This window comes from Paraglaciecola sp. 2405UD69-4, from assembly GCF_047525415.1.
Classification (GTDB): Bacteria; Pseudomonadota; Gammaproteobacteria; order Enterobacterales; family Alteromonadaceae; genus Paraglaciecola.
In genome coordinates this window covers 1-115343 of sequence record NZ_JBLIXM010000003.1, presented here as the reverse complement: position 1 = coordinate 115343, position 115343 = coordinate 1, and the positions used below count along the sequence as shown (strand labels likewise).

At 39.9% G+C, this 115343-nt stretch carries 106 protein-coding genes, 4 tRNA genes and 1 rRNA gene (1 of these 111 running past the window's edge); 46 read left to right on the top strand and 65 right to left on the bottom strand.

Annotated features, from left to right (window positions below):
* From fabG to ACMUMK_RS12625, 13 genes are all read right to left on the bottom strand, one after another.
* A protein-coding gene (gene fabG / locus ACMUMK_RS12685; protein WP_414701513.1) for a 3-oxoacyl-ACP reductase FabG crosses the window boundary here: on the bottom strand, positions 1 to 186 show its start. The gene continues 540 nt to the left of window position 1, outside the view; the window shows 186 of its 726 coding nt (coding positions 1-186); the start codon lies at positions 184 to 186; its stop codon lies beyond the left edge, outside the window.
* A gap of 2 nt (positions 187 to 188) precedes the next feature.
* Entirely contained in the window at positions 189 to 644 is a 456-nt protein-coding gene (locus ACMUMK_RS12680) for a 3-hydroxylacyl-ACP dehydratase (protein ID WP_414701512.1), read from the bottom strand.
* Positions 637 to 1824 carry a beta-ketoacyl-[acyl-carrier-protein] synthase family protein gene (locus ACMUMK_RS12675; RefSeq protein WP_414701511.1) on the bottom strand — a complete coding sequence of 396 codons (1188 nt, stop codon included), beginning with the start codon at positions 1822 to 1824 and terminating at the stop codon, positions 637 to 639. Before ACMUMK_RS12675 ends, ACMUMK_RS12680 begins: the two co-directional genes overlap by 8 nt.
* Positions 1825 to 3069: an NAD(P)/FAD-dependent oxidoreductase gene (locus ACMUMK_RS12670; protein WP_414701510.1), complete on the bottom strand. Its 1245-nt coding sequence runs from the start codon at positions 3067 to 3069 to the stop codon at positions 1825 to 1827.
* A 37-nt stretch (positions 3070 to 3106) separates the two neighbouring features.
* Positions 3107 to 3535, bottom strand: coding sequence for an acyl-CoA thioesterase (locus tag ACMUMK_RS12665; protein WP_414701509.1), 429 nt, complete (start codon positions 3533 to 3535; stop codon positions 3107 to 3109).
* The gene (locus tag ACMUMK_RS12660; protein WP_414701508.1) at positions 3525 to 5075 is read right to left on the bottom strand and encodes an HAL/PAL/TAL family ammonia-lyase; all 1551 of its coding nucleotides are present in this window, start codon (positions 5073 to 5075) and stop codon (positions 3525 to 3527) included. Before ACMUMK_RS12660 ends, ACMUMK_RS12665 begins: the two co-directional genes overlap by 11 nt.
* Before the next feature lie 20 nt (positions 5076 to 5095).
* Positions 5096 to 6067: a family 2 glycosyl transferase gene (locus tag ACMUMK_RS12655; RefSeq protein WP_414701507.1), complete on the bottom strand. Its 972-nt coding sequence runs from the start codon at positions 6065 to 6067 to the stop codon at positions 5096 to 5098.
* Between the two features lie 2 nt (positions 6068 to 6069).
* Positions 6070 to 6810, bottom strand: coding sequence for a glycosyltransferase family 2 protein (locus tag ACMUMK_RS12650; protein WP_414701506.1), 741 nt, complete (start codon positions 6808 to 6810; stop codon positions 6070 to 6072).
* Complete coding sequence (locus tag ACMUMK_RS12645; RefSeq protein ID WP_414701505.1) at positions 6807 to 7157, bottom strand: acyl-CoA synthetase; 351 nt, start codon at positions 7155 to 7157, stop codon at positions 6807 to 6809. Before ACMUMK_RS12645 ends, ACMUMK_RS12650 begins: the two co-directional genes overlap by 4 nt.
* Entirely contained in the window at positions 7150 to 8484 is a 1335-nt protein-coding gene (locus ACMUMK_RS12640) for an AMP-binding protein (protein WP_414701504.1), read from the bottom strand. The genes ACMUMK_RS12645 and ACMUMK_RS12640 overlap by 8 nt, the downstream gene beginning before the upstream one ends.
* Positions 8485 to 8642: 158 nt before the next feature.
* Positions 8643 to 9485, bottom strand: coding sequence for an alpha/beta hydrolase (locus ACMUMK_RS12635; protein ID WP_414701503.1), 843 nt, complete (start codon positions 9483 to 9485; stop codon positions 8643 to 8645).
* A 23-nt stretch (positions 9486 to 9508) separates the two neighbouring features.
* Positions 9509 to 9805, bottom strand: a complete 297-nt coding sequence (locus ACMUMK_RS12630; protein WP_414701502.1) for an antibiotic biosynthesis monooxygenase family protein — start codon at positions 9803 to 9805, stop codon at positions 9509 to 9511.
* Positions 9802 to 10329: a DUF2937 family protein gene (locus ACMUMK_RS12625; protein ID WP_414701501.1), complete on the bottom strand. Its 528-nt coding sequence runs from the start codon at positions 10327 to 10329 to the stop codon at positions 9802 to 9804. Before ACMUMK_RS12625 ends, ACMUMK_RS12630 begins: the two co-directional genes overlap by 4 nt.
* Positions 10330 to 10478: 149 nt before the next feature.
* Between ACMUMK_RS12625 and ACMUMK_RS12620 the strand changes: the two genes are divergently transcribed.
* Together ACMUMK_RS12620 and ACMUMK_RS12615 are read left to right on the top strand one after the other, a co-directional pair.
* Positions 10479 to 10823: a hypothetical protein gene (locus ACMUMK_RS12620; RefSeq protein ID WP_414701500.1), complete on the top strand. Its 345-nt coding sequence runs from the start codon at positions 10479 to 10481 to the stop codon at positions 10821 to 10823.
* Between the two features lie 131 nt (positions 10824 to 10954).
* Entirely contained in the window at positions 10955 to 11575 is a 621-nt protein-coding gene (locus ACMUMK_RS12615; protein WP_414701499.1) for a DUF2726 domain-containing protein, read from the top strand.
* A 60-nt stretch (positions 11576 to 11635) separates the two neighbouring features.
* Here the strand turns inward: ACMUMK_RS12615 and mdh are convergent, their stop codons facing one another.
* Positions 11636 to 12571 carry a malate dehydrogenase gene (gene mdh, locus ACMUMK_RS12610; RefSeq protein ID WP_414701498.1) on the bottom strand — a complete coding sequence of 312 codons (936 nt, stop codon included), beginning with the start codon at positions 12569 to 12571 and terminating at the stop codon, positions 11636 to 11638.
* Between the two features lie 283 nt (positions 12572 to 12854).
* On the opposite strand from mdh, the gene argR reads away from it, so the two are divergent.
* Complete coding sequence (gene argR / locus ACMUMK_RS12605; protein ID WP_414701497.1) at positions 12855 to 13319, top strand: transcriptional regulator ArgR; 465 nt, start codon at positions 12855 to 12857, stop codon at positions 13317 to 13319.
* Between the two features lie 8 nt (positions 13320 to 13327).
* On the opposite strand, the gene ACMUMK_RS12600 is transcribed toward argR, so the two are convergent.
* Both ACMUMK_RS12600 and ACMUMK_RS12595 read right to left on the bottom strand, forming a co-directional pair.
* Positions 13328 to 14512 (bottom strand): endonuclease/exonuclease/phosphatase family protein, encoded by a 1185-nt coding sequence (locus ACMUMK_RS12600; protein WP_414701496.1) that lies wholly within the window; start codon positions 14510 to 14512, stop codon positions 13328 to 13330.
* A 79-nt stretch (positions 14513 to 14591) separates the two neighbouring features.
* On the bottom strand, positions 14592 to 17618 hold the full coding sequence (locus ACMUMK_RS12595; RefSeq protein ID WP_414701495.1) for a TonB-dependent receptor: 3027 nt from the start codon (positions 17616 to 17618) through the stop codon (positions 14592 to 14594).
* Positions 17619 to 17952: 334 nt separating this feature from the next.
* Between ACMUMK_RS12595 and ACMUMK_RS12590 the strand changes: the two genes are divergently transcribed.
* From ACMUMK_RS12590 to ACMUMK_RS12570, 5 genes are all read left to right on the top strand, one after another.
* Positions 17953 to 18858 (top strand): PhnD/SsuA/transferrin family substrate-binding protein, encoded by a 906-nt coding sequence (locus ACMUMK_RS12590; RefSeq protein WP_414701494.1) that lies wholly within the window; start codon positions 17953 to 17955, stop codon positions 18856 to 18858.
* The gene (locus ACMUMK_RS12585; protein WP_414701493.1) at positions 18855 to 19799 is read left to right on the top strand and encodes a hypothetical protein; all 945 of its coding nucleotides are present in this window, start codon (positions 18855 to 18857) and stop codon (positions 19797 to 19799) included. Before ACMUMK_RS12590 ends, ACMUMK_RS12585 begins: the two co-directional genes overlap by 4 nt.
* A 150-nt stretch (positions 19800 to 19949) precedes the next feature.
* Positions 19950 to 20573 (top strand): uridine kinase, encoded by a 624-nt coding sequence (udk, locus tag ACMUMK_RS12580; RefSeq protein WP_414701492.1) that lies wholly within the window; start codon positions 19950 to 19952, stop codon positions 20571 to 20573.
* A gap of 49 nt (positions 20574 to 20622) precedes the next feature.
* Positions 20623 to 21831: a NupC/NupG family nucleoside CNT transporter gene (locus ACMUMK_RS12575; protein ID WP_414701491.1), complete on the top strand. Its 1209-nt coding sequence runs from the start codon at positions 20623 to 20625 to the stop codon at positions 21829 to 21831.
* A gap of 32 nt (positions 21832 to 21863) precedes the next feature.
* Positions 21864 to 22703, top strand: a complete 840-nt coding sequence (locus ACMUMK_RS12570) for a 2OG-Fe(II) oxygenase family protein (protein WP_414701490.1) — start codon at positions 21864 to 21866, stop codon at positions 22701 to 22703.
* A gap of 39 nt (positions 22704 to 22742) precedes the next feature.
* On the opposite strand, the gene ACMUMK_RS12565 is transcribed toward ACMUMK_RS12570, so the two are convergent.
* Positions 22743 to 23921, bottom strand: a complete 1179-nt coding sequence (locus tag ACMUMK_RS12565; RefSeq protein ID WP_414701489.1) for a tetratricopeptide repeat protein — start codon at positions 23919 to 23921, stop codon at positions 22743 to 22745.
* A gap of 227 nt (positions 23922 to 24148) precedes the next feature.
* On the opposite strand from ACMUMK_RS12565, the gene mtnN reads away from it, so the two are divergent.
* The 4 genes from mtnN to ACMUMK_RS12545 all read left to right on the top strand — a co-directional run bounded on the left by mtnN (position 24149) and on the right by ACMUMK_RS12545 (position 26771).
* A complete protein-coding gene (gene mtnN / locus ACMUMK_RS12560) occupies positions 24149 to 24844 on the top strand; it encodes a 5'-methylthioadenosine/S-adenosylhomocysteine nucleosidase (RefSeq protein WP_414701488.1) in 696 nt (231 codons plus the stop codon).
* Between the two features lie 17 nt (positions 24845 to 24861).
* A complete protein-coding gene (locus ACMUMK_RS12555) occupies positions 24862 to 25827 on the top strand; it encodes a cobalamin biosynthesis protein (RefSeq protein ID WP_414701487.1) in 966 nt (321 codons plus the stop codon).
* 86 nt (positions 25828 to 25913) lie between these two features.
* Entirely contained in the window at positions 25914 to 26288 is a 375-nt protein-coding gene (locus ACMUMK_RS12550; RefSeq protein WP_414701486.1) for a rhodanese-like domain-containing protein, read from the top strand.
* 57 nt (positions 26289 to 26345) lie between these two features.
* Positions 26346 to 26771: a DUF2721 domain-containing protein gene (locus ACMUMK_RS12545; protein ID WP_414701485.1), complete on the top strand. Its 426-nt coding sequence runs from the start codon at positions 26346 to 26348 to the stop codon at positions 26769 to 26771.
* Here the strand turns inward: ACMUMK_RS12545 and ACMUMK_RS12540 are convergent.
* Positions 26766 to 27146: a hypothetical protein gene (locus ACMUMK_RS12540; protein WP_414701484.1), complete on the bottom strand. Its 381-nt coding sequence runs from the start codon at positions 27144 to 27146 to the stop codon at positions 26766 to 26768. The two genes, ACMUMK_RS12545 and ACMUMK_RS12540, sit on opposite strands and share 6 nt — an antisense overlap.
* Before the next feature lie 316 nt (positions 27147 to 27462).
* Here ACMUMK_RS12540 and glnK point away from each other — a divergent pair, with 316 nt between their 5' ends.
* From glnK to ggt, 3 genes are all read left to right on the top strand, one after another.
* Positions 27463 to 27801 carry a P-II family nitrogen regulator gene (glnK, locus tag ACMUMK_RS12535; protein ID WP_006992692.1) on the top strand — a complete coding sequence of 113 codons (339 nt, stop codon included), beginning with the start codon at positions 27463 to 27465 and terminating at the stop codon, positions 27799 to 27801.
* A 17-nt stretch (positions 27802 to 27818) separates the two neighbouring features.
* On the top strand, positions 27819 to 29063 hold the full coding sequence (locus ACMUMK_RS12530) for an ammonium transporter (RefSeq protein ID WP_414701483.1): 1245 nt from the start codon (positions 27819 to 27821) through the stop codon (positions 29061 to 29063).
* Positions 29064 to 29262: 199 nt separating this feature from the next.
* Positions 29263 to 30954, top strand: a complete 1692-nt coding sequence (gene ggt, locus ACMUMK_RS12525; protein ID WP_414701482.1) for a gamma-glutamyltransferase — start codon at positions 29263 to 29265, stop codon at positions 30952 to 30954.
* Between the two features lie 19 nt (positions 30955 to 30973).
* Here the strand turns inward: ggt and ACMUMK_RS12520 are convergent, their stop codons facing one another.
* Entirely contained in the window at positions 30974 to 32077 is a 1104-nt protein-coding gene (locus ACMUMK_RS12520) for a mechanosensitive ion channel family protein (RefSeq protein ID WP_414701481.1), read from the bottom strand.
* A gap of 260 nt (positions 32078 to 32337) precedes the next feature.
* On the opposite strand from ACMUMK_RS12520, the gene ACMUMK_RS12515 reads away from it, so the two are divergent.
* Positions 32338 to 33261 carry a Dyp-type peroxidase gene (locus ACMUMK_RS12515; protein ID WP_414701480.1) on the top strand — a complete coding sequence of 308 codons (924 nt, stop codon included), beginning with the start codon at positions 32338 to 32340 and terminating at the stop codon, positions 33259 to 33261.
* Positions 33262 to 33290: 29 nt separating this feature from the next.
* On the opposite strand, the gene ACMUMK_RS12510 is transcribed toward ACMUMK_RS12515, so the two are convergent.
* From ACMUMK_RS12510 to ACMUMK_RS12480, 7 genes are all read right to left on the bottom strand, one after another.
* Positions 33291 to 34364: an adenylate/guanylate cyclase domain-containing protein gene (locus ACMUMK_RS12510; protein WP_414701479.1), complete on the bottom strand. Its 1074-nt coding sequence runs from the start codon at positions 34362 to 34364 to the stop codon at positions 33291 to 33293.
* Positions 34365 to 34425: 61 nt separating this feature from the next.
* Complete coding sequence (gene hemL / locus ACMUMK_RS12505) at positions 34426 to 35721, bottom strand: glutamate-1-semialdehyde 2,1-aminomutase (RefSeq protein ID WP_414701478.1); 1296 nt, start codon at positions 35719 to 35721, stop codon at positions 34426 to 34428.
* A 49-nt stretch (positions 35722 to 35770) separates the two neighbouring features.
* Entirely contained in the window at positions 35771 to 36775 is a 1005-nt protein-coding gene (locus ACMUMK_RS12500) for an aspartate carbamoyltransferase (protein WP_414701477.1), read from the bottom strand.
* 53 nt (positions 36776 to 36828) lie between these two features.
* Positions 36829 to 37311, bottom strand: coding sequence for a GNAT family N-acetyltransferase (locus ACMUMK_RS12495; RefSeq protein ID WP_414701476.1), 483 nt, complete (start codon positions 37309 to 37311; stop codon positions 36829 to 36831).
* A 63-nt stretch (positions 37312 to 37374) separates the two neighbouring features.
* The gene (locus ACMUMK_RS12490) at positions 37375 to 38754 is read right to left on the bottom strand and encodes a DUF3300 domain-containing protein (RefSeq protein WP_414701475.1); all 1380 of its coding nucleotides are present in this window, start codon (positions 38752 to 38754) and stop codon (positions 37375 to 37377) included.
* A gap of 159 nt (positions 38755 to 38913) precedes the next feature.
* Complete coding sequence (gene ribA / locus ACMUMK_RS12485) at positions 38914 to 39537, bottom strand: GTP cyclohydrolase II (RefSeq protein ID WP_414701474.1); 624 nt, start codon at positions 39535 to 39537, stop codon at positions 38914 to 38916.
* A 244-nt stretch (positions 39538 to 39781) separates the two neighbouring features.
* Complete coding sequence (locus ACMUMK_RS12480) at positions 39782 to 42631, bottom strand: EAL domain-containing protein (protein WP_414701473.1); 2850 nt, start codon at positions 42629 to 42631, stop codon at positions 39782 to 39784.
* A gap of 359 nt (positions 42632 to 42990) precedes the next feature.
* Between ACMUMK_RS12480 and ACMUMK_RS12475 the strand changes: the two genes are divergently transcribed.
* The 3 genes from ACMUMK_RS12475 to ACMUMK_RS12465 all read left to right on the top strand — a co-directional run bounded on the left by ACMUMK_RS12475 (position 42991) and on the right by ACMUMK_RS12465 (position 44748).
* Positions 42991 to 43317, top strand: a complete 327-nt coding sequence (locus tag ACMUMK_RS12475; RefSeq protein ID WP_414701472.1) for a c-type cytochrome — start codon at positions 42991 to 42993, stop codon at positions 43315 to 43317.
* A gap of 32 nt (positions 43318 to 43349) precedes the next feature.
* The gene (locus ACMUMK_RS12470; protein ID WP_414701471.1) at positions 43350 to 43934 is read left to right on the top strand and encodes an HD domain-containing protein; all 585 of its coding nucleotides are present in this window, start codon (positions 43350 to 43352) and stop codon (positions 43932 to 43934) included.
* Between the two features lie 139 nt (positions 43935 to 44073).
* Positions 44074 to 44748: a glutathione S-transferase gene (locus ACMUMK_RS12465; protein WP_414701470.1), complete on the top strand. Its 675-nt coding sequence runs from the start codon at positions 44074 to 44076 to the stop codon at positions 44746 to 44748.
* A 65-nt stretch (positions 44749 to 44813) separates the two neighbouring features.
* On the opposite strand, the gene metJ is transcribed toward ACMUMK_RS12465, so the two are convergent.
* Positions 44814 to 45146 (bottom strand): met regulon transcriptional regulator MetJ, encoded by a 333-nt coding sequence (metJ, locus tag ACMUMK_RS12460; RefSeq protein WP_414701469.1) that lies wholly within the window; start codon positions 45144 to 45146, stop codon positions 44814 to 44816.
* A 153-nt stretch (positions 45147 to 45299) separates the two neighbouring features.
* Between metJ and metF the strand changes: the two genes are divergently transcribed.
* Positions 45300 to 46184 carry a methylenetetrahydrofolate reductase gene (metF, locus tag ACMUMK_RS12455; RefSeq protein WP_414701468.1) on the top strand — a complete coding sequence of 295 codons (885 nt, stop codon included), beginning with the start codon at positions 45300 to 45302 and terminating at the stop codon, positions 46182 to 46184.
* A gap of 45 nt (positions 46185 to 46229) precedes the next feature.
* On the top strand, positions 46230 to 47117 hold the full coding sequence (locus tag ACMUMK_RS12450) for a virulence factor BrkB family protein (protein WP_414701467.1): 888 nt from the start codon (positions 46230 to 46232) through the stop codon (positions 47115 to 47117).
* A 7-nt stretch (positions 47118 to 47124) separates the two neighbouring features.
* On the opposite strand, the gene ACMUMK_RS12445 is transcribed toward ACMUMK_RS12450, so the two are convergent.
* Both ACMUMK_RS12445 and ACMUMK_RS12440 read right to left on the bottom strand, forming a co-directional pair.
* Positions 47125 to 47772, bottom strand: coding sequence for a DUF2959 domain-containing protein (locus ACMUMK_RS12445; RefSeq protein ID WP_414701466.1), 648 nt, complete (start codon positions 47770 to 47772; stop codon positions 47125 to 47127).
* A 2-nt stretch (positions 47773 to 47774) separates the two neighbouring features.
* Entirely contained in the window at positions 47775 to 48002 is a 228-nt protein-coding gene (locus ACMUMK_RS12440) for a hypothetical protein (protein WP_414701465.1), read from the bottom strand.
* 90 nt (positions 48003 to 48092) lie between these two features.
* Between ACMUMK_RS12440 and pip the strand changes: the two genes are divergently transcribed.
* From pip to ACMUMK_RS12425, 3 genes are all read left to right on the top strand, one after another.
* Positions 48093 to 49058: a prolyl aminopeptidase gene (pip, locus tag ACMUMK_RS12435; RefSeq protein ID WP_414701464.1), complete on the top strand. Its 966-nt coding sequence runs from the start codon at positions 48093 to 48095 to the stop codon at positions 49056 to 49058.
* On the top strand, positions 49055 to 49492 hold the full coding sequence (gene dtd / locus ACMUMK_RS12430) for a D-aminoacyl-tRNA deacylase (protein WP_414701463.1): 438 nt from the start codon (positions 49055 to 49057) through the stop codon (positions 49490 to 49492). The genes pip and dtd overlap by 4 nt, the downstream gene beginning before the upstream one ends.
* 112 nt (positions 49493 to 49604) lie before the next feature.
* Positions 49605 to 50516, top strand: coding sequence for a YiiD C-terminal domain-containing protein (locus ACMUMK_RS12425; RefSeq protein ID WP_414701462.1), 912 nt, complete (start codon positions 49605 to 49607; stop codon positions 50514 to 50516).
* Positions 50517 to 50573: 57 nt separating this feature from the next.
* On the opposite strand, the gene rpoH is transcribed toward ACMUMK_RS12425, so the two are convergent.
* Positions 50574 to 51428, bottom strand: a complete 855-nt coding sequence (gene rpoH / locus ACMUMK_RS12420) for an RNA polymerase sigma factor RpoH (protein WP_414701461.1) — start codon at positions 51426 to 51428, stop codon at positions 50574 to 50576.
* A gap of 404 nt (positions 51429 to 51832) precedes the next feature.
* Between rpoH and ACMUMK_RS12415 the strand changes: the two genes are divergently transcribed.
* Together ACMUMK_RS12415 and ACMUMK_RS12410 are read left to right on the top strand one after the other, a co-directional pair.
* Positions 51833 to 53074, top strand: coding sequence for an EAL and HDOD domain-containing protein (locus ACMUMK_RS12415; RefSeq protein ID WP_414701460.1), 1242 nt, complete (start codon positions 51833 to 51835; stop codon positions 53072 to 53074).
* A gap of 49 nt (positions 53075 to 53123) precedes the next feature.
* Positions 53124 to 54239 (top strand): succinylglutamate desuccinylase/aspartoacylase family protein, encoded by a 1116-nt coding sequence (locus ACMUMK_RS12410; protein ID WP_414701459.1) that lies wholly within the window; start codon positions 53124 to 53126, stop codon positions 54237 to 54239.
* A gap of 7 nt (positions 54240 to 54246) precedes the next feature.
* Here the strand turns inward: ACMUMK_RS12410 and ACMUMK_RS12405 are convergent, their stop codons facing one another.
* Positions 54247 to 55545: a peptidoglycan DD-metalloendopeptidase family protein gene (locus ACMUMK_RS12405; RefSeq protein ID WP_414701458.1), complete on the bottom strand. Its 1299-nt coding sequence runs from the start codon at positions 55543 to 55545 to the stop codon at positions 54247 to 54249.
* A 209-nt stretch (positions 55546 to 55754) separates the two neighbouring features.
* Here ACMUMK_RS12405 and tyrS point away from each other — a divergent pair, with 209 nt between their 5' ends.
* The gene (tyrS, locus tag ACMUMK_RS12400; protein WP_414701457.1) at positions 55755 to 56954 is read left to right on the top strand and encodes a tyrosine--tRNA ligase; all 1200 of its coding nucleotides are present in this window, start codon (positions 55755 to 55757) and stop codon (positions 56952 to 56954) included.
* A gap of 159 nt (positions 56955 to 57113) precedes the next feature.
* Positions 57114 to 57935, top strand: coding sequence for a hypothetical protein (locus ACMUMK_RS12395; RefSeq protein ID WP_414701456.1), 822 nt, complete (start codon positions 57114 to 57116; stop codon positions 57933 to 57935).
* A 50-nt stretch (positions 57936 to 57985) separates the two neighbouring features.
* Here ACMUMK_RS12395 and mrcB read toward each other — a convergent pair whose 3' ends face one another.
* Both mrcB and hrpB read right to left on the bottom strand, forming a co-directional pair.
* Positions 57986 to 60343: a penicillin-binding protein 1B gene (mrcB, locus tag ACMUMK_RS12390; protein ID WP_414701455.1), complete on the bottom strand. Its 2358-nt coding sequence runs from the start codon at positions 60341 to 60343 to the stop codon at positions 57986 to 57988.
* Between the two features lie 172 nt (positions 60344 to 60515).
* Complete coding sequence (gene hrpB / locus ACMUMK_RS12385; RefSeq protein WP_414701454.1) at positions 60516 to 62981, bottom strand: ATP-dependent helicase HrpB; 2466 nt, start codon at positions 62979 to 62981, stop codon at positions 60516 to 60518.
* Between the two features lie 198 nt (positions 62982 to 63179).
* On the opposite strand from hrpB, the gene purU reads away from it, so the two are divergent.
* Both purU and ACMUMK_RS12375 read left to right on the top strand, forming a co-directional pair.
* The gene (purU, locus tag ACMUMK_RS12380; protein WP_414701453.1) at positions 63180 to 64034 is read left to right on the top strand and encodes a formyltetrahydrofolate deformylase; all 855 of its coding nucleotides are present in this window, start codon (positions 63180 to 63182) and stop codon (positions 64032 to 64034) included.
* A 3-nt stretch (positions 64035 to 64037) separates the two neighbouring features.
* Positions 64038 to 64640, top strand: a complete 603-nt coding sequence (locus ACMUMK_RS12375; RefSeq protein ID WP_414701452.1) for a histidine phosphatase family protein — start codon at positions 64038 to 64040, stop codon at positions 64638 to 64640.
* 7 nt (positions 64641 to 64647) lie between these two features.
* Here ACMUMK_RS12375 and ACMUMK_RS12370 read toward each other — a convergent pair whose 3' ends face one another.
* Complete coding sequence (locus ACMUMK_RS12370) at positions 64648 to 65217, bottom strand: hypothetical protein (RefSeq protein ID WP_414701451.1); 570 nt, start codon at positions 65215 to 65217, stop codon at positions 64648 to 64650.
* A 243-nt stretch (positions 65218 to 65460) separates the two neighbouring features.
* On the opposite strand from ACMUMK_RS12370, the gene ACMUMK_RS12365 reads away from it, so the two are divergent.
* Positions 65461 to 67614: a M3 family metallopeptidase gene (locus tag ACMUMK_RS12365; protein ID WP_414701450.1), complete on the top strand. Its 2154-nt coding sequence runs from the start codon at positions 65461 to 65463 to the stop codon at positions 67612 to 67614.
* 109 nt (positions 67615 to 67723) lie between these two features.
* Here the strand turns inward: ACMUMK_RS12365 and ACMUMK_RS12360 are convergent, their stop codons facing one another.
* Together ACMUMK_RS12360 and ACMUMK_RS12355 are read right to left on the bottom strand one after the other, a co-directional pair.
* On the bottom strand, positions 67724 to 68422 hold the full coding sequence (locus ACMUMK_RS12360) for an anti-sigma factor domain-containing protein (RefSeq protein ID WP_414701449.1): 699 nt from the start codon (positions 68420 to 68422) through the stop codon (positions 67724 to 67726).
* Positions 68419 to 68949 carry a sigma-70 family RNA polymerase sigma factor gene (locus ACMUMK_RS12355; RefSeq protein WP_414701448.1) on the bottom strand — a complete coding sequence of 177 codons (531 nt, stop codon included), beginning with the start codon at positions 68947 to 68949 and terminating at the stop codon, positions 68419 to 68421. The genes ACMUMK_RS12360 and ACMUMK_RS12355 overlap by 4 nt, the downstream gene beginning before the upstream one ends.
* Positions 68950 to 69116: 167 nt before the next feature.
* On the opposite strand from ACMUMK_RS12355, the gene ACMUMK_RS12350 reads away from it, so the two are divergent.
* The 3 genes from ACMUMK_RS12350 to ACMUMK_RS12340 are packed head-to-tail and all read left to right on the top strand — an operon-like array spanning position 69117 to position 71746.
* Positions 69117 to 69689 carry a paraquat-inducible protein A gene (locus ACMUMK_RS12350; RefSeq protein ID WP_414701447.1) on the top strand — a complete coding sequence of 191 codons (573 nt, stop codon included), beginning with the start codon at positions 69117 to 69119 and terminating at the stop codon, positions 69687 to 69689.
* A gap of 50 nt (positions 69690 to 69739) precedes the next feature.
* Positions 69740 to 71353, top strand: coding sequence for a S41 family peptidase (locus ACMUMK_RS12345; protein WP_414701446.1), 1614 nt, complete (start codon positions 69740 to 69742; stop codon positions 71351 to 71353).
* A gap of 21 nt (positions 71354 to 71374) precedes the next feature.
* The gene (locus tag ACMUMK_RS12340) at positions 71375 to 71746 is read left to right on the top strand and encodes a hypothetical protein (protein ID WP_414701445.1); all 372 of its coding nucleotides are present in this window, start codon (positions 71375 to 71377) and stop codon (positions 71744 to 71746) included.
* A gap of 61 nt (positions 71747 to 71807) precedes the next feature.
* On the opposite strand, the gene rpsQ is transcribed toward ACMUMK_RS12340, so the two are convergent.
* Genes rpsQ through rpsJ form a run of 11 tightly spaced genes read right to left on the bottom strand, consistent with a single transcriptional unit; the run spans position 71808 to position 76737 of the window.
* Positions 71808 to 72059, bottom strand: coding sequence for a 30S ribosomal protein S17 (gene rpsQ, locus ACMUMK_RS12335; protein ID WP_414701444.1), 252 nt, complete (start codon positions 72057 to 72059; stop codon positions 71808 to 71810).
* Positions 72059 to 72250 (bottom strand): 50S ribosomal protein L29, encoded by a 192-nt coding sequence (rpmC, locus tag ACMUMK_RS12330; RefSeq protein WP_133471896.1) that lies wholly within the window; start codon positions 72248 to 72250, stop codon positions 72059 to 72061. Before rpmC ends, rpsQ begins: the two co-directional genes overlap by 1 nt.
* Positions 72250 to 72660: a 50S ribosomal protein L16 gene (rplP, locus tag ACMUMK_RS12325; protein ID WP_414701443.1), complete on the bottom strand. Its 411-nt coding sequence runs from the start codon at positions 72658 to 72660 to the stop codon at positions 72250 to 72252. Before rplP ends, rpmC begins: the two co-directional genes overlap by 1 nt.
* Before the next feature lie 2 nt (positions 72661 to 72662).
* The gene (rpsC, locus tag ACMUMK_RS12320) at positions 72663 to 73364 is read right to left on the bottom strand and encodes a 30S ribosomal protein S3 (protein ID WP_133471898.1); all 702 of its coding nucleotides are present in this window, start codon (positions 73362 to 73364) and stop codon (positions 72663 to 72665) included.
* A 9-nt stretch (positions 73365 to 73373) separates the two neighbouring features.
* Positions 73374 to 73706 carry a 50S ribosomal protein L22 gene (rplV, locus tag ACMUMK_RS12315; protein ID WP_133471899.1) on the bottom strand — a complete coding sequence of 111 codons (333 nt, stop codon included), beginning with the start codon at positions 73704 to 73706 and terminating at the stop codon, positions 73374 to 73376.
* Between the two features lie 10 nt (positions 73707 to 73716).
* Positions 73717 to 73992, bottom strand: coding sequence for a 30S ribosomal protein S19 (rpsS, locus tag ACMUMK_RS12310; RefSeq protein WP_014107406.1), 276 nt, complete (start codon positions 73990 to 73992; stop codon positions 73717 to 73719).
* A gap of 15 nt (positions 73993 to 74007) precedes the next feature.
* Complete coding sequence (gene rplB / locus ACMUMK_RS12305) at positions 74008 to 74832, bottom strand: 50S ribosomal protein L2 (RefSeq protein ID WP_133471900.1); 825 nt, start codon at positions 74830 to 74832, stop codon at positions 74008 to 74010.
* Between the two features lie 14 nt (positions 74833 to 74846).
* Positions 74847 to 75149 carry a 50S ribosomal protein L23 gene (gene rplW / locus ACMUMK_RS12300; RefSeq protein WP_133471901.1) on the bottom strand — a complete coding sequence of 101 codons (303 nt, stop codon included), beginning with the start codon at positions 75147 to 75149 and terminating at the stop codon, positions 74847 to 74849.
* The gene (rplD, locus tag ACMUMK_RS12295) at positions 75146 to 75751 is read right to left on the bottom strand and encodes a 50S ribosomal protein L4 (protein ID WP_133471902.1); all 606 of its coding nucleotides are present in this window, start codon (positions 75749 to 75751) and stop codon (positions 75146 to 75148) included. Before rplD ends, rplW begins: the two co-directional genes overlap by 4 nt.
* Before the next feature lie 18 nt (positions 75752 to 75769).
* Positions 75770 to 76408 carry a 50S ribosomal protein L3 gene (rplC, locus tag ACMUMK_RS12290; RefSeq protein WP_133471903.1) on the bottom strand — a complete coding sequence of 213 codons (639 nt, stop codon included), beginning with the start codon at positions 76406 to 76408 and terminating at the stop codon, positions 75770 to 75772.
* A 17-nt stretch (positions 76409 to 76425) separates the two neighbouring features.
* Positions 76426 to 76737, bottom strand: coding sequence for a 30S ribosomal protein S10 (rpsJ, locus tag ACMUMK_RS12285; RefSeq protein ID WP_006012796.1), 312 nt, complete (start codon positions 76735 to 76737; stop codon positions 76426 to 76428).
* A gap of 640 nt (positions 76738 to 77377) precedes the next feature.
* Here rpsJ and ACMUMK_RS12280 point away from each other — a divergent pair.
* The 4 genes from ACMUMK_RS12280 to ACMUMK_RS12265 all read left to right on the top strand — a co-directional run bounded on the left by ACMUMK_RS12280 (position 77378) and on the right by ACMUMK_RS12265 (position 86213).
* A complete protein-coding gene (locus ACMUMK_RS12280; RefSeq protein WP_414701765.1) occupies positions 77378 to 79534 on the top strand; it encodes an ATPase, T2SS/T4P/T4SS family in 2157 nt (718 codons plus the stop codon).
* Between the two features lie 147 nt (positions 79535 to 79681).
* Positions 79682 to 83005 (top strand): amidohydrolase family protein, encoded by a 3324-nt coding sequence (locus ACMUMK_RS12275; protein ID WP_414701442.1) that lies wholly within the window; start codon positions 79682 to 79684, stop codon positions 83003 to 83005.
* A gap of 204 nt (positions 83006 to 83209) precedes the next feature.
* Entirely contained in the window at positions 83210 to 85264 is a 2055-nt protein-coding gene (locus ACMUMK_RS12270) for a hypothetical protein (protein WP_414701441.1), read from the top strand.
* A 265-nt stretch (positions 85265 to 85529) separates the two neighbouring features.
* Positions 85530 to 86213 carry a cytochrome b/b6 domain-containing protein gene (locus ACMUMK_RS12265; RefSeq protein ID WP_414701440.1) on the top strand — a complete coding sequence of 228 codons (684 nt, stop codon included), beginning with the start codon at positions 85530 to 85532 and terminating at the stop codon, positions 86211 to 86213.
* 58 nt (positions 86214 to 86271) lie between these two features.
* On the opposite strand, the gene ACMUMK_RS12260 is transcribed toward ACMUMK_RS12265, so the two are convergent.
* On the bottom strand, positions 86272 to 86739 hold the full coding sequence (locus tag ACMUMK_RS12260) for a c-type cytochrome (RefSeq protein ID WP_414701439.1): 468 nt from the start codon (positions 86737 to 86739) through the stop codon (positions 86272 to 86274).
* 139 nt (positions 86740 to 86878) lie between these two features.
* Positions 86879 to 88306, bottom strand: coding sequence for an alpha/beta fold hydrolase (locus ACMUMK_RS12255; RefSeq protein WP_414701438.1), 1428 nt, complete (start codon positions 88304 to 88306; stop codon positions 86879 to 86881).
* A 145-nt stretch (positions 88307 to 88451) separates the two neighbouring features.
* On the opposite strand from ACMUMK_RS12255, the gene ACMUMK_RS12250 reads away from it, so the two are divergent.
* The 4 genes from ACMUMK_RS12250 to ACMUMK_RS12235 all read left to right on the top strand — a co-directional run bounded on the left by ACMUMK_RS12250 (position 88452) and on the right by ACMUMK_RS12235 (position 97102).
* Positions 88452 to 89468, top strand: coding sequence for a GGDEF domain-containing protein (locus tag ACMUMK_RS12250; RefSeq protein WP_414701437.1), 1017 nt, complete (start codon positions 88452 to 88454; stop codon positions 89466 to 89468).
* Positions 89469 to 89586: 118 nt separating this feature from the next.
* Complete coding sequence (locus ACMUMK_RS12245; protein ID WP_414701436.1) at positions 89587 to 93858, top strand: DEAD/DEAH box helicase; 4272 nt, start codon at positions 89587 to 89589, stop codon at positions 93856 to 93858.
* A 245-nt stretch (positions 93859 to 94103) separates the two neighbouring features.
* The gene (gene fusA / locus ACMUMK_RS12240) at positions 94104 to 96191 is read left to right on the top strand and encodes an elongation factor G (protein WP_414701435.1); all 2088 of its coding nucleotides are present in this window, start codon (positions 94104 to 94106) and stop codon (positions 96189 to 96191) included.
* A gap of 179 nt (positions 96192 to 96370) precedes the next feature.
* Positions 96371 to 97102: an FKBP-type peptidyl-prolyl cis-trans isomerase gene (locus ACMUMK_RS12235; RefSeq protein ID WP_414701434.1), complete on the top strand. Its 732-nt coding sequence runs from the start codon at positions 96371 to 96373 to the stop codon at positions 97100 to 97102.
* 67 nt (positions 97103 to 97169) lie between these two features.
* On the opposite strand, the gene ACMUMK_RS12230 is transcribed toward ACMUMK_RS12235, so the two are convergent.
* The 7 genes from ACMUMK_RS12230 to ACMUMK_RS12200 form a co-directional block, all read right to left on the bottom strand.
* Entirely contained in the window at positions 97170 to 98105 is a 936-nt protein-coding gene (locus tag ACMUMK_RS12230; RefSeq protein ID WP_414701433.1) for a DM13 domain-containing protein, read from the bottom strand.
* 93 nt (positions 98106 to 98198) lie between these two features.
* The gene (locus ACMUMK_RS12225; protein ID WP_414701432.1) at positions 98199 to 99002 is read right to left on the bottom strand and encodes a peptidylprolyl isomerase; all 804 of its coding nucleotides are present in this window, start codon (positions 99000 to 99002) and stop codon (positions 98199 to 98201) included.
* Between the two features lie 38 nt (positions 99003 to 99040).
* A complete protein-coding gene (locus ACMUMK_RS12220; RefSeq protein WP_414701431.1) occupies positions 99041 to 100093 on the bottom strand; it encodes an aldo/keto reductase in 1053 nt (350 codons plus the stop codon).
* A 124-nt stretch (positions 100094 to 100217) separates the two neighbouring features.
* Positions 100218 to 100799, bottom strand: a complete 582-nt coding sequence (locus tag ACMUMK_RS12215; RefSeq protein WP_414701430.1) for a hypothetical protein — start codon at positions 100797 to 100799, stop codon at positions 100218 to 100220.
* Positions 100800 to 100845: 46 nt separating this feature from the next.
* Positions 100846 to 101910, bottom strand: a complete 1065-nt coding sequence (locus tag ACMUMK_RS12210) for a YHYH protein (RefSeq protein WP_414701429.1) — start codon at positions 101908 to 101910, stop codon at positions 100846 to 100848.
* Positions 101911 to 102137: 227 nt separating this feature from the next.
* Positions 102138 to 102644 (bottom strand): DUF1097 domain-containing protein, encoded by a 507-nt coding sequence (locus ACMUMK_RS12205; RefSeq protein ID WP_414701428.1) that lies wholly within the window; start codon positions 102642 to 102644, stop codon positions 102138 to 102140.
* A gap of 147 nt (positions 102645 to 102791) precedes the next feature.
* On the bottom strand, positions 102792 to 103526 hold the full coding sequence (locus ACMUMK_RS12200; protein WP_414701427.1) for an SDR family oxidoreductase: 735 nt from the start codon (positions 103524 to 103526) through the stop codon (positions 102792 to 102794).
* Positions 103527 to 103643: 117 nt separating this feature from the next.
* On the opposite strand from ACMUMK_RS12200, the gene ACMUMK_RS12195 reads away from it, so the two are divergent.
* On the top strand, positions 103644 to 104537 hold the full coding sequence (locus tag ACMUMK_RS12195) for a LysR substrate-binding domain-containing protein (RefSeq protein WP_414701426.1): 894 nt from the start codon (positions 103644 to 103646) through the stop codon (positions 104535 to 104537).
* 345 nt (positions 104538 to 104882) lie between these two features.
* Here the strand turns inward: ACMUMK_RS12195 and tuf are convergent, their stop codons facing one another.
* From tuf to murB, 8 genes are all read right to left on the bottom strand, one after another.
* A complete protein-coding gene (tuf, locus tag ACMUMK_RS12190) occupies positions 104883 to 106067 on the bottom strand; it encodes an elongation factor Tu (protein ID WP_414699571.1) in 1185 nt (394 codons plus the stop codon).
* Between the two features lie 60 nt (positions 106068 to 106127).
* Positions 106128 to 106203, bottom strand: a tRNA-Thr gene (locus ACMUMK_RS12185).
* 12 nt (positions 106204 to 106215) lie between these two features.
* Positions 106216 to 106289 (bottom strand) — tRNA-Gly (locus tag ACMUMK_RS12180).
* A gap of 33 nt (positions 106290 to 106322) precedes the next feature.
* Positions 106323 to 106407, bottom strand: a tRNA-Tyr gene (locus tag ACMUMK_RS12175).
* Positions 106408 to 106414: 7 nt separating this feature from the next.
* A tRNA-Thr gene (locus ACMUMK_RS12170) sits at positions 106415 to 106490 on the bottom strand.
* 142 nt (positions 106491 to 106632) lie between these two features.
* Positions 106633 to 107349: a type III pantothenate kinase gene (locus ACMUMK_RS12165; RefSeq protein WP_414701425.1), complete on the bottom strand. Its 717-nt coding sequence runs from the start codon at positions 107347 to 107349 to the stop codon at positions 106633 to 106635.
* Positions 107330 to 108307 carry a bifunctional biotin--[acetyl-CoA-carboxylase] ligase/biotin operon repressor BirA gene (gene birA, locus ACMUMK_RS12160; protein ID WP_414701424.1) on the bottom strand — a complete coding sequence of 326 codons (978 nt, stop codon included), beginning with the start codon at positions 108305 to 108307 and terminating at the stop codon, positions 107330 to 107332. Before birA ends, ACMUMK_RS12165 begins: the two co-directional genes overlap by 20 nt.
* On the bottom strand, positions 108304 to 109302 hold the full coding sequence (murB, locus tag ACMUMK_RS12155; protein ID WP_414701423.1) for a UDP-N-acetylmuramate dehydrogenase: 999 nt from the start codon (positions 109300 to 109302) through the stop codon (positions 108304 to 108306). Before murB ends, birA begins: the two co-directional genes overlap by 4 nt.
* Positions 109303 to 109514: 212 nt before the next feature.
* Here murB and imuA point away from each other — a divergent pair, with 212 nt between their 5' ends.
* Genes imuA through ACMUMK_RS12140 form a run of 3 tightly spaced genes read left to right on the top strand, consistent with a single transcriptional unit; the run spans position 109515 to position 114744 of the window.
* Complete coding sequence (gene imuA, locus ACMUMK_RS12150; protein WP_414701422.1) at positions 109515 to 110207, top strand: translesion DNA synthesis-associated protein ImuA; 693 nt, start codon at positions 109515 to 109517, stop codon at positions 110205 to 110207.
* A 2-nt stretch (positions 110208 to 110209) separates the two neighbouring features.
* Positions 110210 to 111649, top strand: coding sequence for a Y-family DNA polymerase (locus tag ACMUMK_RS12145; RefSeq protein WP_414701421.1), 1440 nt, complete (start codon positions 110210 to 110212; stop codon positions 111647 to 111649).
* Positions 111649 to 114744 (top strand): error-prone DNA polymerase, encoded by a 3096-nt coding sequence (locus ACMUMK_RS12140; protein ID WP_414701420.1) that lies wholly within the window; start codon positions 111649 to 111651, stop codon positions 114742 to 114744. The genes ACMUMK_RS12145 and ACMUMK_RS12140 overlap by 1 nt, the downstream gene beginning before the upstream one ends.
* Positions 114745 to 115227: 483 nt before the next feature.
* On the opposite strand, the gene rrf is transcribed toward ACMUMK_RS12140, so the two are convergent.
* A 5S ribosomal RNA gene (gene rrf, locus ACMUMK_RS12135) occupies positions 115228 to 115343 on the bottom strand.

The window sequence follows — 115343 nt, the reverse complement described above, 5'->3', positions numbered from 1 at the left end:
TGCCACATCAAATTGCAAACAATAGCTCTCACGTCCCATTTCTTTTATAGCGCTTACTACACTATTTGCTGCTTCTATGTCCCCTCTGCAATGCACAGTTACATCAAAGCCGTCTTTCGCTAATCGTAAGGCACAGGCTTTTCCAATGCCTTTACTAGAACCTGTTACAAGTACCCTTTTAGTCATTTTTATGTGTTCTCCTTCAGATACAACTCTGGATTTTCTGGCTCATACACATTAATTTTTGCTTCAATTAGTTGTTCTTCATCACAAAAAATTAAACAATCAAATACACTCAAACCATTCTCTTCTTTAAATAGCTTAGTCACTTTCGTTTCTAACTGCATACCCAGTGTAAATTCACTAACCGCAGCTTTAAAATTACGAGCACTGACTAAGAATCCTAGGGCAACTTCGCCACCCTCTTGCACTTTGTTAGCATTAGCATAGGCTGCAATGCTTTGTGCTAAATACTCTAACCCTACATAAGAGGGCACAGATTTTTTTTCAGGATTGTAAAAATTACTTTGTTCTCTAATCTCTAACAAGCAGGTGGCAGAGTCTTCTGAAAACTCCTTTAATTGCTCAATCAAAATCATAGGGTGGGCATGTGGAACCACATCTTCTATGGCGTATTTATTCATGTTCTAAACCTATAATTAAACTCACATTATTACCGCCAAAGGCAAAGGAGTTACTTAAACAATATTGCAAAGGGTTACTCAATTGGCTGCTAGCTGTTACCCAGTTTAGTTTTGGTATAGCCGGGTCAGCTACTTCATCCCAAAGTTGGGGTGGCAATGCTTGGTGTTGTAAAGCTAAATAACAAAACGCAATTTCTGTTGCCCCTGCAGCGCCTAAGGTATGGCCAACACTGCCTTTGGTTGAACTCACAAAAGGACTAGATGGAAAAACAGTGGCAACTGCAATACCTTCCATTTCATCATTTTTGGGCGTGGCGGTACCATGTAGGTTGATATAATCAATGTCCTTGGGAGTAAGCCCAGCATTATCTAGCGCTTGTACCATGGCTGCTTTTGCTCCTTCTCCCTCAGGATGAGGCGCTGACATATGATGGGCGTCACTAGACTCACCACCAGCACAAAGACGAATGCTAGATTTTTGTCTACTTAGTACAGCTAAGGCCGCCGCCTCGCCAATATTAATCCCATCTCGATTCTTACTTGAAGGGTTACAAATACCCGCAGAGGTTGACTCTAATGCGCTAAAACCATTTACTGTCATACCACACAATGAATCAACCCCACCCACTATTGCTACATCAATTAATCCAGCATGAATCATTTCAGCGGCACTAATAAAGGTTTTAGCACTTGACGAACAAGCAGTTGAAATAACAGTTACATAGCCATCAAGTTTCGCATATTCACTTAAGAACTCTGCAGGATTTGATAACTCTTGCACTCTGTAATCATAATTATCAGGGAAAGTAGCAGCATCAAGTTTATGCTCCATGGCGATCTCACCTTGGGCTATCCCCGAAGTGCTAGTGCCTAAAATGATCCCAAATCGAGAGCTAGGAAACCTCTGCTTTAATTCATTAACAGTGTTTTCAATTTGCAGATATGCCTGAAGTAACAACTGATTGTTACGACTTTGAAAGTGTTTAGGGTAGCCAGTCAAATCAGGTAAGGCTTTAGTCACTTGACCCACATAAACCTTATCATCATGGAGTAAGTCTTCTCGTAACTGCATTCCCTTTTGGGAGCCTGAAAATAAATTGTCAGCCACTTCTTCGGCATTGCCCCCAAGAGGGTTACACAAGCCAATGCTATTTATGTATAAAGGTGTTGCGCTATACACCTAATCAGCCTCACATAACTTTGTTAACATGCGAATACCACGAGTAGAGTTTTTGACAAAAGGATTACTCTCATCCCAAGCGTACCCAGCTAAAATTGAAGTGATCATAGGTTTTACCTCTGACTCTTCATCTTGGAAAAAAATTACATTTTGGAAACTAGTGTCATACCAAGACATAACAAAGGTTTTAAATACCTCAATGCCTTTTCGTAAAGGCTCATCATAATCAGTTTGCCAATCAATAGTTTCACCGGATAACTGCCGGTTAAGAAGGCTAGCTGCTGATGCCGCCGAGCGCATTGCTATGGTTACTCCAGATGAAAAGACAGGATCTAAAAACTCTCCCGCATTACCAAGTAACGCAAAACTAGGGCCGTGCAAAGACTTAACACTTGCAGAATAGCCTCCAATAGTTCGGGCAGGCTGTAGCACTTCTGCAGTGGCTAATAACTCACTTAAGTTATCATCATCATGGATAAATTTGAGCAACTGCTGCTCGCAGCTTTGGGACTCGTCAAAACATTCTGGCCGACCAACCACACCAATACTCGAAGTGCCATCAGAAAAAGGAATTAACCAATACCAAACATCGGCTATCTCAGGGTGTACAGTGATCAAAATTTTGTTTCGATCAAAGGTAGCGTTTGCTGGAATATTATCTTTGAAGTGCGTAAAGACTGCTTTTCTGGTGCTAAGGTTACTAGGTAGCTCTAAGTCCAACATACGGGGTAATACTCGCCCAAAGCCACTGGCATCAAGCATAAACTTGGCCTTAAGTTGGTAACTTCCTTGCTCGGTGCTTACCTCTAAGCTAGCTCCGTTTTCATCATTAGTAACAGCTTGAACCGTTTGTTTGTACCTAAAATCTGCGCCAGTCTTTGCAGCTTCATCTGCCAGTAACTTATCAAAGGCAGCACGCTTGACTTGAAAAGTGGTACCAGGACCTTCAGAAAATTTATGTTCAAAATTAAAGTCTGAACGCTCCCCTTTACGATAAAAGGCGGCGCCATTTTTATATTGAAAGTTAAGCTGAGCTGCATGTTCAAGCAAACCTTCTAAAAGGCCTGCTTGCTCAACAAATTCCATACAGTGAGGAAGGAGACTCTCTCCTATGGAAAAACGAGGAAACTCTTCTCGTTCAACAACTATGGTGTTCCACCCGTTATTAGCTAAGATAGCAGCAGCAATTGCTCCAGCAGGCCCTGCGCCTATGATAACTACGTCACAGGTTTCTGTATTACTCATATTCCCTTCTCCGTCTGTAAACCATTAACTAACTTCTTTATGCACTAATGTAAGGCGATAACTTATCTAATACACATTGGGGCGTTTCAAATAACATCTCACCATTTTCAATATCAACAGCAACCTGAATGGTGTAAGCCTTATTCAATACTTTTGCAGTACTTTTATCTCTGATTACATATTCAATTTTTAATCTAGACTGATACTCAACCAAATTGGCTTCAACGATTATCACGTCACTTAATTTGGCAGAGGCCACATATTTTAAGCGCATATCTACAATGGGCCATATATAGCCTGTAGCTTCCATCTCTAGATAATTGTAATCAAACGCTTTTAATAGTTCGCACCTAGCCATTTCTAAATATTTTACATAATTGCCATGCCAAACCACCCGCATAGAATCAACATCATAGAACTGAACTTCCATCTCGGTACTGACGCTAACAATGGGTTTAGCTTTCATATAAAGACCATCTTTGTTGTTGCACAAAAGTAACTGTTTGGCGTAATAACTTATCTGTAGGTCTGTCTTCATCAAGGAGTTCAAAGAATTCGCAGATGTCATCTAACATATTTGTCATGTCTGTGGTCAGCGAAGACTTTTGAAGCTCGCCACTTAAAATACGTAACCGAACCCCCTGCACCGATGCTAACAAGGTAGCTGCAATAACTTGTTCAGTTAGCTGTAACACTCGTAAACAGTCCCTTGCAGCGATAGTCCCCATGCTCACTTTGTCCTGATTGTGACATTCAGTTGAGCGAGAAAATACGCTCGCAGGCATAGTTAGCTTTAAAGCTTCAGCTGTCCAAGCGGAACATCCAATTTGTATTGCTTTAAAACCATGGTTTATAAATTGTCTCTCGCCCTTAGCCCCCGACAAATTAGACGGTAAGCCGTGGTTCATTTTGACATCCACCATAGTGGCAATTTGTCTATCAGCTAAATCCGCAAGATTTGCCACACAGTTTTTCAGTGAGTCCATGGCCATAGCGATGTGCCCACCATAGAAATGCCCTCCATGTAATACATGCTCACCAATTCCATCAATTATGGGATTATCGTTTGCACTATTCAGTTCGTTGGTAATCATACTTTGGAACCAAGGCAAACTATCTTGTAGCACCCCTACTATGTGGGGCGCACACCGAATTGAGTATCTATCTTGCAATCTCTGAGAGTTACGTGGGTGGGTATGGTGATTGAGGTCCTGCTGGATCCAACTTGCAATCTGATTTTGGCCAGGGTGAGGCTTCACACTAAATAGAATATCGTCAAAGTGATTACTGTTTCCCTTTAATGCCAAGCTAGATAAGGCTGTGATCCTCGCCATTAACTTAGCTAAATAAGTCGCTCTGTCATAGGCAAGACAAGCTAAAGCCGTCATCACAGCGGTTCCATTCATAATAGCTAGGCCTTCTTTAGGCCTTAACTTTATTGGGGTGAGACCAGCGAGTTTAAACGCCTCAGAACTTAGCATTATGGTGTCTTGATAATACACGTCCCGCTCACCGATCAAAGCACCTGCAACATAAGATAAAGGCGTGAGATCACCACTTGCACCAACAGAACCTTCTTGGGGAATAACAGGAATGATATTTTGGTTCAACATCTCAACGAGCAAGTTAAGTAAATCCCAACTTACCCCCGAGTAGCCTTGAGATAAAGAGGTCAAACGAGCAGCGAGAATTGCCCTACCTTCTTCTATGCTAAAAAACTCCCCTAAGCCACAGCCATGGAAGCGCGTAAGGTGAATTGGCAACTCATCAACAAGAGACAATGGCACTTCAACTGTACATGAATCACCATATCCAGTTGTTACACCATAAATGTGCCCATCTTCTTCAAGTAACTTATCAAGAAACTTCACTCCTTGGTCTATTCTATCCCTAAAGAGCTGATCATCAGACAAAACAACTTGTCTGCCTGATTTTGCAATACTGACGATATCTTCAATAGAAATCTTGTTTGAGCCCAAACACACTTTATTCAAGCCTGACTCCATTTAGCTTACTCCCGCTTTATCTATTTATTGTTTTGTTGATTAGGATTTTCTGCTTCGTTTGCTCGCCAGAAATCAAAAAAGTTATTCCATTGATAAGGCTCTTTCAAACAATAATAACTCAATCTCGAGGTGTATTTTTCCATCAACTTTTGAAAATACTCGGCGCGCTCTTTACGCTTCACTTTAACTGGCTCTGCAAACTCTTCTATATAAGTTTGATACCTACCTTGCTCTGAATTTTTTATGCATGTCATAAAAAATACCGGGCACTCCATAATGGTAGCTAGAGCAAAAGGCCCAATTGCAATAGGTGCAGGTTTAGACAAAAAAGGTACAAACTGCACGCTATTTGGATTATTAACCGATGTCCGATCCGCAAAAATAACTACTGCCTCTCCGTCATCTATTTTCTGCTTCAACATAATAGTGTCATCGGGACCAAAGTTATTCACATGGACAAAATTAATTGCGGCATCAGGGTTTATTTTCTTCAGAAAGTTGTTAAATGAGGGGGCATGCTCGTTATAAGTGATTATGTTTAATTTTTTCTTGTTTTTTCCAGAGCTAAAAATTGCACGGCATATTTCCATATTGCCTAAATGAGCACTTAAGATCACCGCACCTTGGCTAGAGGTTAGCTTCTCATAAACGTCAGAATTCATGATCTCAATATCATCAATATGAATTTTTCCTAGCCAAGCATCAAACTTATCTACAATCGCCAAGCCAAACGTTATAAACACTTTAAAAGCATGACGGTGCAATGAAAAGCCTGAAGGCGCAACACCACCTCGGCTGGCTTCTAACTGGATCCAATAATCTTTGATTGCATGCCTAGCAATACGCCCGGTTAAATAAAAATAAAGCATGACGGGAAACAAACAGACTTGAAAAAGGCCTTTGCCAAATACTTTATAGATAAATACTAGGCACTGAATACCAAACATGCTTCCACGTTCTTTCAGCGTTGACCAATGTTGGTTCTGTTCCATAGTTATTTATTCCCTCGCCTAAAAAGCAACTTAGGTATTCGAATCAACATGCCAAAAAACAGTTTGCTATGCATCTTTGAAATCAACCAATTATCTTGTAGTGCATTAAAATGAGACACGCCGCCTTCAGGGTAATGAACCCGAGTGGCAATAAACCTAACGTTAAGGCCTTGCCAAAATAGCCGCACCATAACTTCAATGTCGAAGTCCATGCGCTTACCTAACTCAACCTGTTCAATTAATTGTGCGTAAGCCGCTAACGGATAAACCCTAAAACCACACATTGAATCTTTAATTTGAAATGAAAGGGTTTCAACCCATACCCAAAAGTGCGTGATAAAACGACCGTAATAGCGGCCTTTGGAAATACTTTGGTCGTAAATTGGTCGCCCACTAATTAAGGCTTTAGGGTTAGCTTTTGATTCAGCTAACATAACCTCTACGTCAGCTAAATTATGTTGTCCGTCAGCATCAACTTGTAAAGCGTGAGTCATGCCCATTTCATAGGCTTTTACAAGACCTGTGTTTACCGCAGCACCTTTGCCACCATTAAATTCTCTACGCAGTAAAATAACATCGAGATAATCTTCATCAATCTTAGAAAGTACCTTTTGGGTTACAGGCTCACTTCCATCGTCTACTAAAATAATCGGTAATTGAAATTTTAGAAGGCTGGCAATGGTATCCTCAATGACATCCCCATGGTTATAATTGGGTATGACAATACAGTACTGTGAAGTCACTTAAAAAGTACCTTACCCGAGGCATGTTGCCCATGAATAGAACTATAACTAAAAGAGTATTTGCTTGAATTTAGCTTTTTCAGATGCAAGGAAATCTCATAATTTGGACAAATTATGATTTGAAATTTTAACGCACTCAAACCTACAAACTGATTTGGATCCACTTCAAAATATTCCGCTAGGTACTCCATTACCCAATGGGTTAATGCAACCCCCGGTAACACAGGAGAAGAAGGAAAATGCCCTTTAAAATAATATAGGTTTTCTGGGATACTGATCACCAGAGTTACCTCGTCCTCACCCTGCTCTTTACTTAATATATCTCCATGATATACATCTTCACTCAAAATAAGACTCCGCTTCTCGCCTGCTCAATTTTCCTCTGGCATTATAGGGTAATTCAATTGGATATCTATATTTTTTTGGCACGAGTACAGCCTCATACCAGTTAGATAAAAAGCCTTTAAATAGCTTATCTAATTCCATTTTTTTCCAGCCTTGACTTGCCTGGTTTCCCTCTTCATTTAGTACAATTAAGGCCGCTAACTTACGACGCTCTGTACCAATGACTACAACAAAGGCATCATCTATAAATGGATGCTGTTTAAGCCTATTTTGAACCTCATCTAGAGACACTCTTTTCTCTTCGATTTTAACAACACTATCTGCTCGCCCAAGCACTCGAAACCGATAATCATCTAGTATTTGCACCCTATCATCTGCATTGTAAAGTGGCTCAGAGATATATGATGAGGAAATGGCAAGTAAGTCACTACCTTGTTGATATGAGATTTTCACTTCGTTAAAAACGTGCCAATCTTCATCTGATAATGATTGTCTAGCACGCCATCCAATTCCACCAGTTTCAGTGCTCCCAAAAACTTCTATCAATTGACATTGTAGCGCCTGTTGTAGAGCTACGTTTTTATTCGCATCTAATGGACCGCCAGATGAGAATATGTTGCGTACCTTAGCCTTAACTGCAGCTAAAGGATTATCTGCGACCATGCGTTGCAGCTGAGCTGGACTAGAAATAATAGTGGCAGCCATGCAGCTATCCGCTGCAATTTGAGTTGCCATTTGCTCTGGATATTCATATGCCTGTGGCACAAAGGCATGCCCTTTATTTATAGGCCACAAAATTTTGTACAATAACCCGTATATATGCTGATGGGGTACAGTAGACACAAACACTGTTTCCTTAACGTATGCATGAAACTTACTCTCCAATGCATCTACTTCCCTGTGCAAAAGCTTATAAGGCTTAATAATTATTTTAGGGGTCCCTGTGGACCCAGAAGTGTAAAAATAAACCTCAGCTTCAGCAGAAATAGTTAAGGTAAGTTCAGCGACCGGTAAACAATCAATATCGGACGTAAATGTTGGCGATATAAACTCTGGCCCCACACTCGCATCTACTGACAACTTTACATGCTTGATATGTTCAGGCTGTGAATTTTGGGGCAGAACCACTGATTTACCAGATGACAACAAGGCATAAAACAAAGCAGAAAAAACAAAACTGTCAGATTCGCTAAGAAGCCATTTTTTAGCCGGATGAGCCGAAAAGAGCCTTTGATATTTGTCGACAATGCCAGCCCATTTAGAAGCACTTTGTTCTGAACCAACAAAACAAACTTGTGATGACTTAAGGGTGAAAAAAGTTGGAGTCATTTGAGTAATTCGCATTCCTACTGAAGAACATTGCGGCTGTTAGGTCAACAGCGATAAGGTGATTTTACAATGATACAAAAGTCAATTCTAACGCCACAGCAACAGGAATGCGAGTACCAGTGACCCGCCATAAGACAACAAGCTAATGATTTTAACGCTTAACTATCGGGAAACAACCACATCAAGCCATTTCTTATTACATCAGGGGTAGCTGAAAGATGGTTTTGATTTTGTATAGTCGTAAACTTGTAATCCCACTTTGAGTCTTGTGAAAGCCAATAGTTAACCCATTGCTGGGATGGTACTTTATATTTTTCATCATCAAACTCAGCAATAGATACAAATACTTTAGGTCTATCCTGTCTTTCATTTAACGGGCGCTTAAACAAATCTAAGTTACGATATAACGCAGGGTTACTTGCAATCACGCCAAAGAATGGGGCCTTACCATACATACTAGAAAACAACCCAAACTGCCCACCTAAAGATTGTCCAAATAAGATCTGTTTTTGCTTATCAAGCCTATATTTTTTCTGCATAGTAGGCATTAACGTATCTATAAAAAATTGTTCAAAAACTGCTGCGCCTCCCCAATGCTCACGCTCACTGGAGGGCGCTGTAAAATCATGGCTTCGATCATTACCTTTGCGCCAGTCATGGGTACCGTAACTTATTCCAACAAGGATCATAGGTGGAATATCTTTCATCCATCTTAGATGAGTGTAATGGGCAGAAAATAGCGGAAAGGTAGTCCCACCATCTAATAGATACAGTACCGGAAATGTTGCAGATTTTTGTTCTAAATACTCTTCTGGCAAACGAACAAAAACATGATAGTTATTCTTACTAGTTGTCTTTTTTGGGTTTAATAGCTCAAAGTACTCAACAGTGCCTAGCCCTTGTAGTTTCTCCCATTTAACCTCAGAAGCCGCTGCCCCAAAGGCCATTATAAAAAATAAAGCACCGAAAGTTAGTTGCTTTACAAACAAAGTTATTTTCATACTACCCTCAAAAAATCATGGCTTTAAGTAAGTTGAATATTGTGAAAGTGCTCAACACTTGGAAAGGGATCGTAAAAATGATGTAACAAAGCTTTCCATTGTTGATATTCAGGTGACTGCCTAAAGCCCACAGTATGGTCTTCTATAGTTTGCCATTGCACCAGCAACAGATAACGATTATCTTTTTCTATAGACCTTTGCAACTGGTGCCACATATACCCTTGCATTGAAGAGATGATAGTTTGAGCTTGTTTAAAGGCCGCTTCAAACTCCTGTTGTTTTTCAGGAATGACATCAAGTATGGCCTGCTCTAAAATCAAATTTTATCCTCATGTTTATGGGGTTTAAGACACATCACGCAGTACCCGAAAAGATGCAATATAGCTTCTATCAAGGTGGCACTTAAAAAGCCAAACAACACACCCCAGACCAATGCTTGCAAGTCAATTAGGATCACATAACTATATTGTTCCATAGTCTGCCCAAAGGTGTCACCCTCAGGTGTAACAAGCACATGAAAGGTTCGCTGCAAAGCACTTTTAGATAAAACCTCTTGTTCAGCTTTTAAAGAAATTACCCGGTCAACGATATAGCGAATATTTTTAGCATCATCAATAAACACTGCATCTTCACTTAATTCGTAATGCCTTAGGAGTGCCTGTATGTCACCGGCAAAAAATCGCTCTGCTGTTTGTTGAAATCCAGCCAAAATCCCCTGCGCTTCAGTAAGCTGGGCATTAACTCGCTTTTCATATTGGTCAACCACGGCAGGCACTTGAATACCAATTAATAACCCGCTACAAAACAACATCAACCTTAAATAGTCTAAACATAGTTTTATCATTATTATACTCACTGACTACACAGCATACCTTTATGGCGCTAAATTACCTTGCTGCTAACTTACTGAACTTCTATAGTAAACAAAAGGACATCTTAGGAGATACGTGTTTGTTAAAATATATCTTAAAATCAGCCAGCGTACTGCTCATAATGAATTCAACTAGCTTGAAAGCAGATGAACTCGTGCTTACTGAAACCCTTGCACCAAGTGTCAGTCAACTCTGCCCTACAGATTTTTACACTTTGCCCTTATATCCAAACCCCAAGTTCTGCCAACAATTTGCGACGACTCTACCTGCAAGCTTGTCTTATTTTGCCGCAAGTGCTCCTAAAGCTACCCGAGACTTTTATCTTACAGAGCTAGGTGAAGCTGAAGACGAGAAGATCTTAAAGGGCAGAATTGTTTTACAATATGCTGACGGTCAAAAAGTTGTTGTTATATCTAAAGACGGAGCAGGAAGCCAAATAGATATACTTGTAAAATCAACAAGTTAAATAATACTCCAAACGTTTCTAACCCTATCCAATTTCCGCCAATCAGCTTTCTAGTTCATTGGCACTTTCTTTGCTTATCCATGTAATAAAACATATTTGTCAAAATACTGACGTTAGCGCGTGGAGAGATCATGGAACTTGGAATTATACTGATGATGTTACTGATAATAGTGGCAGTAGCAGCGATGAAACTTAACGAACCTGGGATAGCTTTTCCATTCAAAAAGAAAGGTAACTTGTTTACCCCAGTTGAGCGTACTTTCTTAGCTTTAATAGACGATGCGGTAGGTAAAGACTATCGAATATTATGTAGAGTGAGAATGAATGATATTTTAAGCATTCGTCAAAGCACCAATAAAAAGACTAGCATTAGCGCCACCACTCGAGCGAGTAGTAAACACTTAGATTTTGTTTTATGTTCAAAGCAAGACATGTCACCCGTTATGGCAATAGATCTTGTCCATATGAAAGGTAAAGACGGCTATAAAAGTCAACGAGACTATTTCGTCAGTGGAGCATTAGATGCTGCCAACATTCCCCATGTAAGAATCAAGGTACGCTCAGGTTATACGGCGGCACAAATTCGTGAGTGTATTCATGCTAAATTACCTAAACCACAGCTGAAACAGTTAAGTCCACCAGCCTCTCAAGGAAAGAGTGCCTTAACCAACGAATTAACCGGCCAGCCTAAACCAACACGTCCAATCAGAACAAATAAAACTGTACCTAGGAATCCAGTGGTTCCAGCCTAAAGTAAATTGCAGATACAAAAAAGCCAGCGATTAGCTGGCTTTTTACTGTGTAAAGCTTGATTAACCTTTAACGAAATCAACACCAAGGGCGATATCGCCACGAAGGCCTTCAATCATTGAAGCTTTAGCGTTTTCTTCGAATTCACTTAACTCACCGTAAGATAAAATCTCTTCTACGCCATTTTTACCTAAACGTACAGGGTGTGAGAAAAATACTGCATCATCACTGTTTGTTTCAACGTAAGTATACTCAACCACATTTTCACCACGCATTGCATCAACAAGTGATAAACAAAAACGAGCAGCAGCTTGTCCCATAGATAGTGTCGCTGAACCGCCACCGGCTTTAGCTTCCACCACTTCAGTACCAGCGTTTTGAATACGAGTAGTTAAACTAGCTACTTCTTCATCAGTAAACTCAACACCTTCAACTTGTGACAATAATGGTAAAATAGTAGTACCAGAGTGACCGCCGATAACAGGTACATGAAGGTTAGCTGGGTTTAACCCTTTTAATTCACCAACAAAAGTTTCTGCGCGGATAACATCAAGTGTTGTTACACCGAATAATTTGTTTTTGTTGTAAACACCTTTAGCTTTAAGTGCTTCAGCTGCAATAGCAACAGTTGTATTTACTGGGTTGGTAATAATACAAGTACAAGCTTCTGGACAGTTATCTGCGATACCGTCAACTAGGTTTCTCACAATACCTGCGTTAATATTAAATAAGTCAGAACGATCCATACCAGGTTTACGAGGAACACCTGCTGGAATTAATACTATGTCACATCCAGTTAATGCATCTGCTAAATCATCTTTACCATAGCCTTTAACTTTAACATCAGTTGGTATGTGGCTTAAATCAACAGCAACACCTGGAACTACTGGAGCAACATCATACAAAGATAACTCTGAACCTGCTGGTAATTGAGTTTTTAACAATAAAGATAACGCTTGGCCGATACCGCCGGCTGCACCTAATACAGCTATTTTCATGATTCTCTCCTGTGAAATACTTTCTGCGTTGCAATAGTTAAACTACTGCTAACGAGGTTGTGAAATACAAGTTTATGCTTGTTTAACGGTTTGTAACTGAATAATTATACAAGGATCTCTTTGTTTTTAATATATACATAAGCTGATGATTATTATTCAACTAAAGAATAAATAGAGCCAAACAGTTCCAAAAAAGTGATCAGAATTACATAAAGGTTATAAGGGCAAATTGCGAAAACCCAAGCAATGCGGCAAAATACTCTAACTAAATATCGAGGGACTTATGGCAAGTAGTAAACAAGACGCGTTAATTAAGGCATTTAAAGACATCTTGAACACCGAAAGTTTCGGATCCCAAGGTGATATTGTCGACGCTTTAAAAACACAAGATTTTGACAATATTAGTCAATCTAAAGTATCTCGAATGTTAAGTAAGTTTGGGGCGGTCAGAACGCGAAATGCTAGAGGCGACATGGTTTACTGTTTACCGCCAGAGCTCGGCATGCCAACGGCCAAAAGCCCATTAAAACAACTTGTACTTGATGTAGTACATAACAACTCTATGGTAATTATCAGAACAAGCCCTGGGGCTGCCCAATTAATTGCAAGGTTGCTAGACTCTTTAGGTAAAAAAGATGGTGTATTAGGAACCATAGCAGGTGACGATACGATATTTATCGCCCCTGCAGATATAAACCATATTGAGGACACTCAAAGCCGTGTTGAAGCACTCTTTGAGAATGTATAAAGCAAGGTTTAGGGCTTAACTTTTATATCAACCCACACTAACCTATGGTCTGATGAACTTTTTCTATCTTTAATGAGTTTGTAAGTCAGATCATCTTTAGTGGGCCAAAATACTCCACTATTTAAAACACCTAACGAATTTGATGGTAAAACATAATCTGCCCTCATTCTCCAAAAAGCAGTGTGTTGCCCAGCATATGAGTTGTTTATAGTGTGTAACTTAGCGCCTTCACTTTCAGGGATAAATGAATCATTTACCCTTGGGTGACTTAGTAAACCTTGAATACCTGCCTTTTCACCGTCGCCCTCTACAGGCGATGCATTTAAATCTCCTACAATTACAAAATGCTTTCCAGAAAAGCCACCTTTAGCACCTAGATCATCATATATATAAGCCGCTTGCTGTTCATCTGAAATATAATCGGTCCAAAAACGGATCTCATCATGGTTCCTTTTACCATTACGATTTTCTGGTCCATCAAATACTGGAGGTGTTGGATGGCTTGCTAAGAGATTAAGGGTTACTCCATTGATATCAATTGGAATATCCCAATGGGATTTTGAAGATAGTCTTAAAATATTTTGCGCAGCTTGGTTAAAATAAGCTTCGCCAGACTCATCTTTTATACTAGTTAAAAGATTATTTGGCATATCTTTCCATAAGAATGTTTGGAAAGTACGAACGTCACCTTTTAGGATTGGGAATTTACTTAAAACTAACATCCCATATTGACCAGGATATGCTCCAAAACCAAATGCATCTCCATGGGAGCCTGAAGCAACACCGTCTTTATCTAAGTCTAGCCCTGAGTCTAAACCTGTATTTACAGGTGCAGAATAAAAATAAGGGTATACCGCAGCTTGAGAGCCGTTCTGTGGCACGGATAAATAATTATCTATAAACGCTCTAATATCAGTTACTGAGCTAGACAAGTAGTCAAACTCATTGAGTAAAATGATATCCGGTTTATTACGCTGAATGATTTCAGCAATATTCTGTATTTGTGAATGGCCACCGCTAGCCAGGTGAATACTTAGTTCATTGCCACTAACGTTTTCACCCTGCTGCACATAATTACCCGCTTCCATACTCACGTTAAAGGTTGCCACACGAATATTCTGCAGCGTACTAGTTGAGTGACACCCAGCTAAGCAAACCATTATATACAAGCCTATAGTTATTCGATTGAACATCGTATTACCTTTTAATTTACGACTAAATAAAAAAGCCGGCTCAAATGAGCCGGCTTTTAATTCAGTATTTAACTAAAGATTAAAATCTGTAGCTAATTCCTACACGAGCTTCCCAAAGTGATGCATCACCTTGACGGCTCTCTGGAGAAGAAGTGCCAACAGTAGCAGTATTGAAAGATACTTCTTCTAAGATTCCCCAATCATCATTAAGGAAGTTAGTGAAGTTATCAATCGTAAAGCTAAGAGTTGCCGAATGATCGTCTTTAAACGCTGGAATTTCCTGTCTAATAGCGATATCAGCTTTTGCCCACCAGCCACTTTCTTCGCCGTTACGCTCATTACCAATAGGCAATACATTATTGCTATCTAAATAAGGCGTGAATCCAAATACAGCATTACTATCACTAAATGATAAAGTTCTGCTATATGGACGGCCAGATTGTGCCAATGCATACATGTTGAAACGTGTATCTAAACCATCAAACAACTCAACTACATAACTAAAATCAGCAGTGAAGCGATGTGCGATATTCCAATCAGATAACGAAGAGACATCTTCATTAGGGTTAGTAAATGCACGGTACTGATAGTTAGAGAATGCAACAGAGCTAGTCATAGGCTGTACATCTTCAGAGTGGTTGTAAGTATAACCAGCTACTACGCGTACGCCGTTATCCCAAGACTTTTCTAATGTACCAGTTAGTGAATAAGAAGTTGACGTTTCACCAGAGTTAGTTAACTCAAAAGCTGCCAATCTGTTACTTTCGTAAATAGCATAACCTTCATCAGTTGTACCAACTTCATCTAAATGAGCAGCCAAGATCATTGCTTGGTTTTGGGTGAATGATACTAAAAGGTCAGCATTTAAAATAAAGTCTGACTCAGTAACATGGGTAACACCTGCAGATAATTTCCACTCGCTTGGCATTTCAAAGTCAGGGTCTAGATAGTTCAACTCAAAGTTTGAACCTTCACCGGCAGAAACTGCAGCATCTAGCTCAGAAGGAATGGCATAACCAGGACCTGCAGTCACACCTTCTTCACCGTTAACCCAAACAATATCATCATCAAATAAGCTGCGCGAACCGTCTGTATAACCGAAGTCACGACCACGAGCTCCTACTTGTGTAGTATTAGAACCTGAGTAGTTATTAGACATCCAAACGTTCGGGTTACCACCAGAGAATAGACCTAAACCACCGCGGATTTCTGTACTGTCACTTACTGTATAGTTTAAGCCGATACGAGGTTGTAATAAGGATACACCATCTAAGTTAGCTGAATTTGAGAACCCATAATCAGCGACAAACTCAGCATTCTCTTCAGGATTATCTGAAGAAGTGATCCAGTCGTAACGTAAACCAGCAATAACTTTTAAATCATCTGTTAAATAAAATTCATCTTGTGCATAAACAGAGTGAGAAGTGTAACCCCAGTTTGCAGCTGCATCATCTAAATCCCCAGATATCGCGTAGTTATAGTAAATAGCATCAGCAAAACCATTTTCAAAGTTTTCTATACCGTCGAAACGAATTTCAGTTTCACTATGCTGCACGAACAAGTTGAATATATCTAAGCTATCACTCTCATAACCAAATGTAGCAGTATGGCCATTATCAAAATAGTAGTTACCACGCAATAAGATACTAGTTGCATCCCAATCTAGATCGTTAGCTTGACGGCTATCATCTGAACCGATATAAACGTCAACATCATCAGTTTCAATACGGATCTCACCAAAGTCGTTACCACCAATTGTCCCGTCTCCACCAATAGAGTTTTGACGGTTATCTAACTCAGTACGAGATAAACGGATTTCTGTAGAAAATTTGTCTGTCCAATCAGAATAGAGCACACCCACATAAGATGTTAACTCAGCACCACGCTCATATAGGTGGTTAGAGAATTCAAATTCATCTGAATCACCATCAGATTGAGCAATATTGTTACCATCGTTATAGTTGTAAGTAAATGAAGCACGGTGTTGTTCGTTAATATTCCAATCAATTTTAACTAGAAGCTTTTCATCTTCATTAGGTAAACTTGAAGGTATAGAACCAGGATCATAATCATATAAGTCATTGGCTATACGTACAATTTCATCTAACTCATCTTGAGTGATGTTAACTTCATCTACAGCACCAGATCCAATCGCACCACGGTCAAATAAATTAGCACCTTCAAGTTTTTCGTATGCAGCAAAGATGAAAAGCTTATCTTTAATAAGAGGCGCGCCAACTGAGAAGCCGTAACGTTTTTCAGTATAATCACCAATATTTACAGCATCACCTTCTAGTGAATCACCACGTAAGCTGTTACTTCCATAATCGAAGAAAGCTGTACCATGTACTTCGTTAGTACCAGTTTTACTTACAGCACTGATGTTACAAGCTGAGAAACCACCGTAAATTACGTCGAAAGGAGCAATTTCAACCGCTACACCTTCGATTGCATCAAAAGAGAAAGGCATTCTTTCAGTAGGGTAACCGTTTGAATTAAGGCCAAACAAGTCATTCATACGGACACCGTCAACAGTTAAGCTGTTGAAGCGCGGGCTTTTACCCACACATTGAATGCCGCCACTGCCGCCTTCATCTACATATATACGCGGGTCGATACGAACAATATCAGTAATATCACGGTTTATTGCAGGGGCGTTTTGTAAAGTAGAAAGGTCAAAGTTTGCACCAGGTCCAATTTTACCAAATGCTAAACTACTTACTTGAGACGCGGTAACAGAAATACGCTCTACATCTTCTTCAGATTGTAAAGCACGGTTAAGCGGTGCAGTTTCACCTAGACTTAGATAGATATCGCTTATCGTTTGATCAGCAAACTTATCAGAATCAATTTCTACTGTATAAGGACCACCAACACGCAGACCATTTAGGTTAAACGCACCAGAAGAGTTAACAATAGCAGTCTTAACAGCACCTGTTGGAACGTGCGTTACTTTAACTACTGTACCTGCAGCTGGATTACCTTGAGGTCCAACTATTGTACCAGTCATCCCAGAAGAGGTAACTTGTGCCATTGCAGCTGTAGACATACCTACAGAAAGTGCTACTGCAATCGCTACACGATTGAGTTTAGATTTATTGAACATTGTGTGTTTCCTAAGTTTTGGTTTTTCTAAATTTTCGCATATCAAGCATGCTTGGCGTGCACCTTACAGGCTAAATATTTCATTTTTATTTAAACTATTTCTTTATTTTTATATCTAACTAATGCCTTTGGAAAACAAAGGCAAAAATACATCCTATGTCCTATCATCCAATTTACCAGCTCTACTCATACTGAACTTATTCAAAAAAGTAAAAAGCATTTAACACCATTCAACTCATTTTTTTATAATTACTTAAATATCAATAAGTTAACAACAACAAATAAACTTACCTATTGCAATAAATAAGACTAACTGGTGAAATTGGCATTCTTTAATGCAACAAGTAAGTTTAGCTCGATACATTTTGATTACTTTTCTCCACTACAATAGAACAATATTAATCTCATCGATAGTGATCGCTGTTGTAATTATGTGGTCTATTGGAACAAATTTTAATCAGAAAAAAGTATCCGCGATTCCAAATTTAATCGTTGAATATGAAACTTGTTTAACCAGCTCTACCACTAACCATAACACTTTTATTGCATTTGTAATAAACAAGCACATTGCCACCTTGTTACTTGATAAGCTTTGTAAAGATAAAGTAATCAACAATCAATTCGGAAAAATCGAAGTAAGATGGAGCAATAGAGACCAAGATATTATTCAGTATGTAGGCAAAGGGATTGCTCAGCTTGCCTTAGTAAAAGAAAACTTAATGCAAGCTTTTGCAATAGAACAGACTTATGGATATAAAGTCATAGGAACTTATCAAAACTATTCTGCTTATTTTATATCCTTGAAAGAAAAGCCCGAAATAAGTAAACAATACCTCTGGGGCAAAACGCTAGGTTTGTTAGATTACCCAAGCAGTCGCTCGGGTCATATTATTCCTAAAAAAATTCTCAAAGATTTAGGCTTAACCGAACAAAGTATCAATATCACCTATGCCACCAGCCATGAAGAGTTACGCAGTTTATTGGCGTCTGGAGACGTGGATATTATCTCTTCCTATTGGCAACAAGAAGACAGCGAACGCTTTTCTCATAATTATATTACCCAAATAGAAGAAGACGTAAGTGGTAGTAAATGGTATCTGAAAATGGATACAGACAATACAGATCTAGTGTGCGGAGCCCAGAGGATTTTACTGCAGCTAACTCAAGACATGGATTCAGAGTATTACAACCAAATCATTGTCCCTGAACAATGTAATGCCAACAAAGTAGATAGCCAATGACGCAAACGCAGAAGTTATACTTAAAACGTTTAGGTTACTTTTTATTACTTTGGGCTCTGCTACAAGGTGTTTATTCTTCTGCCCACTACTTTCAATACCAACAAGAACAAAGGTTTTATCAACTTAATATCGAAAAACGAATCGCACTCGATATAGGCAAACTACAGCTTGCAAACCCTGCATTAAGTGTAGTGTCTGACAAACCATCGGTTACAATTTATATTAAGCAGCTAAATCAATACTTAGAAAACCAAAGCGCTCCCGCTCGTTTGTCTAGAATTCAGGATGTTGACGTTTTTGTTGATTCGGATTTTACGCTTTTAAACTCTGAGCTAAATCCAGCTAATCAAAAAATCACCTTAGGTTTAGCTTTATTACCTTGGCACTTTTTAACGACTCTCAACCCAGTTGCATTATTATTTGCAATTTTATTATCCGTCTTAGCCTATAAGCTGCAACCTAAAAAGACTGAAGAAGAAAAAGAGTCACTGAAAGCCTCTTCAGCAGCAGTGAGACCTATACTATCGATTAATCTCCACAACAAAACACTATGTCATAGAGAAGTAAACAGAAATGTTAAACTGTCAAATAAACCATTTTGTTTCTATGTTGCACTTTTAGAATACTGCGTTAAAGAACCAGAGCCCTATCTTAGCCAGAGTAAAGATGTTCCTGAAGATATCATTGCTTTAGCTAATAAGTACTTTTATCGATTAATCGAGTTAGGACATACAAAGCGCAAAAGGCCAGACTTCAATACAAATCTAGATAAAACTTTAAGTGAAATTAGAGCTTCTTTAGATATGGTGTTCTTACATCAAACTACAGATAAAAAAATGTTTTACCCACCAAAAGCGCAGGGAGAGGGCTCTAGATCTAAATTACACAATTACGCCCTTGAGCATATAGCCGCAGAAAATTTAGAAATCATTGGAAAATAAAACTACCAAAAGATACTGCTGATTGCTGAAAAATTAAACTAACCATTAATTTTAATGGTATTAGTTTATTGAAAGCAGAGTTCAGGTGCTGACTTTTCCTTGCTTCACTGTTATCTTTCCGACAGTCTTAAATCAATTGTCTGGAGTGGTATGTCTACCCCATTAGTTATTGCTATTTCGGGAGCGTCTGGCTCCGGTAAATCCTTATTTACAGAAAATCTGCTTAAAGAGTTTTCCGAAAAAGGCAAGTCTGTACAAATTTTACGGGAAGATCATTACTATCGCTCTCAAGATCACCTTCCTATGAAGGAGCGAGAGCAAAACAATTACGATCACCCCAAAGCCTTCGAGCATGAGTTATTGGTGCAACACCTAGAAGCTTTAAAGAATTGGGACTCTGTTGATTACCCTAGCTATTGTTATAAAACCCACACTAGGCTTGAGAAAACGGAACGTTTGAAATCAGCTCCGGTTATTATTATCGAAGGTATTATGTTGTTAGCCAATGCAGCGCTACAACCAATGTTTGATATAAAGATTTTTGTCGATACACCTCTAGATATTTGCCTACTACGCAGAATGAAAAGAGATATTGCAGAAAGAGGCCGTACGCTAGAGTCGGTAGCCAACCAGTATGAATCAACAGTGAAACCTATGTATCACCAATTCATTGCGCCGAGCCGCTTTACCGCAGACGTGATAGTGACTCAAGGTGGCGAGAACCGCATAGCGCTAGACGTAATAAAATCACATATTCAGCAAAGCTTATTATAAAAGCTTGTTGTTTCATGCTGCACAAAAAATAATAAAAAAGGAATAAAGTATGAACAGTCTAATTGGCGTAGCTTTAATGTTACTTATCGCCTATTTATGCTCAGCCCACAGGCATGCTATTAATTGGCGCACAGTGGGTGGGGCGTTTGCGATACAGGCTGCAATTGGCGCATTGGTGCTGTATTTTCCACCAGGTATTAGTTTTTTACTATCTTTGACTGGATACGTGGAGAACATCATTAGTTACAGCCAAGACGGCATAGACTTTATATTTGGCCCTATGGGTAATAAGTCTATGGGCTTTATATTCGCATTTAATGTTTTACCTGTCATAGTGTTTTTCTCTTCTTTGATTACCGTCCTATATCATTTGAAAGTTATGACAGTAATTATTCGAGTCATTGGCGGATTTTTACAGTTTTTCTTAAAAACAAGCCGTCCTGAGTCTATGTCAGCCGCCGCAAATATTTTTGTTGGGCAAACAGAAGCGCCATTAGTTATTAAACCATTTATACCTAATTTAACCCGTTCTGAGTTGTTTGCTGTCATGGTAGGTGGCTTAGCATCAATTGCAGGGTCAGTGATGGCTGGTTATGCAGGTATGGGAGTGGATATAAAGTACTTGCTTGCGGCAAGTTTCATGGCGGCTCCCGGTGGGTTATTAATGGCCAAAATTATTATTCCTGAAACAGAAGAGTTCAAAAATGAACTTGACCAGAAAACTGTCGAAGATAATCAATACGCCAATATTTTTGATGCTGCAGCAAGTGGCGCCGCTTCTGGATTACATTTAGCACTAAATGTTGGGGCTATGTTGCTGGCTTTTATAGGCCTTATCGCTTTATTAAATGGTTTAATTGGTTGGGCAGGTGGACTGTTTGGTGCCGGAGATTTAAGCTTTGAAGTAATCTTAGGTTATCTATTTCAACCTGTTGCTTGGGCACTAGGCGTACCTTGGGATGAAGCCAATATAGCCGGCAGTTTCATCGGCCAAAAAATGGTAGTAAATGAATTTGTTGCCTATTTAGATTTTCTTAAGTATCAAGCTGAGTTGTCACCCCACACTCAAGCTATCGTCATTTTCTCTTTATGCGGATTTGCCAATTTCTCATCAATAGCGATATTAATGGGTGGTATAGGAGCGCTAGCTCCCAACAGACGCAAAGAGATTGCACAATTGGGGTTAAAAACAGTCTTGGCTGCCACTTTATCAAATTTGATGAGTGCAGCTTTAGCAGGGTTCTACCTGAGCCTGTAAAATTATTTGTAGATTTGAGTTGAGAGTAAACCATGGAATTAATAGCTGTAGATTATCAGGCGCCAAATGCCGATAAATTATTTGTAGAGTCATTACACAAAACTGGATTTGGTGTATTAAAAAACCACCCTATTAGTCAGGAAAGGGTCACGAGCATATATAAAAATTGGCAAGTGTTTTTTAATAGTGAAGAAAAAAATGAGTTTTTATATAACCGTGAAACCCATGATGGTTTTTTCCCAACTAGTGTTTCCGAGACCGCGAAAGGCTTTAAAAAGAAAGATATAAAAGAATATTTCCACTTTTACCCCTGGGGCCGCTGCCCAGAATCACTAAAACAAGAGATAGCTGACTACTACCGTGATACAAACGCATTAGCTTCTGAACTATTATCTTGGGTAGAGAAATACTCACCGGCTGACATATCTTCTAAGTACACTCAATCTTTATCGAGTATGGTAACTGAAAGTGAACAAACCTTATTACGCATTTTACATTACCCACCTTTAGATGGTTCAGAAGAAGTAGACGCCATTAGAGCGGCTGCACATGAAGATATTAACCTGCTAACTATTTTGCCTTCTGCAAACGAACCTGGTCTACAAGTAAAAGGTACGGGTGATTCATGGATTGATGTGCCATGTGATTTTGGAAACCTTATTGTTAACATCGGAGATATGTTGCAAGAAGCTTCAGCAGGCTACTTTCCATCAACTACTCATAGAGTGGTAAATCCTGAAGGCAGTGATCAAACTAAAGCTCGTATTTCACTTCCTTTGTTTTTACACCCTAACCCAGAAGTTGTTTTATCAGACAGATATACAGCGAAAAGTTACTTGAAAGAAAGGTTAGAAGAGCTAGGTGTTGCCTAGCTCCTATTGCTATTCAAACCACTAAATATAGCAGCTTGTTTACAAGCTGCTTAAAAAGTCCATTTTGCTTTGATATTTTTCTTCATCATGATCACTCACTGCTTTAGTTTTAGCGAGTTTTAGGTAGCGAGCACTTTTTTCTAATTTACCGGTTTCATAATACACTTTAGCAATACCATAATAGCCTTCGTGCATATCTTTATTTAACCCTAGAGCTTTTTTAAAATGCTCTAACGCTTGGCTCCAGTTCCTTTGTTCAATCTCTTGCTCACCTAAACTTACGTGGTAATAAGGATTTTTACTTCTCTTACGTTTAACTTTATGAATGATTTCCTGAGCTTTCTCTTGTTGGTCTGTATGCTTATATAGATAAGCTAGGTTCTCCCAAGCAGTTAGGCTGTTGGGTTCAAAATCAAGGGCTTTCAGGTACGCTTTTTCTGCTTTATCAAAGTAATTATTTTGACGATATAAAATCCCAAGGTTAATCCAAGTGTTATTAAGTCTAGGGTAAGTCAAAGCAGCTTGTTTAAAGTATGCGTAAGCCTTGGAGTAGTGCTTCTCAACTAGAGCATCAGCACCCTTGTTATTGTAGAACATAGCAATAACTGCTTTTTTAGGAATAATTTGTTTTGAAAAAAGTTCTCTTGACGCTTGAGGATCAAAGTCAATTTGAAAACTTCTAGGCCCTAGAGATAACGTATTATTGCGAACATTTGGGGTATATTTAAGATTTATGTGGCCATTTAAAAAGCTATATCCATCCCTTCGGGTCCAATACTCAGGTATAAGTACCTCTTGAAATTTAATATTCAACCCAGCCTCTTGAGCCAAAGCATAAGTCATAATAGACATGGATAAACAATTTGCAGCTCTTTGTAAAAATGTATCGTTTGCCACAGTATTAGCGCTGGCTTGATACAATAAATTTAACTCTGAGCGGTCAAATAAGTTATGCACCAATGCTTGCGCCTTGTCTACTTCGCTGTCAAAAGGCTCTATTGTATCGAAAACAAACTGCTTAGCCTTTGCACCTAAATAGAAAATCTCTGGTTCTGTTTCAATATGGTGATTTAAAAACTCTGGAAACCCCTGATCATAAAACAAAATTGCAGGCGCCTGATTAGAAAAATTTGCTGTCCGTGTGGATTGGCACCCAAAGAGCATGACAGACACCAATAGCGAAAACCAACATCTTTTAGCACTAGATAAAATCAACATATAAACACACCTCATGTTAACATCTAATTAACATTAGCGTTTTTTTATGATCCTCGCCAATCTATTCAACGTGAAAAATGGTGATTCGGCCTAACACGTCGTTATGGAATAGACGAAGTTTAGGCTATAAAAACATCGCCTTGACTACATTTTTATTGCTATTGGTTTTATACCTGCCTTTTACGTAATAGACTTACAGGCATTCTAACTTACCAAAAGTAATTAATATGAAAGTAGCGATACTCGGAGCAATGGATGAGGAAATAACACTTATTCGTGACTCCCTAGAACAGTGCCAAGAACAAACAATTAACCACCTCAACGTATTCACAGGTAAATTGGGAGTGACCGATGTTGTGCTCGTAAAATGTGGTATTGGTAAAGTAGCTGCATCTGTTTCTACCACTGTCATTGTCAATCAATTCAAGCCTGACTTTGTTATCAATACAGGATCTGCGGGTGGTTTTTCGAGCCACCTTAATATAGGTGATATTGTTGTTGCCACAGAGTTGCGGCATTTTGATGCAGACCTAACACACTTTGGTTATGAAATAGGCCAGTGTGCCGGCATGCCTACTCATTTTGAATGTGACAAAAAGTTAATTGATTTAACCTATGAACACGCTAAGTCCATGGATAACCTACAGGTAGAACTTGGGTTAATATGCACAGGGGATTCTTTTGTCGGCAGTGATGAGGCCGCAGCCAAAATAACAGAAAACTTCCCGAAAGCTTGCGCTGTAGAAATGGAAGGCGTAGCTATAGCGCAAAGCTGCCATTTACTAGGTGTCCCTTATTTAGTGATTCGTTCTTTGTCTGACATAGCAGGAAAAACATCTACTGTGTCCTTCCAAACATACTTAGAAAAAGCAGCCAAAAATTCAGCCGAGCTAGTAATGAAAACCATATTAAATCTTAAATAGCGTTTTGCATTATTAACATGACTACTTTAATAGATACACTAGCAAGTGAGTACCTACTATCTATGTGGGTGCTAATATTGTGTGTGTTGATTGAAAAGTTTGTTACTTGGCCAGAAAAATACCACCCATTAAGCCTCTTTAGGTTAATGGCTCAAAGAATGGCAGATAAAGTATTACCTGATAAATCCAGACAAACAAGTCAGCAAAAAATAGCTGGGATTTTAGCGCCAACTACATTATTAATTCCAGTTATCACGGTAATAGCAGTATTTATTTTACTACCCCAATACCCGCTATTTTTTGAAAGTCTAATGCTCTTAGTTGCTTTGAAGTTTCAATACGTCATAACCCAAACAAAAAAGGTAACATCAGCACTAAGATCTGGTAAAAAAATATTAGCAAGACAGATGTTAAGCCCTATCGTATTGCGCGAGACCGATAAAATGTCACCTTTAGGTATGGTGAAAGCCAATATTGAGTCGATTTTTCTACGCTTTTGCTATCAATATTGCGCGGTAATCTTTTGGTACTTGTTGACGGGGGGAGCAGGAGCTTTAATTTATCGCACCCTTTATGAAATGAGCCATAGCTGGAATCCCAAGCTATATAGATTCAAGTACTTTGGATATCCAGTTAGAATTGTAGTTAACATAATGCAATTAATACCAGCTGTTATTGGGAGTTTTTGTATAGTGATTGCCGGCAACCTCACCTCAGGCTTTAAAGCAATGGTCCAAAGAAGAAGTTATAAAAGTGTGCCTATGTTTATATTAAATACTTGTGGTAGTACATTAAATGTATCACTAGGAGGGCCAGCATTTTACGACAAGGTAAAAATACGCATGCCCTTATGTGGGTCAATTAAACAGGTAACCTTAAGTGATAATCAAAAGGCATTAAGTTTGATTAATATTGCTTCATGGGTATTGATGACAGGCTTAATATTAATATATGCGATTTATTTTGCGGCACTGCAAAACTAGTAAGGTTAACTTACTGTTTAGTACATATGGCTAAAATGACTATTTATCGGTATAAATACCAACAGAAAAACACAAAGGCACAGCGCATGTTCAAACAGATTATTTTTTGGTTCATAAGTTGTATTGGCTTCACAGCACATGCCGCAAGCATGACCGAAGTTAATCAAGTCAAAGTGCTTAACGAGGACCCTTCAAGCTATTTTTTAGTGGATGTAAGAACCCCAAAAGAATTCGCTGAAGGGCATGTTCCTAATGCTATCAATATCCCCTTGAGTGAATTATCAACCAGCCTAGAAAAATTCAGTAACCTAGAAAATAAACATATAGTACTGTACTGCCGCTCCGGTTATAGGGCAGGTAAAGCGTCTAAAATGTTGCAACAGCATGGATTTAACAACCTTTATCATCTAGAAGGCGATATGTTAGGCTGGGTCAAGTCTGGGCTTCCCATAGAAAAATAGTAAGAAGAACTAACAGTTTAGGCTCCCTATTAAGAAAACAAGAATCGACTGATACCTATGATTATTACGCTTACCACACCTGCCATGCTGTTTCCGGCTATTTCTTTACTCCTTTTGGCATATACCAACCGTTTTCTAGCTCTTGCTAGTGTAATAAGAAATTTCGATCTGGAAAAAGAAAGCGCTAACGCTAATGCTCAAATAAAAAACTTACGACTCAGGATTCAGCTCATAAAAAATATGCAAGCGGCGGGTATCGCATCTTTTTTCATGTGCGTTTTATCAATGCTTGCTATTTATGCCCAGTATCAAACGATCGGAAGCTCTATATTTGCCTGTAGCCTGGTATTACTCCTTTATTCCCTTTGGTTATCCGTAAGAGAAATTCGCATATCGATAGAAGCATTGGATATGCATTTGAGCCAATTAAATTTACCGACTCAAAAACGTACCTGGAATAGTAAGATTAGTAAAAAATCATGAGAGCTTGCTGCCGCGCAAAATAGCCATACCTTCTTGTCTAGACTTAACTATGGATATAGTAGTCATACTATTAGAAAAGATATCACCGGTTACTTTTTCCATTACTTCCCGCTCATTTTCATTAACAACAATAACTAAATGAATTTCTCCTTGAGTATCTAGATCCATTTTACCTAACAGGGTTAACCCCATAGCATCTTCCAATGTAAGTGATGAGCTAAGCACACCTGAGTAATCAACCAACACTTTGTTATGTTTAGCAATCACATTTTTATACTCACGGCTTTGCAACATGAAAAGTAAATCTAAAGCATTAAGGCTTCCCTCAACACTTACAATTGCCAACATATGACTGCGAGTAATTTTAAATTGCATAACACTTCTATAGTTATCAGGTAAATTTACTTAGCATAGGTTATTACACTACAAACTCATATAGATAATAAAAATCACAAAGAATAAAGCCCCCTACCAAGCTCGCAAATTAGCAACTAAATGACCTTTGCCAAGTTTTTCGCACCAAAAAACTGCAGCCTGAGCAGATCGCACCAACAGTGTGCACCAAAGGGAAATAATAGCCTGCAAGTTTTCGGTAATCTATTGTTTTTAATGACAAAAAATTGTGGCATAGGATTTGTTGTAAATTTGTCAAACTATTGAAAAATATAACTACAACACTGGGAGTACCACCATGAAACTAGTCACAGCGATCATTAAGCCTTTCAAGCTTGATGATGTGCGAGAAGCAATCTCTGAAATCGGAATTGATGGATTGACTGTTACTGAAGTTAAAGGCTTTGGTCGTCAAAAAGGTCATACGGAATTATACCGTGGCGCTGAATATCAAGTAGATTTTTTACCTAAAGTAAAACTTGAAGTAGCCGTTCAGGACGATCAAGTTGAGCGTTTAGTTGAAGCTATAGTTGGCGCGGCTAAAACAGGAAAAATTGGTGACGGAAAAGTATTCGTCTATGACTTAGAGCATGCCGTTCGTATTCGTACTGGCGAAACCGATGGCGAAGCCATTTAGATTTTGAGGAGACTATCGTGGAAATAACTTTTGAGTTGGGCTACGCCCTAGATACTTTTTACTTTTTAATATGTGGTGCTCTCGTAATGTGGATGGCTGCTGGCTTTACCATGTTAGAAGCGGGTTTAGTTCGTGCTAAAAACACCACTGAAATTTTAACGAAAAACGTTGCCTTGTATTCTATCGCTTGCATCATGTACATGGTGTGTGGCTATTCAATTATGTACGGCGGTGATGACTTCACTTGGTTCTTAAGTGGCATTACTGGTGACGGCGCTACAGGTGAAGCAGAGCCAGCAACTTACGCTCCTTCAGCTGATTTCTTCTTCCAAGTTGTATTCGTAGCAACTGCTATGTCTATTGTTTCTGGTGCGGTTGCTGAGCGTATGAAACTTTGGGCATTCCTTGCGTTTACTATCGTACTAACAGGTTTCATTTACCCAATGGAAGGTTCTTGGACTTGGGGTGGCGTATCTGTATTCGGTATGTACACACTAGGCGACAACGGTTTCTCTGACTTTGCTGGTTCTGGTATCGTTCACATGGCTGGTGCAGCTGCGGCTCTTGCGGGTGTGTTATTGCTAGGTGCTCGTAAAGGTAAATATGTTGATGGTAAAGCAAACGCTATCCCTGGTGCTAACCTACCTCTAGCTACTTTAGGTACATTCATCCTTTGGATGGGCTGGTTTGGATTTAACGGTGGTTCAGTTCTAGCGACTGCTACTGTTGAAAGTGCAAATGCCGTTGCTGTTGTATTTATGAATACTAACGCTGCAGCTGCCGGTGGTTTAGTTGCTGCTTTACTACTTGCTCGTATCTTATTTAAGAAAGCTGACTTAACTATGGCACTTAACGGTGCATTAGCTGGCTTAGTTGCAATTACTGCAGAGCCTTCTACTCCTACTCCTCTACAAGCAACATTGTTTGGTGCTATGGGTGGTATCTTAGTAGTATTTAGTATTTTAGCTTTAGATAAGTTAAAAATTGATGATCCAGTGGGCGCTATCTCTGTGCACGGTGTTGTGGGCTTACTAGGACTATTATTAGTTCCAGTTACAAACCCTGATGCAGCTACATTTAGCGGTCAATTACTAGGTGCTGTAACTATCTTCGTATGGGTATTTGTTACTAGTTTAATTACTTGGGCAATTATCAAAGCTGTTATCGGAATCCGTGTCAGTGAAGAAGAAGAGTTTGAAGGCGTAGACATGAGTGAGTGTGGTTTAGAAGCATACCCAGACTTCACTTCTAGTCGCTCTTAAGCATAAGCTTTAGAAAATAGGATTATAATAATTACAAACGTCCTTAAATAGAAATCAAGCACTGTATTGATTTCTTAATGCCAGGAAGGCCATAGCCCCGCACTAGCGGGGCTTTTTTATGGCTTAAAATAAGCTCACTTATACCTAGCCATAGTAAATCCCTGTATCCTAAACCAATTAATATCAATGAGTTTACGTTATGAAACCTATTACGATTATATCCCTTGTAACATGCTTGCTGTTGGTTGCGCCTTCTTGGTCATATGACAGAGTCACAGGTAAACCTTTTGCATCACGCTCTGAAGTGATTGCTACAAATGCAATGGCCGCAACTAGCCAGCCTTTAGCCACCCAAGTAGCCTTAGATATACTCAAACAAGGAGGTAATGCTATTGATGCAGCAATTGCAGCTAATGCTATGCTTGGCTTAGTGGAGCCTACTGGCAGTGGTATAGGAGGTGATTTATTCGCTATGGTTTGGGATGCTAAAGAACAGAAGCTCTACGGATTAAATGCTTCAGGACGCTCTCCCAAATCTTTAACCTTAGAGCATTTTGAACTCCAAGGCTTAGATAAAATTCCTTCATATGGGCCACTTCCTGTTTCTGTTCCAGGTGCTGTAGATGGCTGGTTCAAGCTACATGAAAAGTTCGGAAAACTGCCCATGACTAGCATACTTGCTCCAAGTATAGAGTATGCAAAAAAAGGCTTTCCAGTGACAGAATTGATCGCTTATTACATGCAAGCTAGTGTACCTAAACTTGAAAAATATCCTGGTTTTAAAGAAACATATATGCCCAACGGCCGAGCACCAAACAAGGGGCAGATATTCACAAATAAAGACTTAGCTGTTACCTACGAAAAAATAGCAACTGGTGGAAGAGATGTATTTTATAAAGGTGATATAGCCCACTCGATAGCGGCCTACATGAAGCAGCAAGGTGGCTTTCTAAGCTATGAAGACTTAGCTAGTCATACATCAGAATGGGTCACCCCAGTGTCCACAAATTACAAAGGATACGATGTGTGGGAGTTACCGCCAAATGGGCAGGGTATAGCCGCATTACAAATACTGAATATTCTTGAGCGCTATGATATCGAAAGTATGGGGTTTGGTTCTTCTCAATATATCCATACTTTTGTTGAAGCCAAAAAATTAGCGTTTGAGGATAGGGCAAAATATTACAGCGACCCAGCATTTAATAATGCACCTGTAAATTGGTTGATATCCAAAGAGTATGCAAAGAGCCGCAGTCAACTAATAGATAGTAACAAAGCCGCTAAACGCTATGACGCTGGCATAAATGAAGGCGATACCATTTATCTCACCACAGCAGATAAAGAAGGCAACATGGTGTCACTGATTCAAAGCAATTATAGAGGAATGGGATCAGGTATGACTCCCACTGGGTTAGGCTTTATTTTACAAGACAGGGGTGAACTGTTTAGTTTAGAGCCTGGCCATAACAATGTTTATGCACCCAATAAAAGGCCATTTCATACTATTATTCCTGCATTTGTTACCCGTAACGGACAGCCTTGGCTGAGTTTTGGGGTAATGGGTGGTAGCACACAACCTCAAATGCATGCCCAAATCATCACCAATTTAATTGACTTTGGAATGAATCTCCAGGAAGCAGGCGATGCACCCAGAATGCTACACACAGGCTCAAGTCAACCCACTGGAGGGAAAATGGTCGATGGTGGAATGGTCCATTTAGAATCAGGGGTTAGTCCTAAGGTTAAACGTGAGTTGCTAGAAAAAGGCCACGTTTTGCAAGACAGCCTGGGAAACTATGGTGGGTACCAAGCAATTATGCGGGATCTTGAAACAGGCGTTTACTATGGCGCATCAGAAAGTCGTAAAGACGGACATGCAGCTGGGTATTAGCCACCCGAAACCATTACACCTATTTGGTGTTATGGTTTATCAGGTTATCTGTTGCACTCTCTTGGCTTAAATTTATTGCGCTAATTGGATACGGTATAACAATACCTTCATCCTTAAACCTTTTATGGAGTGCTTTGATAAAGGCAGACTTGATAAAAAATCGGTTAAAGTATTCTTGCGCTCTTAACATTACAGTAAAGTTAATACTAGAGTTGTCAAAAGTATGAAACACAACAAAGGTCTCATACTCAGGGATCCCCCATTTATGAGTACGCAAAATCTCTTTGGCAACTTCTAACGTGACCCTTTCTACATGGTCAAGGTCAGAGTCATAATGGACCCCTACATCAACAGGTACGGACAGCTGTTTTTCCGGGTAGTAATAGTTAATTAGTTTAGATTGTGCCAAGACACTATTTGGCATAATCACAATATTATTTGGTAGCATTTTAATCCAAGTTGAGCGCCACCCTATTTTTTCTACAAAACCTTGCTCTCCAGAATCAAGCTCCACAAAATCACCAACTCTAAGTGGCTTATCTGCAATCATTTGAATACCAGAAAAAAAGTTCTCTAACGTAGGTTGTAATGCTAATGCCACTGCCAGTGATCCAATGCCAAGTGAAGCAACGATAGGAGTAATGGAAACACCTAATGTACTGAGGATAATTAACAGGCCAATACAAAATACAATGACCCGTAAAGTACCTTTCAAAAGGCTACCACTGGTTTTCAAAATGGGAGAGCTATCTTGGTAATGGGTTAGGCTTACCCGAGCAAACTTATCAGCAAACATAATCATGGCTACAATGAAAAAGATTTGGCTTACAGAGCCCAGTAAATCACTGTGTTCAATGGAAGAGGATATAAGGCTTATCAAAATAAGTTCAGTTAACTTTAAGGAAATAGCAAAGATCAATACACTTGTGGGTCTTCGTGCAGCGTCTAGTAATAAACTATCAAAAACGAAATTTGATTTGTCTATCAAGCAGCGTAAGTAGAAAAAGACGATACTTTTTACTATCCACAACGCGACTAATATACAAACAAACAGTACCACTGCAGACATCCATACGGGAGTAACCTCAATTAAGTTACTAAGAAATTCAGCCGCCTCTCTCATGTGATATCTTCCTTATTAATTAGTCATCAAGAGTTGTGCAATAAACGCACCAGCGAACTAACGCCGGATAAGGAATGAATTACTCATCTTAGTGCACCAAAAAAGGGGCAGACCGCTCTATATTGGTAGTTATCTAGGCTCACACTAAGGGAATAACCTATTTCAATAAGGACCAGAGAAGATTATTATGTGGCATTCACAAGCTATTAATCAGCCTTGTATACGGACATGTTAGCAGTAACAAAAATAATGAATAACCTATGACCCAAGCTCAAAAAGGTATTTGTGCAGAACCGAATTTGCACGCACTGTATTTAACCCTGATTGTAATTGATGATGACGCAGTGACTATGCGTAAAAAAATAGCACAAGTATTAGCGCTATTTTCCCATTATGATGAAGAATACTACGAGGCAATGGTTTCAGGAATTGTCGCTGTCGGAACTGACTATTGGTATGAACTATACCCTCGCTCAATTCCACAGGAGCTGGCTCCTTTCCCAATTATGAACAGTGATGACCGCAGTGCACCAGCCACTCCGGGAGATCTTTTTATTCAAATAAAAGCAGACAGAGTAGATATTTGTCATGCTATTGGAACTAGAATTATTGAGTTATTACGACCTCACATTGATTTGTTTGAAGAGGTCAAAGGCTTCCGATACTTAGATGGCAGAGACCTAACTGGCTTTGTTGATGGCACAGAAAACCCAAAAGGTATGCAAAAGTTCAATGTTGCCTTGGTGGGTGATCAAGACCTAGAGTTTGCAGGTGGTAGTTATATACATGTTCAACGTTATCGTCACAACATGGAAAAATGGCAACAACTATCAGTAGCCACCCAAGAAGAGACATATGGGCGTACTAAAGCCGATAACGTGGAATTTAAAAGTACTGACAAGGCCCCATTTTCCCACACTAAACGTACGTCTTTGAAAGATAAAGATGGTAAGAGCATAGAAATATTAAGACAAAGCATGCCCTATGGTGATATGACGATACAGGGCTTATATTTTGTATCTTGTGCCAAGAGCCCTCAGCCGTTTACAAATATGCTCAAAAGCATGGTATATGGTGATGGAGAAGGTAATTACGATAGATTACTAGACTTTACCAATGCGGAAACAGGTGGCGCATTCTTTGCCCCGTCAATCAACTTTATTAAACAGCAAGCCAAGGAATAAACTCTCGAAACCACTATGTCAGCTTTACGTTAAAATCGAATAGAACCATCCCAGTCTGGATCCAACTGGCTATTTTTTAATAATTCACATTGTTGCAAATGATGGGTCACCAAAGGATCTTGAGGGTTTACATCATGGGCTAATGTGAATTGTTCTGTTGCCAAATCCCACTTTTGCTGTTTACGATAAGTTATGCCTAGCTCAATATAATGAGCGTTTGCCAATTTCAATTCTTTAACCGCTTCATCTTGGTGATCAATAACTTCATAAATCGCTATGGGAGTTTGTCTTCCTTTAACCCGCACCCAATCTAAAATTCTATACACAAACACGCCTTCTGCATCAGCTTGTTTTAGGGTCTCTTCACTGACGACTATATCCGTGAAGTATTTAGGCGCTAGCGTTTCAAGCCTATATGCAATATTAACCGTATCACCAATTACAGTAGTATCCATACGGTCTTCAGAGCCAACCGTTCCTATAATAACAGGCCCAAAATGCACACCAATTCCAATGTTAACAGCCGGATAATGGCACTTAGCTCTGTGGGAGTTGTATAAAACAATAGCTGCTCGTAAACCTAATGCCGCACGTATTGCATCTTGTGCTTTATCAGCGTTTGTACCGGTTGGCCTATCAAATAACGCCATAACTGCATCGCCAATAAATTTGTCGATAAAACCATTATTTTGATGAATGGGATCATTCATTCTTAGAAAATAAGAGTTAAGAAAATTCATTAACTCCTGCGGAGTCATGTTTTCAGATAACCCAGTAAAACCACGAATATCTGTAAACAATATTGCCAACTCATCTTCATCAGCACGACCTAGCTCTAATGTATCAGAGCCATGTTTAGCAAAATGATCCACAAACTGCTTAGGAACAAACTTACGAAATGTCTGGTTGAGGCGCATGGCCTCATCTGCGTAATTGCTATGACTAAGATTAACAGCCACAGCTTTGTTGGCCTTAGCAATACTAGTAGTGGCTACAGCCTTATTAGCTTTTAGTCTTTTCAGTAAAAACAGCAGCACCAGCGTATAGATAGTAATAACCACCAAAAGCACTAATGGAATAGGCTGTAGTATCTGCGCTAGCACTAGATAGTATTCACTTTTATTATCGTTCTTAAATTTTTCAAACTATTAACCTAGCTTTACTTTAGCCACATTTTTCAGCAACCATGGCAAATACTTCATCAGCAATTGCTAACGTTTCTTCAATCACACTATCGTCGTGCATAGCTGACACAAAGCCAGCTTCATAAGATGCAGGAGCAAGGTATACACCTTTTTCTAACATGCCATGATAGAACAAATTAAATTGTTCAGTGTTACAACTAATAGCCTGTTGATAATTAGTCACACGTTCAACGTCAGTAAAAAACAACCCGAACATGCTTCCTGCATAATTAACAGACATCGCAATGCCATATTTGTTCGCTAACGTTTTAAAGCCTTCGGCCAAGGTTTGAGTTTTAGCCGTTAGTTTTTCATATAAGCCATCTTGTTCTATTTCAGTTAAAGATGCCATACCAGCCGCCATAGCCACTGGATTTCCAGATAAGGTTCCGGCTTGATAAACAGGTCCATCAGGGGCAATGCATTTCATAATTTCAGCCTTGCCGCCAAAAGCGCCCACTGGCATACCACCGCCAATAACCTTGCCCAAACATGTTAAATCTGGCTTGACGCCATATTTTTCTTGCGCGCCACCACGTGCAACACGAAACCCAGTCATAACTTCATCTAGGATCAAAACAGCACCATATTTATCACAAATATCCCTAAGTCCCTGCAAGAAGCCATCCACTGGAGGAATACAGTTCATATTACCTGCAACGGGTTCAACAATAATACATGCGATATCTTCTGGGTATTGTTTAAAGGCCTCAGCTACTGAGTCCAGGTTATTGTATTCCATTGTTAAGGTGTGTTTTGCAAAATCTGCTGGAATCCCCGGAGAACTAGGCACACCAAAGGTTAAAGCGCCAGAACCTGCTTTAACCAACAATGCATCTGCATGGCCATGGTAACAGCCTTCAAACTTTAAAATTTTATCTCGGTTAGTGTAACCCCGCGCTAATCTAATTGCGCTCATGGTTGCCTCTGTACCAGAATTAACCATTCGTAGCATTTCCATAGAAGGGACTAATTTAGAGACCTTTTCAGCCATTTGAACTTCTATTTCTGTAGGGGCACCAAAACTTAGACCATCCTGAGCGGCGTCAATAACAGCTTGGCGAATTTTTGGATGATTATGCCCTAACACCATAGGTCCCCAAGATTGCACATAATCGATATAGCGTTTACCGTCAGCATCATACAAATAAGGCCCATCCGCCTTGCTAATAAATGGAGGTGTACCACCCACTGCCTTAAAGGCTCTAACTGGAGAATTCACGCCACCAGGAATATGTTCTTTAGCACGGGTGAATAGGCTTTCTGATTTGTTCATAGTCTCTTCTTAAATATTTATATAGTGGAATAGTGGGCGGTTTGAGAAATTACGGGTTTACATGCCAACATACTTTTTGATCAAATTGAGAAACAATATTCTCAACTCCTAACGTTAATGCAAAAAGCGCCATTCTTACTAACACACCATTATCGGTTTGGCGGAAAATAGCCAAGTTAGGGTTCAAATTAAGATCATTATCAAGCTCATTGGCTTCAGCACGAGAGTCACGAGGCAGCGGGTGCATAATGACAGTTTTTGACTGGAAGTGTTTCGTATAAATTTGTTGATTCAAACGAAACTTACCACGATATTGATTAGCTTCTTGCTGTGACGGAAAGCGCTCTTCTTGGATACGAGTTTGATAACAAATATCTGCATCTAAGCTACCTTCAAACTGCTCAGTAATCTTATACTGATGACCAGCGTTTTCGATCACATCGATTATGCCTTGTGGCATAGATAATTCTTTAGGCGAAATTAATGTAAAACGGACATTTTTAAACAGACATAATAATTTAGAAAGTGAATGCACAGTTCGGCCATACTTTAAATCACCAATCATGGCGATATGCATGCCATCAATGCCACTTCCATGGTGTTCCAATTCTTTTTGAATAGTATACAAATCTAAAAGAGCTTGGGTTGGGTGCTCGTTTGCACCATCACCACCATTGATGACAGGAATACGACTACCTTGAGCAAACTCAGCGACCGAGCCTGTATCTGGATGACGCATTGCTATAATGTCCGAATAGCCACTTAATACACGAGCGGTGTCATATAGTGACTCACCTTTGGCTAAAGCTGAGTTACTTAGCCCTGTTGTTTCACGAACTTCACCACCTAACAAATTAAATGCAGTACCAAAACTCACTCTAGTCCGGGTACTCGGCTCAAAAAACAAGTTTCCCAAAATAGCGCCATCTAAGACAGTGGTTCGCTTTTGTCTTTTTGCATAGGGCAACATTTGATGAGCAACATTAAAAACTTGCTCAATGGCCTCTCGGTCAAACTGATTTACCGACAGGATATGACCACCTTTAAAATTCATAAGACCTTCAACTCAAACACCAAACATAATGATTATTTTATCAAATATACTGCTTAGTCCCTAGTCCTAAACTCACCCTTTGTAATAAACAATGTCATAAACAAACTATTGGGGTCTAAGGAGTAATCAGCAAATGGGCCGCAATCTTGAAAACCATTTTTAAGGTACAACTGACGGGCGGGCTTGAAGAAATCTTGAGTGCCTGTTTCTAGGCTCAATTGCTTTAAGCCAATTTGTTGTCCGTGCTCAATAATATGCTGCAGTATATTTGTGGCGACACCTTTACGGTTATGGGACTCTGAAGTACGCATTGATTTAATTTCGCCATGCTTAGAGTTAAGTATTTTTAGTGCACCACAACCGAGTAATTCATCTCCTTGCCATGCACTCCAAAACCTAACATTGGCTTCACGCAAGCCTGACAAATCCAAGGCATGCACACTCTCTTTTGGTGAAGTGGCGTACATGTCATCTAAATGTTTTTGTAAAAGTTCTTTCACTTTTGGATGACGTAAATCATCAACTTTTATATTCACAAATAAAAAACCACGCTATCAATTCAGTGGAATGATGATAACGTGGGTAAGCTTTGTTTAGTACTAATGTTTATGTTGATTACTGCTCTGACGATTAGTATTTCTAGCCTTGTTTTGGCTACTAAAACTTTGCTTTTTTGACTGTGAGTTATTTCCCCTATAAGTTTGTTTGGAGCTATGTTTAACAGTCTTTGCCTTTTGATTTTGTTTCGTTGCTTTCGCTTGGCTTTGACGCTGATACTTGGCAGTTTGGGACTGTTTTTTATTGCCTGATTGCTGCCCCTTTGAGCTTCTGTTATCAACTGTAGATTGCTTTTTATAGTCCCTTTGTTGCTTTGTGTTAGCTTTATTTACATTAGACTTTCTATTTTGGTTTTCATAATTATTTCTTGTTGCCTGCTTGTTGCGCTTTTGCTCGGATCCTTTCGTATTTAAAGCATTTTTGACCCGTTGACTATTCAACTTTGTATTTTGAGTATCATATTTCAACACACGCTTTTTGTTATTTCTAAGATTAGACTGATCTTTTGTTAACACAGACTGACCTTTGCTTACATACTTTACGCGCTGGCCATTAACATGATATTGCACACCTCTTCTATGTTTTTGATCATGGCTCCAGCGTTGCGACTTTCTGATCTTTATAGTTTTAGCATTAGTCTTATGATGTGACCAATACTTACCAGAGTTACGTCTATAACTGTAGTCGATAAAAATGTGGCGCTTACGCCATTGAAATCCACCAAAATAAAAGCTCGGACGAATGTGAAACCCTGCACTCCAATACAAGCCTGCAACGAAAACACTGTGCAAAGGTCTATGCCATCTATAAGGTTGACGGTTATGCCACCACCAATTTCCGTATACCACCCTAGTGTCATAATAAGGTACGTACACCACTTCTTTTTGAACAGGTTGAATAACTATTTGATTATCTTGCTGCTCTACATTCAGGTATTCATTTTCATTCAGGTTACCATGAGCATAGGCCTTTTGGCGTAAGCTTTGGATACTGGCTAATACTTGTTCTTCACTAAATAAAAATGCGTCACCTAACTGTTGTAGCCACTGCAAATCATTACTCATAGTTTGTAGTAAATCCGTAAAAGGGATTAGTGCTTGCACACTAGGATCCCAGTCTTGGGTCTCAGCATAATCTAAGGCACCTTGCGCATCTATATTATCATTAGCCTTACGCCAACGTGCTGCTTGGACAACTTCTAAAGGGTAAGTAGATGCAACTAAGATATGAGATAACAGGGTATCTGGGTATAAGGCAATAGGCGCCAACATTTGGTCGAGTACGGCTTGCTCTAACTCAATATTTGTAGACTCATATTCAGAGCTGTCTTGTTCTTCAGCTTGTGCAAGCTGCACAACACCGGCAACAATGACACACAAAATAAAAATATATATCAGCAGGTATCTGTTTTGATTTCCCATAACGTTTCCTTCTTTGACATTAACAGCTCAGCAATAAAGCAAAGCAAATCGTAGGGATAGTTATACGCCTAGTAAACTTAACAGTGACTGAATACTTACTTAAAGTTAGTTTTATCTTTGTTTGTATGTATCGTTAACATTTCATCGACATGAAGATAATTAGCGCTTGGTATATTGCTCTGGTAAAAATTGATGACCTAACTTTTCAGTTTTAGTTTGAATATAATGACGATTATCATCGGTAACACCGTGATCAATTGGCACACGCTCTACTACGTTTATGCCTAAACTAGACAATGCAGCTCGTTTTTTAGGATTATTCGTCATGAGCTTAACGCTTTTGACTTTGAGGGTAGCAAGCATCAATTCACAAATGCTGTAATCCCTTAAATCTGCATCAAACCCTAAATGCTCATTGGCTTCTACTGTATCCATACCTTGATCTTGTAGCTGGTAGGCTTTTATCTTATTGAGTAAACCTATTCCCCGCCCTTCTTGACGAAGATAAAGCAGCACACCTTTTCCATTTTTGACAATATTTTGAAGGCCTTTTTCAAGCTGTGCGCCACAATCGCATCGAGTACTAAATAAAGCATCCCCAGTTAGACATTCTGAATGGATGCGGATGGGAATAATTTCTTCCTCTGTCCACTCTCCATATGACAAAGCAACATGCTCTTGATTAGACTCGCTTTCAACAAACCCATGAATGGTAAATTGCCCCCAGCGTGTAGGTAATTTTGCAGAGCTTACATATTGATACTTTTCAGAACTAACATTCATATTTTTCTATACAGACTTCAAATAGAGTAAAAAATTTCTGGCTGTGTACATTCTGGCCTTCATAAAGCGGCAAAAAATTGTACACACGACAGTACATAAACTTCTATGTAATCTACCCGATTTATAGATATATAGGATCAGTCAATGACAACAATAAAAGTATCAGACAATATGGGCACTAATTGTTTATTTACAAGCCCTTTACTTTTTTAAGGCTATCATGGGTAAAAGAAGCTGATTGAAGCTAGGAGTGGGTCTGAAACTCTAACAAGGAAACAGGCTTGGCAATGCCATAACCTTGGGCATAATCAATTCCTGCTTTACCAAGGGCAACCATAACCTCTGATGATTCCACAAACTTAGCTACGGTCTCCATACCCATTGCTTTAGTTATTTCGTGAATAGAACTCACCATAGCTAAATCGATTGGATCAACCAAAATATTCTTAACTAAACTCCCATCAATTTTTACTTGAGATACCGGCAGATTCTTTAGATAGTTGTATGAGGCAATACCACTCCCGAAACTGTCTAATGCAAAAGCACATCCCAATTTTTGGAAGGTATTCATAAAGTCTAAGGTTTCTTCCATTTTACCGATAGCCATACCTTCAGAGATTTCAAAACACACTTTTTGATAGGGAATATTGTGCTTTTCAAAGGCATTTAAAATAAATAGCTTTAGTTCTTTATCACCCAATGAGTAACCATTTATATTAATGCTTACTTGAGTTAATTCATTCAAATGCTCAGGGTTCTGGGTTAACCAGCCAAAGTAATACTCAATGACCCAACGATCAATTTTAGCAGTTAGATTGTAGCGCTCTGCGGCTGGTAAAAACTCTTCCGGAAAAATCACTTCTTTGTCTGCTGATTGCATTCTTAGCAACAACTCATATTGATGTCCTGAGCTTTTCTTACTTAAAGGTAAATAGTGCTGATAATGCAAACTAAACAAAGCATTTTCTAATGCATGATGAATTTTTGAAACCCAAGACAATTCGGCCTCATAGCGATGCATCTGTTGATCATCAGATGAGTAAGTGTGAATTTGATTACTCCCTTTCTCCTGAGCCAAATAGCATGCGGCATCAGCCATACTCATCAATTGCTCAGGCGTACCAATGTTAGCCTGCCAAGGTGCATGTCCAATGTTAAGGCCCAAGGTAAACACTCTATTTTCCCAGGTGAATCGAAATTCCTGCACCAGATTAAGAAGCTTATTCGCTAAGAGGTAAGCCATAGGCGCTTCATCCCCTTCTAACAGGACGGCAAATTCATCGCCCCCCACTCTAGCTAACATGCCTTTACCAGAAACCTCAGCATCTAATTTTAAAGACAGTTCTTTTATCAATAAGTCACCGGCTTTATGACCACAGGTGTCGTTAACAACCTTAACCTGATCTAAATCCAAGTAAAGCAATGCCAAATCCACTCGATCAACTTTAGCGTTATGCAAGGCTTTTTGTAATCGAGCGTCAAACTCACGGCGGTTATAAATTCCTGTCAATGAATCATGACTGGCTTGGTATTCTAGGCTAAGGTTTGACTGCTTACGCTCGGTTACATCAAACATAGAGCCAAATACATACCGCGTTTCTTTGTCTTCTTTTATCTGCCCTGAAATCGAAAACCAAAATTCGCTACCGTCTTTGCGTATCCCTTTAACTTCTTTGCCAATTACTTTGCCATTTTTATGAATTTCCCCAATCATCAACTCTCTATCATTGTGGTCAGAATAAAACTGCTCAGCATTTTCGATATTTTCTAATAAATCTTTTGGCGTTTCATAACCAAACAACTGGCACATGGCTGGATTAACTAAAATAAGTGTGCCATCAACATTAGAGGCATAGAGGCCTTCTGCAGAATTTTGAAATAATGAGTAGTAACGATGTAAATCGGTAATCGCAGACTCTTGCTTAAGGTGATGCCTTTTGGTTACGACCCTCTCATGCCCTTCAATGGAAAGAGCAATCAAAATCATGCCGAGAATATTCACAGTCGTAAATATTAATGAAATAGACTCAAATGTAGGAACTGTGGCTAAGTACAAACTAATACGAGTAAAGCCACTTATAGCGATTAAAGAAATACCACCTAGACACACTAAATTAGCCAGTCTTTTATCACTTTCGTTGTAAATGAAGGCTATGATTAAAATAATTAAGCAAGACAGGGCTGACATAAGCACAGCAAAAATAATTTGGCTATTAGTATCTGCTGAAAATGCCATTGCCACAGTAACAAACCCTAAAGCATAAAATGAGTGACGCCATATAGTTGGAACAATTTCTAATATAGAAAAAGTGACTTTTGCGATAGTAATAAGCAATACACCAAACAAAGCTGCGCTTATATTGGAGATGTAGGCAGTAAAACCGGTAAATTGACCTAGAACACCTTTGATGTTTAAAAAAAGTAATAGGAAAGTGCCGTTAGATACTGCAAACCAATAACGAATAGGGCTACGCAAAAGTATGTAGGTAGCAAAAAAATAGCATCCTAACAAAGCTAGAGCGCCACATACCACGCCAGTTGCTAACAATAAAAGCTCTTCATTCGCTATTAATGCTGATTGCCTAGCTAAAGTAACGGGAAATACGATTGGCCCATCATCACGGACCTTGAAAAAAACTTTAACAACAGGCTGGCGCGGATCGATTGGTACCATAAATAGCCGGTGCTGAAATGGCCTTTTATCAAACTCCCGCTTAGCTCCCATTAAATAAGAACTTAATATTCGGTTTTTATCATCTAATAAATACACATCAACATAATCAAGCATGGGATTACCAATTTTAAACACAAAAGGTTCATCGCTTGACACTGCTCGGTACAGATCGACGGTTCCCCATAAGCTTTCATGCTTTTTGAGCTTATTTGGAATAGTATTTTGTTGCCAGGTCTGCAGATTTTGAACATCAGATAACTGCACATTTTTATGGGCTTTCAGCCATGTTATTTTATTGAGGAGATCAATATGCTCAACGTCATTGTCAAAATAAACGTCTTTAGCGTGGGCGACAGTACTCAATAAAAACAGCACAATCACAAAGCTCTTAACCCAAAGATTAAAAATCTTAATTATCATATTGATCTTATAATACCCTTATAGGCTGTTTGATTTTAAAATCGACAAATTTAACTACTTACCTAACATCTATTAGCATACTCGCACTCAAAGCAAGAGTACTATATCTATCATAAACCTCAATGTCGTCAAATGGTTGCGTTAAATCCATGATAAATATTTTTCTCTTGGGCCTTCTGAGTAAGCTAGCGGCTATTGAGATAGGCTAATGCAACTATTCGTTTTCTAACAAATTAGCTGCAACGCCTTACTTGACACTAGTCTCAAGTAAAGTAAGTTCGTTGATTGGAGTTGCAGGTATAGTAAAATCCGCCTCTTCTAATCAAGCTTACACTTTAATATATTGACTAAGGACATTTATGAAAAAGCTAAAAGCGATAACCTTTAGTGCTGCGATATGTGCTCTAAACACCTTCTCTCCAACCCTTTTTGCAGCTGATATTGCTGCTGGTAAGACAAAAGCTGGCATCTGCGCAGCATGCCATGGTGCGAGTGGTATTTCACAGATCCCTACATATCCGAATTTAGCCGGCCAAAAAGAACAGTACTTAGTATTGCAGCTTAAAGCGTTTCGCGATGGTGAACGCAAAAATATGGTCATGGCGCCAATGGCAACAGCACTAAGTGACACCGATATTGATAACCTTTCAGCTTATTTTGCTAGCTTAGATCCATCTGGAAAATAACACTTTAACTCCCCTTAAATACAGAGAGCAACATGACAGAAGACTTTCAAGCTATCACTCGCTTTATAGTGGAAATAGAACAGTTAAAAAATGTAGATCGTAAAATTAAACCTGTAGGCGTAAACCGCTATGAGAATAGTGCTGAACATAGTTGGCAGATAGCTTTACTGGCACTCACCCTACTCCCTTACGCTGAGCAACCAACAGATCACCTAAAGGTTGTCACTATGCTTCTACTACATGACATAGTAGAAATTGACACGGGAGATAAGTTTGCTTACGACGCTAATCACGATGACTATGAAAATGAGCTAGCCGCAGCAAAACGTATTTTTGCGATTTTACCTGACTCTCAAGGAGCTAAATATCTAGCGCTATGGATAGAGTTCGAACATGCCAATACCCCTGAAGCCAAATTTGCAAAAGCAATAGATAGGTTAATGCCAGTTATTCAAAATATTCATAATGGCTGCCAAAGCTGGTTAGAACATGACATTGCTATTGAGCAAGTACTTGCAAAAAATATTGCGATAGAGGGCGCTCATCCGAGCCTTTGGCAGTGGATAAAAGCACAAGTGATAGAAAAAGGTACACAAGCTGGCGTTAGACTCAAATAAAGCAAATTTTCATCTAAGCTTGCCCCATAAAATAATACTCAGTAATAGATATCAATTTTAATGGAAAATTGGTCCTAGTTAGCGTTTGTACGTATATATAAATAATTCAATCTTAACTAAGCTAGAACTGGAAACTAACATGATCACCTTGCACCACTTAAATAATTCAAGATCACAGCGAATTTTATGGTTATTGGAAGAGCTAAAGTTAGACTACAAAATAGAAACTTATCAAAGAGATAAAGAAACCAATTTAGCACCTGAATCACTGAAATTAATTCATCCTCTGGGCAAATCTCCTATCATTACCGATGGAGACACAAGTATTGCCGAATCTGGGGCTATTATTGAGTATTTAATCAGTCGCTATGGTGAACAAAGCGCTGAGCTAACCAAAACCACAGAAAATACCCCCTCTCACTGGCAATATGTATACTGGCTCCACTTTGCCGAAGGTACCCTCATGCCGCCACTGGTAGCAAAGTTAGTACTTGATAAAACCCGCGAAAAAGCCAAACCTTGGTTTGTCAAAATAATCGCCAACAAAATAGTCGATAAAATTATGGCTGCCTATTATGGCCCTATCATCAAAGGGAATATGCAGTTTATCGAACAACATTTAGCAAAAAATGAATGGTTTGCCGGAAATGAACTAACAGGAGCTGATGTCCAAATGAGCTTCCCCTTAGAAGCGGCAGTAGCAAGAGGAGCTGCTACTGATTTACCAAACGTAAAGCGTTTTGTAACAGCCATACACGGGAGAGCTGCTTATCAAAAAGCTTTGGTCAAAGGTGGGCAATATGATTACGCTTAGCGTACCGATGCGCTGAGTTTAAATATACGCAGCACTTAAATGTAGCAGTGCTGCAACGCCATTAATTAATCTTCTTCGACATCCATTTCTATATCTAAGCCCATCTCTTGCATCAAACGTCTTGCTTCTTTTGGTATTCGTTGCCCGTTATCTTTTTCAAGATCTTCGTCATCAGGCAGAGGCTGGCCAGTAAAGGCATGTAAAAATGCCTCACATAATAGTTCAGAGTTAGTTGCATGCCTTAGGTTATTTACCTGACGTCTAGTGCGCTCATCGGTCAAAACTTTCAATACTTTGAGTGGGATAGAAACCGTGACTTTTTTAACCAATTCACTTTTTTTACCATGCTCAGCGTACGGATGGATATACTCTCCATTCCACTTTGTAGGATCTGCCATTGCTAAAATTTACCAAGTTTTATCTTTCTTATACGGGGAAATTCTAAACATTACGCAGAAAAGGTCAACGATAGACTGCTAAACATCTTGACGGCTTTCCATACAAAGCTTATTTTAGACGTCTAAACGGCTATATTTATTTGGAGTAACACCATGGTGTCTTACGCACGCGGCATAGATGCATTAAATCAATCATTATCAGAAGTAAAAGATATCGATGTGTCTTTTGAATTTTTCCCTCCTAAGACTGAATCTATGGAACAAACGCTGTGGAAGTCCGTTGAACGTTTAGCGCCACTTAAGCCTGCTTATATGTCGGTAACCTATGGTGCTAATAGTGGTGAGCGAGACAGAACCCATGATGTGGTAAAACGTATTCAAGCAGAAACGGGGATCAAATCTGTTCCTCATTTAACCTGTGTGGATGCCTCTAGAGAGGAACTAATCCAAATAGCAAAAGACTATTGGGATAGCGGTATTCGCAAGATTGTTGCATTAAGAGGGGATTTACCAGAAGGCACTGCTAAGCCCCAATCCTACGCTTCTGATCTTGTTACATTATTAAAAGACGTCGCCGACTTTGACATTGCGGTAGCCGCTTATCCAGAAAAACACCCTGAAGCGCCTAATGCTCAATTTGATTTACTCAATCTAAAACGCAAAGCCGATGCTGGGGCAACCGAGGCAATCAGCCAGTTCTTTTTTGACGCTGAAGTTTTTTTACGTTTCCGTGACCGAGCTGCAGCAGCAGGAATTGATTTAGATATTGTACCAGGCATATTACCCGTTACTAACTACCAAACCTTACAACGTTTTGCTGGTTTTACTAACGTCCATGTTCCTCAGTGGCTACACAAGATGTATGACGGTCTTGATAAAGATGACCAAACAACTCGTAACCTAATGGGTGCAAGCATAGCAATGGATATGGTGAAAGTATTAGCAAAAGAAGGGATCAGAAACTTTCACTTTTATACATTAAATCGTAGCGAATTAAGTTATGCCATTTGCCATATGCTAGGCGTTAGAGCAGACTAACAACTCATTCCAACAACCATTAGTTATTTAATGCTTAACAGATTCATGTCACAGAGCAAATTAAACGCCTTATTCAATCAGTGTAAGGCGTTTTGCATATTGTTTATAAATCACTTCAAACAAGACAACATTACTGTATCTGCAGGACATCTGGCTTATGTGTCTTTATTGTCTTTAGTGCCATTTATCATGGTGTTTTTTACCATTTTATCGGCGTTTCCAGCTTTTGCTGATGCCAGAGGGGATCTTGAAGAGCTTATATTTGAAAGCTTTATTCCTTCAGCTGGGAGTCAAGTAAGTACTTACATGACTGAATTTGTAAATAATGCCTCTAGCATGGGAGCCGTTGGGATCTTATCTTTGATGGTAGTCGCATTAATGCTGATTTCTAACATTGATAAAACGCTAAATAGAATTTGGCAATCAAAAAATGAAAGACCATTGGTTTTCACATTTGCTATCTACTGGATGGTTCTTACATTAGGCCCATTATTGATGGGAGCGAGTGTTGCTGTGAGCTCATATTTAGTGGGCTTGGCTAATTATGCGGAAGAATACACCTTCGGATTCACCACCTTTTTACTGAAGTTTGTACCTTTTTTAATGTCAATCAGCGCTTTTTTCATTCTGTATATGTTGGTCCCTAATAAAAAAATTGAAGCCAAGCATGCCCTAGCGGGTGCATTTGTAGCTGCGAGTTTGTTTGAGTTAAGTAAAAAGGGATTTGCTTTTTACATTACTAGCTTTCCTTCCTATCAAGTAATTTATGGTGCACTTGCAGTCATCCCCATCTTGTTCTTATGGGTCTACTTATCTTGGGTAGTCATCTTGGTTGGCGCGGAGTTTACAAGAGTATTAGAACTATTTTTAGGTGAGGTGTCTGAAGATAAATTTTCAGATGAAGGAGAGGAAAACAACGTCCCCTCTCCTTAATAATTAATTATTCGCCCTGAATGCTAGAGATAAATTTATTAGACTCAGAAATAGCTGTGTTCATTTCTGACACCAATTGGTTTATTTCTTTCTTAATACCACTAAATTCACCTTGCAGTGCACCAATCGCACTAGCGTTTAAATTATGCTTTAAGTACAAAACATTATCTTTTAATGCAGATAGCACTGGAGCCATTTTACTTTCAGCTTTACGCATAGCACTCACTAAAGACTTATAATTACGCTGTGTTTCTTTCAGCTTCATTTGGCTGTCACGCTTTAGCGTTTGATTAGTGTAGGTTTCTAACTCCTCTTGCCACTCATCAAACAGAGCTTCAGCAACACTTTCAACTTTATCTATACGGCTAGTAACCGCTTCTGCCGATTCTTCACTAGCTTCATATTGGTCTTTCAACTGCTCGTAAACCTCTTGAAACTCACCGCCATTAAAGTTAATTAACTGGCTAAACTCATCCAAAGCTGAGCTAAATTGTTGCTGTGCTTCTTCTTGTGAGTCTTTCGCATCTTCAACCCGATCAACAAGAATATCCCGCTTCTCAACCCCTACTGTTTCCCAAGCCGAATAATAAGCTTTCTGCGCAGTTTGACAGCCTGCAATCATTAAAATAAATGGAACTATTAGTAACTTTTTCATTATCACCCTTTAAATTTTGCTGCGTCTATAATCGCCCAAACATGGAAGATAAACCCAAATACAGCCATAAAAAATAATATGCCTGTTGCCGCTAGGGCGTAATTAACCCATACCAATAAGAAAAAAACAATTGCAGCTAAAATCCTGCCTTGAACCAATTGTCCTAACCCTGCGATAAAAACATTACAAATTGCGGCTAATACATTGCCACCTGAACCCTGTCCTGACATTTCAAGTCTCCTATAAAATAATGTAACGGCTCTCATTAAGTAGTAAATTAAAGCAAAGCTCGGCAATTAACAAATGAGATATGTAAGACAATGCAACTTTTTCCACCAATTAAGCCTTTCAAAACCGAAATGTTAGGCGTTTCAAATGGTCATCAATTACACCTAGAGCAAACAGGAAATCCAGATGGCGTTCCTATCTTATTTTTACATGGTGGGCCAGGAGCTGGGATTTCTGAAGCATATAGGCAATTTTTCGACCCTGAACACTATAGAATCATAGGTTTTGACCAAAGAGGGTGCGGTAAATCCCAACCATTTGGTAGTTTAGAAGATAATACCAGTCAATTACTGGTACAAGATGTATTGGCTATTCAAAATCATTTAAATATAGAAAAATGGATTCTTTTTGGCGGCTCTTGGGGCTCAACCTTAGCTTTGCTAGTGGCAATAGAGCGCCCTGAAAGTATTATTGGTTTAATTTTAAGAGGAATATTTTTAGCCCGCAAAGAGGACTATAGCTGGTATTTAGACAAAAATGGTGGGGCGGCGCAGTTATTCCCCGAGTATTATCAAGCGTTTTTAGAACCCATTCAATCAAAGCTTGGCAAGCAAACTATAGTAGATGCTTACTATGATATTTTCACTAGCGATAACGAAATACAAAAAATGGCAGCCATTAAGGCTTGGTTTTTGTGGGAAGCTCGCATCAGTAAATTACATATTCAAATCAATGAAGAGCAACTCATCCCAGATGTACATAGAGCAATTAGCTTAGCCTTGTTGGAGTGCCATTATATTAAGCACCAGTGTTTTATTCCTGAAAATCACATATTAGATAACACCGCTAATATTAAAGCCCTTCCTATAACCATAATACATGGTCGGTACGACACGGTTTGTAAACTAGAGTCCGCATACTCATTGCACCAAGCATTAGACAATAGTGAACTCTCTATTATACCCGAAGCAGGTCATAGTGCTGGCGAAACAGCCACAACACAAGCCTTGTGTATAGCAGCCCGTGACATGCTGAAATTCAAAAAGGAGCAAAAATGATTGCGTTAATTCAAAGAGTTAAACATGCCAAAGTAGAAGTAAAGAGCAAAACTGTGGGTGAAATAGGACCCGGTAGCTTGGTTTTACTGGGTGTTGAAAAAGATGACGATCAAGCCAAGGCCGATAAACTATTTCAAAAAGTCATCAATTATCGAATGTTTTCAGACGACAGTGGCAAGATGAACTTAAACGTTCAACAAATAAAAGGAGAACTACTTATTGTTTCTCAGTTTACCTTAGTCGCAGATACAAAGAGTGGTAACAGGCCCAGCTTTTCAAAAGGAGCCTCTCCCGAAAAAGGTCTAAACCTTTACAATTATTTTGTTAATAAATGCCGTAATAGCGATGTGAATTGCCAAACTGGAGAGTTTGGAGCTGATATGCAGGTATCTCTATTAAACGATGGCCCGGTTACATTTCAGTTACAAGTATAATTTGCCGCTTACCAGCTTTTACGCTTTAATACCCTACTGGTTTAGAGAATGCTTCTTAACTAGCATTTAACGAGAAATATCTAAATTCAGATATTCGGACTGGAAACCTTATATGTATAAAATTGAACAACCTACTACTGAACAGGACTACGAAGAATATTTTACATTTCGTTGGAAAGTATTGCGTGCGCCATGGAATTTTCCAGTTGGCTCAGAAAAAGACGAATATGAGCAAGTAAGTGAACATAGACTGATTAGAAACACCCAAGGTGAAGTGATCGCCATTGGTCGTGTGCATATGAATACAGCTGAAGAAGCACAAGTTAGGCATGTTGCCGTAGAAAAGGCCTACCAAGGTAAAGGGCTAGCAAGCATGCTAGTGGCATCGCTAGAGTCTGTAGCTAGAGCCGAAGGTGCTATCCGTATTGTCACAAACAGCACTGAGCAATCAATCCCGTTTTTTCAAAGTATGGGATTTGTTATTGAGAGTGAAACACCAAATGAGTTAGGTGAGCAACAAAGACAACAAATGGTTAAACGCCTGATTGATCCCAATATACTCACTATGCATCCCAAATGGTGTAAATTACTTCAAGATACTTGGCACGACACCATACCAATTAGTGAACAAATGGGTATTAAGTTACACCAGTATACTGGTAGGACATTAGAGTCTAGGGCTTCGCTAAACAAAAACATCAACTTACACGGCACAATGTTCGCTGGCAGTATTTTTTCTTTAGCAACCTTAACGGGTTGGGGAATGATTTTTCTGCAATTAAAAGAGAAGGGGCTAGAAGGAGAGATTGTGTTGGGTGATGGCAATATTCATTATCATAAACCTATCACTATGCAGCCCAGAGCCTTATGCAATATTGAGTCTTTGTCAGGAAAGTTTGAGGCATTACTCAATAACAAAAAGTGCCATATAAAGTTAAGTGTTGCAATTTTAGATGGTGATAATGCCGTTGCCGAATTCACTGGAGACTTTTGGGTACTTCCCTCTTCTCAGCCACAATCTTAAATAAAACCCACAAAAAAAGCCCTAAATAGGGCTTTTTTTCAAACTAAAGTGTATGACTTAAGCAGCCATAGCATTTTGTAATTTTTTCATCGCATTCTTTTCTATTTGGCGCACACGCTCTGCAGATACTTGATATTTATCTGCTAAATCTTGCAATGTAGTTTTATCATCTGACAACCAACGAGTCTGAATAATATGTTGACTACGCTCATCCAAGGTTTTAATTGCAGCATACAATCTACCAGATGCATTAGCGTCCCAGTCATTATTAATAACATCAGTTTCTACGTCAGCAGACTTATCTTCTAAAAACTGAACAGGTGCAAAACTGCCACTTTCATCGTCATCAGCTGACAAATCAAAAGCCTGATCTTGGCTGCTCATACGCGCTTCCATCTGCAAGACTTCTTTAGTGCTAACACCCAACTCTTCCGCTACTTTTTGCACTTCAGCGTGAGTAAACCAACCTAAGCGCTTTTTATTCTTACGCAGATTAAAGAAAAGTTTACGCTGAGCTTTAGTTGTCGCAACTTTAACAATTCGCCAATTACGTAATACAAATTCATGGATTTCGGCTTTTATCCAATGCACAGCGAAAGATACCAATCTCACACCAACAGTAGGATCAAAACGTTTAACAGCTTTCATCAGGCCAATATTACCTTCTTGAATCAAGTCAGCCTGAGGTAACCCATATCCAGAATAAGATTTAGCTATGTGCACAACAAAACGTAGATGAGACATAATAAGCTTTCTTGCAGCTTGTAAATCACCATCTTCTTGTAAACGCTCAGCAAGACTACGTTCATCCTCAGCTGACAGCATATCAATACCACTTACCGCCTGAACGTAAGTTTCAATACTACCTGTTTGAGGGACAGTTAATGTCAATGTCCGTAAATCTGTACTCATAGTGACCTCCGATTACACAATAGCTCGCGATTTTATCAAAAAAAAAAGCCCCCTGCGACTCAAATAATAGCCAAATGGTCTATTAATTTTAAAGGCTCCCAATACTAGACCGTTAAATTGGTAAATAATTCCATGGCCACTTAAATTCTAACGAGGCCTTGCTAACAATAGTTCACTTTACCATCGACCTTTATAGCAAAACTATTTTAATAAATTGTGACAATCCAACAGTAATATTGTGTCGAACATCAATGCCTTTGGCATAAAATATACACTTGATAAAATCACGCGCTACTGTATTAATGTTTTTTTTGCTTGTAAAATGACTGAGATCAGTCTTTTACTCAAAAGCATCAAATACGCTTTGTATACTTTTGAAAAATATAAAAACAGATAGGAATGACATGTTTGCCTTTGTAGCTCGACAACCGATATTGGATAAAGAAAAGAGTGTTTTCGCCTATGAGCTTTTATTTAGGGATGGCAAAAATAACTACTACCCCCACTTAGAAAGAGATGAGTCAACCAATAAGCTAATCGCCAAACGATATCAAACTCTCGATTTGGATGATATTTCTTGCAACAAAATGTCTTTTATCAACTTCCAATCTGAAACTCTGCTAAATGGTTTGCCACAATCTCTAAACCCTGAAAATGTAGTGGTAGAGCTGGCTGCCAACAGCTACGATCCAGAAAAATTATTGCAGCTGTGTAAACATGTTAAAACTTTAGGCTATAAAATCGCCTTAGATGGCTACCAACTTAGCAATAAAAAACAAGAGCACTTACGTTTTGTGGATATGGTTAAAGTAAATACCCATCGAGGTGATTACGAAGAATTCTCTAGTAACGTTAATCAATTAATAGAGCAAAATGTCAAACTTATAGCCGACAAAGTTGAAACCCAAGAAAGCTTTAATATTTTTAAAGAAATTGGCTTTGACTATTTTCAAGGTTACTTTTTTGCTCGCCCAGAATCCATTTCTCAAGGCCATCTCCCAACATCAAAACTAACTTTAGTAGAGCTAATGGGTGCAAGTTCTAGCGAGTCGTTCGACATTGAAAGTATTAATAGTATCGTAGAGCAGGATGTTGGCTTATCTTACATGCTACTCAGGTTTATCAATAACCCAATGATAAACAAACGCTACAAAATCACTTCACTACGCCATGCTTTAAATTATATGGGTGAAGTTGAAATTAAAAAGTTTATCGCTTTGCTTGCCTTAACCAACTTGTCTGATGACAAGCCTATGGAGCTTATACATTTATCCCTAGTACGCGCTAAGTTTTGTGATTTAGTGGGAATAGAAAAAAATATTGGTAGCAACCCGCCAACTGCATTTCTAGTAGGGTTATTTTCATTAATTGATGCACTACTTGACCAAGATATGAAATCTTTACTTGATAAGTTACCACTGGTTGACGAAGTCAAAGACGCTCTATGTGGTAGCCAAAATGACTTATCTCTGTATTTATTATTAGTAAAAGCATTTGAAAGTGGCAACTGGTTAAAGGTAATACGTATATCTAAAATTTTAGAAGTAGACCAAAAGCTGCTACATAGCCTATTCAACGAAGCTATTTTATGGGGCAATGGAGTACGTAATTCTATTTCTCCGCACTTCCCAGAGTCAAAGCCTTAAATATTTATTCCCCTTAGATGGACATCATGTAGTTGAGCAATAAACGCCCATGAATAAAATGATCAAACAGCATATTGTTGTGGCTCAGAATGCATCTGGCCGCAATATGAATGTCCCTCTTTATCGCTTTATTGGAGCCAAGCCTGGGCCCAAAGTATATATTCAAAGCTCAATACATGGCGCTGAAGTTCAAGGTAATGTCGTCATTTATCAATTGATACAATACCTAAAGCATATGCCTTTGAATGGTGAAATAATTTTAGTACCTAACTGTAACCCTGTAGGTACTAACATTAAGGCAGGAGAATATACATTAGGACGTTTTGACCCAGTAAACGGAACAAATTGGAACCGTGGATATTTTTACGACCAAGCTTTGATTCATCAATTTGCTGAAAGTATCGAAAACCACGAATCAGTAGATTCTATTAAAAGTCGTTTTAGAGAGAAAATTAAAGCACAATTACAACAAAAACTTGATGAAACATGGGGAATAGGCCTAGCACAGCGACTCAACCTGAAGCTACAGCAACTCGCTTTTGATGCTGATTATGTTCTTGATCTACACAATGGGCCAGTAGCCACTAGACATATTTATGTTCCAGAATACGCGATAGAATCAGCTAAATGCTTTAATATTCCCCACGTCATCCTAATCCCTCAAGTGTTCTCAGGTGCTTTAGACGAAGCAACATTTTGTCCATGGTGGTTATTATCGGACTTAGTCAGCGCAAAACGTCAAAAAGCAGTTAACTTTGAAGTTGAAGCTTTTACCCTAGAAATGGGAAGCCAAGAAGTCGTTAATTTTACTGAAGGTGAATATGACGCAAAAAGCATCCTCGCATTTTTAACGGCTAAAAAGTGTTTAACTTCAGGGGGCATCTCTGCGGAGCGTATCACACGTAAGGCAGTGTATCTAAAAGACTATAAAATTCTGTACACACAAGAGGGAGGGATAGTTGAATACGTTGCAAAACCGGGGGAGCATATCGCCCAAGGTCAACTGCTGGCTAAAGTATTAAACGTTGATAATTTAGATAATGAAATGGCTACCAGTGATATTCTTGCACCCTGCGATCTAATCCCCATTTTACACTTTCCATCAGCCTCGGTACTAAGCGGAACGCAGCTTTACAAGTGCTTCACTCACTACTTTGAACTGTAACTTTATCTTAGCGGTTCATAGACAACATAATGCGCTTATTATTGTTAAGCTGTGTCATAACCTGACTAGCTAATGCCATAAAACTCGCTTTTTCTTTTGCTGCAATTGGTGCAGCTTTAGGCAAACTCACAGTACGGGGGTTTCTATGTACACCGTTTACCAAAAACTCATAGTGTAAATGAGGCGCTTGTGACATTCCGGTTGAGCCAACATAGCCAATAGTTTGCCCTTGCTTTACTCGTTGACCTCTTTTAACTGCACGCTTTGAAAAATGCAGATACTTAGTCACAATACCATTAGGATGTTGAATAAAAACGTAGTTACCATTGTACTTATTGTAGGCTGAATGAGTTACTTTACCATCACCGGAAGCAACTACTGGCGTACCAGTATTGGCTCGATAGTCAGTGCCGTTATGAGGTTTAACGCGTTTTTGAATAGGGTGAAAACGTTTAGGATTGAAGTTGGAACTAATATAGCGAAAATTAACAGGAGCCCGTAAAAAGCTTTTACGCATGCTACGCCCTTCGGCAGTATAGTAGTTTCCATCCGTGTAGCGAATAGCAGTATAGGTATCACCTTGATTAATAAACTGAGCAGCAACTATATTGCCATTACCAATAAATTCGCCATCTATGTAACGCTCTTCAAAGGTAACAAAAAACTGATCCCCTGCTCGCACTCCTAAAGCAAAATCAATGTCCCAGCCAAAAATATTAGCAAGACTCATAATTTGATTATCACTTAAGTTTGCTTTAAGTCCTGCATTCCAAAAACTATTAACAATTTCGCCCTGTGCATAGTTTAATCTTGTGTCCACTTTTTTGCTTTGGACTTTACTAACAAAGTTATCATTCTCATCATGTTCGATAACCAATGTTTCAGTATTTGAAAATGGATATACTAATGAAATCAGCTTGCCAGACTTGTCAATTTCTAAGTCGAGTGATTGCCCTGGCTTCATGCTTAGTAGTTTTTTAGCATGCTCTCCTGCTTTACTTACATGATAGGTATCTTGGGGTGTTAAACCTGCTCTTTGGAAAATCATGGCAAGATTATCACCTTTACTCACCACAAAAGACTGAACCTCATTTAGCTCTTCAAGACCAGAAAAGTCGTTAATAGGGAGGTTATCAAAGTTAACAGCAAGGTCGTAACGTTTGCCGACCTCGAGAGTGGCAGCTGTATTTTTATAAGCACTAACAGGGTCTGAAGGAAAAAGGAATAAAAGGCATAAAAATGCTGCAACAGATGAGATCATCCATTTATGGGGTTTTGGTATATTTTTAAAGGACTTAGTGATCACAGAAACATAGTTTAATTATAAGCTTAACAACAGAATATATGGATTACATAGGATTTTCCAGCACTAGCCCTGATTTTAATCATTTATAGAATATCTCTTAAACCAAGGAGTTATTTGGAATAATACCTATTACCCTTTCATTGCAAGAGCTTGGCAAGTAAAATACGACACAATAGATAAACACTCGATAAATTTACAAGGTTACATAAATGTCAGATTGGCAAAATGCAATGGCTGAGATACAGCGCGGCGCTGAAGAAATATTATTAGAAGACGAACTTATTGCCAAATTGAAAGAAGGCAAACCTTTAAAAATAAAAGCAGGGTTTGATCCCACGGCCCCGGACCTTCACCTTGGCCACACTGTTTTAATTAATAAGTTACGAGTTTTCCAACAATTAGGCCATGAAGTAATATTCTTAATAGGGGATTTTACCGGCATGATTGGCGACCCGACCGGCAAAAATGTAACACGAAAACCGCTTACGAAAGAAGACGTTCTTGCCAATGCTGAAACATACAAAGAACAAGTTTTCAAAATTCTTGATCCAGAAAAAACCACTATTCGTTTCAACTCAGAGTGGATGGAACAATTAGGTGCTGCTGGCATGATAAAACTTGCCGCTAACCAGACAGTGGCGCGTATGTTAGAAAGAGACGACTTTAAGAAACGTTATGCAGGTGGACAACCCATTGCTATCCATGAATTCTTGTACCCTCTAGTGCAGGGCTGGGACTCAGTAGCGTTAAAGTCTGATGTTGAGCTAGGTGGAACCGATCAAAGATTTAATCTTTTGATGGGCCGAGAGCTTCAAAAGTCTGAAGGTCAAAGACCTCAAACAGTACTGATGATGCCATTACTAGAAGGGTTAGATGGTGTTCAAAAAATGTCTAAGTCACTAGGCAATTACATTGGCATTACCGATGCACCCAGTGAAATGTTTGGAAAGGTCATGTCCATATCAGACGTGTTAATGTGGCGTTATTACGACTTGCTTAGCTTCAAGCCTAAATCTGAAATCGATAGCCTTAAACAACAAGTAGCTGATGGAACTAACCCAAGAGACATCAAAATAGCCCTAGCGAAGGAGCTTATTGCCCGTTTTCATGATGAAACAGCTGCAGAAGCGGCACATAATGAGTTTATCCAACGCTTCCAAAAGAATGCAATTCCAGATGAAATGCCAGAGTTTGACTTCCAATTGGGAGCTGATGGCTTAGCAATTGCGAACACCTTAAAAGAAGCAAACCTTGTGAGCTCAACCTCTGAAGCAATGAGAATGATAAAGCAAGGAGCAGTTAAAATGGACGGTGAAAAAATAGCAGACACTAAACTAAGATTTACAGAAGCCACTGAAGTTGTGCTTCAAGTTGGTAAAAGGAAGTTTGCACGCGTATCTTTTAGCTAGTTCACAAAGCCTAGTTATCACTATTTGATATTGATAGCTAGGCAAATCCAACCTCGCTGTAGCACAACAGCAACACAGAGATTGAACTAACCCGTAAGCTGAGGCTCTACTATTGATTCAACCGTGTTTTCAATCGTTTCCAAGGACAGAACATCACTAGTGTTTAAGAAAAACCGCTTTTTAGTATTTTCAATTCTGGCACATGCGATCCTAATTTATATTATCGCACAGCCCGCGATGTTCTCTTCTAGACCCAAACCAAAACCACCTGAGACACTACCCATTCAAGCGCGAATAATATTTGATGTAGCACCAGTTTCTGTAGTCGAAAAGCCTCCAGTGGAAGAGCCGTTACCTGTATCTGCTGAAAAGCCATCTGTGGATGTAAATGCGCAACTAGTGGTTGATTCAAAAGATGTTGAAAAAATTATTGAAGCAGAAGTGCCCCCTCCAGCGGCTCCCGAGCCTGAACCAATACTAGACACGCCATCCGTTGAAGCTGCTCCACCTACAAAGCCAGAGAAAGCTGAAACAACAAACGAACCAGCACCTGAAACAGCGGAGACCCAAAGTCAATCATCTCAAGCGGTAGTCAACAGCCCAGTTACCAGTATGGCAAGGCGACATTTAGGAAGTTTTCAACAGCAGCAACATCAAAGAATGGCTGAACAAGCTTCTCGGCAGTTTCAAGAGTCTAAAAATGCTCCTTTTATCAATACAAAGGAGAAAGATCCTTTCATGACAGAAGATGAAAAACTTCAAGAAAGCCTTAAAGTGAGGGCAGACTGCGGAGGCACCACCAAAGCAACAGCTGCTTTATTATTAGGGTATATGGGGGGGAATATAGAATGTACCCAGCCCCCAGAAATTGATGGTTTCATTCAAAAGCGCTTGAACAAAACCCAAGATTTACCAAGACAATCGGCTACTCAAAAAAGCCAATCCGCATTATCTAAATCTATAGTGGTTCAAGACAAATAACCTAACTATCGAACACTAGTGACATGTTTAATGTTTGCTACACATGGCTACTATTTCCCGAAGATCTTTTGCCATAAGGTTTTAGGCTTTTCTGGCACGGTAGACTCACCCGTACATTTTTTAGGAATGGCAGGCAGCGCCTCGGTAATAACTGGCACGCTAAAAGTATCAGTACATCCAGCTCTACTTAAATGCCCAGTTTCATTATCAAAATGGGCAATACCTAATCCTTGTGGAAAACGCCGCACTAAAGACTTAGGCTCTTGTTGAAGCTGATAGGCAATAAACAACTGCATGGCTCCACTAGCACCGCTTAAATTAACTGGCTCATTATTATCTTTTCCAATCCAACTGGTCACCAAGATATTTTTATCAAAACCACTAAACCAACTATCTCGATAATCGTCAGTTGTACCGGTTTTACCTGCCATATTTACATTAGGAAATTTAGCTCTAACGGATTTTGCCGTACCTTCAAGGGTGACTTTATGTAGGGCATAATTCAGCAAGTAAGTTGCCTTGTCATCAACCCTTTGCTGCGGCGCTACGTCAAAATTCCAAAGCAGTGCATTATTTGGAGACATAATAGCTGTAATCGAATGCAAAGGAATATATTGCCCATTATTCGCCATGGTTTGGTACATTTGGTTTACTTGCAAAGGAGAAAAATTAACCGCCCCTAAGGTTAATGCTGGGTACAACTCAACCTCTTCTTCAACTCCTAATCGCCAAATCGTATCTGCAATTGTATCTAAACCTAAGTTCATTCCTAGAATAACAGTAGGAACATTCAGCGAGCGGCTAAGAGCCGTCACTAAAGGCACCTTACCATGGAACTTCTTGTCATAATTTTGCGGCTCCCAGATCTTTCCATGGGTGCTCTTTAATTTTATGGGTTCATCTGTGATATGGGTTGCCAAGTTATAAGCTTCAGGCTGTTCTAAAGCTGTTAAATAAATTACTGGTTTTATCAAAGAGCCTATCGAGCGCTTTGCATCTAACGCCCTATTAAAGCCGGCATAGTCTGTGTTACGCCCACCTACAATTGAGCGTATTTCTCCAGTATCGATATCCGACACAATCATAGCGGCTTCAAAGCCAACCTTACCTAATCGCTTCTCTTGCTTTGCTACGCCTTTTGATACAGCGAGCTCAGCCTTTACTTGGGCATTAGAGTCTAGAGTGGTGAATACTTTTAATCCTGACTGACGTATATCGGGGTTATCTAAAACCTGTCTAAGCTCCCTACGAACTTGGTCCATAAAGGCTGGGTGTTTATCTTTCTTTAAACTAGCACCTGATGCTAGGTTAATCGGTAGAGCCAATGCCGACTGATATTCATTTGGAGATAATAAGTTGTCATCTAACATTAGCCTTAAAACAATATTACGCCTTTCTTTGACTCTCTCTGGATACTTACGAGGGTTGTAATAAGACGGCCCCTTTATGATCCCCACTAAGGTTGCCACTTCATCAACACTAAGCTCATTTAATGGACGGTCATAATAAAAGTAACTTGCCAGACCAAAACCAAATACCCCAGTATCGCCGTTTTGCCCTAAAAACACTTCATTTAAATACGCTTCTAGAATCACCTCTTTGCTATAACGGGCATCAATTATGACAGCCATCATTGCTTCTTTAATCTTACGTGTAATGGTTTGCTCTCGGGTTAAGAACAAATTTTTAACTAATTGTTGAGTAAGGGTACTTCCCCCTTGAACAGTACGGCCAGCTGATATATTGGCCAGCAATGCTCGCATAATTGATAAAGGTGCCACTCCAAAATGGTCATAAAAATCTTTATCTTCTACCGCAACCAAGGCTTGAGTAAGTAGCGGTGGAACATTATTTATCTGCACCAGCATTCGATCTTCACGGCCACTACTCACTAGGCGTGTAACCAGCCATGGCTCTAGATAAAAATCTGTTAAAGGCCTACCAGTATCTAAACTTTGAATATCACTAATACGCCCATTACTTAAGGTAATTTCAATATTACGTAATGGCTCAGTCCCGTGGGGGAAGTCGAACATTCGCCTTTGAATTCGTATCTTTTGACCTAAGGTTTGATACTCTCCAGAACTATCAGCCCGCGTAACTCGCCTGTAACCAAGCAGGACCAACTCTTCTTCTATCTCTTTGATACTAATCTCTTGTTTAAGCTCTAAATGCATAGGGCGGGCATATATCTGGGCTGGTACCTGCCATTTATTACCTTCAAAGGTATGTCTAATTTGGGCATCGAGGTACACACCATATGTACCGATCACAATTACTAAAATGAGCAATAGTTTTTTCCAGTGTCGTAATAACCAACTGAATGGGTTGAATCTGTGCCACTTTGAAACTACAGGCTTGCTTTTGCTAGAGGTTTTTTTAGGCTTTTTTCGAGAGGTTTTAGTCATTTGCTACGCATGAAATCTTGTCAAAGTTAATACATATTTTTATGTGGCTAGCTTATCCAAATTAATAAACAATTACTGCTTTAATTAACGTACAAATTAACATTCAGCATATTGAAATAAGATTGCAAATATAATTGGGTTAAAAAACAAACCAAGACTACTTGGCATAACACTAAGACAAGCTGCCCATTTTTTTCTTAGTGCGAGTAGTAGGAGGTGCATTAGCAGGATCATCTGGCCAAAAATGCTTTTGATATCGCCCTTTCATCTCTTTTTGTACCGCTTTGTAGCTACCCTGCCAAAAGCCAGCCAAATCCTGAGTAGTTTGCAACGGACGCCCAGCTGGGGATAAAAGTTCAAGGTGCAAAGGAATTTTACCATTGCCAATACATGGAGTATCAGCCAGGCCATAAACCTCTTGCATACGTACCGATAGTTTAACTTGCCCAGTGGCTAAATAACTAAGCTGTATATTACTGCCACTTGGCACCTTGTAACGCTCAGGCATTAATTGCTGCAGGGTATTCAAACTCCCCCAGTCCATAGTAGATACCAACATTTCGTAAAAATTTTTCTTAGTGAGAGCTTGCCATGAATAAACCCCATCAAGGTAAGGCAGCAACCAAGAGTCCATGGTTAACGTTAAGCCTTCATCACTCATATCAGGCAATGGAAGTGTTGGCATGAGTTTTTTAGCAAGCTGTACACGTTGAATTAATTGCAGTGCCTTTTCCTCAAAAGGTAAGTTCATCACTCCCTTTGAACTAATAACTTGCTTCCAGGTGGCGGATACGTCCTCTGGTGAAGGTTTTGGCAAAGCTTGCTTTACAATACTTATCGCCCCTAAAGTACATTCCCTTTGAGCAATAATTGTATTTTTGTTTTCGTTCCAGCTTACTTTTTCATGCCATTGGATCAGCTTATTATGATGTTCCTCAATTTGCTCAAATGAAATAACCTCGGCTAAAGCCACATTTACATCACCACTGGTTTTATCAGTGCTAAACATACTTGCGAGAACAATCCACTTACTTCCAACTAAACTGTCTTCTTCTTTTAATTGCACCCCAGTTCCATTTGCCAATAAATAACGTTTGTTGCTAGTCTGAAAACCGATCCATTGTGGAAAAGCAAAGCTTAACAACAAACCAATATCGTGAACTGGCCAAGTATTAGAAACTGCGCAAGCTCCCCGTTTATGCCAGTATCTGATTGTTTGCCATATAAGGTGGGAGTGATTGTTTTGAATAAACTCAACACGCTTACTAAGTTGTGCACTAGTGTCACCTTTTAGAGGATCTTTACTCTCTATAATGGCCGCTATGGCACAGGCTAAACTGAGGTGAGAGTCGCTGATTTCAGCACTTTTAATTATCATATTTGCGATCCCAGCAGTTCCACCCAGTTTATGGATATCTTTACCTAAGCTGGTAACCCGTAAACTTTGATCTAGTACTCCCAACTTTTGTAGCAAATTAGTACCTTGGTTAATTTGGGCATCACTTGGTTTATCTGTTAATTTCAAGTCTTGGATTTTGCCTCCCCAAATGGCAGTTTCTAATATGAATTGACTCATATCACTGATTAATATCTCTGGGGTAGATTGTTTTGGCAGCCTGTCATGATGCTCTTTACTCCATAACCGATAACAGGTTCCAGCAGTTAGCCGGCCAGCTCGCCCTGCCCTTTGTGTTGCTGAGGCTTGTGATATGTTTTGGTTTTGTAAATGGGTGATACCACGGCTCAATTGAAATACAGCTTTTTTCTCAACACCGCTATCAACCACCACTTCAATCCCCTCAATGGTTAAGCTAGTTTCAGCAATATTGGTGGCAAGAATAATTTTTCGTTTATTGTTCGGATGGCGATGCAAAGCCCTCTGCTGCTCTTTTTTAGATAATTCAGAATATAAAGTTAAAACCTCAAGTTCTTCACCAAAATGTCCCCGTAATTTAGCAGCCGCTTTATTTATGTCAGCAACTCCTGGCATAAAAACTAGGCAGTCATTCTGGTGCTGAGGCATAACTTTCATTACCAAGCGGCATACTTTTTCAAATAAAGGGAGCATAGAGTGGTCTGCACTGTGTATAACCTCCACCGGGTAACTTTTACCTTGAGACTCTAACAACTTAGCTTCAGGTAATAATTTACCTAATGCAGAAACATCAAGAGTGGCGGACATAACAAGCAACCTTAAGTCGTCCCTTAATGCTTCTTGTACTTCGATACAAAGAGCTAGTGAAAAGTCAGCATGAACGCTTCTCTCATGGAATTCGTCAAAAATAACCAAACCCACCCCAGGTAATTCAGGTTGGCTTTGTAGTAAACGCGTTAAAATACCTTCGGTGACTATCTCAAGGCGAGTATTCTGGGACACTTTTACGTCACCACGAATACGGTACCCCACAGTTTGGCCAACTGGCTCACCTAGTTGACTAGACAAATAAGCCGCAATACTTCTAACCGCAAGACGCCTAGGTTGCAATAGGATTATTTTTTGTGATTTGAATATATCAAGTTTAAGTAGTGACAAAGGCAAGCAGGTCGACTTACCCGCTCCCGGAGGAGCAACCAAAATGGCATCCCCTACACTTAGTTGCTGATGTAAATCTGGAAAAATATGTTCTACAGGTAACAAGAGATATCCCTTTTATAAGAACGAGTTACTAATTCAATTGATATAGCCATGATATCAAACATCTTTGATCGGACGAGCTGAATTATATGGAAGACTCCTTCATGCTCAGAAACGTTCTGAAATAGCTATTTTAGTTCTTTACCCCCTGCTAATGGCAAGCGACAATAGCCGGCTAAGAAAGTCGAGGTTTTAAGAGTTATGCAACAAACATTTAGATTAGTTATAGATTGCCCTGATAAGTTGGGACTAGTGGCGGCAGTTAGTCAATTTTTAGCCCAGCAAAATGCCACTATCGTTGAAGCTAATCATCATACAGATCAGCAAACTAACCGTTTTTTTATGCGTCACGAAATAAGAGCTGATTCAATCAATATGAATATCGATAGTGTTAAGCAAGCATTTGCACCTATCGCTGAAAAATTTGATATGAACTGGAAAATTGTTGATTCACATAAAAAACAAAAAGTGGCGTTATTAGCCAGTCATGAGTCTCACTGCTTGATGGATATTCTGCACCGCTGGCATAGTGGCGAGCTACAGTGTGATATTCCGTGCATTATAGCTAATCACCCCCAAATGAAGCAGTTTGCAGATTGGCATAATATTCCTTTTCATTGGGTAGACTTTAAAAACCAATCTAAAGAAGCGGCCTTTGCTGAGGTGGAGAAACTAATTGAAGCCTATCAAGCCGACCTAACTGTACTTGCGCGCTTTATGCAAATCATTCCCGATCATTTATGTAAAAAATTGGCTGGTAAAGCCATTAATATCCACCATAGTTTTTTACCCTCTTTTGCCGGTGCAAAACCTTATCAGCAAGCCTATAACAGAGGTGTAAAACTAATTGGGGCCACTTGTCATTACGTTACAAGTGACTTGGATGAAGGTCCAATTATTGAACAGGAAGTCATGCGAATTAGCCATAGCGATACCGCAGCAGATATGGTGCGTAAAGGGAAGAACTGTGAAAAAACGGCCTTAGCAAATGGGGTACGCTATCATCTTGAAGATCGCGTTATTATTCATGATAACAAAACTGTGGTATTTGCTTAAATTATGGCAATTTATCTTGTGCGTCATGGTGAAACGGACGGTAACCGCAATAGGGTTTTGCAAACACCCGATACCCCCCTTTCAACACTAGGGCATCAGCAAGCCCAAGAGTTCGCTGATGCTTATAAAGATGTAGCACTCGATGCCATATTATGTAGTGATTACTTACGTACTAAACAAACTATAGAACCACTACTAAAGCTGCGATCTCACAAAGTTGTTTATGAAGCATTACTTCAAGAGCGCAGCTTTGGAGATATCCGAGGAAAAGCTTACGATGATATAGAGGGTGATTTTTTCGCAGAAGACTATGAACCACCTAATGGCGAAACTAAGCAGCAGTTTGTAGCCCGAGTAGCCAAAGCCTGGGAATATATAATTGAGTTTGCAAAAGCCCATTCTGGTGACGTATTAGTCATGACCCATGGTTTAGTGCTTCGAGAAATTGTAAATACTTACTTACATTTAAGTTCAGATTTAATATGTCTATCAGACTATCAAAATACCTGTGTAACTAAGGTCGATATGGTAGAGGGGTATACTGTTCTGACTTGGTGTGATGTGAGTCACTTATCTAAACAAACAATAGAAGGTGGCGCTGTTTAAAACAGATTTAAAAGTATCCTTTATACTGCAATTCAAGCTTGTTGTTTGTTACTTTTTTGTCCAGCGTTGAACTAAAATATTGGTTTCCATCCCAAGTTTGACTAGCTAGTGCAACTTCCCAATAATGACTATCATGCACGCCATCAATTCTTGCATTTAGTAACCATTCAGAATTTTTGGGTAAATCGAACTGCACACCTTGAGCAGTCGTAAACTCGGTAGGGGTTTGCAAAATCACTCCAAGTCCTAAGCTAACATCATGGGTAAATTGATACCTTGGAATAACAGAAAGCTCTTTTACAGAAACTCTTTGGTTGAATACCCCCCAAGAATGTCGGCCTTTTGCATAACCTACTCCCATTTCTAAAGATGTACTTTTAGTAATCGGTCGGTTAATCGAAGCGGAATAGGTAACTTGCTTACAACCAGCAAACTTGATGGCAGACTTGTCTACTCCAAATTCAATATTCTCAGAGTTGAAACTGGCTAACCACTCAATTGTAGGTTCAAGCATTTCAATATTTGCAAAACACAACTTAGGTGTTAGCACAAATATACAAAGCATTATTGTTTTCATGGTGGTACCAAAGTGGTGTTTAAGTTTTAAACACTTTAAGTCAGCCAAGTAAAATTACAGTATATTTTGAGTACTTAAAGTACAAAAACTCACACCTAAAATCGCTCAGCTACATTTTACTGAGCCCGATTAACTAGTAGTTTATTGTTGGTTTACTTACACTTAGCGAGTCAAAAGCATCATCTTTTCTATTAATTAACAATAACAGCGATGCAATTAAAATTTTATAAACGGCAGGAAAAAATGAAACAACCCTTAATTAAACTAGCAAGTGCGGCAGTGTTTATTGCTTTGAGCGCGTGTAATCTAGACTCCACAGTAAAAGAAGTACAACCCCAAGAAAACCCACTACTTGCAGAGTTTTCAGGTCCTTATGGCGGTGTACCTGCATTCGATAAAATGGATTTATCATATCTGAAACCAGCCCTTGAACAGGGCATGGCAAAAAACCTCAGCGAAATTCAAGCAATAGTGAATAACCCAAACCCAGCGACCTTTGAAAATACAATTATTCCATTAGAAAAATCCGGCTCTGAGTTAAGCAGAGTTTTTAAATATTGGGGAATTTGGAGTTCAAATTTAAGCAGTCCAGAGTTTCGAGAAATTCAAAAAGAGATGGTACCTGAATTATCAGCTTTCAGATCTAAAATTACCGGAAACGAAGCTTTATTTTCACGAGTTAAAGCCGTATTTGAAAGCGAAGAATTAAAATTCCTCACACCGGAAGAACAAAGGGTCGTATTGTTGACATATAGCAGTTTTGCCAGAAATGGAGCAACACTTAAAGGCGATGCTAAGTTACGTTATGCCGAGATTAATCAAGAGCTAGCAGGGCTACAAACACAATTCGCCAATAACGTGTTAGCAGATGAAGAAAAATATGTTCTATACCTCACTAAGGATCAACTATCGGGTTTATCAGAATCGTTAATTTCTGCTGCCGCAAGTGCCGCTACAAGTAGAGGTAAAGAAGGGCAGTATGCTATTACTAATTCACGTTCTTCAATGGACCCATTTTTAACTTATTCAGACGAGCGAGAGTTAAGAGAAAAAGTGTGGCGCACCTATTATAGCCGCGGTAATAATGGCGATGAGTTTGATAATAATGAGCTAATTAAAAAAATTCTCACTCTTAGAGATGAACGTGTCGCATTGCTTGGTTACGACAACTATTCGCAGTGGCGCTTAGAAGACCGTATGGCCAAAAACCCTGAAAACGCCATGGCACTCATGCAAAAAGTTTGGCCTGCCGCCATTGCCCGTGTTGATGAAGAAGTAGCAGATATGCAAGCTATTGCAGATGCAGAAGGTGCCAATATAAAAATAGCACCTTGGGATTATCGTTATTATGCTGAAAAAGTACGAAAGGCAAAATACGCTTTAGACTCAGATGAAGTTAAGCAGTACTTACAATTAGATAAACTTCGTGAAGCGATGTTTTATGTTGCCGGAAGACTCTTCAACTTTGAATTTACAGCCGTCCCTGAAGGTTCAGTACCAGTATTTCACCCAGACGTTAAAGTGTGGGAAGTGAAAGATAAAACAACGGGAGATCATATAGGCCTGTGGTATTTAGACCCATTTGGTCGTCCGGGTAAACGCTCTGGAGCTTGGGCAACCACTTACAGAAGCCACACCACTTTTGACGGTAAGAAAACGGTATTGTCATCTAACAACTCTAACTTTGTGAAAGGCTCAGAAGGGGAACCAACACTTATATCTTGGGATGATGCAGAAACCTACTTCCATGAGTTTGGTCATGCTTTACACTTTTTGTCTGCAACGGTTGCCTACCCAACTTCCCACTCTGGTGTCCGAGACTATACTGAGTTCCAATCTCAATTGTTAGAACGTTGGTTAACTACAGATGAAGTAATCAATAATTACCTAGTACACTACAAAACTGGTGAACCTATCCCAGCAACACTGGTAGCAAAAATCAAAAAAGCAGCCACGTTCAACGAAGGCTTTAAAACCACCGAATACATGGCGTCAGCTATCATGGACTTGCTATACCACACAACAGATCCTGCAACCATTGAACCTCAAGCATTTGAGAAAGCCCAATTGACTAAACTAGGCATGCCAGAAGAGATGGTCATGCGTCATCGCAGTACTCAGTTTGGCCATGTGTTTTCTAGTGAAGGGTACTCTTCAGGATACTACGGATACATGTGGGCTGAAGTCTTAACCTCAGATGCAGCAGAAGCCTTTGCCGAAGCCCCTGGTGGATTTTATGATAAAGAAGTCAGTGATAAGTTAGTTAAGTACTTATTCTCGATCCGCAATGCAATGGCGCCTGAAGAAGCCTATCGGTTGTTCAGGGGTAGAGATGCGAAAGTTGAAGCCCTAATGCGTGACCGCGGATTTCCGGTAACAAAGGCTAAGTCGCAATAATAAAACAAATATTTTTGGTTTTATTTGGGCTTTTTAAGCCGAGCAATTTAACCAGCAAAATTAATGGCCACTAACGTGGCCATTTATCATTCTAACTTTAGGTAAATAACTATAGTATCGCTAATTCAGATACATATAAGACTTCAGTTGGTGAACCATTTGGAGAACCGCCTAAAGGCTCTAAACTGACAGCAATCGCAGCAATGTCAAGTTCGTCGAATTCAGGGATCTTAGTCAAGGTTAACTCACCTCTTTGTGGTAATAGCCCCAAAGATATAGGTACACCACCTTGGGATGGAACCATCCACAATTGATAATCATTACTTGGCTTTGGCACTAAGTTTTTAGTGGCAACTACATCTAACGTCTTTTCATATACCTCAATCAACCATAGAGATTTATAGTCCTTATCTTGCACCACAGTAAACTGTTCAACTGTCAAAGGTAACTCCTGCTTAGGAGGAAGCATGACTAAGGCTAAAATTATAGCCGCCGCAGTCGCTACCAATGGCAGAGATTTCAATAACGTTAACCTAGGCTCTAATTTAACAACATTACTTGCTTCTGAGTTTGCGGCTTCATTGTCAAGTCGTTGAACTATTTTCTCCCAAACTATGGGATCTGGTGCAATTGGCTCTAAATGCTCGCCTAGTGCATTAAAGTGTTGCTCCCAAACATATGTTGTTTCTCTAATCTCAGGATACTGCATTATTAAAGCTTGGTAGCGTTTCCTTGCTTTACCATGCATTGTTCCAATGACGTACTCAGCTGCTAGAGCGTGTCTTGTTTCTTCAGCTAGATAGTTCATAGTCCTAAACACCTTTTAAGTAACTGAATACCTCGTCTTATTAAACTCTTAGTAGAACCTAATGGGCTATCAACATGGGTTGTTACCTCTTGGTGAGTTAGGCCGCAAAAATATGCAAGGTGGATAACTTGTTTTTGTTTGTTGTCTAACTGCTCTAAACAGTGGTCCAATTGCTTTTTATCTGCGACTTGCATATCAGATATATCCACGTCAGTTTTGTGAGTCACGTTTTCTAACCCATCTTCTTTTCTAACCTTATGATATCTGAGCATATCCAAAGCCCTGTACCTTACAATACTTATCATCCACGTCAGAACAGTCCCTCTTCCTTGGCTATAATTACCTGCATTATGCCAAATACGAATAAAGGCTTCTTGCACCGCATCTTCAGCCAACTCTTTACGGACCAAGATCTTCACGCTAACGGCGTAAAGTTGTGCACTGGTCTCTTGATATAGCTTTGCAAAAGCTTGCCTGTCTCCGGCAGCGACTTTTACCAGCAACTTTAAATGCTCTTCGTGTTCCATTTGGACTCCAATAAGTTCACATTCGATAAGCCTAACTAATTAAATAATACTCATGTTACTCACTTAGAGGGTATTACATTAATGAACGAATAACTTCGTCATTTGGATGCAAAAAAAAATTATTTCAGTGTAGGATGTGCTTTTAGCGTAACGACAGAGAATAAAGTTTGATTAGAAAACACCTTGGGTTTGCTTTAAACCTAGCAGCACTTGGGCTCTTTTTCCCAGGAGTTTTATTAACTATGTTTTCATTCGATATGGAAATGATGGTAAACCTTGGGGCTTCGGATTTAAGCTCCTCGTTAATAAACAAAGAGCTATCAATTGCCACCACTATAGAAGAGCTTTGGGAAGATGAGCGAGTATTAGTTGCGTCATTAATTTTTGCTTTTTCGGTGTGCATTCCCTTACTAAAAACTCTTTTAGTTAGTATGGCTTATTTTATGAAGAATAAAGCTCTAGAAAAAAAGCTCCTCGGTTTTGTAAGCGCTATTGGTAAGTGGTCAATGGCAGATGTATTCGTGGTGGCTATATTTTTAGCGGTTATGTCCACCAACCATGGCGACACAACTACAAGTGAGCAGTTCAACGTTTTTGGATTTAGAATTGCTCTAGACATAAGCAGCCAAACACTATCTTCTATTGGAGAAGGGTTCTATTACTTCACTGCTTATTGTTTGTTGTCACTCTTTGCTACCCAGTTAAGCTTATCTGCAAGTAGACGTGAATATACAAATTAGAGTAAAACTCACCAAGTATTTAGTAATAACTTCATTTTAAGGCATAGGTAATGACTTACTTTTTTTCCAACATAAAAGCTTTAATTACCCTGATTGTGGCCACCACTACTTTTTTATCCTGTGGTGGAAATTCTTCTCAATCACCGGATAGCGATGAACCTGTTTGGATAGCTGGACAGTTTTTGGATGAATCTGAGTACAAAGACTTATGCGCATCACCAAGAACCGAGCCTGACAGTAACGGAGATACCTTTGATGATGTTTTAGGGACGCTAATGCATGAGAAAATGTGGTTAAGATCTTGGACGAATCAAACTTACCTTTGGTACGATGAAGTTGAAGACAATGACCCCACCTCCTTTACCCTGAACGAATATTTCGAGCAATTGAAAACCCAAGAGCTAACAGAGTCTGGCTCAGCTAAGGATAACTTTCATTTTTCCCAAGCAACGGAAGAATATAATTTACGAACACAAACCGGTGTATCCTCTGGTTATGGTATTAGTTGGGAGTTTGTTAGTGCCTCCAGTCCAAGAAAATTGATAGTTCGTTACACTGAACCCAACTCTCCCGCCGATTTGGCTGGAGTAAAAAGGGGATATGAATTATCAGAAATAGATAATATTGATGTTATCAATGCTGATACCGAGTCAGAGATAGACGCTATTAACGCAGCATTATTTCCATCAGACTCAGGACAAATTTTCAATTTTGTATTCACAGACTCCTCAGATAATCAATACGCCATAGATTTAACTTCAGCTAACGTAGAGCTACAACCCGTTCAAAATGTAAAAATCATTAATACCCAACTAGGTAATATAGGGTATATGCAATTTAACTCCTTCATTAGTGCAGGCCAACAAGGACTCATTGATGGGTTCCAAGAGTTTTCAGACAATAGCGTTAGCGATCTAATATTAGATATGCGATACAACGGAGGTGGACTGCTAGCTATGGCGTCACAATTAGCCTACATGATTGCTGGAAGCTCACAAACGGCTAATGAAACATTCGAGACAACGCTTTTCAACTCTAAATCTGGCAATACTAACCCGGTAACAGGTAACCAAGTACAAGCTACACCGTTTTACACCAGAGAAATAAATTGGGATACATACCAGTTTACAGACACTAGTTTACCAACCATAGAGCTATCAAGGGTATTTATATTAACCACGGAAAATACTTGTTCAGCTAGTGAAGCTGTAATCAATGGTCTCAATGGCATAGATGTGGAAGTCATCTTAATTGGTGATACTACTTGTGGAAAACCCTATGGCTTTTACCCACAGGATAATTGCAGTACAACTTACTTCACTATTCAATTTCAAGGAGTTAATGCAAAAGGCTTTGGAGACTATGCCGATGGATTTAAACCATCCATTAGTCCTAGTTTTGAGGATGAACTTCCTGGCTGTGTGGTTACAGACGACTTTACAAATGAGCTAGGAGAAGAATCAGAACATCTATTGGCCACAGCCTTAAATTATACTGAAACCAGCCAATGCTTAACTTTTCTAGATGCCTCTTCTAGCCGTTCAAGAGCGATAGCAGGCTCTGGGGTTTCAATTAAAAGCACTAGTCCAATGTTAGACTCAATCATATTGGAAAATAAACTAATAACCGACCCTATTAGTCTACCTGCTAACCATGCTCTATAAATACATTGACTAGGAGTTAGGTTGAAGTTCAAAGCTTATTACATCTCTGCACTGCTGATGGGTTGCAGCTTTAATATAAGCGAGCACAGTGCACATGCTTTACTAATAACACCATCTATTGAAAGTCGGCATTATATCGAACAAATAATTGGTAATTTACGTAATAGCCAAGCAGTGAAATTAGCTGATAATGTATTTACCAAAAAAAGTACGATTACAATTGCCCGTAAACAAGCTTGGTCAGACACACATGTTTTACTAAACGAGCGAGATATTTCGGTACCAGAAACCTTTACACTCTTAATACATAATCAAAAATGCTACATAAGGCATAACCAAACAGAGATAGTTAGACTGCTAAGCCGTATAAAGTGCAAGGAAAATATATATTAGCCCCATACAAAAAAGGCGCTTATCTTACGATAAGCGCCTTTTAAATTTATATCTAAAGCAATTAAGCTTTAGTTACAACGTCAACTAACATCCAGTTTTTGGATTTAGACAAAGGACGACATTCACGTACTGTTACTACGTCACCTTCGTTACACTGGTTAGTTTCGTCATGTGCATGTAGCTTAGTAGTGCGCTTGATGAATTTCCCATAGATTGGGTGCTTCACTTTACGTTCTACTGCAACAGTAATGGACTTGTCCATTTTGTTGCTGACCACACGACCTTGTACTGTACGAACTGTATTTTCAGTCATTATGCAGCAGCCTTTTCAGTCAGAATGGTTTTAACACGCGCTATACTGCGACGCACTTTACGAAGACCGTCAGTTTTTTCAAGCTGACCTGTGCTCGCTTGCATACGCAAGTTGAATTGTTCGCGAAGCAAGTTTAATAACTCTGCGTTCAACTCTTCTACGCTTTTTTCTTTCAGTTCTGTGGCTTTCATTACATCACCGTCCGAGTTACAAAAGTAGTTTTAAATGGCAATTTAGAAGCTGCCAATGCAAAGGCTTCACGTGCTACTTCTTCTGGAACACCTTCCATTTCATATAGCACACGACCTGGCTGAATTTGGCATACCCAATATTCAACGTTACCCTTACCTTTACCTTGACGCACTTCAAGAGGCTTCTCAGTAATTGGCTTATCAGGGAAAACGCGTATCCAGATTTTACCTTGACGTTTAACTGCACGAGTCATAGCACGACGAGCAGCTTCAATTTGACGAGCAGTCATACGACCACGTCCAATTGCTTTTAGTCCGTAAGTACCAAAACTAACGTCGCTACCAGCAGCAAAGCCACGGTTACGACCTTTGTGCATTTTACGGAACTTCATACGTTTAGGTTGTAACATAATTATCCCTCACGCTTAGGAGCACGGCCCTTCTTCTTAGGTGCGGCAGCTGGCTGCTCATGAGTAAGTGGCATGCCACCTAATACTTCACCTTTGAAGATCCATACTTTTACACCAATGATACCGTATTGAGTTGCTGCTTCAGATGTTGCATAGTCGATATCAGCACGGAATGTGTGCAATGGCACACGACCTTCACGATACCACTCTGAACGAGCAATTTCAGCGCCGCCTAAACGACCACTTACTTCAACTTTGATACCTTTAGCGCCAATTCGCATTGCATTTTGTACCGCTCGCTTCATAGCGCGACGGAACATTACACGACGCTCTAATTGGTTAGCGATGCTATCTGCAACAAGTTGACCGTCTAATTCAGGCTTACGTACTTCAGCGATGTTAATCTGAGCTGGCACACCGGCTAGCTTAGATACATGCTTACGTAACTTCTCTACGTCTTCACCTTTCTTACCGATAACAACACCAGGGCGAGCAGTGTGAATAGTCACACGAATACTTTTCGCTGGACGTTCGATAACGATCTTTGATAGTGAAGCACTCTTAAGAGCCTTAGTCAGGAACTGACGAACCTGATGATCATTAAACAAGTTATCTGCATAATCTGCAGTATTAGCGTACCAGGTAGATGTCCATGGTTTGCTGATACCCAGGCGTATACCTGTAGGATGTACCTTCTGTCCCATTATCTTCTCCTAGTTATCAGACACAACAACAGTGATGTGACTGCTACGCTTAAAAATACGATCAGCACGACCTTTCGCTCGAGTCTTGATACGCTTCATAGTTGGACCTTCGTCAACAAAGATTTTAGATACTGTCAATTCGTCAATATCTGCACCTTCGTTATGTTCGGCGTTCGCAATCGCTGACTCTAGTACTTTTTTGACTAGATCCGCACCTTTTTTCGGGCTGTAAGCCAGAACTTCAAGTGCTTTTTCAACGTGTAAACCACGAATTTGATCTGCTACCAAGCGTGCCTTTTGAGCAGAGGTACGAGCATGACGATGTTTAGCAAAAGCTTCCATAATCTAATTCCTATCTCTTGGCTTTCTTATCCGCGACATGGCCACGGTAAGTACGCGTTGGAGCAAATTCGCCCAATTTGTGGCCGACCATTTCGTCACTGACAAATACAGGAACGTGTTGGCGACCGTTATGGACTGCAATGGTCAACCCAATCATATCTGGGATGATCATAGAGCGGCGAGACCAAGTTTTGATTGGTTTTTTCTCGCCTTTCTCCACTGCAGCCTCGACCTTCTTCAGCAAGTGTAGGTCTATAAATGGACCCTTCTTGAGAGAACGTGGCATGGTGAATCCTCGCTGTTACTTATTACGACGACGTACGATTAATTTATCAGTACGCTTGTTACTACGTGTTTTCTTACCCTTAGTAGGTACGCCCCAAGGTGATACTGGATGACGGCCACCAGAGGTACGACCTTCACCACCACCGTGTGGGTGATCTACTGGGTTCATGGCAACACCACGTACAGTTGGGCGGATACCGCGCCATCTGTTCGCACCGGCTTTACCAAGTGAACGTAGCATGTGTTCTGCATTACCGATTTCACCAATGGTGGCACGGCAATCTGCCAATACTTTACGTACTTCACCAGAACGTAGACGAAGAGTTACATAACCCTCAGCACGCGCTAGTATTTGTGCGTAAGCACCTGCAGAACGAGCAATTTGTGCACCTTTACCAGGCTTCATTTCAATAGCATGTACCGTAGTACCTACTGGAATGTTACGCATTGGTAAAGTATTACCTGATTTAATCGGCGCATCTGAACCAGACTGAATCGCATCGCCTGCTTTAGCACCTTTAGGCGCTAAAATGTAACGACGCTCACCATCTGCATATAATACTAGGCAGATGTTTGCAGAACGGTTTGGATCGTATTCTAAACGCTCAATTTTAGCAGGAATGCCGTCTTTGTTACGTTTAAAATCGATAACACGATAATGATGCTTGTGACCACCACCAATGTGACGCACAGTAATGCGACCATTGTTGTTACGGCCACCCGATTTGCTGTTCTTTTCAAGCAAAGGAGCATATGGAGCGCCTTTGTGTAGATCAGGGTTGGTTACCTGAACTACGTGACGACGACCAGGAGAAGTCGGCTTAGCTTTCAATAATGGCATATCTAATCCCCTTCTTAACCTTCGCTGCCAGCAAAGTCGATGTCTTGACCTTCTTTAAGCACAACGTAGGCTTTTTTCCAGTCTTTACGCTTACCGAAAGATGCACCGTGACGCTTAGTTTTACCTTTAACGTTTAGGGTACGAACAGAATCAACTTCAACTTCAAATAATTTTTCAACTGCAGCTTTGATTTCTTCTTTGTTCGCATCTTTTACTACTTTCAAAACAACAGTGTTGTTTACTTCAGCAGATAGCGTTGCTTTTTCAGAAACATGTGGTGCTAATAGCACCTTAAGTAGACGCTCTTCATTTATCATGCTAGCGACTCCTCTAATTGTTTAACCGCATCAGCAGTCATCAATACTTTTTCGAATGCAATAAGACTTACTGGGTCAATACCTTGAACATCACGTACGTCAACTTTGTACAAGTTGCGTGCTGATAAGAATAAGTTCTCATCAACTTCTGATGTCACGATAAGTACATCTTTAAGCTCAAGCGCGTCTAACTTAGAAATTAATTCTTTAGTTTTCGGTGCTTCAACTGCAAATTTTTCAACCACGATTAAACGTTCTTGACGTACCAATTCAGAAAGGATGCTTTGTATCGCACCACGGTACATCTTTTTGTTAACCTTTTGGCTGTGATCCTGCGGCTTAGCAGCAAATGTTACGCCACCAGAACGCCAGATAGGACTACGGATTGTACCAGCACGGGCACGACCTGTTCCTTTTTGACGCCAAGGCTTAGCACCACCACCACGTACTTCAGAGCGTGTTTTTTGTGCTTTAGAACCCTGACGAGCTCCTGCACCGAATGCTACTACTACTTGATGTACTAGAGCTTCGTTAAAATCACGTCCAAAGGTTGCTTCGGATACTTCAAGAGCGCTTTGCGCGTCTTTCAATACTAATTCCATCACTTAACTCCTCAGACGTTACGCTTTGACAGCGGCTTTGATAATGACGTCGCCACCAGCTGCTCCAGGAACAGTACCTTTTACTAATAAAAGATTGTTCTCTGTATCAACTCGTACTACGTCCAAAGACTGTACTGTTGCACGCTTGTTACCCATTTGCCCGGCCATTTTCTTACCTTTGAAAACTTTACCAGGTGATTGGTTTTGACCAATCGAACCAGGTGCACGATGCGATAATGAGTTACCATGTGTATTACGTTGGTGGCTAAAGTTGTGACGCTTAATTGCACCAGCAAAACCTTTACCTTTGGAAGTTCCAACAACGTCAACTAATTTAGTGTCGTTAAAGATTTCAACAGTAATTTCACTGCCTACTTCAATACCTTCACCTTCGTTGTCGTCTAAACGGAATTCCCATAAACCGCGGCCTGCTTCCACGCCAGCTTTAGCAAAATGACCTGCTGCAGCTTTATTTACGCGGTTAGCTTTTTTCTCACCAGCGGTTACTTGAAGCGCTTTATACCCATCGGTTTCTTCAGTACGTAACTGAGTAACACGATTAGGAGTGGCTTCAATAACAGTCACAGGAATAGACACACCATCTTCAGTGAAGATGCGAGTCATACCTACTTTACGACCGATTATTCCAATCGCCATGTTAAAAACCTCTCTTGTTAGCCCAGGCTGATTTGAACATCAACACCGGCAGCCAAGTCCAATCTCATTAATGCGTCTACTGTTTTATCAGTAGGCTCAATGATATCCACCAAACGCTTATGTGTACGAATTTCATACTGATCACGTGCATCTTTATTTACGTGAGGTGAAGTAAGTACTGTGTAACGCTCTTTACGTGTAGGTAGTGGAATAGGACCGCTAACCTGAGCACCTGTACGCTTCGCAGTTTCAACGATTTCAGCCGTAGACTGATCGATCAACTTGTGATCAAACGCTTTCAAACGAATACGAATTCTTTGATTTGGCATCGATTAAGCTCCAATCGAAAGAACAAAAAAAATCATCCACACCACCATTTAATATTTGGTAGGAGGATGCGTGTAAACTATTAACCCACAATTGGGGCTCTGTTTTTTTCTGTTGGCCTATAATGAACTAACGTGCTTTGAAACAAAGTTATACTTTAGTTACTACCAACTTTCACCGTCTCTAGGACAAGTGGGCGCGAATTATACTTACTCTTTAATCTAATGCAAGGGTAAATTGCAATTAAATGTTTATTTTATAATCACCGCTGATTTCTTCTCTATTTAAATAACAACCACCAACATTAATTTATAAAACAAGGTGTACTCTGCCGTTACACAGTCAAGTAAAGGTTAAGTAATCGCTCTTAATCAGAAGTGCCTATTTATTAGATCACAAAGGCCATAATATTTGAGTAAAGAATGATATTTACCATTCAACTTTTTACTAAGTCTTTAAGGCAGAAGCGGGCTTTTTAAAACTAGGCGATAAGTGGGCCGGTATAAAAGCTATTTGCTGAAACGACTGCGTCAGTTATAGTAGTAACGAATAACAGTATTTTAACAACAAATAATGAATTCTGACGTTAATCAAAATCATCTCGATAGAATAAACCAGTTACTCTCTACTTATCCATCATTGATGGATGCATACCATAAGTTAGAGCCCTTCTTGCTGAATCTTTTTCAAGCAGAAAGAATGAGTATTTTTCAACGTCGACGTCAGCATCAAGATTTAGTCGCTCGCTATAAAACTGGTAAAGAAACTAGAGAGATCAAAGTACCAATAAGTCCGATGTCTATAGCGGGATATGTAGCCTTGAGCCAGTTACCACTAGTCATTAAAGACCCATATGATAAAGATGAGTTAGCAAGTATTCATAAACGCCTTAAATTTGCTGATAAGTTTGACAAAGGTTCTACCTTTAAAACACGTAATATAATTTGCATACCCATACTCGATTCAGGGGTCTTGATGGGTGTTATGCAAGTTATCAATAAAAAAGAGAGTGGCTTCTCCTCTCAAGATCTTGCGTTGGCAAACGCTATCGCAGAAATAATGGGGAAAAAGTTTAGATACGAGCTAGGTGGTACAAGCCAACCCTTTGATTATCTAGTACACCGCAACTTGATTACTGAAAAAGAATTAAAAAAGTTACAAGAGGGTAGCCACGATAACAGGCAACTAGTACAGCGACTAATGTCTGAACATAGGATCCCAGAAGAAAATCTAGGCAACGCTTTATCTGTTCACTACCAAGTACCATTTCTACCTTATTTACCTGATAAATATCACCTCTTTCAAAGTGAAAGTAAGCTTAATCTATCTTATTTAAAGCGTAACTTTGTAGCTGTACTTTCAGATATAAATGATAACCCCATTGTATTAATGGCAGAACCCAACAATGCCACTTTACTAATGGAAATAGAAAGTGCTTTAGGCATAGATAGTTACGAAATCTCTGTTAGCTTGCCCAACTTAATCCTACAGTATTTAGGTGAAGCATCAGGAGGTGGTTCAGGCCCAGGTGCCATGGACGAAATCCTAGATGAAATCGGCACTACCGTTGATGAGATAGACGAACAAGCTGACGAAATGTCCGATGACGCACCTGCTGTTGTACGTTTAGTTAGCCGAGTATTGCATGATGCTAAACGTCTAAATGCTTCAGATATACACGTAGATCCTGAAAAAAATGCGCCAACCCGTGTCAGAATGCGTATAGATGGTGTATGTCGTGATGTTACACAAGTGCCTGCGTCTCACCATAGTGCCGTAATTGCCCGTATTAAGATTATGTCTAATCTTAATATTGCAGAAAAACGTGTTCCGCAAGATGGCAAGTTGGCTTTTCGCATGTCTGGACAACTCATTGAGGTGCGGGTGGCCACTATTCCTACCGTAGCCGGCGAAGGTGTTGTTATGCGGATTTTAGCTGCAGGCGGCGCCTTACCTATGAGCAAGTTAAACTTGTCTCCTAACAATCATAAAAAGATTTTAGACCTAGTCAAAAAGCCACACGGTATTATGTTGGTTGTAGGACCAACAGGTTCAGGTAAAACCACGACCTTACATGCTGTTTTAGGTCACATTAATACTCCTGAGCGAAAAATTTGGACAGCCGAAGATCCAGTGGAGATCACTCAGCCTGGTCTCCAGCAAGTTCAAGTCAGTGCCAAAATTGGATTTACCTTTGCCAACGCCCTAAGAGCGTTTTTGCGTGCCGACCCGGATGTTATCCTCATTGGTGAAATGCGGGATAAAGAAACAGCTCATGCAGGTATTGAAGCATCACTTACCGGTCACTTGGTATTTTCCACATTACATACCAACTCGGCACCAGAGACTATATCCCGTTTGTTAGACCTAGGATTAGATCCTGTTAACTTTTCTGATGCCTGTGTAGGCATCTTGGCCCAGCGATTAATTAGAACCATATGTCCCAATTGTAAAGAGAAATACCCAGCCAGCGAAACTGATCTGGCCTTTATAAAACGGCAATACGGTGAAGAGTATATACACGAGCTAGAGCTTACCGAGCCTTTAATGCTCTACAGAGGTAAAGGTTGTGACGAGTGCGGTGATACAGGTTACAGGGGCCGAACAGGCGTACATGAATTACTAGCTATGACAGGCGAACTTAGAGCGTTAATTTATAAGGAATCATCAGTACATGAGATGAAAGCGCAAGCCATGGGTGATGGCATGCGAACCCTAACCCAAGACGGTATTTTGAAAGTGTTAAAAGGAGATACAGACATAGCCCAAGTGCAAATAATTAGCGGTGGAGGCCACTAACGTACCAGTAAGGCAGGCTATTATAATAGGCATAATAAAAGTTTGAATATAACCTGTTTATACTCGCCCCTCACATTTAGTCGTGAGTGGTTATTACACTCAGCTCCACATATAACTAAAAACTTCAATATATCAGAGAAATTAACCATGTTAGCTAACACAAAGAAGCTACTGATTACGGCAGGTCTACTTTGCTTACCTTTTACTTTATTGGCAGGCAGTAATGAAAACGAAAGTAATCAAGCAACCACAAATGATTGGAATGTACTTAATCCTCCATTAGATTTATCTACCGTATCCATAAACACCCAAGAAGTTACTTGGTCTAGTTTGGATATCACACCAGATGATCAACACATAGTCTTTGATATGTTAGGTGATATTTTTATAGTCGATGCTAGCGGTGGCGAAGCTAAAGCGCTTACTCAAGATTTTGCATGGAACATTCATCCAACAGTCAGCCCTGATGGAAAGAGAATAGCCTTTATTTCTGATCGCGCAGGCGTATCGAACCTTTGGGTTATGAATATTGATGGGTCTAACCTAAAACAACTTAGTACCGAAAAATACAACTTAATTCACTCTCCTAAATGGAGCCCAGACGGTGAGTACATAGCGGTAAGTAAAGGTATTATGTCAAGTCGTAGCATACCGGCCGGAGAAATATGGCTATATCATCATTCAGGGGGCGATGGCCTTGCAATAAAAAAACGAGTAAGCGGCAAAAAAGAGCAAAATAATATCGCAGACCCTGCCTTTTCACCTGATGGCAAGTACTTGTACTTTACTCAAAATACTGTAGCGGGCAGCTCATTTAGTTATAATCGTGACCCGCTAAAAGGCATTTTCGCCATCACTCGCTATGAAATGGCAACAGGTGAAGAAGAAAGGTTTATCAGCGGTACTGGGGGCGCAGTCGTTCCTACCCCTTCTCCTGATGGTAAAAAAGTCGCATTTATTCGTAGAGTAAAACAAAAAACAGCACTTTTTATTAAAGACTTAACCACAGGATTAGAAGAGCCTATTTACCTCGACCTTGAACGAGACATGCAAGAAGGGTTTGGTTCAGAGGGGTATTTTGCCTATTTTGATTGGACCTCAGACTCCGAAAACCTAATATTTTGGACTGCAGGTCAATTCCACCAGCTAAATGTCAAAAGCCAGGCAATCAAAACTATCCCTATTTCGGTCAAAACTGAACTTCAATATGCTGACGCACTGCGAGTGGATGTGGATGTTGCTCCTGATTCATTTCCAATAAAAATGACTCGATGGGCACAAAAATCACCGAACGGTAAATCAATATTATTTCAAGCCTTAGGCAAGCTTTACATTAAAGATATCAAGTCAGGAAAAATTAAACGCTTAACCAAACAAAGTAATCATGACGAGCTTTACCCAAGATATTCAAATGACGGTAAAAGCATTATTTACACCACCTGGAACGACCAAGACTTAGGAACAGTCAACATAATCAAAGCCAAGGGAGGAAAAGGTAAGGTTATTACAAAAACTCCAGGCCACTATATAGAACCAAGCTTCTCAACCGATGGCAAACTAGTGACTTATAAAAAGGTTACAGGGGGATATTTACTTAGCCCAGAGTATTCAATTGAACCAGGCATATATATCAAAAACTTAAAAACTGGTGACACCAAACGTATCAGTAAATCAGGTTCTGCCCCACATTTTGCAGGAGATAATAAACGGGTCTATATCACCACATCTGTTTCCGGCTCTAGTTACCCAGAAACCCAACTAATTAGTGTCGACTTAAACGGAGAAGATAAGCGTGAACATTTATACGGTGCCGATAAAGTCGCCGAATATAGATTATCTCACGACAAAAAATGGGTTGCCTTTGTTTATCAATACAATGCCTACGTGGCACCATTTGTGGATACAGGTAAACGGATTAACATCAGCCCAAACATGTCATCTTTACCCGTTAAAAAGATATCAAGCAAAGCCGGTGAATACCTCACATGGAGCTCGGATAATCAAACGATTAGCTGGTATCACGCTGCGACTTTTTACGAGCGAAACCTTAAAGACACTTTTGACTTTATAGCTAATAGTACAACCCCTTTGCCAGAACCAGTGAGCGAGGGTATCAATTTGTCATTTGAGCAAGTTACAGATAAACCTAGGGGTTATAAAGCACTGGTAGGCGGTACTATCGTCACTATGCGCAACGCCGATAAAGAACAAGAAGTGATCGAAGACGGCATAATACTTATCAAAGACAATAAAATAGAAAGTGTCGGTAAAAAGGGGGAGATTACCATTCCAGACGGTGCTTTAGTTGTCGATACCAAAGGTCACACCATTTTACCTGGCTTAGTTGATACCCATGCACATGGCTCTCAAGGTAGTTATGAAATAATTCCTCAACAAAACTGGAGCATGTATTCAGCATTAGCCTTTGGAGTCACAAGTATTCACGACCCATCTAATGACACCACAGAAATATTTTCTGCTGCAGAGTTACAAAAAGCAGGAAAAATTGTCGCACCCCGAATCTACTCTACAGGTACGATTTTATATGGCGCAGAAGCCCTAGGATACAAAGCAATTATCAATAGCTACGATGACGCCTTGTTTCATATTCAAAGGTTAAAAGAAACAGGTGCCATATCTGTAAAAAGTTACAATCAACCTAGACGTGACACACGCCAACAAATATTAGCAGCTGCCAAAGCTCTTGGCATGATGGTTGTCCCTGAAGGTGGAGGAAAATTCCAACAGAATATTTCTATGCTAGTAGATGGACACACCGGCCTTGAGCATTCACTCCCCATAGCAACTGGATATAACGACTTAAATGAACTTTGGGCTGCAACAAAATTTGGTTATACCCCCACTTTTGTGGTGTCTTACGGCGGCATGATGGGTGAAGAATATTTTTACGACAAAACAGAGGTTTGGAAAAACGAACGTCTACTAAGATACACACCATATTTCTTACTAGATAGACGCTCAATTAGACGCCCTACCGCGCCAGAGAATCAATATAACCACTTTGCAGTGGCAAAGTACGCTAAAACCCTCAGAGATGAAGGGGTAAGTGTCCATATTGGAGCCCATGGACAAAGAGAAGGCTTAGCTGCCCACTGGGAGCTTTGGATTATGGAGCAAGGAGGCTTTACCCCTTGGGAAGCCCTGCGTGCAGGTACCATAGACGGTGCGACACATTTAGGCATGAACAAACAAATAGGCAGTATTGAAGCAGGTAAATTAGCCGACTTAATGATAATAGATGGCGATGTGTTAAAGGATATACGCCGCAGTGAATACGTTAGCTATACCGTCATTAATGGACGAGTTTATGACACAGCAACCATGAACCAAGTTGGCAGCAAAAAGACAAGACAGGACTTTTTCTTCGAAAATAACAATCAACTCTTTATGCCAGAAGCCACTAAACAAGCCATAGATGCAAAAGCCCATAAGCATCACTGGGTACATTAAAAGCCAAAAAGCTTAATAAAAAGGCGCTGAAAACAGCGCCTTTTTTTATATATAAATTTAATTTAAAAAACTTGCATCCAATCCCATGAGTTAGCCGTTTGGTATTTGAGAGCCATCATTTGAGCCGAAATTTTTGATCTATAAGTCAAATATTCCTCTGAAGTTGTTGGACAACTTTCATACTAAACACTTAAAGGATATATCATGAGAAAGAACCAATACCACTCCACCGCCATTCTTAAGTTTTCTGGCATTAGCTTAGCCATACTCTTTGCATTAAGCGCCTGTGAGGGGGACGACGGCACCGACGGCATCGACGGGGTAGATGGACAGAATGGTACGCCAGGATTTACCGCTGCAAATTATATTCTATCAAATAATGGCACAGACAATGTAGGCACCACTGATCTACTAGATCAAAATGCCTCATCCTTAAAAAGCTTTAACTCTGGTAATAACGAAGGAGTAGCAATTAATACTCTAGGTCATATGACACAAGCTGGTGACACAACAACTGGTAGTTTAAGAACTGTGTGTAATATCGCTAAAAGAGCAGACAACGCTAGTTTCAATACAGTGATAGATAGAGAACTAACAGGTAGTAACACTCAATTAGTAAACCCCAAAGGAATACATATATCTGAAAAATTAGGCCTGACTTTTGTTGCCGACTTTGGTGCAATGCAGGTAAGCGTATACGGAAACCAAGCAGCTGGTGACAGTGCACCGGTTGCAACAACCACTACAGATGCTACTCCTTGGGATGTATTTTATGATGATGTAAATGACAGGCTATTTGTAGCCTTAACAAATGGTTACGTCACAGTTTACGATAACTATGTTGCTACTGACTTTTCTGCCGCCACACCTAGAACTATTATTCCAAGTGATGCCAATTTAAGCCAAGTTTCGGTTAACATTCATGGCATAGTTTATGACATCACCAATGACAAGTTGATTTTATCAGATGTGGGCAGTGCTTCTGATGCAACTGACGGCAGCATCTTTGTCATAGACAATGCATCTACTGCGCAAGGGAATGTCACTGTAGCTCGAAGTATTTCCGGCCCTGATTCGAGCTTAGGAAATCCAGTAGATATCATATTAACTGGAACAGACCTACGTGTTGCAGAAAAATCTAATAACGCTATTTTGATATTTTCAAATATCTACAGTGGTGCAAGTACAGACATAGCTCCAGACTTAAGCACGCCAACAATGGCACCAGAGTCTTTAGTTGAGGTAAAACCGGCCTTTACTGGCCAAGATATCTCTGACATCACAAATATTAATGACACAATATCAGCTGTTGTCGTTTCAAGTAATCCAGGAACAGAAGGCCCAACTAGTAATTTACTGACCAACTTTAATGCTGCCTTAACTAGCCAAACAGCCAGTTACAATACAGGTGTAACCCAAGAGAGTATGACCTTTGACGTACAAGGTAACAGTTATGCCACCTATGATGGTGCATCATCAGGTGTACTTATCTCAAGTAAAGTTGCAACAAGCCGTATGGATACTAGTTTCAATCCATCCTACGACAGAAACATTACAGGAGATAACACAGGTTTAATATCACCAAAAGGCATAGATGTTTCATCTAAAAACGGGCTCATATTTGTTGCAGAAAATAACAGTACCACCCCAAGTATTTTGGTGTATTCATCATGTGCATCTGGCAATGCAGCTCCCCTACTAACTCTAACGATGGAAAATAACGCTCAACCTTGGGATGTGGATTACGATGGGCAAACCGACAAAGCTTTTGTAGCACTTACAAATGGAACAATTGCGGTATTTGATCAAGTGGTTGCGAAGCTTAACGCTGGCGTATCAACATTAGAGAATCAAGATAGAACGATCATTCCAGCAATCTCATCTGTTCCTTTGATTGGGCCAAGTAACATTCATGGTATTGATTATGACTCAATAAGTGATTCACTTATTGTTTCTGATGTTGGAAGTGCAAGCGACATTGCCGATGGAAAACTTTATGTACTCAACAATACGGCGAGTGCGTCTGGCCTAACAGACATATCTATAAGTATCGCCGGGGACAATACAAATTTAGGTAACCCTGTAGATATAATGTTTACTGGATCAGACTTGTACGTTGCCGAGAAATCAAACAATTTAGTGATGCGTTTTGATAATATCCTAAGCAGTTCAGGTGGGAATATTAGCCCTAACTTAAGTATTAGCTACACGGCCCCAGAGTCTGTTGCCACAATACCGGCTTCTTTAAAAAATCAGTAATCCCTCTATTGACTAACTGAGTAATTAATAAGCTAGGTTTAAACAACCTAGCTTATTTTTTGTTTATTACCCTCAAGAAGCCACTACAACCTATCTACTAGGTATCTTATCTATCCTCTGTTGAATCTATCAGCCACTTAACTTATAAAAATAGAATCGTTACCCCATCAAAAAACTAATACACAAACATATAATTGACCTTGCATACTCATGTTTGTTTATCAGTTATTATTAACCCAACAATAAAATTAATAGGAGCTAGGTAATGCAAAAGCAATTAGTGTGGGATCTTCCAGTACGCTTGTTTCACTGGTTGTTGGTAATATGCATTTTTGCACAGTGGTTTACCGTCGAAGTTTTAGAAGATGCCACTGATATTCATTTTTACATTGGGTACTTCACATTAGGACTTATTATATTCCGTCTAATTTGGGGAATAGTAGGGACGACATACGCCAAGTTCAGTAGCTTTCTTGCCAGTCCCAAAACTATGTTGGCTTACCTAAAAAGCTTAGGCAATAAGAACCACTCTCCAACAATTGGCCATAATTCAGTTGGTGGATTAATGCTGCCTGCGGTTCTGCTATTAGTTGGTTTACAAGCAACGAGCGGTTTGTTTATTACAGATGATATAATAAATGAAGGCCCTTACTATGCCAGTGCAAGTGACACTATAAAAAGCTATATGATGTGGCTACACCACAATATATTTAATGTACTTCTTGGACTAATTGCCATCCATTTATTGGCTATTTTTTATTATCGATTTGCACTAAAACACGACCTTATCAGCCCAATGTTTACAGGTAAAAAAGTAGTAAAGCCTGCTGATGCTATTACAAGTTCAAAACTACTCCTCGCGGTCATCATCGCAGTGCTTGTTGCTAGCTTTGTGTATTGGCTAGTGGCAATCAATCCACCTGTGGTTGAGCTAGACTATTACTATTGATTAATAAAATAAAAAACCGCTTTAAAGCGGTTTTTTATTGTAAACACAGTTTTGTTTATTAATCAGCTTTGTAGCTATCGTGACAACCTTTACAGGTTTTAAAAACCCCACCTATGGCAGATTTATACTTACTTTCATCGCCAGCCGCAGCTGCTTTATACAATTCAACAGACGCGAGTGTTAATGCATCCGCTTTTTCGTTGAAATCGGCCTGATTTTTCCAAATATCATCTACTGCTTCTGTATCTAAATCAAACTTGCTTGTATCAGTTGCAAAATAGTCTTCTACCATCAAAGATAATTGCTCTAATCGCTTGGCATTAGTTTGTAAGATTTCAGCATCAAAAGGTACTGCACCTTTATTCATCGCACCAAGTATACCTACGTTGCTCTTTACAAGTTTAAAAATCGCTTGTCTTGCTTCAATCGCTCCGGCAGCTTGTTTAGCGGATTTAGCAGGCTGTGCCATTACAGCAACGGAGCTTAATAGGCTAACACTTAACATAACAGCAATGGTCTTTTTCATTTTTAATCCTTGGTCGTATAGGGGGGTCTTAAAACATAACTAATAAATGCTTTCTATTAGTTTTGGCTCTTTGATAAATACTATGGGGCAAACCACACAAAAGCAATACTTGAAACGCCGAGATGTGGGTGAGATGCGTTTACCTGAGCTTGAACTGGTTCCCCTGAGATACACCATGTAAAAACTGCACCTGACCTGCTTTTTGTTGTCGGCTTACCGACAGATACAATAGTGAGTCCGCAACCACATCTATTAGTTCATGTGATCCATTAAAGCTCACACCAGCGCCATCAAAGGTGCTTTTTTCAATTTTTAATGCAGTAGCGCCCTCTAAAACTGCATTCGTCATAGTAACAAATGATTGTTTTACATTTAGCGCTACATCATCAGAGGCAACTTGAATATTAGTTAATTCAACCTCAGATTGCTCAATAGAAATACTCTGAGCAGTTAAATTTTTCAGCGTTATATACTGGCACCCTTTGATAACAACCTTAGCGTAATGACCACTAAAAACTCCGTTTTCTGTTCCAGTACAAATTAGATCCTCAAGATACTTAGTATCTGCTAAGCTAACATCCACTGGGTTATTGAATTTAGGTGAGTGCCGCAGTGCTAAATCTAACTGCTCTATAAATTGTTCTGTGCTCTGCTTCATAGGAACATGACCTACGCCTTCTATAATATGAAGCTCTGCATTAGCCAGTTGAGATGCCAACAACTTACCCGTTCTAAGGGGAGCAACTCTATCCAACTCTCCCCAAATAATGTGAGTTGGTACGTGAAAATTATCTAGAGCCTCAGAAAAATCTTCATTGATTAATCCTATTGCTGCATTAAGAGTAGGTCGGTCCTTATATACATATTGTTGCGCAAGTTCATTGCCCATTAAGATTAAGGTTGGATCCGGTAACTGGTCTAGTTGGGTTAATACGTCTCTGCTAATTTTATTAAGAAACCGATTCACTTTTGTCACTGCCGAGTCTATAAATCCAAATTGGTTCTGATATTTAGCAAGCCAATCATAGCGGTTAGGCAATTGAGCCATATGCCTAACAAAGACAGATCGATTTAAGACCCCTGCTGTATCTACCATAACGAGTTTATGCAGTTGCTGTGGAAACTCAGAAGCAAAGCGCAAAACAATTGCGCCTCCCATAGAGTGTCCGACTAAAATAACTTTATCTTTAGAAAATTGCGGAATTAGCCACTTTAATAACTCTGCGTATTTTTGTGGCGCCACTTGCAGCGACGTGGGATCAGATTCTCCAAAACCCGGCAAGTCAAGTGCGACAACATGATAATTAGTTTCTAAATGGGGGATAACATCCATCCAATCCCGCAGTCCGTTGTAGCCTAAGCCATGAACCAAGACAATCGTATCTTTGTGTGTTACTCCCGTTTCAACTACATGTACTTGGCCGCCAAATACAGGTTCTTCGATGCGCATTTGTGACCAGTGAGAAGGCAATGCTTCTAGTGGTCCTTCCATTACTTCTTGGGCAAAACCAAACGCTGAAGCGGAGATAGCAGCTATCACAAATCCAAAAGAGATAATCAACTTCATGTATAATCCTTGAAGATAATGAGTATATAAAACACCTAGTTACTAATGTGATAATGTAATTTTAAATATACGGTTATGGCCTAATAATATAATCTATTTACGTTTACATGATTAGATACTTAGTTAGGCATAATGAGATCCTATAATGGCTGATAAAAATTTTGAAAAGTCTTTCGAGACACTAAAGCAAACCATACCTTTAATGTTAAAGCATAAAGTATCTGCTGTGCCTACTAACTACGCACTTTGGTATACCTATGCATCAAACGAGGTACCAGAATTAAGTCATGCTATTGACCATGCATTAGATAACAAGCTTCCCCTTTCTAAAACCAAATCAAAAGAGTTATATCGAAATTTTGTAGCCGAACAAGAAGAAACATCAGCATGGGAACTAAGGCAATCTGTTGAAGCCATGTTGCTTGAATTATCCCAGTCTCTCCAAGACACGCGAACAGAAACCACCAGCTTTAAAGAAAACATGGACTCTTGTATCGATGATTTAGCCAAAGTAGAAAAAGAAGGCTTATCCATAGAGGAAGCCATGGCCTTAGTGCGAAACTTAGTAAGAGACACTCAAAATATCAGGCGCAGCACCATTAGTTTTAATGCATCTTTAAATGACGCGCAAAATGAAATCATTGCCTTACGGGCTCAGTTAGAGAAAAGCCAGCAGGATGCACTTTATGATGCTTTAACAGGTTTATGTAATAGACGTTTTTTCGACGAAGAGCTCGCGGCTCAATCAATGAATCCAAACTTGTTTCTACTCATAGTTGACCTTGATTACTTTAAAAAAATTAATGACACCTATGGTCATGTTATGGGCGACTTAGTATTAAAAGCAACAGCTAAAAAGCTACAAGCTAGTTGTCGCGATGACGCTCAAGCCTTTAGGTTCGGAGGAGAAGAGTTTGCGGTTATTATTCCTAACTCTAATTTTTCAAGCGCCAAAAGCATAGCTGAATCAATGCGAAAAGCCATTGAAAAAATCAGCGTAAAAGACAAGCGAACGGGTAAAGTTGTGGGCGATATTTCCGCATCTATTGGCTTAGCTGAACTACGTAAAGGCATGAACCCATTAGCCTTAGTTGAAGCAGCCGACCAGCAACTATACAAAGCAAAAAATTTAGGACGTAATCGTGTTATGCCAATGAGTTAACGTTTCAAAGTTAATTGTTTACATACTCAATATTTCGCATCAACTACAGAATGTCCTTTTTGCTGGTATCATCTTCCTTGGTGTGATTACCCAAGCTATCTAAATAAATGGCAGTACAATGTCCCTCTCATCCTTGATTCACCCACAAACCAAGCAACAAACAGAAAGCTTGTTTCGCACATTTCTGAACCTTAGTGAGACAGAAAAAAATGTCTTAATTATTTTGTCTGTTATCTATAACGAGGTGGAAATCAGTAAGCTTAACCAAATCATTGAGCAATTAAACGCCGAAGGATTTTTACTAAAAACCCCACAGCAAAAACCGCTATCCATCGCACAAATAAAAAAGCTCACCCAACTCAAGCTGTTACAGCCGCAAACGAATAAACTGCAAGTTAATAAGTTACTGGCGAATACACTAATAACTAATGTTGAACTCTTGCCCCATAAAAATGCGTTAACATCCAAGCAAAAGCTAGAAGAGATAATCATGGCAATAGAGCAGGTTAGTCCTGTTCCAAACGGCCTAAGCGGGCGAGAAAACCACATATATGAACAAGGAAGTATTAGAGATTATTATTTTCTAGGTCAAATCAAGCTAGTTGAGAAAGTATTAAAGTTTAATAAAAATCCTCAAATTATCAGCCACCTTAGAAATAAGGTACTCATAGAAGCTCTTTTTCTACCCTTTAATTTAGAGCTGTTTGTATCTCTTCCAAACACCATTCAATATCAAGCCTTTGCGAGCCTTATTCGTTTATTTCAAAAAGAAGGGCGAAGCTGTGACTACCCCATCATTCTTTTAGAGCAAGTTTGCACAGTGCATCAAAACCAAAGTACGCCTAATATTCAGTGCCAATATCTACTAGCTGAACAGTACTTATTGCAAATGCGCTTTTCGGACTTTAAGAGGTTACTCGCTAGTCATGACAATAGCAGTTACGCCCAGCAGTTATGGGGAGCTTACTATTTTCTGATAGGTGATAATCAGCAAGCTATTGATTACTTTCACCTAGCACTTATTGCTAAAAACAAAATCAGCAAACGAAAAAAACAATATCTACATGATGTATTAGGTTATTTTCATAAACTTGCCCTCACCATACATGGCAATCTCGAGGACTCTAGTTATTATGCCCAAGCTTTAGAGCAAATTGAAAATGAAGAAGCCGATAGAAAAGTAAGTAGCGACTTACAAAACCTTGGCTCAAACCTAGTCAGGCCCATTCGGTGTTTGTCAAACGCAGAGAAATACAATATCAATGTTAAATATCACTGCCTTGATGAAAACACTGACTTTTATTGCCACCAATTGAATTATTTTAATTACCTGCTGGCCAATGTTTGGTGTAACCAAAATCAAGACCCTGCCCTTGCCCAACTTGCATTAGAGCATAAGAGCAAATTCGAACACCTAGGTTACCCTTTGTTTGCGCATTTATGCCAACAGTTAGCAGCGAGTTTTAGCCGCAACAGCACAAGTGAAACACCTAGGAGTTCTGAGCTATTCAATATCGCAAAGGCTATAAAAGTAAAAGCACAGTGGGATCTAGCCCTAGATAAACTAATAGCACTGGCTTCAGAAGCAGATAACAATACCCCGCAGCTTATCGAACCAGCCAGTCAATCTACTCGGCTAATATGGGAACTAAAAAAGGAGGGAGATTATGTACTGATCCCACGGGAGCAAAAACGACAAAGCTCAGGTTGGTCCAAAGGTCGAGTGATTCCCCTAAAACGTTTAAAAGAAGAGCCAGAGAAGTTCGTATATCTCAGCGCCAAAGATAAAGAAATTTGCAATGCCATTAGCAGCTATTATGGGAGTTACTACGCCAAGTCAGAGTATTTCCTAAAAGGAAGTTCGGCCCTTAAAGCTGCCGTAGGAGCAAAAAACTTAGTCAAAGCGAATGATACCAGTCAATCAATTGAGCTGTCCTACAAAGAGCCAGAACTATTGGTTAATCAACAGGGGAAAGAGCTTTGCTTAACCATAGCAGGTATTCCTTCAGTTCATGAGGATATGGGCAAGGCTTATAGTCTCACCTATCTAACAGATAGCGCATTGCAACTGACTATTTTTGATCCAGAACACCTCAAAGTAGCACAGATAATAGGTGAAGCGGGTTTGTTAATTCCAATCAGCGCCAAACAAAAAGCTTTAGAGGGCATACGCGCTGTTGCTCCCCTTCTTAATATTCAATCCGACATAACAGAACTAAACACAGGGTTAGACAATCAGCAATGCGACCCTAATCTAATAGTGAATATTCAGCCCAAACAACAAGGTTTATCTTTTACTTGTGTTGTTATGCCATTTGGAGAGTTTGGTCCGAGTTACAAGCCAGGCATTGGAAGTACAAGTATAACTGCTGATATCAAAGGTAAACGCCTTGCTACACAAAGAGATCTCATTCGTGAAGAAGTGCTAATGGACGAATTAGATATAGCCTGCCCTGGTTTTTTAACTATGACTGACAATATCTTAATCGAGGAGGATACTCAGCAGGCCATAGCAATACTTGAGCAACTTGAAAAGGCAAGCACACAAAATACATTTGACTTGATACTGCGCTGGCCCAAAGGCAAAAAATTACACCTCACCGAAACATTCAGCAGTGCTCACCTACAGCTATCTATCAATAAGAAAAGTGAATGGTTTGATTTGTCTGGAGAGCTAAAAGTCAATGATGAGCAAGTCATCGACCTAAGAAAACTATTAGCGTTAGTTGCAACAAGTAATGGGCGTTTTATAAAGCTCAGTGAAGACCAGATACTGGCTCTGTCAGAAGGCTTACGCCAAAAGCTGCTGAAAATTAACCAAGTTACCGACCACAACAGTTTTCACCCGTTAGCCAGCTTGCACATTAAAGAAGCAACCACAGGTATGCGCATGAAAACCATTCATGCATGGGAGCAGCAAACCCAAAGGATGCATCAAGCAAACTCCATTGAACCTAGCATTCCCTCAAGTTTGCAGGCAAAGTTACGTGATTATCAGCTAGAAGGGTTTGATTGGGCGTCTCGTCTTGCCCACTGGGGAGCCGGTGCTTGTTTGGCTGATGACATGGGATTAGGAAAAACCCTACAAGCTTTGGCTATACTACTCTCGCGAGCACATCAAGGCCCAAGCTTAGTCATTGCCCCCACATCTGTATGTTTTAATTGGCAACAAGAAGCATTGAAGTTCACCCCTACTCTCAATATAAAATTATTTTCAGATGCTACAAGTTTGCAGCAACGTAAAGCCCTACTAGACAAACTAGCGCCCTATGACTGCGTCATCATTAGCTACGGTTTATTACAACGTGAAACTCAAATACTCAAAGCAGTAAAATGGCAAAGTATAGTTGCCGACGAAGCCCAGGCCCTAAAAAACCCTTTAACCAAACGAGCAAAAGCAGCGTTTGCACTTAAAGGAACCTTTAAAATGATCACAACCGGTACACCCGTCGAGAATAATTTAACAGAGCTTTGGAGCTTATTCAGATTTATTAATCCTGGATTATTGGGCAATATTAAACGCTTTGGTGAGCGCTTCGCCCTGCCAATTGAAAATGCCAAAGAAGATAAACTTGCAGCCCGAAAAGCCAGCCAAGGCTTAAAAGCCTTAATACAGCCATTTATTCTGCGGCGTATGAAAAATCAGGTGCTAAATGAGCTCCCTCCCCGCACCGAAATAACGCTACCGATACAAATGAGCGAACAAGAAATGGCTTTCTATGAAGCCCTAAGACTCAACGCCATAGACAATATAAGTCAAAGCACTCAACAGCCTAATGCAGGCTCCCAACGCATAAAAATGCTGGCAGAATTAATGAAACTGCGACAAGCCTGCTGCCATCCTAAGTTAGTCATGTCTGAAACCAAGCTTGCGAGTGCTAAGCTAGCAGCCCTTGACGAGTTATTAGAAGAACTTAAGCTTAATAATCATAAAGCGTTGATTTTTAGTCAATTTGTTGGCCACTTGCAAATAATTAAAGAACATGTCGAAAGCAAAGGGTTCAGTTATCAATACTTAGATGGCTCGACCCCAATCAAAGAGCGCCCTAAAAGGGTTAACGCCTTTCAAAGTGGTAACAGTGATTTGTTTTTAATTAGTCTTAAAGCGGGTGGTTCTGGCTTAAATTTAACAGCAGCAGATTATGTAATACATATGGATCCTTGGTGGAACCCTGCCGTTGAAGAACAAGCCTCTGACCGAGCTTATCGTATGGGGCAAAAAAGGCCGGTGACCATTTATAGATTAATTATGCAAAACACAATTGAAGAAAAAATTGTCGCTCTGCATCAGCACAAACGAGATTTAGCAGACAAGCTATTATCAGGCAACCAAGAGGCAAGCAAATTGTCAGTGGACGATATGCTGAATTTACTAAAAGAAACCTTTTAACAGCAAAAAACACCGAGAAAGAATAAACAAACTAAGCCACGACCAATTAACTTATGCTTATATGTATATGCAATTTAAATATTACCAGAATAATGAATGGCAATCTCAAGCAGAAATTTAACGAAATCAGGCAAAAAAACCTGATTATTTTTAATTTCTTGATTTTTATACAAAAGAAAATCGGCATCTAGTTGAAATATCTTGTATAATCCCGCGCAATTTTTACTCACAATGAAGTTGAACCAATGACCGATTTATCTAAATACAGAAATATTGGTATTTTTGCCCACGTTGACGCGGGTAAAACGACCACAACAGAAAGGATCCTTAAACTTACGGGTCAAATCCATAAAACTGGTGAAGTACATGACGGTGAATCTACTACCGATTTCATGGAACAAGAAGCAGAGCGTGGTATTACTATCCAGTCAGCTGCTGTTACATGTTTTTGGAAAGATCACAGATTTAACGTAATCGACACCCCAGGGCACGTTGACTTTACAGTTGAAGTGTACCGTTCTCTTAAAGTTCTAGATGGCGGTGTAGGTGTATTCTGTGGTTCTGGTGGTGTTGAGCCTCAATCAGAAACAAACTGGCGTTATGCGAATGACTCAGAAGTAGCACGTATTATCTTCGTTAACAAATTAGACCGTATGGGTGCTGATTTTTACCGTGTTGTACAACAAACTAAAGACGTACTAGCTGCTAACCCACTAGTAATGGTTTTACCAATCGGAATCGAAGACGACTTCGTTGGTGTTGTTGACCTTCTATCTCGTAAAGCTTACGTTTGGGATGACACTGGTCTTCCTGAAAACTACACAATCGAAGATGTTCCTGCGGACATGGTAGATAAAGTAGAAGAGTACCGTGAACAACTAATCGAAACTGCTGTTGAGCAAGACGATGACCTAATGATGGCGTACATGGAAGGCGAAGAGCCTTCAATGGAAGACATCAAGCGTTGTATCCGTAAAGGTACACGTACTATGGCATTCTTCCCAACATACTGTGGTTCTGCTTTCAAAAACAAAGGTGTTCAACTTATTCTTGACGCTGTTGTTGATTACTTACCTTCACCTACAGAAGTTGATCCTCAACCTCTTACAGATGAAGAAGGTGAGCCAACTGGTAAGCATGCAATCGTTTCTGCTGATGAAACCTTCAAAGCGTTAGCGTTTAAAATTACAGATGACCGTTTCGGTGCATTAACCTTCGTACGTATCTACTCTGGTACGCTTAAGAAAGGTGACACTATTCTTAACTCTGCAACGGGTAAAACAGAACGTATTGGCCGTATGTGTGAAATGCAAGCTGACGACCGTAATGAATTGAGCAGCGCACAAGCTGGTGACATCATCGCTATCGTAGGTATGAAGAGTAATGTTCAAACAGGTCACACATTATGTGATCCTAAAGATCCAATCATCCTAGAAGCTATGGTATTCCCAGAGCCAGTAATCTCTATTTCTGTTAAGCCTAAAGATAAAGGTTCAACTGAGAAAATGGGTATTGCTATCGGTAAAATGGTTGCTGAAGATCCAACTTTCCGTGTTGAAACAGACGAAGACTCTGGTGAAACTATCCTTTCTGGTATGGGTGAGCTTCACCTAGACATCAAGGTAGACATCTTGAAGCGTACTTACGGTGTTGAGTTAGAAGTAGGTCAACCGCAAGTTGCTTACCGTGAAACTATCACTTTAGAAGTTGAAGATTCTTATACACATAAGAAGCAATCAGGTGGTTCTGGTCAATTCGGTAAAATCGACTACCGTATCAAACCAGGTGAGCCAAACTCTGGCTTCACATTCAAATCAACTGTTGTTGGTGGTAACGTACCTAAAGAATTCTTCCCTGCTATCGAAAAAGGTTTTTCTGGCATGATGGATACTGGTGTTCTTGCAGGATTCCCAGTACTAGACGTTGAAGTTGAATTATACGACGGTGGATTCCACGCAGTTGATTCATCTGCTGTAGCGTTCGAAATTGCCGCTAAAGGCGCTTTCCGTCAGTCTATTCCTAAAGCTGGTCCTCAATTAATTGAGCCAATCATGAAAGTTGACGTATTCACTCCAGACGACCACGTAGGTGACGTTATTGGTGACTTAAACCGTCGTCGTGGCATGATTAAAGACCAAGAAGCAGGCGCAACTGGTGTACGTGTTAAAGCTGACGTTCCTCTATCTGAAATGTTCGGATACATCGGAAGCCTACGTACAATGACATCTGGTCGTGGTCAGTTCTCTATGGAGTTCTCACACTACAACCCTTGTCCAAATGCTGTTTCTGAAAAAGTAATTGAAGAAGTAAAAGAGCGCAACGCTAAGAAGTAATTTTTAACGTTGAAGATTTCAAAGCCCCGTTAATGCAAATTAACGGGGCTTTTTTGATCTTACCCTTGAATACTGTAGGCTTTAACCCAATGTATCTTTTTGAAGATTAACCTTATCTGTTTTTTATCAGACCAATATACGAAGTGACATTTGTCCTCCTCCAATTTTAGGAAAATTACATGAAATTAAAATCACTTGCCTTTTTGACGGCATCTTCTTTATTTCTTGCTGCATGCGGTAATGATAAAGCCAGCACCACTGAAACTGCAGCAGAAAGCGCGCCGGCCGAGCAAGCCTTAACCACTACAGACCAAAAACTAAGTTATATTGTAGGCACAAACTTAGGCGGACAATTTAAACGTGATGGGTTAACCCTTGATTTAGCTGCATTATCTTTAGCCATAGAAGATGTAAATTCCGGCGCACCTTCTCGCTTAAGTGATGAAGAAGTTAATCAAACTATTACTTTGATACAGCAACAAGCTCAAGAAATGCAGCAGCAAGCCAGAGAAGCACAAAGTGCTGAAAACAAAGCAGCTGGTCTAGCTTACCTTGAGGAAAACGCCAAGAAAGAAGGCGTAGTCGTTACTGAAAGTGGCTTACAATACAAAGAAGTTGTATCAGGCGAAGGTGCAATACCCACAGCTGATCAAACTGTTGTGGTTCATTACAAAGGCACTTTAATTGATGGAACACAGTTTGATAGTTCTTATGACCGTGGCACGCCTGCTGAGTTTCCAGTGACAGGTGTAATCCAAGGTTGGGTTGAAGCACTACAACTAATGAATGTAGGCGATAAATTTGAATTAGCTATCCCATCTGACTTAGCTTATGGACAACGTGGAAGTGGTCAAGTTATAGGGCCAGACGCAACTTTGTTGTTTGAAGTTGAATTGCTTGAAATAAAGTAATTGATTTAGCAAAGTATCCACATAAAGCCTTGCAGTAGATCTGCAAGGCTTTATGTGCTATAAAAGACTACTGAGCTTCTAGCCTTAAGCTTCCAAAATCTGCATTAAACGCTACGCACCAAACACTTAGGCTATCAAAGTCTTCAACAGACCTTCCCTCGGGTAACACTAATAAAATGGTTTCATTCGTAAACGATTGGCCATCTATTCGCTCTCCAATCCCAAAGGCATCAGAACCAGAGAAATTGCCATTTACCCCAGCGTAAAATCTTACATTTGGAGCCATACCATCAAAGTTAAACATTGTAACTTCTATTGTACAATCATCAATAATAGTAGCTGTTCCAGATACATTATGAGCAAAAGTTGTGAACTCCCCTGTATAGCCAATCTTTGTTGAGTCTGAAGAACATTCTCTGACTCCATCTAAATTAGTCAAAGACAAACTTAAGTGCTCTATAGCTTGCTGCTGTTCTATCAAAGACGTATTAACAGCGCCACTATTTGCAACGATATCCTCTACCTGAATATCAAAGTCATCGGAAGAGAAATCAACTATCACACCCCTTGCTTGGTTATGTGCGTCGTCCGTAATAGTTATACCGTTTCCCGAAATGCCATCTCTATCTAGGGTTTGTAAAAGCCGAGCCATATTTGCCACTCGTACATCATTAATATTAGTCACAGAGAAAACATCGAGGGGGGACATAACATTTTGCGCGGTAACAGCTGGAAATTGAATATCACCAATTGAAAAGGTGATATCTTCACCGTCAATGTAAAAGAACTCTCCTTGTTCATTGGTCATGCCGCTTTGGCTAGAGGTAGAAAAAGACAAGCCTTGCACTGCAGAGTCAATGAACACCCCAGTCAAGATTACTGGGGAGTTAGGTACCTGTGATGAGTTGGGATTACCATCTCCTGAACCACCACAAGCAGATAAAATAGCTAGCGCGCTGAGGCTAAAAAAGATAGGCAGCTTAGTGAAACTTAGGAAAGGCATTCGGCTTACTCATAAAAATAAAGTGTTATCTATTATGAGCCGACCCAGTAGCGAAATCCTCACAGAAGTTTCACAATTTTGAAGCCTCTTAAATCAAGCAAAACCTAATTTTAGTTTTCTTACACTGCCACATAAAGCCAGTAAACTTAACCACAAGAAAGCGCCTCCGCCTCCAGAGTTAGAAGAGCCACCAGTACTGGTATCAGCGTCAATCAAAGTATTTTCAACCGGATCTAAATTTGCCGCACTCGCCACTGTATTGTCTGTTACCACAACGTCAGAAATCACCACTAAATTTTCTTCTTCAATAATCACATTATTGGCAAAGTCAGTTGCCGTGTAATTTTCCATAGGGATATCAGTGAATGCTCCTCCTAGGTTAACCGTCGCTTTTGCAGCAATAGCATCTACAGTTTCCATTCCATCATCAGTAACCTGCCCAAACACAGTAAACCCACTATTTTGAGTATCTAAGTTACTGCTGTTGTCAGCCAGATTAATAAACCATTGTGACGTGGCGCTATCTGCAGAGCCTGAAAGCTTTGCCATGGCGATAGTTCCTCGCAAGTTTGAGTAAACTGGCTCATTATTAATGGCAGGACCGGTCTCTATAGCATCTAGGGGCACTTCACCGGCAGCAGCAGGGTCAACATATGCATAACCCCCACTTTGGATAATAAAACCGCTTACAGAGCGATGTACAATCACATTAGCGTAAGCACCTGAGTTTACATAACTCAAGAAATTCTCAACGGTTTCAGGCGTTGTTTCATCAAACAAATTAACTTCAATATCTCCAAAAGACGTACGGATTTCAACCACGGTAGCTTGAGATAAAAAAGACACCATAGCCAAAGTAGCTGTAGCGCATACAACACTAATTTTTCTTAAATACATAATCACTTCTTAAAATAAGGAATCACAAGAACAATGGATTAAAAAGGCACAGGGTATTCTTTGAACACACCTGCAATTGCATCAAGGACATCCTCAGCTAACGGGGTGCTGAAGGCTTGAATATTATCAGCTAACTGCTGCATATTAGTTGCACCAATTATGGTAGATGTTACGCCATCAACTTGGTCACACCATGCTAAGGCTAATTGTGCAGGATTAAGTTGATGGGCTTTTGCGATATCGACATACTTAGCGGTAGCAGCATGGGTTGCCGCTGTATCTCTAAATATTCCGTTTCTTTGTTCTAACGTCCAACGGCTACCTTGCGGTCTTTGATTATTTAAATATTTACCACTTAACGCGCCACCAGCTAAAGGTGACCATGGTAAATATGCCACATCTTCTTGAATACAGTTTTCTATCAAATACGGCCAATCTTTAGCATGCAGTAAACTAAACTCATTTTGAATAGATACCATGCGAGGTAAAGCGTATTGATCACTCAACTTAAGGTAGGTATTAATGCCCCAAGGGGTGTCATCAGACAAACCACAAAAACGTATTTTCCCAGCTTTAACACAATCGTCTAACGCTTGCAGTATCTCTAACATCTGCTGGGTTTCTTTGCTTGCACTAGCTTTAGAGAAAGTCACTTGCCCTGGCCAATGCTTTGCGAAATGAGGGGAAACTCGATTTGGCCAGTGTAATTGGAATAAATCAATATAATCAGTTTGCAAGCGTTGTAACGATGCATCAACGGCTTGAATAACACTTTCACCCGTAATTTTTTGACCATCACGAATGTAAGACAAGCCAGGTCCTGCAATCTTACTAGCAAGTATAATGTCTTTTCTACGAGAGCCGTTTGCAGCTAACCAATTTCCAATAATTCGCTCAGTATCGCCGTACTTGTCCCCAGAAGGAGGGACAGGATAAAGTTCTGCTGTATCAATAAAATTGATACCTTGATCCAAGGCGTACTCAATTTGTTTGTCCGCCTCTTGTTGGGTATTTTGAATTCCCCACGTCATACTCCCAAGACACACTCTTGATACTTCTACACCACTGCGACCTAGTTTTGAATATTGCATAACACCTCCTCTGTTTTCTCAATGGTAACAAACTCTTAAGGTGCATTTTATAACATATTCGAACAGAGCAGTGTGTAGTGAAAAATAAAGAACAAATTTAGGAGCCTATATCCAAAAGCAATAGCTAAGAGGCCACATTAATGGTTTGAGTAGCTTCAGCAGTAAAAAAGCCTTTGTCTAAACCTGAAAAGTTATTGTTATGGTTTAGTATGTATTTTTTAGTACGCTGCCCTTCGATTAACCTCAAAAGATTAAGCTGTGATGGATTTTGCGACATACTACTAATATGAAACTTCAAAGCGTCGGGAGCGCTTGGCATATTTTTAATGTCAAATATTAAGACACTCAGGTGAGGTTCGAGTTTTATTCTACCCGCCCCTAAACTCAGTGTAGCAAGGTGCTCAAACTCCCCTCCCTCTAATGGATTTGTTAAAGCATTCATATTGAAGCCTTTTTTAAGGTGCTTAACTAATGCTTTTTTATAGACGGGATCATCTAAACTCAAATCCGCTACCGTAGAGCCAGTCTCTAACTCAGCTCGTAATGACATATCTAAAGCTGCTAGAGGAGCCATGATTTCATATACCCATCTATCAGGCCCTATGTGTCTAACCTGAAATGTGGCGATGTTACTATCGTGAGCCACAGCTAGTGGGGTCAGTAGTATACTGCCTAATAAGAGACAGAAACGAATAGCAATACACATAGATATACCCCTTATATCAAACAGAAGTAGCTAAACTTCATTAAAGCTACTGAACAGTAAAGTCGTTTCTATCTACAAAGCTTCCCATTAAACAAACCGGCACATTAGGCGCACCAGTTTCTAATGCATGATAATGGTATACACCATCAGGAAACTCAGGTGTAGCGTGTGTGTGGCCATTACATTCATCGACCTCCGCGCTCTCACTAGGAACTGTACTTATAGAATCGAGATCGTCATAGGCTCCATAAATAGGAAAGCCATCTTTCGCTAAACCTGCAAATGCAGTTGGGTCTTCGTACTCTATATGAAAGTTAGTACAGCTAATGCCATACAAATCAGTAAAGTCATACTCCTGTGATTCAAAAACGGTATTAATAGACTGGGGAATAAAATGCCAATGATAATAACCAGCGGGATCAGCATGACCACCACAATGGTCCAATGCAGGAATGTTTCCACTACCTGTTCCACCTATACCAGCTTCAGCTGTGGTGACACTAGGGGGATCACCTTTAATGGGAATACCATTAATCCCCACACCAATACTCCCTACGGTTTCTATGTAATATGCTTCAGAACGGAACTCAGGCGAAGTGGGAATTAAATAGGTGATTGTCAAACTAGAATCAAATGGCATGGATAGGCAGTAGCTATATGCCCCGCCACCGCCGGAACGAATATTGCCATCCTCGTCAATAATATCGTAACCATCAGCGTCCATACCTTGTGCGGCGTCTACCAATGATTGAAACCCAGGATTAGTCGCTCCATCATATACGCCAAGTCCAGCCTCATTCCTAGGAGTAGTTATACTATCTGGGCAGTATGGCCCTATTGTCCCTTCACCTTCGGTATCTCCAACAGTATTGGCCGCAAAGGTAAGCTCATAGCAAGTGGTGCTAGTACCATTTTCTAGAGTACAGCTAACGGTATCTTCTGACAAAGGCAACACAGTAAACATATCAGCATCATAATACCCCTCACTTACCTCTACCGTATCAGACTCTGACGTATCATCTGCCACTACAGTATTGGTTGTATCTGAGCTTCCACAGCTCATCAAACCTGAAAATAGCATTAAGGTAGGAATAGACTTTGATTTAAACATGTATTGATACACCCTTTCTATATTCGAATAAGCAGCGTACCAGCTAAATTTGACTTAAAAAGAGCAGAGACTCACTCTTCTTATTCTTTACACATTTAGGGCTTAGAAACTACCAATTTATACACTAAGCACTAAGCTGCTTACCTAAGTGAAGCAGCCAGATAATAGCCTTATAATCAAGACAATATTGTTACCTTTGCTGGCCTACGCCTTAATAAGAATAAGCTTCAATAATTCTCCTTACTTATAAGTAATTTTTGTTGCAGCAGCGAAGCCAAGAAGCCTGCCAACGTACCGAAAATAACAGTTATAACCAGCTGTAATATCACACTAATACTAGCTTCAACATGGATTGCAAAAAAAGTAACTAATCCTAAAAACCACGCCACTATATTGTTTATGACTGGCACGTCTCTTAATGTAATGACAATAATAGCGACAACAAATACCACCAAGCCCAGTGAAGCACTGCCAATGTAAGAAGATAGCGGCCCAATACATAGGTGTGCGACAGCCCCTAAGATAACGCCTAAAGATACGCACAATGCACTTTTAAGCCCATGACTGAAACTCGAGGGATTAGTGAAAAATGCAATCCAACCGATAAACATCACCCAAGGAGCAACACCGAAAGTTACAGTTAACATAGCCGCAAGTGCGGCTACTATGGCTGCAATTAGCGTATCTTTACTGTACCCGAGGGATAAAATGGAATTATGTATATAACGAGTCATAAGTATTCCTATATCAAATTAAAAAGTTAAGAGCACTTCATATCAAGCTCCCATAGAAGCTGTGTGCAGGTTTACGAACCACTCTATGTTCAATGCTTTATAGCAAATAGATTGATGGGAACTGAGCGCACACTATGGCAGACGTTTTTATATGACTCCGCCATTAGCCCTAAGTACCTGCCCGTTAATCCACCCGCCTTCTTCACTTGCAAGAAACGACACTGCATGGGCAATATCCTCAGGACTGCCCAGTCTTTCTAATGGGCTCATTTTTGACATTCGTTCTATTAATTCAGGAGGTTTATTTGAGAAAAACAATTCTGTAGCAGTTGGGCCAGGGGCAACAGCATTCACCGTAATTGAGCGCCCTCTTAACTCTTTAGAAAGCGTGGCTGTTAACGACTCTACAGCAGCCTTGGTTGCTGCATATACACCGTAAGTTTCTAACCTAAGACCAAGAACGCTTGTCGATATATTGATTATTCTTCCGCCGTCAGCTAAGCGCTTTGAAGCTTGACGAAGAGTATTAAATGTTCCTTTTAAATTTGTCTCTATTTGGCTATCAAATAGTTGCTCACTGCTATCAGCAATTAAGGCCAGTTTCATGATCCCAGCATTGTTTACCAATATATCAAGCTTACCAAGTCTGCTTTCAATAGCAGTGAACATGATTTCAACCTCTGTAGCATTTGCCACATCACACTTTACAGATATCGCTTTTACGCCATTATCAATTAGCTTAGTCACTAGGCTTTCTGCGGCCTTTACATCCCTTGAATAATTTACCGCAATGGCATACCCATCATCAGCCAATCTCAAAGCGATACTCGCACCGATACCTTTAGAAGCACCTGTAACTAAAGCAACCTTCGTTTTACACATAATTAAACCCTCTTATTAAAGTACTGAATTCGAGAGTTATTATGATTTATTTATTTCTATTAATAATCATGCAAAAATTGAAAACACTATTCCATTTACTACAACAACGGGGCGCTTATGGATCGTTTTGATGAGATGAAAGTCTTTATTAGGATAGCCGAACGAAAAAGCTTCACGCTGGCAGCTGAAGATTTATTGCTCCCTAAATCCACAGTTACGAACCTACTCAAACGTCTTGAAAAAAGGTTAAACACACGCCTAATAGAGCGCACTACTCGCCAAGTTAACCTAACACCTGATGGAGCGCGCTTCTTTACACGTTGCGCAAATTTGCTCTCTGAACTAGACGAAATGGAAAACCTTTTTTTAAGCTCCAGCCCAAAGGGACTATTAAGGGTCAACTTACAAGGTACCTTAGCAAAACACTTTGTTGTGCCCTATCTAGATACATTTCTTACACAATACCCTGAAATATCCATGCATGTTGCAGAAGATGACAGACAAATAGACTTGATAAATGAGGGAGTAGACTGTGTGTTACGAGCAGGTGAATTAAGTGACTCTAGCCTAATAGGCAGACGGCTTACATCATTAACCCAAGCGACAGTTGCCAGTCCATATTATTTAGAAAAATATGGCACACCCAACTCCTTAGCAGAGCTAAAGCACCATAAAGCAATAGGATACTCGTTAGATACAAAATCAAAGCCAACATCACTGGACTTTATATCCAGTAAAGATCTCTTCAGCTTTGAAATGAACACATCGATTACGGTAGCGGGTGCCGACTTATACACTGGCTCAGCATTGGCAGGACTGGGATTAATACAAGTGCCGCGCTATCGAATTGGCCAAGAACTAGAGGCAGGTAAATTGATAGAAGTGCTAACGAACTTTCCTCCGCCATCAATGCCAGTATCAGTCTTATATCCAAGTAAAAAACACTTATCATCAAGAACCCGCGTTTTTATAGAGTGGCTAACTTTGCGTTTTCGTAACTATGAGGTTTAGCTTTTCAGCAATAAGCTATTAAAGCTGCTAGGTTATTTAACTTAGTAACTTAATTATCTAGGGCGACTTTAAACCTTCTATTAAGAATAGCCCCCCAAAGATTATTTATATCCAGACACAAAAAAGGCTCCCGAAGGAGCCTTTTTCAATCAAAAACTAAATATTAATACTTCACACATCCATGTGTTACACCCTTCGGGCCATGCTGCGCATGTTCTATTTTGTTTCGACGGGCCGGCCCTCCGGAAAATAGTCACGGAGGTATCCATTCAGGGTACCCTACAGAAGCTACGGGCAATAAAAAAGGCCACCTAAGTGACCTTTCTTGAATTGCTTAATTTAGAACTAGTCTAAAATCTTAGCAACAACACCCGCACCTACTGTACGGCCACCTTCACGGATTGCGAAGCGTAAACCTTCGTCCATCGCGATTGGGTTGATAAGCTCTACTTTGAACTTAAGGTTGTCACCTGGCATTACCATTTCTACGCCTTCAGGAAGCTCTACTGCACCTGTTACGTCAGTTGTACGGAAGTAGAACTGTGGACGGTAGCCTTTGAAGAATGGAGTATGACGGCCACCTTCATCTTTAGACAATACATATACTTCTGCTTCGAAGTTAGTGTGTGGGTTGATTGAACCTGGCTTAGCTAATACTTGACCACGCTCTACGTCTTCACGCTTAGTACCACGTAACAACGCACCAACGTTCTCTCCAGCACGACCTTCGTCAAGAAGCTTACGGAACATCTCTACACCAGTACAAGTTGACTTAGTTGTCTCTTTGATACCTACGATTTCTACTTCGTCACCTGTGCGTAAAATTCCACGCTCAACACGACCTGTTACAACCGTACCACGACCTGAAATTGAGAACACATCTTCAATTGGAAGTAGGAAAGGCTTGTCAACGTCACGCTCTGGCTCTGGGATGTATGAATCTAGCGCTTCTGCTAGTTCAACAATCTTCGCTTCCCATTCTGCTTCGCCTTCAAGAGCTTTAAGAGCAGAACCTTGGATTACTGGTAAGTCGTCACCTGGGAATTCGTATTCTGAAAGTAATTCACGTACTTCCATTTCTACTAATTCTAGTAATTCTTCGTCGTCTACCATGTCACATTTGTTCATGAAAACAACCATGTAAGGTACGCCAACCTGACGGCCTAACAAGATGTGCTCACGTGTTTGTGGCATAGGACCATCTGTAGCTGCAACAACTAGGATTGCGCCGTCCATTTGAGCAGCACCAGTGATCATGTTTTTAACATAATCGGCGTGACCAGGACAATCTACGTGGGCATAGTGACGTGTTGGAGTATCATATTCAACGTGAGACGTTGAAATTGTGATACCACGCTCACGCTCTTCTGGAGCGTTATCGATTTGATCAAATGCAGATGCATCGCCACCGTAAGTTTTTGCCAATACAGTTGTGATTGCAGCTGTTAATGTGGTTTTACCGTGGTCAACGTGGCCGATAGTACCTACGTTTACATGCGGTTTAGTACGTTCAAACTTTTCTTTTGCCATTGTCTATTCCCCAGCAAAGTACATTAAAATTGATTTTTTATTGAGATGGGGAGAGACATGTGGTGCTGATAGGCAGATTCGAACTGCCGACCTCACCCTTACCAAGGGTGCGCTCTACCAACTGAGCCATATCAGCATTTCACAAAAATGGAGCGGACGGCGAGAATCGAACTCGCAGCATTAGCTTGGAAGGCTAAGGTATTACCACTATACGACGTCCGCACAACTTGCTCTCATACCATATCAAGCAAAAAGTGGTGGAGGGGGCAGGATTTGAACCTGCGAAGGCTGAGCCGTCAGATTTACAGTCTGATCCCTTTGACCACTCGGGAACCCCTCCAGATTGATGGTGCCGACTACCGGAGTCGAACTGGTGACCTACTGATTACAAGTCAGTTGCTCTACCAACTGAGCTAAGTCGGCACTGCATCAAGTGGGTGCGGATTCTAGAGTAAGATTTCGGGGTGTGCAATAGGGAATTTACAAAAAAATGCATTTTTTATGTTGTTTGCTTGATTTTAGGCCTAACTGCTCAATTTGCAGCCAGTTTTCTGTGAGTAAAGGGCTATTTTTTACTAAGAATATTTAATCCAAGTAAAACTAAATTTTCAAAGAAAGTAACCTTAGGTAATTTTAACTGTTCAACTAATGAGCTAGCACCGCCTGTAATAAAAATTTCATAGTCACTAAAGCGTGAATTAAGGTAATTATTTGCCATCAAAACAAACCCTTGTTGCTGTGCTAAAGACCCTAAATTGACACAATCTTGGGTCGTATCTCCTAAAGCTAATTCTGTTGGTATCTGACTATCAGCAAAAACTTGCGCCGTTTTACTCTGTAAGCTTTCTTTCATAAGTGAAAAACCAGGGGCTATCCAACCACCTAAATGCTCTTGATCAGATAAAATATCGCAAGTATTCGCCGTACCTAAACTCAAAACAGCGACAGGTTTGCTGCTTTTTTCTTTAGCAGCAATCATGGCTAGCCAACGATCCACCCCCATAGTCGACATATCATGGTACGCAAAAGTTAAGCCGTGAGCCTGCTTTTGAGTGGTAGCTATGTGTAATTCTATGCCTAAAGGTAGGGTTAACGCTTCTAGTTGCTCCACCTGTGATGCTTGCCCAACACAAGACAACCAAATTTTTGATACTTGCTTTAAATAGGGAGCTAAGTCAGCAATTGAATCGCAAACCCTTACTGTGGTTAAATCGTCTTCATAGGCAAACTTAATCCTGCTATTACCTATGTCTACTAGCAAACTATGAAACTGGTCTGACACTAACTTCTCCACCGTGATAAGCCTTTAAGCCTTGCTCTGTCTCCAATAAAATAGCACCACTTTCATTTATCCCTCGGCTTACGCCAAAGATAGTTTGTTTACCAACAAGTAACTTAACTGCTTGGTTGGCATACACATCTTTGCTGCGCCAATCGTCAATAAATGGAGCTAAACCATCACGCTCAAATGTATTTAGAGTATCGGTGAGGGTTGATAGTAAATTGGCTGCCAATTGATTTCGTTCTAGTGGATTGTCAGTAAGTTGCGCTAAATCAATCCATGGTTGATCTATTTCTTTTACATTTTTGGGTAGTGATATATTTAGACCTATGCCTATAACTGTTTGGCAACCTAGTCCCATTTGCCCTTCAACTTCTATTAACACACCGGCAAGCTTTTTACCTAAGCCGTAAACGTCATTCGGCCATTTCAATTTAATGCCGTCAACACCACTTAACGCTAATGCTTTAGCCACCGCAACTCCCACAGCCAAACTCAAGCCACCAAGAGCTGCATACCCTCCAGTAAAATGCCAGTACATAGATAAATACAAACTACTGCCGTACGGAGATACCCATTTACGTCCATGTCGACCTCTGCCAGCAGTTTGTGCTTCTGCAAGACAAGCATGACCATTTTCTAAGTCATCAAACTTTTCTTTGATGTATTGGTTTGTTGAACCTATCACATTAAGAACTTCAATAGGTGCTGAATAGCCTGTAGGTAGGTGAGTTGATATTTCTTTCAGGGTAAGAAAGTTTAATGGGCTAGCTAAGCAATAACCTTTGCCTGTTACACTGTAGATATCTAAACCAAGGGCTGTTAATGCTTTTATATGGTTAGATATAGAAGCTCTACTAAGATTTAATGCTTTACCTAAAGCCTCACCAGAATGAAACTCTCCGGTCGCTAAAACCGATAGTAAGGTACTACGTACTTCATCAACGGTTTTACTCATAATGACACTAACCCTTGCTTATCCATCAGCCTTACTTCATTTTCTAAGTCAATTGAGAAAGTTTTATTGACGGCAGCTTTAATACCTCTGGCAAACTGCAACAATTGCTCCCCCGTTCCAGCTCCATCGTTAAACAACACTAGAGCTTGGTTAGGGTGACAACCTATGCCGCCATTCTTTTTGCCTTTAAAACCTAACCTATCAATTAACCATGCAGCTGGCACCTTCACCTTACTTGCATTAACTGGATAACTGGGTATTTCAGGCCACTCTTGTTGTAACTGCGTAAATAAGCTTTTATCAATAATAGGGTTTTTAAAGAAGCTACCTGCATTACCTATTTGCATAGGGTCAGGTAGTTTACTTTTTCGTACTGCCACCACTTTATTGAAAATATCTTCAGGGGTAGGCGAGGTTAAGTTTCGCAATTCACCGTACTGAGTAACTGCCACCCAATTTTTAGGCAATGCTAAAACCACCTGTGTAATAACAAACTGACCTGCGAGTTGCGATTTAAAAATACTATCTCGATAACCAAATAGGCAGTCGTCATGACTTAGGCTTTTTATGCAGTGGGAATCTAAATCAAAATAGTCCACTCTACGAATAAAGCTTTCAATCTCTACTCCATAAGCTCCAATATTTTGAATGGGTGCGGCCCCTACGGTTCCAGGAATTAAAGCTAGATTTTCTAACCCATGTATACCTTGCTGCATGCAAGATGAAACCAGTTGATGCCAATTTTCACCCGCAGCAGCCGTTACTAAATATTCAAAGTCTGATTCTTCTATTTGTATTCCTTGCAGCGCAATTTTAAAAACAGTGCCTTGGTAATCATCTAAAAAAACAGTATTGCTTCCTCCTCCCAGAATACAGAATGGCGTAGCTGGTAAATTCGTAAATTGTTTTTTCAGCGTATCGAATGAATCTATCGAAATAATATTATTACCGGAACTTGATAATCCAAATGTGTGAAGGGAAGTTAAAGAGTGCACTTACATCTAGGGGCTGAGGAATTTGTGACTATTTTAATCGAGAAGCGACTAATTACTAGTAAAAGAAACATAATCTCCCCCAAGCAACCGATTTCATAACAGCACTTTTACTCCTATTCAGAGTTCGCCTAATTTTTAAAAGCGAAAACTTGCATATATATTTTTGGTCAATATACTGTTTATTTATACAGTATTAAATTTGTAAATAATCAATGCACCCGACTATCCGCTACCTTAAAAATAAGAATTTGCTCTGGCAAGCAAACCATGCGTACCATGATATCCAAAACGAACTACATACCGGTTATCAGGAGCTCGATAACGCTTTGCAAGGAGGGTTTCCTGAACATGGCGTAATTGATATTCGTAGCCTCCTTGGTATAGGAGAATTGCGTTTACTGCTACCTAGTATTCTCCTTAGGCAACAACAAAATACGACTGAATTAACCACACTTATCGCTCCTCCCATGGATATCAATGCAGAAATGTGGGCAGAATTTGGGTTATCTATTGAGCGTATAATGCTCATTAGGCCTAACTCCGAACGGGACGTTCTATGGAGCGCTGAGCAAAGCCTAAAAAGTGGCTGTTGCCACAGTGTAGTAATATGGCATAGCAGCTTATCAGTAGCACAAACTAAGCGTTTACAATTAGCTGCTGAAAAAGGTCACTGCCTCCTGTTTATAATCCGTGAACCTAAACAAGAGCAAATTTCTTTGCCGGTAAGCTTAGGGTTACAGTTAAGCCCAGATAAAGCCGGAGTAAACGCCCGAATTACTAAACGTAAAGGCGCCTTTTCCAAAAAAGCATTTACTGTCAATATGCACCACTACTGGCCAGAGATCTGCCAGCCCAAACAAAGCAATGTGCTCACCTTTCCCCTTCGAGCATCGCAGGTGGGCTAATCATGACTCGCCCACCTTGTGTAATGCAGAAGCTCTGGCTGTACTTATATTTTCCTAGCTTACAACTGGACACACTATTACAGCAAAGTTCTGATACAGATATTCACAAACAAGCTTATATCATCTTTGATGAAGCAAAAAACCAAACATGCCAACTGAACGAGGCTGCATATCAAGCAGGTATCCGCTTAGGCATGGGTTTAGGTACTGCATCTATGTTAAAGGCTGATTTACAGGTTATTCCTTACCAAGAAAATATAACCAAAAACAGGCTAAATAATATTGCTCAAAATTTATATTTGGCCACCAGTGATATTTGTTTTTTTAGTCACAATGGACTCTTATTAAGGGTACACAATATGTTGAATCTATACGGTGACTTAGTCACTTATTGGCAGCATATTAAACATATTTTACTCACTCAAAATGTTCATTTTCATTATGCGACCGGACACTCACCTTTAGCAGCTAAACTATTGGCTGTTAAAGCTTGGGATCGCATAACAGATAGTAAAATACATATCGAACAAGCCATGTCCAAATGCACATTACAACATACTGAACTTTCACCTAAATCAATACAAAAGTTAAACCGCGTTGGCATTCATGATGTAGAAGGCTTACTCAAACTGCCCCTTGCTGATATTGCCAAACGGTTTGAAATTGACATAGTGACTTATATTGGCCGGTTAACAGCAGAGCTATCTCATCCTGTTAACTTTTTTCATCCAAAGCCATATTTTGACCAAATTATTGAATTGCTATTTGATGTACAGAGCATACAAATACTACAAAAGCCGCTGCTCCAGTTACTCGCGAAGTTAGAGCTATTTCTAAAAGAACGTGACCTTTTAACTCAAAGCTTAAAGGTTTACTTAAGTCAAAGGGAGCATAATCCCATTAAGTTAGAAGTTAACTCTCAGCAAGGTGAGTATTTAGCTAAACACTGGGAAGATCTGCTCTTTTTGAAGCTGGAAAACATAAGCTTAGAAAGCCCTATTTTTGCCATTCAGCTGATCGCTCCAACAACCTATGTAAGGCGACCTGATAAACAAGATTTATTTGCAGGTAAGCAAGGCTCGTTATCCCCTCTGCAGCTGAGATCTATACTTCAAGCCAAATTAGGAAAAGAAGCCATTTTAACTCCCCAATTGGCCGATGATTACCGCCCAGAACGCACAACATTATTAAATCAAACAAACACAAAGGCTGCTGCTGACTTTCCTCTTTTTGCCCTTCGCCCTAGCTTTTTATTAACACCGCCCCAGCCCCTGCAAGAGAAAGTCCATTTAGCATCAGGGCCAGAGCGCATTGAAACAGGTTGGTGGGACTCTGAATTTATCATCCGCGATTACTTCATTGCATATAATGCTCTAGGCCAATGGTACTGGGTATTTAAAACACCTCATAACAAGTGGTATTTGCATGGTGTGTTTAGTTAATGTCAGCTCCGCTCCAATACGCCGAATTATTCTGTCAAAGTAACTTTAGCTTTTTATATGGCGCGTCTCACCCACAGGAGCTAATAGCGCAAGCAAGCTTTTTGAAATACCAAGCGTTAGCTATTACCGATGAATGCTCGGTAGCGGGCATAGTTAGAGCATATACTGAAATACAAGTGCATAAGCTCAATATCAAACTTATCGTAGGGAGTCTTTTTCGATTTGAACCTAGTCTTAAATTTATATTATTGTGCCCAAACCGGCTAGCTTACGCTGAGCTATGTAGAACCATTACCAATGCACGTAAGCGTATGCCTAAAGGGGAGTACAAACTAGACGAGTGGGACTTGCGGGGGATCAAACACTGCTTGATGATATGGCTACCCACTGGCAACTCAAAAACTGACGAGCACTGGGGAAAATGGTTAGCAAAGTATTACAACAGCAAGGTTTGGCTAGGGTATCAAAGGCATTTAATTGCCAATGAAAACCGCTATTTAAATCATATCAAACAACTTAGCGATATCTATAAACTAAAAATTTGTGCTTGTGGTGGAGTCCTTATGCACAATACCCAGCGGCTCCCATTACAGCACACTCTCACTGCTATTCGAAAAGGCAAACCCATTAGTCAGCTAGGACGTCAGCTTTTTCCTAATAGTGAACGTTATCTACGACCTTTAAACAAACTTAAACATCTATATCAAGCCGATTGGCTTGCTGAAAGTGTACGCATCGCTAGTTTCTGTGACTTTAATTTAAGTGAATTGAAATACGAATACCCTAGCGAGTTAGTTCCAAAAGGCAAAACCGCAACCGACTATCTAAGACAGCTAGTGATCCAAGGAATGGCAATTCGCTTTTCGAGCGGTGCAAGACTCACTTTTGCTATTAAAAGGATCATAGCCAAAGAATTAAAGCTGATAAAAGAATTACAATATGAGTATTTTTTTCTAACTATTTATGATGTTGTGCAGTTTGCACAAAAACATAATATTTTATATCAAGGAAGGGGATCTGCCGCTAACTCAGTAGTCTGTTATTGTTTACAGATTACCGCTGTAGACCCGCGGCAAATATCAGTTTTATTCGAAAGATTCATATCCAAAGAGCGTAAAGAACACCCAGATATAGACGTAGACTTTGAGCATGAAAGACGTGAAGAAATCATTCAATATATTTATAAAAAGTATGGGCGAGAGCGTACTGCTATTGCAGCTACGGTTATTACTTATCGCCACAAAAGTGCAATTAGAGATGTAGGGAAAGCACTAGGAATAAGTGAGCATCAACTAGATTTTTTTATAAAAAACATCAATCACAGAGATAGTGAATTAGGGTGGCAAGGGCAAATAAGTGAGCTTGGCTTTGACAAAGACTCTAGCAAGGGGCAGCTCTTCAGCAATTTAGTAGAAGAAATAAAAGGCTTTCCACGTCATTTGTCACAACATGTTGGAGGCTTTGTCATATCACAAGGCCCGCTCTACCACTTAGTTCCCATTGAAAATGCAGCAATGGCAGAGCGCAGCGTAATCCAATGGGACAAGGATGATTTAGAGAGTTTAGGATTACTCAAAGTAGATGTACTCGCCCTTGGAATGCTAACCGCAATTCGAAAAACTTTCTCACTCATCCAGCAGCATTACCAACACTTATACAGGATTGCTGATATAACCGCTTTAGGCGATGATCAACAAGTATATAAAATGATCCAAGCAGCAGACACAGTTGGCGTTTTTCAAATAGAATCTAGAGCACAAATGAGTATGTTACCGAGACTCAAACCTGCTGAGTTTTACGACCTAGTTATTCAAATCGCTATCGTTAGACCGGGGCCAATTCAAGGTGGCATGGTACACCCTTTTTTAAAACACAGGGCCACTCCCCAATTAATAAAATATCCATCAGAAGACTTAAAAGAAATTCTGGCAAGAACATCTGGAGTACCCATATTTCAAGAGCAAGTCATTAAAATAGCTATGGTAGCAGCTGGCTTTACAGGAGGGGAAGCAGATCAGTTACGCCGCGCAATGGGTAGCTGGAAGCGCAACGGAAAACTCACCCACTTTAAAGAAAAGCTCATGTCAGGAATGTTACAAAGAGGATATGAAGCAAGTTACTCAGAACGTATTTATAAACAAATATGTGGATTTGGTGAATATGGATTTCCTGAGTCACATTCAGCATCTTTTGCAGTATTAGCTTATGTGTCGAGTTGGTTAAAATACTATTATCCAGCGGCCTTTTACACAGGTTTATTAAATAGCTTACCCATGGGATTTTACTCGGCAGCCCAATTAATAGAAGATGCTAAACGCCACAAAATAACTGTACTTCCTTTGTGTATAAACCATTCTAACCATGACCATTTGATGGAATACACAAATAACCAATGGGCAATTAGGCTAGGGTTTAGACTAGTTAAAAATGTCAATCCTAGTGATTCACACACCTTAGTTCAAGCCCGTCCCAAAATAGGTTTTACAGAGATAAACCAAATTAAAGAGCTCAAGCTATCTCGTAAGTATTTAGAAGCACTTGCCAGTGCCAATGCCTACCATTCTATTTGTAATAACCGATATGCATCACGTTGGTTGCTAATGGACTCAGAAGCAGATTTACCACTATTAATTAAACAAAAAGATTCAAGTATACAAAGCATTCCCACTCCAACCATTACGGATAATTTATTAGAAGATTACGCTGCGGCAAGCTTAAGTCTCACCATACATCCGATTAAATTGCTACGAGAAGCCAACTTACTCCCAAATTACATACAAGCAAATCAATTAATACAAAAAAGTCATCAGAGTCATGTAACTGTTATTGGGCTCGTCATAGGAAGGCAAAGACCTGGTACATCAAAGGGCGTAACTTTTATCACACTTGAAGACGATACCGGAAATATCAATATAGTCGTTTGGTTAAATACTGCCCGAGCACAAAAGCAAGCATTTCTAAAATCCCAAATATTACAAGTAAAAGGGATCTTAGAGCGAGGTGATGGCGGTGTAACTCACATAATAGCTGGTAAATTAATAGATCTGAGCTCAAAGCTCGCAAGCTTAAATACAAAATCAAGAAACTTTCATTAGTATTTAATCACAAATAGTTTAACTACCCAGCATTTAACAACTGCCAGAAAAAGAAGTGAACCCCTTTATTTAAATAGGAGCCTGCAGGGCTGACTACCAGTAGTGTGCGGGGCACCCCGTGCGACCTACATGGATGGTGGAAGTGCAGAAAAATGTCTGGAACATATTCTGTCTACTCTCGCAGGAGGGTAAAATGGTCTTTCTAGGAACACGGTTCCGCTCCATTTTTCAACGAGCCAAGGATGATGAGTTTGGGTGAGTATCATCATGGGATGTGTATTTGACTACTCTAGGTTTACTGGACCGAATCAAGCTATGCTTGGCTCTGGAAATCCACTTCGTGACGGTTGACTGCTGTGTAGCAATGCGCATTTTCGCTTAGAGTAAGGGCTACCCGTACACATCAACAGTGTATAAATACCTTAAACACACCGCAAAACAAAAAAGGGCTACCCTTACGGATAGCCCTTTCTCTAAATAGGAGTCTGGCAGTGTGCTACTCTCGCATGGGGAAACCCCAAACTACCATCGCCGCTAATGCGTTTCACTTCTGAGTTCGGAATGGGATCAGGTGGGACCGCATCGCTATGGCCGCCAGA

Coding starts and splice junctions, on each gene's coding strand:
- ACMUMK_RS12210 (WP_414701429.1), bottom strand. CDS start 101,910: ATGTTTAAATCAAAGTCTATTCCTACCTTAATGCTATTTTCAGGTTTG.
- purU (WP_414701453.1), top strand. CDS start 63,180: ATGCAACAAACATTTAGATTAGTTATAGATTGCCCTGATAAGTTGGGA.
- mdh (WP_414701498.1), bottom strand. CDS start 12,571: ATGAAAATAGCTGTATTAGGTGCAGCCGGCGGTATCGGCCAAGCGTTA.
- ACMUMK_RS12230 (WP_414701433.1), bottom strand. CDS start 98,105: ATGCCTTTCCTAAGTTTCACTAAGCTGCCTATCTTTTTTAGCCTCAGC.
- ACMUMK_RS12500 (WP_414701477.1), bottom strand. CDS start 36,775: ATGAATTTTAAAGGTGGTCATATCCTGTCGGTAAATCAGTTTGACCGA.
- glnK (WP_006992692.1), top strand. CDS start 27,463: ATGAAACTAGTCACAGCGATCATTAAGCCTTTCAAGCTTGATGATGTG.
- ACMUMK_RS12250 (WP_414701437.1), top strand. CDS start 88,452: ATGGCTGATAAAAATTTTGAAAAGTCTTTCGAGACACTAAAGCAAACC.
- dtd (WP_414701463.1), top strand. CDS start 49,055: ATGATTGCGTTAATTCAAAGAGTTAAACATGCCAAAGTAGAAGTAAAG.
- rplB (WP_133471900.1), bottom strand. CDS start 74,832: ATGCCATTATTGAAAGCTAAGCCGACTTCTCCTGGTCGTCGTCACGTA.
- ACMUMK_RS12415 (WP_414701460.1), top strand. CDS start 51,833: ATGTTTGCCTTTGTAGCTCGACAACCGATATTGGATAAAGAAAAGAGT.
- ACMUMK_RS12220 (WP_414701431.1), bottom strand. CDS start 100,093: ATGCAATATTCAAAACTAGGTCGCAGTGGTGTAGAAGTATCAAGAGTG.
- ACMUMK_RS12145 (WP_414701421.1), top strand. CDS start 110,210: ATGACTCGCCCACCTTGTGTAATGCAGAAGCTCTGGCTGTACTTATAT.
- ACMUMK_RS12655 (WP_414701507.1), bottom strand. CDS start 6,067: ATGGAACAGAACCAACATTGGTCAACGCTGAAAGAACGTGGAAGCATG.
- ACMUMK_RS12620 (WP_414701500.1), top strand. CDS start 10,479: ATGAATTCAACTAGCTTGAAAGCAGATGAACTCGTGCTTACTGAAACC.
- ACMUMK_RS12600 (WP_414701496.1), bottom strand. CDS start 14,512: ATGTTCAATCGAATAACTATAGGCTTGTATATAATGGTTTGCTTAGCT.
- ACMUMK_RS12445 (WP_414701466.1), bottom strand. CDS start 47,772: ATGAAAAAGTTACTAATAGTTCCATTTATTTTAATGATTGCAGGCTGT.
- ACMUMK_RS12475 (WP_414701472.1), top strand. CDS start 42,991: ATGAAAAAGCTAAAAGCGATAACCTTTAGTGCTGCGATATGTGCTCTA.
- rpsS (WP_014107406.1), bottom strand. CDS start 73,992: ATGCCACGTTCTCTCAAGAAGGGTCCATTTATAGACCTACACTTGCTG.
- ACMUMK_RS12140 (WP_414701420.1), top strand. CDS start 111,649: ATGTCAGCTCCGCTCCAATACGCCGAATTATTCTGTCAAAGTAACTTT.
- ACMUMK_RS12235 (WP_414701434.1), top strand. CDS start 96,371: ATGAAATTAAAATCACTTGCCTTTTTGACGGCATCTTCTTTATTTCTT.
- mtnN (WP_414701488.1), top strand. CDS start 24,149: ATGAAAGTAGCGATACTCGGAGCAATGGATGAGGAAATAACACTTATT.
- tuf (WP_414699571.1), bottom strand. CDS start 106,067: ATGGCAAAAGAAAAGTTTGAACGTACTAAACCGCATGTAAACGTAGGT.
- ACMUMK_RS12360 (WP_414701449.1), bottom strand. CDS start 68,422: ATGAACTATCTAGCTGAAGAAACAAGACACGCTCTAGCAGCTGAGTAC.
- rplW (WP_133471901.1), bottom strand. CDS start 75,149: ATGATAAATGAAGAGCGTCTACTTAAGGTGCTATTAGCACCACATGTT.
- ACMUMK_RS12615 (WP_414701499.1), top strand. CDS start 10,955: ATGGAACTTGGAATTATACTGATGATGTTACTGATAATAGTGGCAGTA.
- ACMUMK_RS12465 (WP_414701470.1), top strand. CDS start 44,074: ATGATCACCTTGCACCACTTAAATAATTCAAGATCACAGCGAATTTTA.
- rpsQ (WP_414701444.1), bottom strand. CDS start 72,059: ATGACTGAAAATACAGTTCGTACAGTACAAGGTCGTGTGGTCAGCAAC.
- ACMUMK_RS12355 (WP_414701448.1), bottom strand. CDS start 68,949: ATGGAACACGAAGAGCATTTAAAGTTGCTGGTAAAAGTCGCTGCCGGA.
- metJ (WP_414701469.1), bottom strand. CDS start 45,146: ATGGCAGATCCTACAAAGTGGAATGGAGAGTATATCCATCCGTACGCT.
- ACMUMK_RS12515 (WP_414701480.1), top strand. CDS start 32,338: ATGACCCAAGCTCAAAAAGGTATTTGTGCAGAACCGAATTTGCACGCA.
- ACMUMK_RS12670 (WP_414701510.1), bottom strand. CDS start 3,069: ATGAGTAATACAGAAACCTGTGACGTAGTTATCATAGGCGCAGGGCCT.
- ACMUMK_RS12245 (WP_414701436.1), top strand. CDS start 89,587: ATGTCCCTCTCATCCTTGATTCACCCACAAACCAAGCAACAAACAGAA.
- ACMUMK_RS12635 (WP_414701503.1), bottom strand. CDS start 9,485: ATGAAAATAACTTTGTTTGTAAAGCAACTAACTTTCGGTGCTTTATTT.
- ACMUMK_RS12540 (WP_414701484.1), bottom strand. CDS start 27,146: ATGCAATTTAAAATTACTCGCAGTCATATGTTGGCAATTGTAAGTGTT.
- ACMUMK_RS12565 (WP_414701489.1), bottom strand. CDS start 23,921: ATGTTGATTTTATCTAGTGCTAAAAGATGTTGGTTTTCGCTATTGGTG.
- ACMUMK_RS12545 (WP_414701485.1), top strand. CDS start 26,346: ATGATTATTACGCTTACCACACCTGCCATGCTGTTTCCGGCTATTTCT.
- ACMUMK_RS12365 (WP_414701450.1), top strand. CDS start 65,461: ATGAAACAACCCTTAATTAAACTAGCAAGTGCGGCAGTGTTTATTGCT.
- ACMUMK_RS12470 (WP_414701471.1), top strand. CDS start 43,350: ATGACAGAAGACTTTCAAGCTATCACTCGCTTTATAGTGGAAATAGAA.
- ACMUMK_RS12375 (WP_414701452.1), top strand. CDS start 64,038: ATGGCAATTTATCTTGTGCGTCATGGTGAAACGGACGGTAACCGCAAT.
- rpsC (WP_133471898.1), bottom strand. CDS start 73,364: ATGGGACAGAAGGTACATCCTACAGGTATACGCCTGGGTATCAGCAAA.
- fusA (WP_414701435.1), top strand. CDS start 94,104: ATGACCGATTTATCTAAATACAGAAATATTGGTATTTTTGCCCACGTT.
- ACMUMK_RS12570 (WP_414701490.1), top strand. CDS start 21,864: ATGGAATTAATAGCTGTAGATTATCAGGCGCCAAATGCCGATAAATTA.
- ACMUMK_RS12255 (WP_414701438.1), bottom strand. CDS start 88,306: ATGAAGTTGATTATCTCTTTTGGATTTGTGATAGCTGCTATCTCCGCT.
- ACMUMK_RS12440 (WP_414701465.1), bottom strand. CDS start 48,002: ATGTCAGGACAGGGTTCAGGTGGCAATGTATTAGCCGCAATTTGTAAT.
- rpmC (WP_133471896.1), bottom strand. CDS start 72,250: ATGAAAGCCACAGAACTGAAAGAAAAAAGCGTAGAAGAGTTGAACGCA.
- ACMUMK_RS12665 (WP_414701509.1), bottom strand. CDS start 3,535: ATGAAAGCTAAACCCATTGTTAGCGTCAGTACCGAGATGGAAGTTCAG.
- ACMUMK_RS12265 (WP_414701440.1), top strand. CDS start 85,530: ATGCAAAAGCAATTAGTGTGGGATCTTCCAGTACGCTTGTTTCACTGG.
- ACMUMK_RS12200 (WP_414701427.1), bottom strand. CDS start 103,526: ATGTGTAAAACGAAGGTTGCTTTAGTTACAGGTGCTTCTAAAGGTATC.
- rplP (WP_414701443.1), bottom strand. CDS start 72,660: ATGTTACAACCTAAACGTATGAAGTTCCGTAAAATGCACAAAGGTCGT.
- birA (WP_414701424.1), bottom strand. CDS start 108,307: ATGAGTAAAACCGTTGATGAAGTACGTAGTACCTTACTATCGGTTTTA.
- ACMUMK_RS12225 (WP_414701432.1), bottom strand. CDS start 99,002: ATGTATTTAAGAAAAATTAGTGTTGTATGCGCTACAGCTACTTTGGCT.
- ACMUMK_RS12585 (WP_414701493.1), top strand. CDS start 18,855: ATGACGCAAACGCAGAAGTTATACTTAAAACGTTTAGGTTACTTTTTA.
- ACMUMK_RS12260 (WP_414701439.1), bottom strand. CDS start 86,739: ATGAAAAAGACCATTGCTGTTATGTTAAGTGTTAGCCTATTAAGCTCC.
- ACMUMK_RS12590 (WP_414701494.1), top strand. CDS start 17,953: ATGCAACAAGTAAGTTTAGCTCGATACATTTTGATTACTTTTCTCCAC.
- ACMUMK_RS12370 (WP_414701451.1), bottom strand. CDS start 65,217: ATGAAAACAATAATGCTTTGTATATTTGTGCTAACACCTAAGTTGTGT.
- hemL (WP_414701478.1), bottom strand. CDS start 35,721: ATGAACAAATCAGAAAGCCTATTCACCCGTGCTAAAGAACATATTCCT.
- ACMUMK_RS12195 (WP_414701426.1), top strand. CDS start 103,644: ATGGATCGTTTTGATGAGATGAAAGTCTTTATTAGGATAGCCGAACGA.
- pip (WP_414701464.1), top strand. CDS start 48,093: ATGCAACTTTTTCCACCAATTAAGCCTTTCAAAACCGAAATGTTAGGC.
- ACMUMK_RS12480 (WP_414701473.1), bottom strand. CDS start 42,631: ATGATAATTAAGATTTTTAATCTTTGGGTTAAGAGCTTTGTGATTGTG.
- ACMUMK_RS12575 (WP_414701491.1), top strand. CDS start 20,623: ATGAACAGTCTAATTGGCGTAGCTTTAATGTTACTTATCGCCTATTTA.
- ACMUMK_RS12595 (WP_414701495.1), bottom strand. CDS start 17,618: ATGTTCAATAAATCTAAACTCAATCGTGTAGCGATTGCAGTAGCACTT.
- ACMUMK_RS12490 (WP_414701475.1), bottom strand. CDS start 38,754: ATGGGAAATCAAAACAGATACCTGCTGATATATATTTTTATTTTGTGT.
- ACMUMK_RS12215 (WP_414701430.1), bottom strand. CDS start 100,799: ATGTGTATTGCTATTCGTTTCTGTCTCTTATTAGGCAGTATACTACTG.
- ribA (WP_414701474.1), bottom strand. CDS start 39,537: ATGAATGTTAGTTCTGAAAAGTATCAATATGTAAGCTCTGCAAAATTA.
- tyrS (WP_414701457.1), top strand. CDS start 55,755: ATGTCAGATTGGCAAAATGCAATGGCTGAGATACAGCGCGGCGCTGAA.
- ACMUMK_RS12280 (WP_414701765.1), top strand. CDS start 77,378: ATGGATGCATACCATAAGTTAGAGCCCTTCTTGCTGAATCTTTTTCAA.
- ACMUMK_RS12660 (WP_414701508.1), bottom strand. CDS start 5,075: ATGGAGTCAGGCTTGAATAAAGTGTGTTTGGGCTCAAACAAGATTTCT.
- rplD (WP_133471902.1), bottom strand. CDS start 75,751: ATGGAATTAGTATTGAAAGACGCGCAAAGCGCTCTTGAAGTATCCGAA.
- rpsJ (WP_006012796.1), bottom strand. CDS start 76,737: ATGCCAAATCAAAGAATTCGTATTCGTTTGAAAGCGTTTGATCACAAG.
- rplV (WP_133471899.1), bottom strand. CDS start 73,706: ATGGAAGCTTTTGCTAAACATCGTCATGCTCGTACCTCTGCTCAAAAG.
- ggt (WP_414701482.1), top strand. CDS start 29,263: ATGAAACCTATTACGATTATATCCCTTGTAACATGCTTGCTGTTGGTT.
- ACMUMK_RS12625 (WP_414701501.1), bottom strand. CDS start 10,329: ATGATAAAACTATGTTTAGACTATTTAAGGTTGATGTTGTTTTGTAGC.
- ACMUMK_RS12275 (WP_414701442.1), top strand. CDS start 79,682: ATGTTAGCTAACACAAAGAAGCTACTGATTACGGCAGGTCTACTTTGC.
- rpoH (WP_414701461.1), bottom strand. CDS start 51,428: ATGAGTACAGATTTACGGACATTGACATTAACTGTCCCTCAAACAGGT.
- udk (WP_414701492.1), top strand. CDS start 19,950: ATGTCTACCCCATTAGTTATTGCTATTTCGGGAGCGTCTGGCTCCGGT.
- ACMUMK_RS12640 (WP_414701504.1), bottom strand. CDS start 8,484: ATGACTCCAACTTTTTTCACCCTTAAGTCATCACAAGTTTGTTTTGTT.
- ACMUMK_RS12450 (WP_414701467.1), top strand. CDS start 46,230: ATGTCACAGAGCAAATTAAACGCCTTATTCAATCAGTGTAAGGCGTTT.
- ACMUMK_RS12550 (WP_414701486.1), top strand. CDS start 25,914: ATGTTCAAACAGATTATTTTTTGGTTCATAAGTTGTATTGGCTTCACA.
- ACMUMK_RS12425 (WP_414701462.1), top strand. CDS start 49,605: ATGTATAAAATTGAACAACCTACTACTGAACAGGACTACGAAGAATAT.
- ACMUMK_RS12205 (WP_414701428.1), bottom strand. CDS start 102,644: ATGACTCGTTATATACATAATTCCATTTTATCCCTCGGGTACAGTAAA.
- rplC (WP_133471903.1), bottom strand. CDS start 76,408: ATGGCGATTGGAATAATCGGTCGTAAAGTAGGTATGACTCGCATCTTC.
- metF (WP_414701468.1), top strand. CDS start 45,300: ATGGTGTCTTACGCACGCGGCATAGATGCATTAAATCAATCATTATCA.
- ACMUMK_RS12555 (WP_414701487.1), top strand. CDS start 24,862: ATGACTACTTTAATAGATACACTAGCAAGTGAGTACCTACTATCTATG.
- ACMUMK_RS12345 (WP_414701446.1), top strand. CDS start 69,740: ATGACTTACTTTTTTTCCAACATAAAAGCTTTAATTACCCTGATTGTG.
- argR (WP_414701497.1), top strand. CDS start 12,855: ATGGCAAGTAGTAAACAAGACGCGTTAATTAAGGCATTTAAAGACATC.
- ACMUMK_RS12410 (WP_414701459.1), top strand. CDS start 53,124: ATGAATAAAATGATCAAACAGCATATTGTTGTGGCTCAGAATGCATCT.
- ACMUMK_RS12270 (WP_414701441.1), top strand. CDS start 83,210: ATGAGAAAGAACCAATACCACTCCACCGCCATTCTTAAGTTTTCTGGC.
- ACMUMK_RS12680 (WP_414701512.1), bottom strand. CDS start 644: ATGAATAAATACGCCATAGAAGATGTGGTTCCACATGCCCACCCTATG.
- mrcB (WP_414701455.1), bottom strand. CDS start 60,343: ATGACTAAAACCTCTCGAAAAAAGCCTAAAAAAACCTCTAGCAAAAGC.
- ACMUMK_RS12520 (WP_414701481.1), bottom strand. CDS start 32,077: ATGAGAGAGGCGGCTGAATTTCTTAGTAACTTAATTGAGGTTACTCCC.
- imuA (WP_414701422.1), top strand. CDS start 109,515: ATGCACCCGACTATCCGCTACCTTAAAAATAAGAATTTGCTCTGGCAA.